This is a genomic window from Microbacterium sp. VKM Ac-2923 (assembly GCF_022815605.1).
In the GTDB taxonomy this organism is placed as follows: Bacteria; Actinomycetota; Actinomycetes; order Actinomycetales; family Microbacteriaceae; genus Microbacterium.
Window position 1 is genome coordinate 1 of the sequence record NZ_JALGRP010000005.1, and the last position, 112683, is coordinate 112683.

The following is a 112683-nucleotide window of genomic DNA, read 5'->3' on the forward strand; positions in this document are numbered from 1 at the left end:
GAAACTGACCAAAGAGAAAACATCATTACTGACGATTCCGAATGCCAACCCCCGGAAGGGCTGGTCTTTGATCCAAAATGAATTTCTCGCAATCCAACAAAAATCAGACCGACGAGGAATAAATTGGCATTTGACAAGTGCACGCTGTTGAGTTCTCAAGGAACGGACGCACCCACAGAAACGATCTCTCGACCTACCCGCGAGGCAACTTCACTACCTTATACGATCATTCGACTTGTTTGGTTCTCACCGTGGGACCTACAAGAGATCAGCGTCGTGAGACCCGGTCGAAGACCAGAACCAAAACCCTACACGATGTGATGAGGTTTTGGGTGGTCCGCTGCTTGAGAGGATGCGGGGCCTTTCGGCCTCTCCGCTCTCCCCTGTGGGGCGAACAAGTAATAAGTTACGCGGATCCTGCCGACTCGTCCAATCCTCACCGCACCCCGGGCGTGTCGACAGGCCAAAAGCCCGGATTTCCGGGGAATTCCAGAGATCGAGCCGCAGGGTGGGACCTGGGGCTTCGCAGGGCTAGATGAGTGCCGGGGTCGACACCAGTGTCGCGGCGGCATCCGTCAGGCCACCGGTGAACTCGATTCCGCCGAAGAACATCGCCCCCACCACCAGCGCGAAGACGAACAAGATCGACAGGAACAGCACGGCGACGCCGGCGAGGGTGATCAGGAGCGGAAGTCTGTTTGCCATGACCCGATCCTCCCGCAGCCATCGTGTCGAAGAACAGGGCTTGCATGAGAAACACCGAAGGCCGGTACCTCCGAGGAGATACCGGCCTTCGGTGTGAGACGGATCAGCGTCCGGAAAGCTTCTCGCGAAGCGCAGCCAGCGACTCGTCGTCGGCCAGGGTGCCCTGGGCGGGCGACTCCGACGAGAAGGATCCACCGAACGAACCGGCGTCGGTCGGGTTGGCGGCCTCGGCCTCGAGAGCCTTGGCGACGGCAGCCTTGTGGGCCTCCCAGCGACCCTGGGCAGCGGCGTACTCCTGCTCCCACTGCTCACGCTGAGCGTCGAAGCCCTCGAGCCAGGCACCCGACTCGGGGTCGAAGCCCTCGGGGTACTTGTACTCGCCACGCTCGTCGTACTCCGTAGCCATGCCGTACAGCGCCGGGTCGAACTCGGTGCCGTTGGGGTCGACCGACTCGTTGGCCTGCTTGAGCGACAGCGAGATGCGACGACGCTCGAGATCGATGTCGATGATCTTGACGAAGACCTCTTCGCCGACCGACACGACCTGCTCGGCGAGCTCCACGTGCTTGCCCGACAGCTCGGAGATGTGCACGAGGCCCTCGATGCCGTCTGCGACACGGACGAACGCACCGAACGGAACGAGCTTGGTGACCTTGCCCGGGGCGATCTGACCGATCGCGTGCGTACGGGCGAACACCTGCCACGGGTCTTCCTGCGTCGCCTTGAGCGAGAGCGACACGCGCTCGCGATCGAGGTCCACCTCGAGGATCTCGACGGTGACCTCCTGGCCCACCTCGACGACCTCGGACGCGTGCTCGATGTGCTTCCACGAGAGCTCGGAGACGTGGACGAGACCGTCGACGCCACCCAGGTCGACGAACGCACCGAAGTTGACGATCGACGAGACCGTGCCCTTGCGGACCTGACCCTTGTGCAGGTTGTTCAGGAACGTCGTGCGCGACTCGGACTGCGTCTGCTCGAGCAGTGCTCGGCGCGACAGCACCACATTGTTGCGGTTCTTGTCGAGCTCCAGGATCTTGGCCTCGATCTCCTGGCCGAGGTACGGCGTCAGATCGCGGACGCGGCGCAGCTCGATGAGCGAGGCGGGCAGGAAGCCACGGAGACCGATGTCGACGATGAGACCACCCTTGACGACCTCGATCACGGAACCGGTGACCACACCGTCGTTCTCCTTGATCTTCTCGACGTCGCCCCACGCACGCTCGTACTGCGCACGCTTCTTGGACAGGATGAGGCGGCCTTCCTTGTCCTCCTTCTGGAGAACGAGGGCCTCGACGTGATCGCCGACGTTGACGACCTCGTTGGGGTCGACGTCGTGCTTGATCGAGAGCTCGCGGGAGGGGATGACACCCTCGGTCTTGTAACCGACGTCGAGGAGGACCTCGTCGCGGTCGATCTTCACCACGGTGCCCTCGATGAGGTCGCCGTCGTTGAAGAACTTGAGCGTCTTCTCGACCGCGGCCAGGAAGTCTTCGGCCGAGCCGATGTCGTTGATCGCGACCTGCTTGGTAGCGGGGGCGGTCGTTGCGGTAGTCATGTAGTGGGTTGTCCTAGTTGGGTGGGTATCGGGCTCCGACTCCAGCGCCCTGTGATCCGGCGGACCGGGGCCATCGGGCACAGGTCCGCCCGAGGGCGAACGCGTGCCACGAGTCGAAGCGAAGCGGATTGATCGTGCGGTGTCACGAGCTCACTCGGAAACGAGCAGAGCCCACGTGTGACACCCCATCCTAACTCACCCGCTCCTTCTCGTGGATCTCCGGAAGGGAGGGGTGTCACATGGCGACGTCCGGGGGCGGAAACCGGGAGCGCTATTCGCCTCCGATCGGCGCTTTCTGACGACCGCTCCGCCCCCGCGCGCCCAGGTGGCATCCAGAATCCCGTGCCAGGCTCCCCGTTTCGTGCCCGTCGAACGCGGGCCGGACGGTGACACCCGCACCGTCCCCCTCACGCGAAATCGGTTCTATGCGCTCTCCTTCGACGCCCACCTCCAACCGTCGTGACCGCCGCCTCGCCGCCCGCCGCACCCGTCGCCGCCCCGTGACGACCGCCGGCGTGCTGCTCGTCGGCACGGTCGCGGCAGCGGCTCTGACCGGCACCGCGCCAGCGGCGATCGCGTCACCCGCCGACCTCTCCGCGGCGACCTTCTCGCTCGCTTCGACAACCACCCCGACTGCCCTGACCGCGGACCGCGGCCCCGAGGTCGCCCTCGCCCGCGCGGCCGAGACCACCGCGGCCGACTCCCTGAAGGCCGCGGCGGCCGTGCAATCCGACATCTCGACATCCGGTCTCGACATCGGTCAGCCAGCGACCATCGACACCAGCGCGCTCGAACACGCCACCGATCGCCTGCAGTCGGCCTCGGTGTTGCCCGACACGTTCCTCCCCGACCTCGCGGACGACGTGACGGCTGCCACCGCGACGATCGACCAGCGCGTCGCAGAGCTCCGCGGCAGCTTCGACGCCGCCGTGGCGAAGAAGGTCGAAGAGGAAGCCGCGGAGAAGGCGCGTCAGGAGGCGGAGGCTGCGGCCGCCGCCGCCGCGAAGGCTACTGAGGAAGAAGCCGCCGCGACCACCACGTCGTCATCGTCGTCGTCGAGCGGTGGGGGTTCCTCGGCACCGTTCGCCACGGGCGGCGGCTCCGGTGACAACAGCCCCGCCGGCGCCCAGGCCACCGCGCGCGGGATGCTCTCCGACCGTGGCTGGGGCGACGACCAGTTCTCGTGCCTCGTCTCGCTGTGGAACAAGGAGTCGGGCTGGAATTACCAGGCCTACAACTCCAGCAGCGGCGCGTTCGGCATCCCGCAGGCGCTCCCCGGCAGCAAGATGTCGTCGGCCGGCGCCGACTGGCAGACCAATGCGACCACGCAGATCTCGTGGGGCCTCGGCTACATCTCGGGGCGCTACGGCGACCCGTGCGGTGCGTGGGGTCACTCCCAGTCGACCGGCTGGTACTGATCGGACGCCGACCGGCCGCGGCCGGTCGACACGGCACGAACGACGAGAGCGCCGCCACGGACAGCATCCGGGGCGGCGCTCTCGTCGTTGTGGACGCCGGGTGGGGGCGGTACCGCGGCGGGCGATCGACCCTTCGACACACGGCACGTCTCGACACACGGCACGTCTCGGCACACGGCACGTCTCGACACACGGCACGTCTCGGCACACGGCACGTCTCGGCACACGGCGGGTCGCGGCACACGGCGGGTCTCGGCGCACGGCGCGTCGGGTGACCGGCAGGACGCGCGTGCCGACCTCGAACTCGGCGTGGCGGTCCCGACGCTCCCGCGCGGCTTCCCGAGGATCAGGCGCCGTTGCGACGGGCAATCATGCCGGCGAAAAGGGCGTGGGAGAGCGGAGCGAGCGAGACGACCGAGAGAATGGTGCCGAGCACCGCCTGCTCGGCCTGGAGCAGCACTCCCCCGATGAGCAGCGCCGCGAACAGCACCGACGACACGACTCGGCGGATCATCCGCTCGAGATCGCGCAACCGGCGCTCGATGCGCGGCGTCTCGACCGACAGGGAGCCCTCCTCCAACCGGGAGATGAGGTTGTCGGCGCGACGGGGCAGTCGCGCGGTCACGGCCGCGACGGACCCGATCTCGCGCACGAGCGCCTGAGCGGTGTTGCCGCTCTCTTCGCGGATCAGTCGCTGGGCGTAGGGCTCGACGGCATCCCAGATGTTGAAGGCGGGGTCGAGGGCACTGCACATCCCGCTCGTGAGCGACATCGCGCGGACGATGAGGAGGAAGTTCTCGGGCAGCTGGAACGGCAGTGCGCGCACCACGTCGCCGAACTCGATGGCGAAGGCGCGGAACTCGCGCGGGTCGACCTCCTGCAACTCTGCGAAGCCCATCCCGCCGAAGCGCGAGAACAGCTGCGTCATCGCCCGTTCCAGCTGGATCGTGTCGGCCGAGGGCAACAGCACACCCACGTCGCGGATGCCGTCGACCAGCCCCTTGCCGTCGCGCGAGGCCGCGGCGATCAGCACGCGGCGCAGACCCCGGCGCAGGCCGGGAGGAACGTCGCCCATCATGCCGAAGTCGATGAAGGTGAAGCGCCACGCCGGTGTCCCGGCATCCGGGGAACCGTCGGGACGTGCCAGGGGTGTGACGAAGACGTTGCCGGGGTGGGGATCGGCGTGGAAGAAGCCGTCGTCGAAGAGCTGGTCGAACATCACGGCGGCGAAGCGCGCGGCGACCTCGGACGGATCGATGCCTGCGGCGCGTAGCGCGTCGACGTCGTTGATCTTGATGGCGCTGACGTCTTCAAGCGTCAGCACGCGGCGGGTCGTTCGCTCCCACACGACGTCGGGGACGGCGACCCCGCCCTCTCCCCCGAATTCGACGGCGAACCGCTCCGAATTCGCGGCCTCGTGAAGGTAGTCGATCTCCTCCAGGCTCGTGACGGCGAACTCCTCGACGAGCGAGGGCATGTCCACACGGTCGCGGACGAGGGCGACCTTGCTCAGCCACACGCCCACCTTGCGGAGGGCACGCAGATCCACCTCGACGATGCGATCGATGTCGGGGCGCTGGATCTTCAGGACGACCGCGCGCAGCCCGGTCTCCTCGGCCAACTCATCGGCGAGCACGGCGCGGTGCGCCTGCCCCAGGGAGGCCGCGGCGAGGGGCCGGTCGTCGACGCTCGCGAAGGCCCGCTCCAGCGGCATCCCGAGTTCTTGCTCGGCGCGGGCGCGCATCTGGGCGAACGGGACCGCGGGCACCTCGTCCTGCAGACCCTCGAGCTCTTTGGTGATCACCGGGGGTAGCACGTCGAGGCGCGACGACATGAATTGCCCGACCTTGATCATGAGGCCGCCGAGGTCGACGGCGAGCACGTGGAAGCGGCGGGCGATCCGCTGCAGCCGCCGGGTGCGGCCCCGGGCGGAGATCCACCCGAGGCCGAACCGCGGCAGGAACAACTCGTACCACCAGGCCTGCACGAGGTAGCGCGCCGCGAAGCGCGTGATCCGCCGGTAACGGGCCTTCATGAGGGCGTCGTCGGTCATCTATTCTCCTGGATGCCGACGGGCGCGAGCCCCGGCCGACGGGGGTGGGTTCAGCCCTGGGCGAGGATCGAGTAGAGCTTGCGGCGAGCCTCGTCGAGGATCTCCACCGCCTGCTGCACCTGCTCCTTGTCACCCGTGCGTGCGACCTGGGCCGCCGCCTGGGCGAGCTCGACGCCCGCTTTGGGCAGTGCCGTCATGCGTCCGCTGTCGCGCGAGGTCGCGGACTCCCACGGCGCGCTGCGCTCGGTCGTCTCATCGCCCGCAGCCGCACGGCCCTCGGCGGTGAGCGAGTAGGTCTTGCGGCCGCCCGACTCCTCGGCCTGCACGAGGCCTTCATCGGTGAGTAGCTGCAGCGTGGGGTAGACGGAGCCCGGGCTGGGCTTCCACGAGCCGCCACTGCGCTCTTCGATCTCGCGGATGATCTGGTACCCGTGCATCGGCTGCTCGATCAGCAGGGACAGAACCGCAGAGCGCACGTCGCCCTTGTTCATGCGGGGCGTCGAACCGGTCTTCTGCTCGAACTGGCTGCGCAGCTGCTCGAGCCCCTCAAGGATGTTGGACATCGGCCAGCCCGGGGTGTTGTTGCCACCGCGTCCGCCGAACGCGTCTCCCAGGAATGAACCACTCATGACGACCTCCTTCGCGCGAACCCGATCTGAGTCAGCGATACATAACGATATATCGCTGAGAGGTCGTGCCGGGTCGGCGCGGAGGAGATTCTCAGTACCAGTTGACCGACTGCGAGTGACCCCACGCGCTGCAGGGTGTGCCGTAGCCGCGGGAGATGTAGTCCAGGCCCCAGGCGATCTGCGTCGCCGCGTTGGTCTGCCAGTCGTCGCCGAAACTCGCCATCTTGCTGCCGGGAAGGGCCTGAGGGATGCCGGTGGCACCGCCGTCGGCGTTGTACGCCTGGTAGTTCCAGCTCGACTCCTTGTTCCACAGGGACGACAGGCAGGAGAACTGGTCGCTCCCCCACCCGTACTTCTCGGCCGCCAGCTGAGCGGCGTAGGCGCGCGCACCGTCGGGGGTGTTGACGCGCGCAAGAGCCGCGGCGGCGTCGGCCTGACGCTGGGCTTCCGCGGCGGCCGCTGCCTCGGCCTGTCGCTGCGCCTCGGCGGCGGCATCCGCCGCGGCCTTCTCGGCCTTTGCCTGGTCGAGACTCACCTGGACCTCGGCGACGCGGGCGGAGACCCGGGCGACCTCGGTCTGCGCGTTCTGGCTGAGAGCCGGCACGAGCAGCACCGGCAGCAGATCGGTCGACCCGAGGCGGGCGACGGCGTCTTCGAGGGCCGCCGTGTCGATCGCGGCGTCACCGATCGAGAGCGGCAGGCCGGTGGAGACGACGTCCGCGCGCACCGCGTCGGCATTCGAGAGCGCCGACGCGGCGTCGGTCTGCGCCGAGCTCGCACCGGTAGTGACGGCGTCCAGCGTGGGGGCGTTGGTGACAGGCACGGCCGTGCCGGGAGCGGAGAACGAGGATGCCGACGCATCGGGGATCGAGAGCGGGGCGGCGACGGCCAGACCTGTGGTGGCGACCAAGCCGAACGCGAGGCCGGCGCAGGTCGCGGCGGTGACGAGCGTGCGGCGGGCGCGGTGGACGTGCCGGAGTTTCACATCAGAACGGAGCAAGGAGGAATCTTTCGTCGGGGCGCGCTCGTCGGGATCGAGCGCGGTCTCGTGTCGTTCGGGTCGACACAAGTCCCCGAGTGTGCGGGCCGGTTCTGAGCGTTATCTCTTCGTTACCTGGAAGCGGCGTGTGAGCGCGTCGGACTGTCGGGCGGGCATGAGTGACGCGATATCGGACGCATCAGCCCATCTCAGACACCCCCGCGCGGGGTCTTTGATTAGACATCTGACCGGGCTTTTCCCGTCAGTTGGTCAGCGACTCGACGGTGAGGGTGCCTGGAGGGTCGAGACCACTGTCACCGCGCAGAACGGGCCGACCCGAGATTCGTGGAGAAACTCTCGGATCGGCCCGTCACCGCGGCCTCAGCCGCGCTCCGGAGTCAGGAGCGGTGCGCGCGGTAGTAGTCGAGCAGCGATCGGGTCGAGGCATCCTGAGCTGCGAGCGCGTCGTCGTCGCCCTCGATGGCCGGCGCGATCTGCAGGGCCAACCGCTTGCCGAGCTCCACGCCCCACTGGTCGAAGGAGTTGATGCCCCAGATGGTGCCCTGCGTGAAGGTGATGTGCTCGTACAGGGCGATGAGCTGGCCGAGCACCGACGGCGTGAGCGACGGCGCGAAGATCGACGTCGTCGGTCGGTTGCCGGGGAACGTACGCGCGGCCACGAGCGCACCGGTCGTACCCTCGGCTTCGACCTCTTCGGCGGTCTTCCCGAAGGCCAGCGCCTTCGTCTGGGCGAGGAAGTTCGCCAGGAACAGCCCGTGCACGTCGCGGCCGTCGTCGGCGAGCGGGTACGCGGGATTCACGAACGCGATGAAGTCGGCCGGGATCAGGCGCGTGCCCTGGTGGATGAGCTGGTAGAAGGCGTGCTGACCGTTGGTGCCCGGCTCACCCCAGAACACCTCGCCGGTGTCGGTCGTGACGGGGGTGCCGTCCCACCGTACCGACTTGCCGTTCGACTCCATCGTCAGCTGCTGGAGGTACGCCGCGAAGCGGTGCAGCTGCTGCGCGTAGGGAAGCACCGCGTGCGACTGCGCGCCGAGGAAGTTCGTGTACCAGACGTTCAGCAGCCCCATCAGGACGGGCACGTTCTGCGCGAGCGGTGTGGATGCCACGTGTTCATCGACCGTGTGGAAGCCGGCGAGCAGCTGCCGGAACGACTCGGGGCCCAGGGTGATCGCCAACGACAGGCCGATCGCGGAGTCGACCGAGTAGCGACCGCCCACCCAATCCCAGAACCCGAACGCGTTGGCGGGGTCGATGCCGAACGCCTCCACCTTGTCGAGCGCCGTCGAGACCGCGACGAAGTGATGGGCGACGGCGTCGGTGCGGGCGGCATCCGAATCGTCGATGACGCCTGCGGCGCTGAGCTTCTCCCACAGCCAGTCGCGCGCGAGACGGGCGTTGGTCAGCGTCTCAAGGGTCGTGAACGTCTTGGACGCGACGATGAAGAGCGTGGTCTCGGGGTCGAGATCGGCGGTCTTCTGCGCGATGTCGGCGGGGTCGATGTTCGAGACGAACCGCGCCGTGATCCCGGCGTCGGCATACGGGAGGAGGGCTTCGTAGACCATGACCGGACCGAGGTCGCTGCCGCCGATACCGATGTTGACGACCGTGGTCACCCTCTTGCCGGTGACGCCGCGCCACTCACCGGAACGCACGCGGTCGGCGAAGGCGTCGAGGCGGTCGAGCACCTCGTGGACGTCGTGATCGACCTGCTGGCCGTCGACGACGAGGGCGGGCTCGGCGTCCGCGGGGCGGCGGAGGGCCGTGTGCAGCACCGCGCGGTCTTCACTGGTGTTGAGGTGCGCACCCCGCAGCATGTCGGCGTACCGCTCGGCGACGCCGGTCTCCGTGGCCAGTGCGACGAGCGCATCGAGCACGTCGGCGGTCACGAGGTTCTTCGACAGGTCGACGTGGAGGTCGCCCACCGTGCGCGTGAGATCGCGCGTGCGGTCGGCGTCGGCAGCGAACCAGCCGCGCAGATCGGGCTCGAACGCGTCGCGGAGCGCGGCGAGGCGGGACCAGGCGGGGGTGGTGGTGGGATCGATAGGCGCAGTCACGAGACCCACGCTAGCGACCCCGGGGCGCGACACGCGACCGATGACGAAGACGGGGGCGCACGTCTAGGGACGGGGCGGCTCGGGAGGAGCCGCGGCGACGGCGACCACCGGCTCCGGGAGGGGGATCTCGCGCGTCGCATCCCACGTCTCGGTCCAGCCGAGCCGGTCGAACAGGCCGTCGAGCAGCATCGCCGTGAAGCCCCACACCGTCTGCGGTCCGGGCGCCGCGTCGAGCGTGAAAGCGGGTCCGCGCCATTCCCGGCCATCACGACGGATCACGGTCACGCCCCGGCGGGCGGGGTCGAGGAGGTCGGCGACCGGCGCACGGAACACCTCGGCCGATTCCGCCGCGTCCACGGCGCGGACCGGCGTCGGGCGCGTCCACCATCCGACGACCGGAGTCACCTCATGGCGGGAGAACGCCAGCGGAACCGGCTCGAGCGCCCCGAGCACCTCGACGCCGTCGGGGTCGAGACCGGTCTCCTCCTGGGCCTCGCGAAGAGCGGCGGCCACGGCATCCCGGTCTCCCGGATCAACGCGCCCTCCGGGGAACGCGACCTGTCCGGGGTGGGCGCGCAGCGTGCTCGCGCGCGCCAGAAGGAGGACGTCGAGATCGCTCGGGACGTGTCGCGCGGCGCGTCCGCTCGGGATGCCGTCGAGCACGCCGAACAGGATGAGCACCGCCGCGGCACGCGCCTCACCCTCGACCGGCGCCGCGCGAAGGGACGGAGAGACGTCGCCGAGCCCCCGGGCGAGGAGGTCTTCGAGCTCTGCGCGGGGAGACGACATGGACCGAGGCTAGCCTCCGCCCCCGACCGTCCGGGCGGCCGGGGGCCCTAGCGGGAGCCGTTGCAGGCCAGGCCGTCGCCGTCGCCGTCGAGTTTGTAGATGTCGGATCCGACCACCCGGGCGACGCCGTCGAAGTAGGACGGGCCGTTGCCCTTCCCACCCGCGCAGTCGACGTCGGAGTCGATCGGCACGCACGCGTCGGCGTAGTTCGGGTCGCAGCCATCGCCACTGGACGCCGCTTCGACCGGCGCGGGCGGAGGCGGAGCGACGTACGTCCCCCGGGCGGTGACTTCGGAGACCGGCGCCCGGCCGACGGATTCGCTGACCAGGACCCGCTCGGACTCGACCCCGTCGATCGTCGTCACCCGGAAGATCGAGACCTTCTCCCCGTCGACTCCGGCCGTCGACACGAGCGACTGCCCCGACGGCAGTGCCGCGTCATCCACCGTCGTCCGTTCGAACCGCAGGGCGGAGGTGACGGTCTGCTCGGACACGACGACGACGGGAGTCGGCGACGCCGACGGCGACGATGCCGCGATACGACGGGCGTCTCCGGTGGCCGCCGCGTCGGCCGATGAGGCAGGCGACGAGCAGCCCGCCGCGAGCAGCAGCGTCGCGACAGCCGCCGTGAGCCCCAGGACCGGGCGCCCGGGTCGATGGGAGCGCAGGCGCGCCGAAGAGCGATCGTTCGTCACGGTCATTGTGGTGTTCCCCCCAGAACAGGAGCGACGCGTCTTCGCCTCGCTGACGCTCAGCAGACCAGATCCCGGTGGCGCGCGCAAATCCGACCGCCGCAGGCCCCCGGACCAGCGAGGCCCAGCGCCGATCGCGGGGCCCCCAGCGGCGCCCGGGAGGCGGCTGAGGCGCTCACGACCTCCCGGTCGGGGCGGAAACGGACAGGGGCGACACGGACGCGGAGTCCGCGTGCGCGAGGGTGTCGTCGGCCGTGGGCGCCGGCGTCTCATCCGTGGAGGGCTCGGCCGCCTCCGTTCTCAGGATGCGGACGGACTGGCCGACGCTGCGGGCGAGGGCCGGGAGCTTGGCGGCGCCGAAGACGAGGACGACGATCGCAAGCACGACGAGGGCGTGCCAGCCGGTGAGGTTCTGCAGCATGGGGCCCTCCGTATCAGCCTCGGCCGCCGGGCATCGCGCCCGCGGTCGCCGTGGTGGTGGTGTCGACGCGCGCGGTGAGCGCGACGGTCCAGCCGGTGGCGTTGCCGCCAGTGGTCGTGGCGAGCTCAAGCACTCCCCCGTCGTCGCCGAAGACGTTGTCGGTCGCGAGCGAGACGCGGGACATATTGGATGCCGAGGACGAGTAGACCGCATCGGCGTAAACGACGGCGCAGGTCGCCTCGGGCAGGGCCACCTGCGAGGTCGCGATCGCGTTCGAGGAGTCGGTGATGGCATCCACGTTCGGGTACACCTCGAAGTGGATGTGAGGCCAGCGCCCGTCGTAGCAGGCGGGGAAGATCGAGGTGAACGAGACCACTCCGTCGGCGCCCACGACCTGCACCCCACGCAGGTAGGTCTCGTTCTCGATGCCGGAGGAGTACATCGAGTACCGCCCTTCGGCGTCGCAGTGCCAGACGTAGACGGCGGCTCCCGTGAAGGGCACGTCGCCGTTGGCGGTGTCGAGGATCGTGAGGTTCAGCGTCATGGGCACTCCCGCGGCCGTGGCGCCGCCGTCGAGGCTCGACCGCAGGTCGCTGCGGACCACCCCGGACTGCTCGAGGATGTCGACGCCGTTCGAGCCGTCGCCGGGGTAGGGACCCGCGGTCTCCTGGGGGATCTCCCCCGCGGGCAGCGCCACCGGCGTGCTCGAGGCCGACGCGGTGGCGGAGGCGGTCGGGGTCGCCGACGCTGTCGCGCGGGGGGTGGTCGTCGCGGTCGGGGTGGCGGTCGCCCCACCCTCGGACGGGGTGCAGGCCGCCAGCGCGACGGCTCCCGCACCGAGGGTGACGAGGCTCAGGATGCCGCGACGGCTCACGAGGGTTCGAATGTCGAACGGGGCGCCCTGGTCGACCACGGGCTCGTCGGCTCGATCGAGCAGGCGCCCCTCGTAGGCGGGGCCCTCGGGGGTCATCTGGGCGTCGGGGATGCGGCTCATGATCTCTTCTCCGGGATCGGGGTTCCGATGGTGCTCCCGACTGTGGCCCGCGCGCCCTGCTCGGAACTTCAGCGAACCTGTGATCCGCCTATGAGACGCGACGGCAGGATCCGCGGGACCGCCCCGGCCCCGCGCGCCCGTGCCAGGATCGGGGAAGGAGGTGCACGATGACCGGAGTGCTGCACGCGGTGACCCTCGTCGTGAACATGCCGATCACGAAGATCGACGCCCTCGACGCGATCGCCTTCGCCGCCGACACGGGCGTGGAGGATGCCGGGACCGCCCACCCTCGCGTCTGGCTCGCTCCCCACGCGTGGGCGGAGGTCGAGATCCCGAAGTTCGCCGACCCCCCTCCGTTCGCGATCGACGTCTACTCGGACGTCTCGGGCGCGGTCGCCTGGGCCCAGGCGCGGAGGCTGCACGACGCCTTGGGGCGATTCGGCTGGACCGTGAGTCCGCCGCGCGCGGGCGTGCGCTGAGGCGCCGTCAGTCGAGACCGACCAGCACCTCGCTGCGCTCCCAGAGCTGCCGCGCGGTCACCGGGTCATCGGCGAGCCGGTTGGTCTTGGCCGCCTTGTTGTTCGAGTAGAAGCCGCCCGGGGCCCAGTCCACTCCGGGCTTGCCGAGCGCGAGCCAGGTCAGTCTCGCACCGCCGACCGAGGTCGAGGTCATGAGGCGCTGCGCCAGCGGCCCGCCGTAGAGGAACTTCCACGGTCCGCTGCTGGACGCGCCGAAGTTGGAGGCGATCACGCCCGGGTGGAAGGCCACGGCCGACAGCCCCGCGTCGCCGAAGCGCCGGTGGAGCTCTTTGGTGAACAGCACGTTGGCGAGCTTCGCGTTGCCGTACGCCGCGGTCGAGGAGTAGCGGTGCTCGCCCTGCAGGTCGTCGATGTCGAAACGCGGGAAGAGCCTCGCGGCGGCGCTCGAGGTCTGGATGACAGAAGCCTGCGACTCGACGAGTCGCTCGCGCAGAAGGTTCGTGAGGAGGAACGGCGCGAGGTGGTTCACCTGGAACGTCGTCTCGTAGCCGTCCTTCGTCAGAGTGCGCTCCCCGAAGACGCCGCCCGCGTTGTTGGCGAGCACGTCGATACGGGGGTAGCGCTCCCGCAGGGATGCCGCGAGCTCGCGCACCTGCGAGAGGTCGCTGAAGTCGGCGACGAAGGAGTCCACACCGAGGGAGCGGGCGACCCGCGCGGTCTTCTCGGGGTTGCGACCGACGACGACGACCTCCTCGCCGACCTGGACGAGCTGCTTGGCGGACGCCGCGCCGATGCCGTCGCTGGCTCCGGTGATGACGATGGTGCGGGTCATGGCATCCTCTTCCTCGTTCGAAGAGGCCACGCTAACCGCGGCAGGTTCATCTCGATCGGGGCTTGCCCTCGGCATCCACGGCTCTTACGACGGTGCCCGCGAACTTACAGCGCGCTCCCAGCCCCGCGGGACCAAATCCGGCGGGCGAGGCGTTCGATTGAAGGACGCCCACAACCGGACGTCAGGACGAGAGGATGCGAACCGTGAGCACGGAGTACCGGAAGACGTCGGAGGCGCTGGGCCGCCTCACCGACCGCCAGTTCGCCGTCACGCAGGACGACGCCACCGAACCGCCGTTCCGCAACGAGTACTGGGACAACCACGAGGACGGCATATACGTCGATGTCGTATCGGGTCAGCCGCTGTTCTCCTCGACGGATAAATTCGAGAGCGGCACGGGCTGGCCGAGCTTCACCAAGCCGATCGACGACGCCGCCGTCGTGAACAAGACCGACCGGACGCTGTGGATGACCCGCACCGAGGTGCGCTCCGCCGGAGCGGACAGCCATCTCGGCCACCTGTTCGATGACGGCCCGCGCGACGCCGGTGGGCTGAGATACTGCATGAACTCGGCGGCGATGCGCTTCGTGCCCGTCGGCGAGCTCGAAGCCCAGGGCTACGGCGCGTACCTCGCCCTGTTCCGCGAGAGTCGCGCCTCATGAACCTCTTTCCCTTCCGCAAGCGCAAAAGGAGCACCACCATGACCAGCGGACCTTCCGACTCCGGCGAGATCACCCGTCGCCCCGGCACCGAGACGGCCGTCCTCGCGGGCGGTTGCTTCTGGGGCGTCGAAGACCTCATCCGTCGCCAGCCCGGCGTCCTCGACACCCGCGTCGGCTACACCGGCGGCCAGAACGAGCACGCGACCTACCGCAACCACCCCGGTCACGCGGAGGCCATCGAGATCGTCTTCGACCCCTCGCAGACGTCGTATCGCGACATCCTGGCGTTCTTCTTCCAGATCCACGACCCCTCGACCCTGAACCGCCAGGGCAACGACGTGGGCACGAGCTACCGTTCGGCGATCTTCCCGCTCTCGCCCGAGCAGGAGAAGGTCGCGCGCGACACGATCGCCGACGTCGACGCCTCGGGCATCTGGCCCGCGAAGGCCGTCACCACGATCGAGCCCGAGGCGCCCTTCTGGGAGGCCGAGCCCGAGCACCAGGACTACCTCGCGCGCATCCCCCACGGCTACACGTGCCACTTCGTGCGCCCAGGCTGGGTGCTGCCCAAGCGCGAGCAAGCCTCGGCGTAAGTCGGAGAAGAAGGGCCCGGATGCCATGGCATCCGGGCCCTTCGTGTTGCGGCGCCCGTCCGTCCGGCGCGTGACGGGTGCGTCGGCGCTGTATGCGGCACGGGTGGCCTGCCGCTGCTCGCACCCCGCGCAAGCCCCGCACGCCCCGAGGCCACGCTGCCTAGGCTCGCGGGATGAGCGGATACGACGTGATCGTGGTGGGCGCGGGCCTGGCGGGCCTGCGCTGTGCGACACGGCTGGCCGAGGCCGGCCGCGACGTCGTCGTGCTCGAAGCGGATGATGCCGTGGGCGGGCGCGAACGCACCGACATCGTCGACGGGTTCCGCCTCGACCTGGGCTTCCACGTGCTCAACCCCGCCTACCCGGCCGTGCGGCGCTGGGTCGACGTCGACGCGCTCGCGCTCCGGCGGTTCCCGGTGGCGGTCGGGGTGCGCCTCGACGACCGGCTGGCGCGGCTCGCGCACCCGCTGCGGCATCCGCTGTCCGTCCCCGGGTCGCTGCGGAGCGGGCTCGTCGGGCCCTCCGATCTCGCGGCGCTGGCACGGTGGGTGGGGCCCGCTGTCGTATCGGCGCGCGCGGCGAAGACCGGGTCCGACCGCACGCTCGACGAGGCGTGGGATCGCGCGGGAGTGCGCGGCCCTCTGCGCGAGAGCGTGCTCGAACCGTTCCTTGCCGGGGTCCTGGCCGATGATCGGCAGCAGACCTCCGACGCGTTCGTCCGGTTGCTCGTCCGCAGCTTCGCGCTCGGGCGACCGGGAGTGCCCGCCGCGGGGATCGGCGCCCTCCCGGCGCAGCTCGCCGACACGGCGCGCCGGGCCGGCGCCGGCATCCGCCTCTCCCATCGGGTCGTCTCGACCCGGAACAGGGCCCGCGGCTGGCACGTCGGGGTGGAGGGACAGGATGCCCTGACCGCCCGCGCCGTGGTCGTCGCGACAGGACTCGATCCCTCCCTCGACGTCGCGCTCCCGGCTCCTCGCGGCCTGCAGACGTGGTGGTTCGCCGGCGATCAGGCACCGACCGACGACGCCGCGCTCCGCGTGGACGGGCGCCGACGAGGGCCGATCGTGAACACCGCCGTGATGACCAACACCGCGCCCACCTACGCGCCGCGCGGCCGACACCTGATCCAAGCGACGTGCGTCCTGCCCTCTGTGGCGTCGGAGGGCGACATCCGTCGCCAGCTCGCGGAGATCTGGGACGCCGACACGCGGCCGTGGCACCTGCTGCGCCGCGACGATATCGCCGGCGCCCTCCCCGCGCAGGACCCGCCCCTCCGTCTCCGTCGATCCGTTCGCCTCGGCGACGGTCGGTATCTCGCCGGCGACCATCGCGACACCGCGTCGATCCAGGGAGCGCTGGTGTCGGGTCAGCGGGCCGCGGCGGCGGTGCTGGCCGACCTCGCGGGGTGAGCCCGGCCGGTCTGCGTCGGAGACCATCTGGTCGGGGCGGAATTGCTCGCTCGGGGCAGGAGATTCCCGCCCCGATGAGCGGAATGCGTCCCGAACCCCGGGCTGGTGACCGCGCTAGGCCCGAGCTGCCAACGCCTCCAACGCCTCACCGGTGACCCGCCGGGTCGTCCACTCCTCCATCGCCTCCGCGCCCAGCGCTCGGTAGAACCCGATCGCGGGCTCGTTCCAGTCGAGCACCGTCCACTCGAGGCGGGAGTACCGCCGCTCCACGCACTCCCCGGCGAGCGCGGCCAGCAGGGCGACGCCGTAGCCCTTCGCGCGGTACTGCTCGTGCACGTAGAGATCCTCGAGCCAGATGCCGTGACGCCCGGTCCACGTCGAGTAGGTGAGGAACCAGATCGCGATCGCACGGATACCGCCGTCGGGGCCCTCGACGACGAAGGCGAACGCGCGAGGATCTTCGCCGAAGAGCGTCGCGGCGATCATCTCCGCGGTGTTCTCGACGGCATCCGGTTCGCGCTCGTAATCGGCGAGGGCCTGGATGCAGGCGAGGATGCCCGGCTCATCGCCCGCGCGGGCGGGACGCAGGACAGCACCGTCGGTGAGAGTCGTCATGGACCGAGGCTACCGAGGCTCAGAGCAGCGGATGCCAGCTCTCTCGCGCCACCCGGCGGAAGTTCCCGCCGAGCACCGCGGCGACGTCGCCGTCATGCCATCCGCGATCGCGCAGGTGCGCGCCCAGGTCGAGGAAGGTCTCCGGTGGCATCCACTGCACGGGGCCCCAGGCGGTATAGCTGGCGTCGTAAAGCTCCGGGCTCGTCGCGAGCACCTCGCGGAACGTCTCCCAGTCGAATGAGAAGTCGGTGCTGACGCCCACGTGCTCGATCCCCACCACCTCGACGGCGTGCTCGAGATGGCGGGACATTGCCGAGAGCGTCGGGGTATTGGGCCCGAGGAAGATCCCGACCCCGGTGATGCCGATCACTCCCCCGGTGTCGGCCGCGGCTCGGGCCTGGTCGTCGGTGATGTTGCGGGGATGGTCCCATACGGCGCGCACGTTCGAGTGGCTGTAGACCACAGGCCGAGTCGACACCGCGCACATGTCCGTCGCGGTGCGCGCGCCCACGTGCGAGCCGTCGGGCACCACGCCCCGGCGGTTCAGCTCGCGCACGAGGTCTCGCCCCCACGCGGTGAGGCCGTCGTCGGCGGTGTCGAGGCAGCCGGATCCGGCGATGTTGGCGTGGTTGTAGGTCGGGGCCAGCGTGCGGACCCCCTGCGCGACGAGCATGCCGACAGCATCCAGGTCTCCGCCGAGGGGGGCGCAGTCCTCGAGGTCGAAGACCACGGCGGTGTCGCCGGCACCGGCGATCCGGTCGACGTCGTCGACGTCCGCGGCGAGCGCGAGACCGTCGATGCGCTCCACCTGCGACCGGAAGGCGCGGAGAAGGGATGCCGTGACCGCGGGGCCGTGCGGCGCGTACCCGACATTGACCGAGACGAGGCCGCCCCCGGCCGGGCGGTAGCGACGCAGGTCGCCCAAGTCCGCGGTCTCGACGAGCTCGACGCAGGCGTGCTGGTCCCAGAGCACGCTCAGACGCCCGCGGACGAAGTGAGCGGTGCAGACGCCGTCGCCGCACGCGCCGGGGTGAGCTCCGCGTCCAGAGCCTCCCGCTCGTCGAAGACGAAGCACTCCCCGTCCCAGTGCGCATCGCCCTGGGCGTCGAACCACCCCAGGATGCCGCCGTCGAGCTGGTAGGCGTCGACTCCCTCGGACCGGAGGTACCACGCCGCCTTCTCGCAGCGGATCCCGCCCGTGCAGAAGCTCACGACCGTCTTGCCGACGAGCTCGTCGCGGTGGGCGCTCGCAGCATCCGGGAACTGGGTGAACCGCTCGAGCCGCCAATCCCGGGCGCCGGCGAAGGTGCCGTAGTCGACTTCGAAAGCGTTCCGCGTGTCGACGAGAACGACCTCGCGGCCCTCATCGTCGGCGCCGCGGTCGAGCCACCGCCGCAGGGTGTCGGGGCTCACCGCGGGTGCGCGGCCGTCCTGCGGGCGCACCTCGGGACGGTCCATGCGGATGATCTCGCGCTTGACCTTCACCAGGAGTTTTCCGAAGGGGACGGCATCCGACCAGCTGTCCCTCGTCGTCAGTGAGGTGAAGCGCTCGTCGGCGCGGAGGTCGTCGAGAAAACCGCGAACGGAATCGGCGGGACCCGCGAGGAACAGGTTGATGCCCTCTTCGGCGAGGAGGATCGTGCCGCGCATCCCCGCGACGGTCGCCCGCTCCCGCAGCGTGACCCGGAGGGCGGCGGGATCGTCGATGCGCGTGAACAGGTACGCCGAGACGTTGAGGACGGATGCCATGGCATCCACCCTACGAAAGCGCACACGGGCGCGTGTCATCGCCGGACGCGGGCGTCAAGCCGGAAAACTCGCGCGGCGGATCGCCTAGCGTGAGAGGACTCGTCCCCGGGAGGAAGCGTGCCCCAAGGCTCCGCGCCGTCGACCCCGACCGTCTCGGTCGTGATCCCCGTCCGCGACGACGGTCCGCAGTTGCGTCAGTGCCTGCGGGCGCTGTCGGCACAGACCGTCGCCCCCGACGAGATCGTCGTCGTCGACAACGGCTCCGTCGACGACAGCGCCGCGATCGCCCGGTCCGCGGGGGCGCGGGTCGTCTTCTGCGGAGCCCGTGGCATCCCCGCCGCGGCTGCCACCGGATACGACGCCGCACGCGGCGACCTCGTTCTGCGGCTCGACGCCGACAGCCTGCCCGCACCGACGTGGGTTGAGAGCATGGTCGATGCCCTCGCCGACCCGACAGTGGATGCCGTCACCGGCGGCGCCGTGTTCCATGACGGGCCCGCGTCGCGACGCGTGACGATGGCCCGGGCCTTCCTCGGCACGTACGCCGCCTTCGCGTTCCCCGCTCTCGGCCACACGCCGCTGTGGGGGTCGAACATGGCGTTCCGGCGACAGGCGTGGTTGGACGTGCGCGACGAGGTGCACCTCGACCCCGAACTGCACGACGACTTGGATCTCGCGTACCACCTCGGCGTTCGCCACCGCATCCGCTACGTGTCCGGCCGACACATGCGGGTGTCGTCGCGCACGGTACGCCCGGGGAGGTTCGCGGTGTGCTTCCGTCGCGGGGCGGGCACGGTGTTCGCGCATTGGCCGGCGGATCTGCCGCCCACGCGATGGATGCGGGTGGCGCGGGCCCGTCGACGGCCCGCCGGGGTCGCCGCCCAGGGGAGCGCCGCCCGTTCCGACGAGAGGGCGCGCTCATGACCGGCATCCTGTTCCCGAACGTGGAGGCGCCCGACCTGCACGTGATGAGCTTCAACATCCGTCGACGCTTCGAGAGGATCACGTGGCCTCCGGCCGACCGCTGGCCCATGCGCAAGCAGCGTCTGCGCACGTTCCTCAGCGCGAACCGCCCCCATCTGCTCGGCTCGCAAGAGGCGATGCCCGACCAGGCTCGATGGGTGCAGGAGTCGTTGGGCTCGCAGTACGGGCACATCGGTCTCGGGCGGGGAAAGGACCGCGGGGGCGAGGGGACGCCCGTGTTCTATGACCGCGACCGCATCGAGGTGCAGGAGTGGGAGCAGGTCATGCTCTCCGACACTCCGGAGGTTCCGGGATCGACCGGCTGGGGCAACACGATCCCTCGCGTCGCCGTGATCGCCCGGCTGTGCGACCGTACCACCGGCGCCCACTTCACCATGGTGAACACGCACTTCGACGCGTTCTCGCACCGGGCGCGCCGACGCTCGGCGACCTGGTTGCACGATCTCGTCGACTCGCGCGAGGGTCCGCTGCTGTTCACCGCCGACGTGAATGCGCACGTGCGGTCGACCGAGTTGGCGGAGATCTTCGCCGGCGGCCTGCTCGTCGACACCTGGTCGTATGCGCCGGTGCGGCGCACGGCCGAATGGGGCACCTTCAACAACTATCGGCGCCCCAAGCTGGGCGCGCGGCGCATCGACGCCCTGTTGGTCACCCCCGATGTGGGGGTGCGGGCCGTCGGCATCGATCCCCGGCCGACCGGCACCCAGTGGCCGAGCGATCACCTGCCTGTCCAAGCCGTGGTGCGCATCCCCACGGGGGTGGCGTCGTCATGACCGTTCGCACCGGTTCCCATCGAACGGAGGGATGCCGATGATCCGCGCCATGTACGCCAACCTCAAGCGTCCGCCCCGCAGCGTGACCGACTGGCTCGCCGACGCGGTCCGTGCGACCGCGATCGTGCTCGTCATCGTGTCGCTGTTCACGCTGCCGTTCACGGATTTCGCGGTGCTGTCGATGTCGCTGCCGGCGGTGATGCTCTCGCGCATGATCGGCCTGCGCTCGGGCCTCGACCTCGTCACCTGCGTCACCGTGTTCGTCGCCGCGGGCAGCAACGTGCTCGAGCTCTACCGGGCGTGGACGGGGTGGGACCTTGCGGTACACCTCGTGTGCACCGGTGTCCTCGCCGCGGTGGCGCTGGTGCTGCTCGACGACGGAGGCGTGGTCGCGCCTACCGGGCGTCGACGCACCCCGATCGTGGTCGCCACCCTCGCGGGTCTGGCCCTGTCGGCCGTGTGGGAGATGATTGAGTGGTTCGGCTACCGGTTCATCACCGATGCGATCTTCGTGACGTACGACGACACGATCGGCGACATGATCGCGGGCGGGCTGGGGGCGTTGCTCGCAGGCCTGCTGGCATCACGCTGGAGACTGACGCGCCAGGACCGCGCGAGGCTCTGACGCGCAAAGCGCTGCCGAGCCGGGCTCCGTCGTCGGACTCCCGCCAAACTGTTCGGTCACCTCGGCGGCACGCGCCGCAACCGGCGGCACCCCGTGAGGCGCCGCCGGTCGCCCGGTTTCAGATCCTGCCCGCCACGTCGGTTCCGACGAGGTCGCCGTCGGGGCTCGGCTCGCTGAGCTGTTCGCCCGGGGCCGTCGATCCCTCGAGAGGCGGGAGCGCCTGTTCGACGCGGGAGCCGATCTCGGCATCCACGTTCTTCCAGTACTGCACGGCCCGGTCGCGCACCTCTGCCCGAGTCACCCCGCCCACGTGCCCGGTGATCGTCTCGACGAGCCGGTCCCGTTCGTCGGCCGACATCACCTCGCGCACGAGGGTTCCGGCCTGACCCCAGTCGTCGTCTTCGGGGTGCAGGGTGGCGGCGCTGCGCACGAGCTCGCCGTCGCTGTGCCAGCCACCGTCGCCGGCGCGGCGCGGATCGGCCGCGGGACCGCCGACGGAGTTCGGGGCGTACACCGGCACCTCGGGCGGGTTGTACTCGTGGCGCATCGCGCCCTCTTTCGAATACGAGTGCACCTCGGTGTGCGGACGGTTGACGGGCAGCTGCTGGTAATTCGTACCCACGCGGTAACGGTGGGCGTCGGCGTAGCTGAAGATGCGCGCCTGCAGCATCTTGTCGGGACTGCCGTCGATACCGGGGACGAAGTTCGACGGTTCGAAGGCGGCTTGCTCGATCTCGGCGAAGTAGTTGCCCGGGTTGCGGTTGAGCTCCATCGTGCCCACCTCGATCTCGGGGTAGTCGCTGTGGGGCCACACCTTCGTGAGGTCGAAGGGGTTGAACCGGTAGGTCTTGGCATCCTCGTAGGCCATGATCTGCACCTTGAGCGTCCACGTCGGGAACTCGCTCCGCTCGATCGCGGCGTAGAGGTCGCGGATGTGGAAGTCGGCGTCTTGCCCTGCGATCTGGTCGGCTTCGTCCTGCGTGAGCGTCTTGTGTCCGAGGTCGGTGTGGAAGTGGTACTTCACCCAGAACCGCTCTCCCTCGGCGTTGATCCACTGATAGGTGTGCGAGCCGTACCCGTTCATGTGCCGCCAGGATGCCGGGATGCCACGGTCGCCCATGAGCCAGGTGACCTGGTGGGCGCTCTCGGGCGACAGCGTCCAGAAGTCCCACTGCATGGTGTTGTCGCGCAGGTGGCTGCCCGGCAGCCGCTTCTGCGAGCGGATGAAGTCGGGGAACTTGATGCCGTCCTTGACGAAGAAGACGGGGGTGTTGTTGCCGACGAGGTCGTAGTTGCCTTCTGTCGTGTAGAACTTCAACGAGAAGCCGCGCGGGTCGCGCCACGTGTCGGGGCTGCCCTGCTCGCCCGCGACCGAGGAGAAGCGCGCGAGCATCTCGGTCTCGACGCCGGGCTGGAACAGCGCCGCGCGGGTGTAGGCCGACACGTCGCCGGTCGTGCGGAACGTGCCGAACGCCCCACCGCCCTTGGCGTGCACGACGCGCTCCGGCACCCGCTCGCGGTTGAACTGCGCGAGTTTCTCGATCAGGTAGTGGTCGGTCAGCGCGATCGAGCCGTCGGCTCCGATGCTCTGCGAGTGCTCGTCACTGGCGACGGGCGCGCCGCCGTTCGTGGTGGTCGGCTCGGTCATGGCTCTCCTCACGTCGTGGGCCGGCGAACGACTGGCCCTCGTCCACGGTACGCAGCCCCTCCGACATCGCGGCGGTATTGCGGTGACGACGCCGACCACGTAGGGGCCGGGGCCTGTCAATCCCCGCATCCGCTCCCGCTGCGGTCGAGAGCATGGGCGCACCTACACCGAAGGAGACGTCATGTCGAAGGATCTGTCGAAGGGCGACCGCGTCAGCTGGGACACCCCTCAGGGCCGCACCCAGGGCGAGGTCGTGGAGAAGAAGACGAAGGACTTCCAGCACGACGGCCAGAAGTTCACCGCGTCGGACGACGACCCGGCCTACATCGTGGAGTCCGAGAAGTCGGGGGCGAAGGCCGCTCATAAGGGATCGGCGTTGAACAAGCTGAAGAGCTGAGGTTCGGCGGACGCTTCGACGGGCTCGACGACCGCCCAGGTCCCTGAGCCCGTCGAAGGGATCGGAAGCCCCGCACCCCGGGGGGGCTTCGACGGCCTCAGCCACCTCCCACCTCTCTACCCCCTCGCTTCCCGCCGCTTGCGCATCTGCGCCAGCGCCAGCGAAAGCCGGTGGTTGCCGGCCAGCACGTCCTCGTGCCGTTCGAGGAACTCCCAGTACGCGTCCGTGAAGACGGAGTCCTTGGCGGCCTGGGACGAGGGGAACCACGAGCCCATCTTCTGCAGGTACGCCCCGCCCGAGACGTAGGGCTTGGTCGCGACGAAGCCGCCGTCGGCGAACTGGCTCATCCCCATGACGTTGGGCACCATGACCCAGTCGTACGCGTCGACGAACAGGGCGAGGAACCACGCGTTCACCTGGCGCGGGGCGTAGCCCTGCAGCAGGAACCAGTTGCCCAGCACCATCAACCGCTCGATGTGATGCGCGTACCCCCAGCGGTGCACCCGCTCCAGGACCGTGCGCACGGGGACCGGGAGGTCGCTCGGCATCCGGTTCCCCGAGTACCAGTACTTCTCGATGCGCCTGTCCTGGTGCAGGGCGTTGACGTGCTCGAGCTCGGGATGCGCGCGGTACATGCCGCGCATGTACTCCCTCCACCCGATGACCTGCCGGATGAACCCTTCGACGGATGCCAGGGGCGCATCGGTGCGGGTGGCCGCGGCCACCACTTCCTCGACGGTCAGCAGACCGATGTTCAGCATCGGCGAGATGATCGAGTGGAAGAGGAAGGGCTCGTCGGCTTTCATGGCGTCTTCGTATCGACCGAAGTCGTCCAGCCGCTCCGCGACGAAGACGTCGAGCCAGTCGCGCGCGTCGTCGGGGGTCACCGGAAGCCAGAACTCCTCCGCCGCGCCCGGGTGCTCGGGGAACAACTCGTCGACCTCGGCGATGACGGCGCGGGTGATGTCGTCGTGCTCCGCCTTCGGCAACGGCGGGATCGTGACCCCCTTCTTCGGTAGCGCCTTGCGGTTGTCGGCGTCGAAGTTCCAGCGGCGGCCCGTGGGCTTGCCGCCGTCCATCAGGATGCCGGTGCGTCGGCGCTGCCAGTGGTAGAAGTCCTCCATGAGCGGGGTCGGGTGCTCGGCGAACCAGCCGTCGACGTCCTCCTCGGGCGTGAGGAACAGTGCGTCGGGCAGGACATCGGTGGCGACGTCGTGGTCGGTGCAGATGGCCGCGATGCGATCGTCGACCGGTCGGTTCGGATCGCTCATCCAGGTCAGCTCGGTGACCCTGTGCGAGCTCAGCAGACGCTCCAGGCCCGCCCTGAACGTGAGGTCGTCACCGAGGGTGACCCGGCGAACCGTTCTCCCCTCGGCTTCGAGCCGAGCCGCGGTGTGCCGCATCGCGGAGATAAGCAGAACGATCTTGTGCCGGTGGTACGGGAGCGTGCGAAACCGCGGTGCCGACTCGATGAAGAAGAACTCGTCGACCTGGTCGTCGGTGAAGGAGGGATGCTCGGCGAACTGCTGCGTCGCCAGGATCAGAGCGGCCCTCACGCGTGCCGCCTCTGCTTCGCCGCATTCGCCCGGCATCCGCGCGAGCAGTAGAGCACCTGGTCCCATTGATCCCGGCCGCTCCAGCGTTTGCGGTCGGTGAACGGGCGACCGCAGAATGCACAGGGCTTGGAGCGCACCTCAGCTCGTGACATGCCGTCATCGTCGCAAGAGGACGCTTCGTCCCGCGGGGGCTTGCGCTGGCACGGAGATCGGGTGCGCGCAAGGCCCATGTGCGATCCACCACCATCGTGGTCGAGTCGGACCATGGACACCACACCCGAACGCCCTCGTGACGACGCCGACAGCCCCGACGAGCTCGAGACCGCCGACGGTGCGCGCATGCCCGACTTCACCGACGACGATGGCACGCCGGTCGAGAACCCGTCCGGCTGAGGGTGGACCCGGCCGGGCCCTCGGAATCGGGGCCCGGGCCGGTCTGTCACTCCGGCAGGTCGAACTTCTCGTTCTCGCCGCCCTGAGGGCGCTCCCCCGTGACCTTGGATGTCACGAGCGCGATGGCCGTAGCGATCCGCCCGCCAGCGCTGCCCCAGTACTCGCCACTGAGGGTGTTCACGCGCACCAGGGTCACGCCGGGCGATTCGGGGCCGTCGGGGAACCACGCCTCGACGCTCGTCGACCACAGCTCTTTGAGCTTCGCGAGGTCGTCGACCACCTCGGCCTCGCCCGCGAGCGAGAGCCACGTACCGTCGGTACTGAAGGAGAGACCGACCTTCGGATCGCGCCGCACGTGTTCGACGGCCGAGGCGTGGGAGCCGACGATGAACCACAGGTCGCCGTCGCTCTCGGTCTCCTGCACCGTCAGGGGGTGGGCGTGCAGCGCGCCGTCCTGCGCGCGGGTGGTGACCATGGCGAAACGGAATTTCTTGAGCAGCTCGTTGAGTTTGTCGAGTTCCGGTCCCGTGGATGACATGTCGTTCCTCTCGTCGAAGAGTTCAGCCCACCGCCTCGACCTCCGCCGTCGCTACGTGTTGACGTCGGCGTCGGAGTCTGCTCTCGGCTCCTTGTGGGCTCCGGTCGGCCCGACGAGGCGGTCGAGTTCCGCCAGAGCGTCCCGGGCTCGCTGCACACGCGCCGGCTCCTCGTCATCCCACCACCGCGGTCCACGTTCCCCGAGGCCCGACTTGGCCAGACCCACGCGGTGTCGGACATCGGCAATCGCCTCGTCGTCGCCGGAGCGCTTCGCCGAGCGCACGGCGGCGCGGGCACGGCCGAGGTGCGAGCGCAGACCATCAGCGACGTCCTCGGGGAGGACGGGGTCGGTCCGCCTCCAGCGCCGCCCGTCGATGACCAGCCAGCGTTCGTCGTCTGTGGAGTCGTCCGCGTTTCCCGATGCCATCCCCCCAGTGCACCTTCCAAACGGACCGGGGGAAACTCTCCGGCACCGTCCAGACTTCCGTGCTACGTTGATCTCATTCGTTCTGGGACTTGCTTCATTGACGCCCGCCTCATCGCTGAGATGCCGGGCGCACGGCGCCGAGCCGTTTCGGTCAGCTCTCCCACCCCAAACCATCGCGTGCCTCGCTCGACGACTCCGGTCCTCGCGTCGCACACGCGGAAAGTTCTTGTGTCTCTGCTTCACCTCTCGCCACTGTCGTGGCGTCAGGCCGATCTCGACGTCTTCGTCGCGACGGCCGGATCCGACTACGCCGGTTTCGTCGGCGCGGCCATCGTGGGCTTCGAAGCCCACGGTCCGCTCGGCGAGAATCTCGGCGTCCACACGTCCGTCGACGCGGCTCAGGCCGCCGTCGACGGGCATCGCGTCCGCGGTACCGACTCGGTACCGCGGCGTCCCCGTCCGCTCCGCACGCGTCGGAGCGGCGCCCACGGTCGCGTCTGCGGCCCAACATGAATAAAGGAAGAACACGATGGCCACTGGCACCGTGAAATGGTTCAACTCCGAAAAGGGCTACGGCTTCATCGCTCCCGATGACGGCTCCGCCGACCTGTTCGCGCACTTCAGCGCGATCCAGGGCAACGGCTTCAAGGAGCTGACGGAAGCGCAGAAGGTCGAGTTCGACGCCGAGCAGGGCCCCAAGGGCATGCAGGCGGCGAACATCCGCCCCCTCTAAGCTCCGCTGAAACCCGGACGCCGGGCTCGTCGCTGTCGCGACGGGTCCGGCGTCCGGCGTTTTCGGGGGTGCCCCGAACGGGCACCGACGAGGTCAACGGCGTTACCGTTTGCCGTGAGCCTTCTGCACATGTGGATGTATTCCCAGGAGTCCATACGTCGGCACGTAGTCTGGGCCTCAGCCCGGGTAGTCGCCTCGGCTCCCGACTCCGGTCACCCCCGATCCGAGGAGAAGTTTCATCGCCTCCACCATCGTCGAGTCCCGCCTCGGCCCCGTTCGACAGACGTACTCCGGCACCACGGAATTCCCCCCCATCGCCAAGGCCTACACAGAGTTGTCTCAGGTCGTTCGCGAGAGTGGACTGCTGGCCCGCACCGGCCGCTTCTACCTCGTCGTCGCGATCGCGATCGCGCTCGGCTTCGCCGGCGCCATCACCGGCTTCGTCCTGCTCGGCGACAGCTGGTACCAACTGCTGATCGCCGCCGCTCTCGGCATCCTGTTCACCCAGGTCGCCTTCCTGGCCCACGAAGCCAATCACCGCCAGATCCTGGCGTCGGGTCCGGCCAACGACCGTCTCGCCCTGCTGATCGGCAACGGCATCGTCGGCATGAGCCAGTCGTGGTGGGCGTCGAAGCACACCCGCCACCACGCGAACCCGAACCGCGTCGGCAAAGACCCCGACATCGAGATCGACACGATCTCCTTCCTCGACGAAGACGCCGCCAAGGCGCGCGGCATCCAGCGCTGGATCACCCGCCGACAGGGCTGGCTCTTCTTCCCCCTGCTCACGCTCGAGGGGCTCAACCTTCATGTCTTGGCCCTGCGCCACCTGACCTCCCGCGAAGAGATCAAGGGTCGCTGGCGCGAACTGGGCCTGCTGGCGTTGCGTCACGCTCTCGTGCTCACCCCGATCTTCGTGTTCCTGCCGATCGGCATGGCGTTCGCGTTCCTCGGTGTGCAGCTTGCCGTCTTCGGTGTCTACATGGGCGCGTCGTTCGCGCCGAACCACAAGGGCATGGCCGTCATCGCCCCCGGTGCGAAGCTGGACTTCTTCAGCAAGCAGGTGCGCACCTCGCGCAACATCTCGGGCGGCTGGTGGGCGACGTGGCTCATGGGCGGTCTGAACTACCAGATCGAGCACCACCTGTTCCCGAACATGGCGCGCCCGCACCTCAGCCGTGCTCGCGTCATCGTGCGGGAGCACTGCGAGACGCTCGGCGTCCCCTACGTCGAGACGACCCTGCTGCAGTCGTACGGGATCGTCATCCGCTACCTCAACGAGGTCGGTCTCGCTGCTCGCGACCCCTTCGACTGCCCGCTGACCGGGTCGTCGCGTCATCTCGCGGTGAAGTGATCCGACGCACAATGTGACGGCGCCCCCTCTTCGGAGGGGGCGCCGTCTTCGTTCGCGGACCGTTCGACCAACCGCGCGGCACCGTCCCTTCACTCACGCGGCACCGCGTGCAGCTGCACATCGCACACCCGTCCGCCCGCGAGGGTCAGCGTCATCACCGTGCACTCGGGCTGCCGACGCCGGTCGGTGGGAGACCCGGGGTTCAGCAGTCGGAGACCCGCCGGGCTGAGCGTGTCCCACGGGATGTGGCTGTGGCCGAACACGAGCAGGTCGGTGTCGGGGAACGCGGCATCCATCCGCTTCTCCCTGCCGGTCGCCGGCCCGGTCTCGTGCACGACTGCCAGGCGTACTCCGTCGAGCTCGGCACGCGCCACCTCGGGGAGCCGGGCGCGCAAGTCCTCGCCGTCGTTGTTCCCCCAGACCCCCAGAACCGGCCGCCGCGTGCTCAGGTCATCGAGGACGGCGGCGTCGACCCAGTCGCCGGCGTGCACGATCAAGTCGACCTCGGATGCCATGCGCCCCACCGCCGCGGGGAGCCGGCGTGCCCGCTTCGGAACGTGAGTGTCGGCGAGAAGCAACAGGCGGGTCGGCATGCGATAACGCTACCGACGCGTGAGCGGGTCCGTCGGGCCGCGAGAATGGTGAAGTGACGATCTCCCGCCGCTCCCCCGCCCTCGCCCTCCTCACCGATGTCGTGATGGTCGTCGTGTTCGCGGCGATCGGACGTGCGACCCATGACGGCGATGTTCTCGGACCGTTCGGTGCCGGTCTGGCCACGACCGCCTGGCCCTTCGTGGCCGCGCTGCTCGCGGGGTGGCTCGTCGCGCGAGCGTGGCGACGGCCGACGTCCGTGGTGCGCTCGGGGTTGCCGGTGTGGGTCGTGACGGTCGTGCTCGGCATGCTGCTGCGAACGCTGAGCGGCCAGGGGGTCGCTGTGGCCTTCGTGATCGTCGCGACGGTGACCCTCGCGCTGCTGCTGCTGGGGTGGCGCGGTGTCGCCCGCCTGGTGGCGCGCCGATGAGAAGCGGACGCCGCGGTATCGAGCCCGCGTCCGCCGCGACTCAGCGAGCGTTCAGTCCGCGAGGGTGACGTCGACCTGGATCTCGGCGGCGAGACGTTCCAGGTCGGTGACGAGGTCGTCGACGGCGACGTCGGCACCGATCACCGCGGTGATCGACGCCTCGAACAAGCGCCCGCCCGCCATCGCGGCATCCGTGGTCTGCGTCGACATCCGCTCGATGCTCGCGCCGCGGGCACTCAGCGCGGCCGACACCTCGCGAACGATGCCCGGCCGATCGTTGCCGACGACATCGAACGTCACGCTGCGCACAGCGGCAGCGGCGGCGGTCGGCGCCCCGGTGTGGACCGTGACGGCGAGTGTTCCCGCCAGACCCTCCAGGGCGGCGCGCAACGCCTCGGCACGGTCGGGCACGGCCGAGACCTCGATGATCCCGGCGAAAGCGCCGGCCAGCTCGGCCAATTCGCTGTTCTCCCAGTTGCCGCCGTGAGCCTGGACGATGTCGGCGACCGCGGAGACGAGACCGGAACGGTCGTCGCCGACGACGGTGAGAACGAGGGTGACCATTCCGACAGCGTAGCGAGCACGGCGCTGATACCCTGATGATTCCCGCCGGAGGGGGTGAGCCCATGATCGCATCGGTCATCGCCGTGCTGAACCTGCTGCTCGCCTCGGCCGAGTCGACGCTCACGCCTGGCCACGGCGCTCCCCTCCTCGCCGTCGTGCTGGCGGCGGCAGTCCTGGTGACTGCCTCGATCGTCATCGTGGTGCTGCCGGCGCTGACCGCCAGCGCTCCCCCGCCGTCCGCACGGCCCATCGATCCGTCGGCTCCCCTCGCCCAGAGCGATCCCGACGCCGCCGGGCATCCACGTCCACGCGCCCCGGGAAGCGTCGTCCGCGCCGCGTAATCCCGCACGTTCCCGCCTCGCTCGGAGGCGATCGTGGCATCCGGGGTCCGCGGTGCCGGTCACCCGCGCAACAGCGGCCCCCTCCTCGCTTCCGACAGGGGAGCACGCTCGCGCCCTGTGACCGATCCGCCCTGTGATCGCCTCACTCGAATGGACGCCCATGGACCTCTTCGCCCTGCCCCCTCTCGCTCACCTGCTCGATCTCGCCACACGAGCGCTGCTCGCCCTGACGGCCCTCCTCGATCCCCTCGCCGGCCCGGCGGCCGCCGCGCTGGCCGTCGTCGTCGTCACTCTGATGGTTCGTCTCGCACTTATCCCGGTCGGGGTGTCGCAGGCGCGCGCCGAACAATCTCGTGCCCGTCTCGCGCCCCGCCTGCGTGCGCTTCGAGAGCGATGGGGGCACAGCCCCGAGCGCTTGCAGCGCGAGACGATGCACCTCTACCGCGACGAGGGAGCCTCGCCGCTCGCGGGCTGTGCGCCGGTCCTGGCTCAGGCTCCCGTGGTCGGTCTGCTGTACGCCGTCTTCCTGCACCCCACCGTCGACGGACACACGAATGAGCTGCTCGCGCACGAGCTCTTCGGCGTCCCTCTCGGTCGGAGCCTCGCCGGCGCGCTGTCGACGGGGACGATGGATGCCGCGACCCTCGCCGTCATCGGCACGCTCGTCGCCGTGATCGCGTTCGCGGCCGAGATGACGCGGCGCGTGCTGCGTCCGCCCGTCGACCCGGCCGCACCGACCTGGACGGCGGGACTGGTCGGGGTGTTGCAGTTCACCACCGCGGCGGTGGCCGCGTTCGTGCCGGTGGCGGCCGGTCTCTACCTCGCCGTGACGACGGTGTGGACCGTCGCCCAACGCCGGCTGCTTCGGCGGCGCTACCCCCTGCCGTCGTGACGGTGAAAGCTGCGCGTGGCCGGTGCGTGTGGAAAGGCCGGCTCGCGACCTCGTCGTGCGGCAGAGGTCTGCTCAGTCAGACCGCTCGCGTCGCGGCATCCCACCGCGGCGCCGCGGAGGCGTTGAGGGCGGCCATCGCGAGCACGAGCAGTGCCGCGGCGGCGGGGAACAGCATCGCCGTCGCCACGGACACGCTCTCGGCGACGGCGCCGGTGACCGCTGATGACAGCGCTTGGGCGAGTGTCAGTGCCGAGGCGAGGAGCGTCATGGTCGACGCGGTGCGTCCCCGGGGGGCACGGGCGCCGGCGAGGCTGAAGAGCGTCACGAGGGAGGGCCCGACGCCGATGCCCATCAGGCAGAGCACGGCGGTCACCGTCGCGACCGATCCGCCCACGGTGTAGGCACCGGTCGACGCCGTCAGGATCACGGCGAAGATCACGAGCCGCCACCGCAGGGCGAAGCGCGGGGGCAACGCCGCCACGGCCAAGGCCAGCACCGCGGAGCCCACGCCCATCACGCCGTACAGCAGTGCCCCCGCCTCGGGTGCACCCTGGGCCTCCATGAAGGCGGTGAGCGAGGTGAGGGTCGACCCGAAGAACAGTCCCACACCGAAGACCGCCGCCAACAGGACAAGCATGCGGGGGTGGAGGAGTTCGCGGAAGGGGGCCATCTCGGCGCGCTCGGACCGCTCGGGGACCGCGCGACCGGTGGGGTGCAGGGCGAAGGCGGTGACGAAGACTAAGCTCAATACCGCGGCGCCGGCGATCGGCGCCCACGGCGCGATGAGGGCGGCCAACACGCCCACGACGAACGGACCGATGACGAAAGCGGTCTCGTCGGCGGCCGACTCGTACGCCATCGCTCGGGAGAACGTGCGCTCACGGCGATCGGGGTGCACGCGCTCGCCGATCAGAGCCATCACGCGGGTGCGCGACATCGCCGCCGTCTGCGGACCGGTCAGGCCGATGGCCGCGGCGGCCGCGAGCAGGACGCCGTCGACCGTCGTCGTCGCCACGATCAGGGGAAAAGCCGCGAGCAGGATGCCGTTGGCGATCCCGACGGGCATGAGCACACGCCTCTGCCCGTAGCGATCGGCCAGGTCGCCGAGCACGGGGCCGGCCACGACGACGCCCAGGCCGACCGCGGCGGAGGTGAGACCTCCAAGCGCGACGGACCCGCGCGCCGCCACGACCAAGGCCAGGACGCCCACGGTCATCATGGCGAACGGCAAGCGCGCGACGAACGCGACCGGGAAATACCACGGGCCGGTGTGGTGGATCAGGGGGCGATGGGCGACGGCGCGTCGTGACGCGGTCGATGTCATGGATCGGTCTCCGGGGGCGGGGGAACGTGCCGCCTTGCCGGACCGGGCAGGTAGATACACCGTACGGCGGGACCATCCCGCGCCCTCATTCTACCCGCGGCGATGCACGGGGGTCCGGATCAGCCCACGAGAGCGGCGATCGCGGCGATGAGGGAGGCGAGGGCGAGCGCGAGCGCCAGGGCGATGAGCACCGTGTGCACGATGAGGAACGGCGTGGCTTTGCCGGCGGCGTTCTTGGCGCGCGGGTCCTTCGCGACCCGCACGTAGAAGCGCGGCCAGACGACGATGTTGAAGACGGCGTTGGCGAACAACAGGGCGATGAGAATGGGTTCCACGACTCGAGCCTAAACGCGTACGACCGCCTCGCTCACGCGTCGCGGTGCCCGTACCGCCCGTGTCATCTCGCGCAGGCGATGCAGTGCCGAGCGAAGGGCCGCGCCTCGAGCCGGGCATCGGCGATACGGCATCCGCACGTCTCGCAGACGCCGAAGGTGCCGGATGCCACGCGTTCCCGCGCCGCGCGGATCTCCGCGCGCTCGGACTCGGCGCCCCGACGGAGGGCGTCGACCTGCGCCCACTCCCCCGACAGCGTGGAGCCCTCGGGGTCGTGCTCGTCGTCCGCCGTCGAGTCGGCACGATCGTGACGCAGGCTGTCATCGTCTTCGCGGAGGCGCCTGAGGCGGTGCTCGACCTCACGTTCGCGGTCATCGAGCATGCGCGCGGCGGTGACGGCATCCATGCTTCGACGCTAGCCCCCACCTCCGACATCGAGACTGCGGCAGGATCGGGCCATGAGCGAACTGCGCCGCCACTGGACCCCGACCGCCGCGGTCTTTCTCGCGCTGGCCGTCGCCGGTCTCGCGGGAACCTCGGTCTTCAACGCCTTCGCCATCGTGCAGATGCGCGACTTCATCGGAGACCTCGTCTCCAGCGGCCCCGCGGTGTCGTCGATCACGGTCGATCTCCTCGTCGTCGCGATCGCGGGGAGCATCTTCATCCTCGTCGAGGCCCGTCGACTGGGCATGCGCTTCGCCTGGGTGTACATCGTGCTGTCGGGGATCACCGCGTTCGCGTTCACGTTCCCGCTGTTCCTGGCGATGCGCCAGCGCCGCCTCACCGCTCGCGCGCACGCGGACGCGGACGCGGACGCGGACGCCCGGGATTCTCGCTGATGCCGCGCCCCCGATGAAGCCCGGCGCCCTCGCCGACCCGCGTCGTTGACGTCGCGCCCCCGGCTTCACCCGGGTGCCTCGCCGACTCCGCGCCCCCGGATGACGCCCGGGGTCTTCGCCGACATCCATCGCCGATGTCGCGAACGCCGCCGAGGCCTGCGCCCCTCGCTGGGCGGGGAAGGTCGGGTCCCGCGTCCCGCGTGCGGGAACCGGACCCGACTCTCCCCGCTCAGCACACGGGCGCAGCCGCCGATCAGCGCGCGGCGAGACCCGCGCGCAACCCCTCGACGAGCGGGGTCGTCGGCCGGCCGATGATGCGCGCCAGCGTGCCGTCGGTCTGCGACAGCGCACCTCGCGCGATCGCGTCGTCGATACCGGCGACGAACGCGGCCGTAGCCGCGTCGAGGCCGGCGGTCTCCAGTCCTGCCGTGAGCTGCTCCACCGTCACGGCGGTGTAAGCCACCGGGCGCCCGAGCACCTCGCTCGCGGCTCGCGCGAGCTCGTCGTAATCCCACGCGACATCTCCCCCGAGCTCGACGGTCTGCCCCGCCAGCTCGTCGGTGATCAGTGCGACGGCGGCTGCCTCGGCGTAATCGCGGCGGCTCGCGCTGGCGACCCGGGCGTCGCCGACGGCGGCGACGATCTCACCGGTCTCTCCCGCACGGGCGACGGCGTCGAGGTAGTTCTCGGTGTACCAGTTGTTGCGCAGGACGGTGGCATCCAGTCCGGAGGCCGCGATGGCCTGCTCTGTCGCCCTGTGGTCCGCGCCGAGCGCGTAATCGATCTCGTCGTTGCGCGGGGAGCTGGTGTACACGAGCCGACCGACGCCGGCCGCCGCGGCCGCGTCGATGACGTTGCGATGACCTGTGACGCGATCGGGGTCGGTTCCCGAGATCAGCAGGACGCGCGTGACGCCGTCGAGCGCCGAGGCGAGCGTCTCGGTGCGGGCGTAGTCGACCTCGACGACGACGACCCCGCGGGCGGCGAGGTCCTCCGCCTTGGAGGGCGTGCGCACGCCGGCGATGATGTCGGATGCCTCGATGCCGCGAGCGAGCAGGGCGTCGATGACGAGACGGCCGAGGTTGCCGGAGGCGGCGGTGACGAGGAGAGTCATGGGGTGTCCTTTCGGTGGGTACGCGGAGTGAAACCGCGCGGCACCGAGCACATTCCGGAATGCCGGTACCCACTTTCTGGTTAGGTACTCACATGAGCGTCAGTCTTGCCGATCTGCGCGGGAAGAACCCCGCGATCTTCACGGACGGGTGTCCCACCCGAACGGTTCTCGACCACGTGATGGGCAAGTGGGGAGTTCTCGTCCTCCTCGCGTTGTCCGATGGCACGCAACGCTGGGGCGTCCTGCGTCGCAACGTCGCCGGCATCAGCGAGAAGATGCTCGCCAGCACGCTCAAGACGCTCGAGGGCGACGGCCTCGTGGCGCGCACGGCCTATCCCGAGGTGCCGCCGCGCGTGGAGTACGCGCTCACCGACCGTGGTCGCGACCTGATGACACGCGTCATCCCGCTCATGGAGTGGGTGGCCGACAACGCTGACGCCATCGTCGCGCGGGAGGGCTGAGCCATGCGCGTTCCCGATCTGCGCGCCGTGCGCGGCAGCCTCAACGTCCGCGCGCCGCGCCGCATCCCCCTCCTCCAGGTCGCGAAGTCGGCTCTGGCGATTGTCGCCGCGTGGCTGATCGCGGGGTGGCTCGTGCAGGGTCCGCCCCCGATCTTCGCCGCGATCGCGGCACTGCTGGTCGTCCAACCGAGCGTCAACCAGTCCTTCACGCGCGCCGTCGAGCGCAGCGTGGGTGTAATTCTCGGTGTGGTCATCGCTTCCCTGCTCGGGCTCGCGTTCGGTTCGCAACCGTGGGTCGCCCTCCTCTCGGCCGTCGTGGCGCTCGTCGTGGCGTGGGCCGCGAGGATCTCCCCCGGCGCGACCAATCAGATCGCGATCAGCGCCCTGCTCGTGCTCGCGTTGGGCACCGCCACACCCAACTACGCCCTCGACCGCGTCCTCGAGACACTCATCGGTGCCGCGATCGGCATCGTCGTCAACGCGGTCCTGGTGCCGCCGGTCCTGGTGCCGCCGGCCCGCGAGAAGATCGACACGCTGGGGCGCGAACTCGCCGCCGCCCTCGAACGTCTCGCCGACGCCCTCGAGACCCCGCAGACGCCGGCCTCGCTGGAGGGGCTGTTGCTGGAGGCGCGGCTCCTCCGACCGGTCCGGGATGCCGCGGCGGACGCCCTGCGCGACGGGGAGGACTCGCTGGCCCTGAACCCCCGCAGCGGTCGCCACCGCGCCGACCTCGCTGAGATGGGCGATCTGCTCGACCGCTTCACCCCCGTCGTCACGCAGACCGTCGGCATGACCCGCGCCGTCTACGACGGATACGACACCTCTATTGCGGCGGAACCCGCGGTCCGCGCCATCGCGGAGCAACTGCACCGCGCGGCCCACGACGTCCGTCTGGCGTTCAGCCTCGACGCCGGCGCCGGACGCGGCCCCGAACCTGCGGCCGCGGAGGAGCCCGCGCTGACCCGCCCCTTGCAGATCCAGACACCGTCACCCGCGCACTGGGTCCTCGTGGGCTCGATGCTGACCGATCTGCACCGCGTTCACGAGACCCTCCGCGACGACGGGTTCTGACCCGAGCGCGGCGCGCCGGTCCGTCGACCACGTGTGCACCGTACGTCGCCGGAACGCGCCGCGCGCGCTGCGGCTCCCGCGCGTCCCCCTCGGGTCGCGGCTGCGAATCTCCCCCACCCGCGCCCCCGTCGGATCGTGCGCTGGTTGACTGGGCGCATGGGTACCGCGATGTTCCCCCTCGGAGCCGTCCTGTTCCCGCATACGCCCGTGGCGCTGCGGATCTTCGAAGAGCGCTATCTCGTCATGCTCGGACGGCTGCTGGACGAGGCCGACCCGGCCTTCGGAGTGGTGCTGATCGAGCGCGGGTCCGAAACCGGCGGCGGCGATCAGCGCTTCGCCCTCGGCACGATGGCCCAGCTCAGCCACGTCGTTCCCCAGGCGGGCCAGATGCAGATCGTCGCGCGCGGCGCGGAGCGCTTCGAGATCGTCGAGTGGCTCGACGACGACCCCTACCCCCGCGCCGAGGTCCGCGTTCTGCCGGATCTGGAGTGGAACGACGCCCTGATGCCGTTGCTCGAGGAGGCCGACAGGATCGTGCGGCGCGTGCTCGCCCGCGCACAGCAGTTCGGCGGCACGCGGTGGGATCCCGAAGTCGAGTTGTCGGACGAACCGCTCGCGCGCGCCTGGCAGCTCGCGGCGATCGCACCGCTGGGCGAACTCGATCAGATGGAACTCCTGCGCTCGGCGACCCTGGGGGGACTTCTGCGCGCAACCATCGATCTGACGCTCGCAGCGGAACCGCTCCTGGCCGACCCCGTCCCCGACGGCGTCATCGTCGTAGACGAAAACCCCGGCGACGGCGACTAACGCGTCGGGTCGCAGCCCGCATCGCCCGCTCCATCGGCGCAGAGCCCGGACGCCGACACCGAAAACACGGCCCGGGCACGCCGCGGTGGCGGTGCGCCCGGGCCGTGTGTTCGGGTCAGTTCAGTTCGCGCACCGTCAGCGGGATGACGCCGTCGCCGTAGAGGTCGATCGCGAGGTCCTGGAGGGCGGTGAGCGCGACGCGCTGCGTCTGCGGACCGTACGAGATTCGGGCGACGCCCAGGGCCTCGTACTCGGCGGCGGTGAGCGCCCCCGGTACGCCGATGACGCTGAGCTTCCGATCACCGAGGCCGTCGACGAGGCGTCGGGTCGTCTCCGCGTCCAGCTTGCCGGGCACGAACACCGATGTGGCACCGGCGGCGAGGAAAGCGCGACCGCGCTCGATGGCATCGGCTACCTTGTCGTCGAGCGGGCGGTCCCCGCCCTTCAGGAAGACATCGGTGCGGGCGTTCAGGACGAACGGCACCCCCTCGGCCTCGCCTGCCGCGATGACGGCCTCGACGGCGGCGACCGCGTCGGACAACGGCTTGACCCGGTCCTCGACGTTCGCGCCGACGACGCCCACACCGATCGCCCGGCGGGTCGTCTCGCCGGGGTCGCCGAAGCCCGCGTCGAGATCCGCCGTGACCGGCACATCGACGGAAGCCACGATGCGTCCGACCATGTCGAGCATGAGCTCGACGGGGATGTTCTCGCCGTCTTCATATCCGAAGGTCGCAGCGATCGAGTGCCCGGCCGTCGCCAGGGCCTTCGTCTCGGGGAGGGATGCGACGGCCTGCGCCGACACCACGTCCCATACATTCACGACCCGCAGGATCTCGGGCGCGGTGTGCAGGCGGGCGAATGACTGTGCCGTGTCACGGAGAGAGATCATGCGCTCGCACCCTCACGTCCGGACTCGTCCGCGAGGGCTTCGGCGATCAGCGTTCCGCCCGCACCGAACCGGATGAACCGGCCGATCGTGGCGGGCTGCACGAGGGCAGCCGCCGCCACCGAGGCGACGTCGGCGCGGCCGACCTCGCCCTTGCCCTGCGGCGCGGTCGTGATGCGACCGGTGGCGGACTCGGTGGTGAGCGTGCCGGGGCCGAGGATCGTCCAGTCGAGATCGCTGGCACGCAGGTGGTCGTCGGCGGCGAGCTTCGCGTCGGCGTACGCGAAGAACGAATCGTCCGGGTCGATGCCGTGGTCGGGAGTGGAGCCGATCCACGACACCATCACGAACCGCCGCACGCCCGCTTTCGACGCGGCGTCCACCGCACGCTGAGCGGCGTCTCGGTCGACGGCGTAGGTGCGCTCGGCTTCCCCGCCGCCCGCACCCGCCGACCAGACGATCGCATCCGCACCGGTGAACGCCGTCGCCATCTCCTCGACGTCGGCCTTCTCGACGTCGAGCACGAGGGGGGTACCGCCCGCCTGCTCGATATCACCGCCTTGATCCGCGGAGCGGATGACGGATGTGGCTCCGTCTCCGCGATCGGCGAGCAGAGCCGCCAGGTGCAGGGCCACTTTGCCGTGGCCTCCGATGATCACGACACGTTCCATATCGTCGTCCTCTCGCGTAGTCGATGGGGGTTCCGCGCGATCGACCCTACGCACCACGTCCGACATCGACCGGCGGGGTTGACGCCCTCAGTCCACGTCGCCGTCCACGTAGACCCACCGGCCGCCGCGGCGGACGAACCGGCTGCGCTCGTGCAGCTCCCCGTCGATCCCGTGCTGGCGCCAGGCCGCGCGGAACGACACGACTCCCGCATCGCCGTCCTCCTCAGCCCCGTCGATCACCAGACCACGCCACGTCGTCCCGTCGTCGACGACGATCTCGTCGGGCCGGGTCCTCGGATGCCACGATCGCAGCAGGTGGGCGGCGTCACCCACGACGAAGGCGGTGTATCGCGAACGCATCAGTCGTTCAGCACTGGGGGCGGGCACTCCCTCGAGGATCGGGCCGCAGCAGTGGCCGAACGCTCCGCCCCCGCATGGGCACGTCGCGTGCGGGGAGGGACGGGCGGATGCCAGGCCGAAGGACATTGCGCCACTCTAGGACGGGCAGATTAGGGCAGATCCCGAACGTGCAGGAGGGAGTGGAGCCTCAGGCGCCGCCGGAGAGTTGGTCGTTGGAGGGCATCGACCACGACCGACGCCCCGGCCCACGACGCGCCGCTCAGCTCGACGAGCCGGTGACACGCCTCCATCTGCGCTCCGGTATCGACCCAGTCGTCGACGAAGAGCACCCGGTCCCCCGACCGCAGAAGCCCCCGTCGCACGCCGAGGCGCAGGTGCCGGTCGCGGTAGTCCGGTCCCGTTGTCGTCTCCCACCACGCGTCGCTGTCGACGGGGCGCGACGGATCCTTGCGGACCTCGGCGAAACCGACGCCGAGGGCATGGGCCACCAGAACCCCGAGCAGGCTGCCCCGCGACGACGGCCCCATTACGACCGTCGGCGCGTCGCCGGCGAAGGGCGCTGCGAGGCTTGGACCGATCCGATCGATGATCGCCGGATCACGCCACCACCCGGTGACGTCCGCGCTGAGCGTCGGGTCGGTTCGGTCGCTGAGCCACCGAAAGTTCTCGCGCAGACGCTCACGAAGATCGGACACGCTCCATTGTCGTCACGGTCGCGGCGCACATCCGCCACGCCGACCGATCTCACCCGGCATTCCTCGGACGTGGCGCACCCGAGCGGGAGCGCCGCCGGAGCGCGCGTGACAGGATCGCATCCGTGACCGACCGCATCATGCTCCTCGATACCGCTTCGGTATACTTCACCTATGGCACCTACTCGCGTCGTCGGCTATGTTCGGCTCTCTCGGGAGAGCGCTGACTCGACCTCAGTCGCCCGCCAACGCCAAATCATTGAGGCCCACGCCAAGGGCCGGGGATGGGAGCTTGTCGACACAATTGACGATGTCGACGTCAGCGCATCCAAGCGACGCCTTGACCGTCCGGGGCTCACTCGCGTCCGTGCCCTCATCGCGGGGGGTAAGGCGGAGGCGGTTCTCGTCTGGCGCCTCGACCGCCTAGCCCGCTCGGTCGTCGACTTCGGCACCCTCCTCGACGACGGGCTCAACGTAGTTTCGTGCACCGAGCCCCTCGATACGACCACAGCGATGGGCCGCGCCATGGCCGAGGTGCTCCAGGTATTCGCGGCGCTGGAATCGCGCACAATCGGCGACCGGCTCCGCTCGACAATCGCCTACCGCGTAGGCCAAGGCGACCGCTGGCGGGGCGGACCGACCCCGTACGGCTACAAGTCAGTGCCCCACCCCTCAGGGGACGGTAAAACGCTCGCCATCGACGCCACTGAGGCGGCCTACGTCCGCCAGGCGGCGGAGATTGTGCTCTCGGGCGGCTCCCTGTACAAGGCAATGACAACTCTGACGTCGAACGGATCGACCCCTCGGCGGGCGACAGCTTGGTCGCTGTCAAGCCTGCGCGTTGTACTTACGGGTGACTCGGTCCTCGGGCGCCAATCTCGTCACGGCGCGCCTCTGCGCGACGACACCGGAGTCATCGCGACACCCTGGGAGCCCATCCTCACCGTTTCGGACGCTGAGCGCCTCCGTGCCGTGCTCCAAGCCCGACCTCTTGCGACGACACGCCGCAAGGCTTCCCGGCTCCTGTCGGGGCTCCTGACGTGCGAGTCCTGTGGGAGCCGCCTCCGTGTCAACTCTCGGCGCGCGCAAGGGGCACAGGTCGAGTCGTATGGATGCCGAGCCAATGGCGACGGCAAGGTCTGTCCGCGCCCTGCGAGCATCAACGCCGATCAGGTCGAGGCGTTCCTAGTGGGCGAGTTTCTATCGGTCGCTGGGCGGCTCACGGTTGTTGAGAGGCGCGCCGTCGTCCGCGACGTCATCGGATTGGCCGAGGTGGAGGAGGCAATCCGCCACACTACCGACGCCATGCGTGAGCCGGGTGCGGACATCCCCGCGCTCGTCGAACGCCTAAGCGCTCTCACCGGATCGCGAAACGAGCTCGCGGCGCGGCCTGTCGAACCTGTCATCGAGACCGTCGAGACGGGCGAGACCTACGGCGAGCGGTGGGAGCGGTCTGACACTAACGAACGCCGCGCGGCGCTGGAAAGTGTGCTCATGGGCCCCGTCCCCGTTGTCGCAATCGGGCGGGGTTACAGGCGGGTCGATGCTGACCGAGTATTGGCGCCGTGGCCCTGGCTCGACGAATATGCCGCACAGTACGTCGACCCCGGCTGGACTGACGCGCGACCGCTCGTCGCGCCCTGGGCGCCGCTGGACCCCTCTGGCGTGGGCCCTGAAATCGACCCGGACTGGTCCGGCTAACCACCTACGGCGCCGCGCGGGTCCGGTGCGCCGCATCGCTGAGGCACGCTACACCCCGGCGCCAGGCCCCCTAGCGTGGTGACGCGCGTTATGCACCTAGTCTGCACCGACCGATTCGTCGACCAAATAACCACACCGCACGCCGCGTTGTACACCTACTGACACCCCAAGGGACGATGCTGAAAAGGCATCGTCCCTGGCATCGTCCCTGACCAGCGCCACTCCTACAACCGCGGAATCATGCGGTGAAATCGCCCACAGGGACGCTGGTCGATGCCCCCACACCACTAACCTCTAATGAGGTGAGTCGAAACGGTCACCGCCGCCCCGTGTCGTCGACCTAAGTGCACAACGTGCCATTGCGCGCGTCGCCGAGACCGCATGAGGTGCCCCGCGTGGCCCCCTCCGCCTCGGCCCCACTCGCGGGCATCCCGGCGGTATATCCAAGGGTAAAGAGGCTCACACACTTCTCGCCCCGGAAAGGTGCAACTTCGCAATGACGCACACTCTCACGTGTCACGCCTGCGGTGCCACGTTCACCGCCTCCCGTCGGCACGCCCTCACATGCTCCAATGCATGCCGCCAGCGCCGCCAGGCCCGACGCCGCGACGCCCTCATCGCCGACCTCTCCGCATTCGCGCGCGAGGCCGCCGCGGTCAAGCTAGCCGCCTGACCCGCCCTCACCTTCCCCCGTCGCCACCGTGCGACGCGTTCCGCCCGTCCGCCTCGCCGCCGTTCGCGACGGCATCGAGGGACAGCGGGCCACGCCCTGACCGGTCGCTCCGGCACGGCACACCTTCGACGCCCCCGGGCGTGGCCCCAAGTGGGCGCCACACCGGGGGCGTCGCCGTTTCACCCGACGACGCCGCCAAGGTGCGGCCCGTCACCGACCGCTAGACGCGGTTCTCCACCTCATCCACTCCAGGCGCACACCCTCGCGCCGCACATCTCCTAGGAGAACCCGCCACCATGGCAAACATCTTCCAAACCGACCCCACCGCCGTCGGCGACGTCGCCACTCTCCTCGCGCTCGCAAGTCTGCGCCTCGGCAACGTCGCTCAGCGTTTCGATTCGTCCGACTTCATCGCGGGCCGTGGCGACACCGTCTACCTGACAGTCTCAGGCGCCCTGGCCGCTCACGGGCGAGCGCTCGACGACGTCACCAACGCCATCATCAGCGAACGACTGTCGGAACTGCGCGAGCCGGTGAAGCTCTCGACTCACGCCTACTCCAGCGTCGTCCTTTCCGACGCCGAGCTCAGCCTCGACATCAAGGACTTCGGCAAGCAAGTACTCGACCCTCAGGCCACCGCCGTCGCGGCCAAGATCGAGCGCGCACTCGCCGACGTCATCGACGGTATTGACGTCGCCCCCGATGTGACGTTCATGCGCTCCAACCCGGTCTCGTTCTTCACCCAGGGCCGCGCCGCGCTCCGCGCCAAGGGCATCGACGTCGCGGGCGAGCCTCTCGTCGCGCTCGTCGGATCGGCGCTCTACGACATCCTCCTCGACTCCGGCGCGCTCGACGCGGACAAGCTCGGCGGCGACGCCTCGGCCCTCACCAAGGGCGCCGTGGGCAGTCTCCGCGGCTTCGAGGTCGTCGAGGCCACCTCGGGAGACCCGGGGGACGTCGTGTTCATGACGAAGCGCGGCTCGCTCTACCTCGCCAACCGCGCCCCCGAGGTCCCGACCGACGTGACCGGCAACAAATCCACGCACGAGGGATTCGAGCTCCGCGCCATCCAGGACTATGACGCCACCGTCACCGCTCAGCGGTCGGTCCTTTCGACCTTCGTGGGTGCGGGCATCCTCCCCGCCTACAAGGCCACCCGCACAGAGGATGTCGCCATCCAAGGCGAGGCGGACTTCGTCGCCGGTTCTGTGACGCTGTCCCCCATCCCCGGGGGCGCGACCGTCAAGGCCAACATCAGCAACGTCTAACCGACATACACCCGGCGCCACCAGCGCCACCGCGAGCCCGCCCGACCTCACCCCGGGCGGGCTCGCCCCGCACACGACAGGACACCTCGCATGACCGACACCACGCTCCCGCTCACCGACCCGACCGGCACTCGCCGCGAGGCGTTTCTCGCTCTCGTGCGGGACGAGGACATCATGCACAGCCTCGACAACGTCCCCGATGACACCCTCGTCAACATCGGTCTTGGGCTCGCTGTCGAGGCGTACGAGAACCGATGGGAGGGAACCCGAGGTCTCGCCGTCACCCGCTTCGGCGTCCCCTCCGACGTCATCGAGCTCCTCGCCGCCGCCGCCCTTGCGGCGCTGTTGCCGACCATGGGCGCCGTCATCCTCGCACGCCCGAACGAGGCCACGCTCGCCAACCTCCGCGCATGGCTGGCATCGCACGGTTTCCGCGCCACGCCGACACGCCGCTCGGGAAGCGTCAAGGGACGCCGCCGATGAACGCCTTACACCGCGTCACCGCCGACGACCTCGACGCCATCGCGCCTCTCGTTCCTCGTCGCGAACGCCACCGCCTCGCCCATCACCTCAACCGGCGCATCCACTACGCGATCGACTCGCCCCGGCGTGCCCCTTCGGGGTACCGGCGCCCCTACTCGCTCCGCCAATGGGAGGCCCTGCCCGAGGTCAAACGGGTCGAGGTGCTCACCGGCCACCTCGTGGCTCAATGGCTGAAGGACGGCCACGCACGGCACCGCGAGGACTGACAGGCCCCAAGGCATCCACCCGCGTGTCATCGCCGACAACCCTCCGTGCAGGGTGGGCGTGTAAACGCGCATTCCCCCGAGCCCCTCCCCTCACAATGAGCCTCCGCTCGCCTGATACGCCCATAAGGAGGCGCCGAATGAATACTCCTGCTCCTGCCCCCTCGCCTCCCGACCGCGCGCTCCTCCTCGACCCGCTCGTCATAGTCGAGGACGGCGACGACGGTTCCTCCCTAACGCCTCTGGCCTCCCTCGGGCACACGAGGGCGACCGCGACACCGGACATTCCTCGGGCCGCCGGTTCCCCCTGGCCGTTTGCTGGACGGGGGCGACTTCTGGACCCGCTCGTCACCGTTCGGGACGGTTCACGCGGCCCCACCCTCGTCCCACTCGCCGGGCTCGCCCTCGTCCGCTAGTTCTCCTCACCAAGGCCCCCGCTCCCGTCATTTGGCGCGCGAGCGGGGGCCTTCTGCGTGCACCGGTCCCGACGGGTCGCCGCGCCCGACCCCGCCTAGGAGCCCCATGTCCGCAAGCGTCATTGGACACGCCACCCTCGATATCGTCCCCTCGTCCAAGGGTTTCGGCTTCGCCCTCTCGGGCGACCTCGCACCCATCGGGGACGCGGGGGGCAAGAAGCTGGCCGACGGCGTCGGAGGTTTGCTGAAACGTGCCGTCTTGCCCCTTGCTGTCGCCGCGGGTGTCGCCGCGGGTGTCGCCGCGGTCGGCGGGTTCGTCGGCTCATCTGTCAAAGCGGCGGGCTCTCTGGAGCAATCCCTAAGCGCCATCGGCGCCGTGTTCAAGGGCAACGCCGGGCAAATGCACGCGTGGGCTCGCGGCGCGGCCATGGACGTCGGCCTTACCGCCAACGAGTTCAATGAGCTCGGCACCCTCCTCGGCTCGCAACTCAAGAACGCCGGGACGGCCATGTCCGACCTCGCGCCGCGCACCAATGAGCTCATCGGCCTCGGTGCCGACCTGGCCTCCATGTTCGGCGGCACCTCGAAAGAGGCCGTCGAGGCAATCTCCTCCGCCCTTAAGGGCGAGCGCGACCCCATCGAGCGCTACGGCGTGAGCCTCAAGCAAGCGACCATCGACGCCAAGGCCGCCGAGCTCGGGTTCGTCAAGGTCGGCGGCGCACTCTCCGCCGAGGCCACCACCGCCGCCACGCTCGCGCTCATCATGGAGCAAACCGCCGACGCACACGGCAACTTCGCCCGCGAGTCCGCCACCTACGAGGGCACCATGCAACGCCTCTCGGCGTCCTGGGGCAACATCACCGCGACCATCGGCCAAGGGTTCCTCCCCATCGCCACCGCGGCGCGCACCGTCCTCCTCGGCATGATGCCCGGCGTGCAAAGCGCCGCCGACTGGTTCGCCGGTCTCGCGCCCGCCGTCCAAGGCGTCACCGAGCTCCTCCTCTTCGGCAACTACGACGCGGGCCTCTTCACAGCGCTCGGAGGCATCACCGAGGACTCCGCCATCGTCGACATCCTGCTCGACGTGCGCGAGGCCATCCTCGCCCTGTCCACCTCCGCCGACCCCGCCCCGCTCGCCGACCTCGCCGTCGGCATCATCACGAGCGGCGCGGGAGCTCTCGCCGGTCTCCTCACGAGCCTCGCGACGATCCTGCCGGGCATCATCGCCACCGTCGTCGCCATGGCGCCCTCAATCCTCTCCGCCGCCACCGGGGCATTCACCGCGCTCGTCACCGCGCTCCTCACGGTCCTCCCGGCGCTCCTCGCCGCCGTCCTCGGGATGCTCCCGGCGATCTACACCGCCATCCTGAGCATGGGCGTGCTGTACCTGGACGCGGGCGTCCAGCTATTCGGCGGCCTCGTCACGGCGCTCGTGGGGGTGTTCCCTCCGTGGGTCGCCGCGCTCGTCGAGCTCTACCCGGCCCTCGCGGAGGCCATCCTCGGCATGCTCCCCAGCGTCGTCGAGGCGGGAATCTCGTTGTTCAACGGGCTCCTGCAAGCCCTCATCGAGCTCCAACCCGTGCTCCTCACGACGGTCTTGGGGCTCCTCCCGGTGCTGATCACGACCCTCGTGAGCATGCTCCCCGGCCTCGTCACCGCGGGCATCGAGCTCTTCCTCGGGCTCGTCGTGGCGATCCTCCGGGCGCTCCCTGCGACCATCACCACGCTCGTCGGCATCCTGCCCGCGCTCGTCTCGACGCTCATGGGCATAGTCCCCACCCTCATCGCCACGGGCATCGAGCTCTTCCTCTCCCTCGTCAAGGCCGTCGTCACCGTCGTCCCTGAGCTCGTCGGCACCATCGTCACCAAGGTCGTCCCGACCGTTGCGGGCGCCGCCCTGGACGCTGTCCCGCGACTCCTCCAAGCGGGCGCCGACCTCATCGCGGGACTCGTGCAAGGACTATGGGACGCCGCGGGACAGGTCAGCGCCATGCTCATCGACCTCATCGGCGGCGCCGTCGACGGCTTCCTCGACTTCCTCGGCATCCACTCGCCCTCGCGCCTGTTCCGCTCATTCGGCGCGCACATCGGCGACGACCTCGCGCTGAGCATCGGTCACATGGAGGACGACGTCACCGCCGATGCGCTCGCCCTCGCCGCCTCGGACTACGAGGCCGCCGAGGTCGCCGTCGGCGCGGGCTGGGCCGCGGGCACCGCGGCTGCGCTCGCCGAGCTCCGCAACGGCAACGCCGCACACCACGCCACGACGTTCGCGGACTACTCCACGTCACGCGAGGACAAGCAAGCCAAGCTCCAGCGCGCCCATCTCAACCTAGAGCGCATGATCGGCACCATGCCCGGGCTGTAGGGCTACCGTCGCTTACCGCCCCCGGGTGACCCACCGTGCACGATCCCGGGGCGGCCCGTGACGTAGATGCCCCGGTCTCGCCCCCGCGGGGGCCGGTCGTCGACCTTGCGCCGCCTGTCGTTCGCGACGCCGAAAGCCTCGTCAAGCTCGCTCGGTTCCTCGGTCTCCGGCGCACGCCTCGGCGTGAAGAGACCGGCGCCTCGCCTCGCCTCGAACCGCTCAGCCCGCGCCCGCTCGACGGGCGCACTCGTCCCCGGCTCCTCGCACCGCGCGCCGCGAGCATCCGTGTGGATCGACATGCGCCCGTCGGGCCTGAGCGCGTGCGACTCGTGGCACATGAGGCACTCGCGGAACCTGAGCATATGCCGACGCTACCGGCTCCCCCGGGCGTCGTGTAAACGCATGTGCCCGATTGAGCCGTCAGGGGTGGGGGGTGACTCCCCCACCCCCCCTCCCTTCCCTCCCGGTGCGGCATAGCGTCCGCCTGTGGCTACGTATCGCTCGTTTGTTTTTCGTAGACCCCGTCTGTTTCCTCAACCCCGCCCATGGAGGCGATCATGCAACGATGCACCGGCCCCTGTGGGCGCCTCATGCTCGTAACCGACTTCCCGCGCCGCGCCTCCGGCCAGTGCTGGGACTGTCACACCCGACGCCAGCCCGACCACCTGGGCTACGACCTCAACTCCGACCGGCGATAGCTCGCCCGGGAGAGATTGGACCCCCCGAATGCCTAGCCCGCTCCCCCCTGCCCTGTCCAAGCTGGAGAGCCGCCTCGGACTCCCCGAGGGCTCGCTCGTCGACGCCGACAAGGCACGCGCCGAGGACGCCATCGACGACGCCACGACTCTCGTTCTCGCCGAGGTCGCCGCTACCACCGCTGACCGCTGGGGCGTTGCGGCGCCCGCCGTTGTGGAGCTCATCGTCCTCAAGGCCGCACGCCGCGAGTACGAAAACCCCCGCGGATTCGCTCAAGAGACCCGTGGCGAGCACTCCGCCACGCTCGCTGAGTCCTCCGGCGTCTACCTCACGGGCCGCGAGGTGGCGCAAGTACGCCGCGCCGCGACGGGGCGCCGCGGTTTCGTCGGCTCCATTCGCACCCCCTCGGCCTACGAGACGACGGCGACGGCATGACCCCAAGGGCCTACATCGTCGGCACCTTTATCACCCCCGACGGCAAGACACGCGCTACCGGCACCATCATCGTCGAGCCGCACGGGCCCACCTTCCTCCCCGACACCACCCCACCGCTTATTGTTCTCCCGCGCCCCATCCGCGTCGAGCTCGTCGACGGCGCGTTCCCCCTCCTCGGTCTCGTCCCCGCGCGCTACCGCGTCAGGTTCCGCCTCCAAGGCGCCGCCATGCCCGCTCGCGACATCGAGCTCACCGCCGCGCACACCGAGGTCAACCCCCTCGACCTCGCCCTCGCAACCAACGCACCTCGCACCGCATGACCAACGCCCCCGGCCCGCTCTCACGAGCGCGCCGGGGGCGTTTCGTCGTTTCCGAGTCCCGCTACGCCGCGAGCTCGTGCTCCACGCGCACCGTTCCCTCATCCGTGGTGCGCCCGCCCCCGAACCGCTCCTCGGCCACGCCCGCGATGGCCGCCAGGTCGCTCGCCGACAGCACCGTCAGCGGGAAGGACGACGGCGCGCCGCTGTGAACGTCCAACGCTCGCACGAGCCGCGACCACCGTGCGACGGCATCGTCGAGCGCATTGGCCCGCGGCTCAGGAGCCTCAACCCCTATGACCACGCGAGAACGGAGCTCAAAGACACCGTCAACACCGCCCGCCGCGACGAAATCGTCGACCACATCGGCTAGCGCGCGGCGCCACGCGGCCACAAGAGACGGGCACCCGTCCTCTCGCCCCCGCATCCGGCCCGCCCAGGTGTAGGCCGCCGCCTCCATGTTGCGCCATCCGAAACGCGAGACCGCTAGCTCAAACTCATGCACTTTCGTAACCCCATTCAAGTGCCGTCCATCGGCGCCAAGACTGAACGTAGCATCGGTTTTTTCCCGATCAGACCACGTAAAGTGACTCACGCAAGTCGTCACAGTTGGCGTGGGACACTAGGTGAATGAGCCCCAGGGATACGACCCGACCCGAAAAGTTGCTTTTACTCGATACCGCGTCCCTTTACTTCCGCGCGTTCTACGGCGTTCCCGACAAGGTGAAGGCGCCTGACGGCACGTCGGTCAACGCGGTGCGGGGTCTGCTCGACATGATCGCCAAACTCGTCACCACCTACGAACCGACGCGGCTGGTGGCGTGTTGGGACGACGACTGGCGCCCCGCGTGGCGCGTCGACCTGTTGCCGAGCTACAAGGCCCACCGCGTCGTGGAAGCGATCCCGGCCGGCACCGATGTCGAGGAGGTCCCCGACCCGCTCGAGGCGCAGATCCCCGTCATCCGCGAGGTGCTCGCCGCGCTCGGCATCCCCGTCGTGGGGGCGGCCGAGCACGAGGCCGACGATGTGATCGGCACCCTCGCCACGCGCGCCGACGCGCCTGTCGACATCGTCACCGGTGACCGCGACCTCTTCCAATTGGTCGACGACGCCCGCGGAATCCGGGTCGTCTACACGGCGCGAGGGATGAGCAACCTCGAGATCGTCGACGATGCAACCGTCGTGTCCAAGTACGGCGTGCACGCCGAGCAGTACGCCGACTTCGCCGCGCTGCGCGGGGATCCCTCCGACGGGCTCCCCGGCGTCCCGGGCATCGGGGAGAAGTCGGCGGCGACGCTTCTCGGCGCGCACGGGTCGCTGGACGGCATCCGCTCCGCCGTCGCGGACTCCACCGGGGGCACGCCGGCCCAGCGCGCGAAAATCGCCGGGGCCTCCGACTACCTCGACGTCGCCCCCACCGTCGTCCGCGTCGCCCGCGACCTCACCCTCGCACCCTTCGACGACCGTCTGGGCTCGGTCGATCAGGCGGCCGCGCTCGCCCTCGCCGAGACGTGGAACCTGGGCACGGCGATGACCAGGGCCCTCGCCGCGGTTTCGCGCTGAAGCTCACCGCGGGCGTTCGAGCCATTCGCGCAGACGGTCGAGCGGCCACGTGGTCACGATGCGATCGACCGGCACACCCGCGGCCTCCGCCCGCGCGGCGCCGTAGTCGAGCAACGACAGCTGCCCGGGCGCGTGCGCGTCGGAGTCGATCGAGAAGAGGCACCCCGCATCGATCGCGAGGGCGAGCAGGTCGTCGGGCGGGTCCTGCCGCTCGGGCCGCGAATTGATCTCCACCGCCACCCCCGACTCCGCACACGCGGAGAAGACGGCAGCGGCATCGAAATCGGACGGCGGACGCGTCCCTCGCGCCCCCTCCACCAGCCGGCCCGTCACGTGCCCGAGCACATCGACACGCGGATCGCTCGCCGCGGCGACCAGACGCCGGGTCATCGGCCCTCGCTCCATGCGGAGCTTCGAGTGAGCGGATGCCACGACGACATCGAGCTCGCGCAGCAGCTCGTCCTGTTGGTCGAGGTCGCCTTCATCGAGGATGTCGACCTCGATCCCGGTGAGAAGGGTGAACCCCTCACTACGATGGCCGCGGACGATCTCCATCTGCTCCCGCAGGCGCTCCGGGGACAGCCCGTTGGCGACCGTGAGACGCGGGGAGTGATCCGTCAGTGCCAGGTACTCGTGCCCGAGGCCGCGAGCGGCATCCACCATCGCCTCGATCGGGGTGAGCCCGTCGGACCACTCACTGTGGCTGTGCAGGTCACCGCGCAGCCGAGCGCGCAACTCCTCCCCGCCCGTCGGCGCCGTCTCGGCGCGCAGTGTCGCCAGCCGTTCCGGCACCTGGCCGGCCAGCGCCTGCTGAATGACGGTGAAGGTCGATTCGCCGATGCCCGCACGACGACGCAGAGCCGGGTCGTGGAGCTCCTCGGGCGTCAGCCCCGCGATCGCCGCTGCCGCGGTGCGGAACGCCTTGGACTTGTAGCGCGAAGACCTCTCCCGCTCGAGCAGGTACGCGATCTCGGTCAGCGCCTCGAGCGGGTCCACGGACTACTCGGCCAGTTCTTTCGAGGTCTGCACCCAATCGTCGAGCTTCGCCGCTGCACGCCCGTCATCGATGGCCGCGACTGCGTCGGTCATCGCTTCGGCGAGACGCTCGAGGATCGGACGCTGCACCTCGGCCGCGTCTTGGAAGAGCCGGTAGGAGACCAGGCCGGCGGCGGCGTTCAGAAGCACGATGTCGCGGACGGGGCCTGCCTGACCGGCGAGCACGCGTCGAACGACGTCGGCGTTGTGGTCCGGTGACCCGCCGAGCAGGTCGTCGATGTCGGCGAGAGGGATGCCGAGATCCCGCGGATCCAGATCATGCTCGTGCACGTCGCCGCGGCTGATCTCCCACACGCGGCTGTGCCCGGTCGTGGTCAGCTCGTCGAGTCCGTCATCACCGCGGAACACCAGGGCGGTTGCCCCGCGTGTCCGGAAGACGCCCGTGATCAGCGGCACCCGATCGAGGTGCGCGACGCCCACGGCGTTAGCCTCGGCGCGGGCGGGGTTGCACAGGGGGCCCAGGAAGTTGAAGACCGTCGGAACGCCAAGCTCGGCCCGCGTGGGGCCGGCGTGGCGGAACCCGGGGTGGAACGCGGACGCGAAGGCGAACGTGATGCCCGTGCGATCGAGCGTCTCGGCCACCTTCTCGGGCGTGAGGGTCAACGCGATCCCCAGCGACGACAACACGTCCGACGATCCCGACGCGGAACTGGCGGCGCGGTTGCCGTGCTTGACGACCGGGACTCCGGATGCCGCCGCCACGATGGCCGCCATGGTCGACACGTTCACCGTGCCGAATCGGTCGCCGCCGGTTCCGACGATGTCGAGTACCTCGGCCCGGACCGGGAGCGGAACCGCCGCCTCGAGGATCGCGTCGCGGAAGCCGACGATCTCTTCGACGGTCTCCCCTTTGGCGCGCAGCGCGACCAGGAATCCGGCGAGCTGCGAGGGCGTCGCCTCGCCGGCCATGACCTGCCTCATCGCCCAGGTCGATTCGGAGACGCTGAGGTCGTCGCCGGCCAGCAGCGACGAGAGCAGATCGGGCCAGGTGAAGCGTTCCGCCATGCGATGATCCTTTCACACGCGTGTCGTCCTGCCGCATCGGCGTCCATGCCGTCGCGGATGCCGATAGATCTTGCTCCGTACCGGGGATTCCTTGCTAATTCTGAGGCTTCCCTAAGTCTCGACGATGGAATATCTCATGTTCGGGATGGGATGATCGGGCCGCCGGATCGCGCATAATGGAACGGTGACGACCTCAGCGACGTATTCCCAGGCCGTGCGTGCCGTGAAGCGACCCGACCCGGTCGCCGTTGGCACCATCGTGTGGCTGGGCAGCGAGGTCATGTTCTTCGCCGGCCTGTTCGCGATCTACTTCACCTTGCGCAGCACCTCCGCGTCCCTGTGGGCCGAAGAGACCCAGCTGCTCAACGTCCCCTTCGCCCTGGTCAACACGCTCATCCTCGTGCTGTCCTCGGTCACCTGCCAGATGGGCGTGTTCGCCGCCGAGCGGTACCAGCCGTACCGCACCGGCAAGGCCACCGGCTTCAAGCAGTGGGGAATGGTGGAGTGGTTCTACCTCACCTTCATCCTCGGCGCGGTCTTCGTGTCGGGTCAGGTGTGGGAGTACGCGACGCTGGTAGCCGAAGGCATGCCCATCAGCGCCAACCCCTACGCCTCGGCCTTCTATCTCACCACCGGCTTCCACGCCCTGCACGTGACGGGTGGCCTCATCGCCTTCTTGCTCGTGATCGGTCGCGCGTACGCCGTGAAGAACTTCGGGCGCAAAGAGATGACGACCTCGATCGTCGTGTCGTATTACTGGCACTTCGTCGACGTCGTCTGGATCGCCCTGTTCTTCGTCATCTACTTCCTCAAATAAGAGAGCTGCACTTCACATGGCACGCGAGAAGAAAACTCGTCGGGCGTCCGGGCGCCGTAGCCCCTTGGCCGCCGCTGCGCTGATCGGTATCGGACTCCTCCTCACCGGAGGCGTCTACGCCGGTGCATCGGCCGCGATGGCCGCGACCTCCACCACGCCCGTGAGCGAGGCGAACTCCGCCAGCGCGGTCGAGGAGGGCGAGAAGCTGTTCCAGGCCAACTGCGCCACGTGCCACGGCCTGAACCTCGAAGGCAGCCAGCAGGGGCCGTCGCTGTTCGGTGTCGGCGAGTTGTCGGTGCATTTCCAGGTGTCGACCGGCCGCATGCCGCTGCAGGCCCAGGGCCCGCAGGCGCCGGTCAAGCCCGTCCAGTTCACCGACGAGCAGATCAACGCGATCGCGGCCTACGTGCAGTCGTCCGCCCCCGGCCCGCAGTACCCGACCGAAGATCTGGTCGACGGCGAAGGCGATCTGTCGCACGGTGCGGAGCTCTTCCGTATCAACTGCGCGATGTGCCACAACGTCGCCGGCGCCGGTGGCGCGCTGACCGAGGGCAAGTGGGCACCGGACCTCCACACCGTCAGCCCCGTGAACATGTACGCGGCGATGGTCACCGGACCGCAGAACATGCCGGTCTTCAACGACCTCAACCTCACCCCCGAAGACAAGCGCGACGTCATCTCCTACCTGATGTACCTGCAGAAGACCGACTCCCCCGGTGGTTACGCCCTCGGGTCGCTGGGCCCGGTCTCCGAGGGTCTGTTCATCTGGATCTTCGGTATCGGGGCGCTCATCGCCCTGACCGTGTGGATCACGGCGAAGTCCAACTGACCGTCGTCTTCGACATTACGTAAACGCACGAGGAGCACCATGGCACACGAGGACGACGCACTCGAGCACGAGAGGGCTTCCTGGAAGCCCGGCTCGGGGCTCGCCGTCGCGGTTCCCGACGCCGCCAGCAACCCGGGACTGCCCGGTCACCGTCAGCGGATGACCGACAAAGACCCGCAGGAGATGAAGCGTGCGGTCCGCACGGTCTACACCCTGTTCTACGTCTCGGTCGCGGCGAGCATCTGGGCGAGCATCGCCTACATGATCTTCCCGATCGAGTCCGGCGCGATGATCGACATCCGCTACAACAACCTCTTCATCGGGCTCGGCATCGCTTTCGCGCTGCTCGCGATCGGCATCGGCACCATTCACTGGGGCAAGTCGGTCATGTCCGACAAGGAGTACATCGAAGACCGGCATGCCACGCGCGGACGCGACGAGGTTCGCGAAGGTGCGATCAACGTCTTCGTCGAGGCCAATAAGGATTCGGGATTCGGTCGTCGCGAGATCATCCGCAACTCGATGTTCGCCGCCCTGGCCGCCTCCATCATCCCGGGAATCACCCTGTTCCGCGGTCTGGCACCTCAGGATCAGGACCCCGTGAAGCTGCTGAGCCACACGATGTGGAAAGAGGGCATGCGCCTGTCGCACGACCCCTCCGGTCGTCCGATCCGCGCGGCCGACGTCACGCTCGGTTCCGCGTTCCACGTCATCCCCGAAGAACTCGCCGGCCTCGGTCACGACGAGGGCTACCTGGAAGAAAAGGCGAAGGCGATCGTCCTGCTCATGCGCATGCAGCCGGAGCAGCTCAACCCCGAGACCAACAACCTGGACTGGTCGTACGACGGCATCATCGCGTACTCGAAGGTCTGCACGCACGTCGGCTGCCCCGTGGCGCTGTACGAGCAGCAGACCCACCACCTCCTGTGCCCCTGCCACCAGTCGCAGTTCGACGTCGCCAACGGTGCGGCCGTCATCTTCGGCCCGGCCGCCCGTCCCCTGCCGCAGCTCCCCATCACCGTCGACGCCGAGGGCTACCTCGTCGCGCAGAGTGACTTCCACGAGCCCGTCGGCCCCAGCTTCTGGGAGCGCTCATGAGTACCGGTACTCACCCCACCGAGAACGTCACCACCGAACCGGCGGTCTACTCCGGTCCGCCGAAGGCGCCTGCGGGTCGTGACGGCAAGCCGCTCGGCGGCCGCTTCGTCGGCGCTACGGCGAACTACCTCGACGAGCGCACGAGCATGTCGGGGCTGGTCAAGGAGCTCGGCCGCAAGGTCTTCCCGGACCACTGGTCGTTCATGCTCGGCGAGATCGCGCTGTGGAGCTTCGTGGTGGTGCTGCTGTCCGGCACGTTCCTGACGTTCTTCTTCCAGGCATCGATGGTCGAGACGCACTACAACGGTGCGTACGAGCCCATGCGCGGCATCGCCATGTCGGCCGCCATGGAATCCGCCCTGCACATCTCGTTCGACCTGCGCGGTGGCCTCCTGGTCCGCCAGATCCACCACTGGGCCGCGCTCGTGTTCGTCGCCGGCATCGGTGTGCACATGCTCCGCGTGTTCTTCACCGGTGCGTTCCGCAAGCCCCGCGAGCTCAACTGGGTCGTCGGCTTCATCCTCTTCATCCTCGCGATGGCCGAGGGCTTCACCGGCTACTCGCTCCCCGACGACCTGCTGTCGGGCAACGGTCTGCGCATCATCGACGGCATGATCAAGGGCCTGCCGATCATCGGCACGTGGACGTCGTTCCTGCTCTTCGGCGGCGAGTTCCCGGGCACCGCGATCGTCGGCCGCCTGTATACGCTGCACATCCTGCTTCTGCCGGCGATCCTCGTCGCGCTGCTCGCCGTGCACCTCATGCTCATGATCATCAACAAGCACACACAGTTCGCCGGCCCCGCCCGCACGAACAGCAACGTCGTGGGCTACCCGATCATGCCGGTGTACGCCTCCAAGATGGGTGGCTTCTTCTTCATCACCTTCGGTGTGATCGTCTTGATCGCCGCCTTGGTGACGATCAACCCCATCTGGAACTACGGTCCCTACGACCCGTCGCCCGTCTCCGCCGGTACACAGCCCGACTGGTACATCGGCTTCGCCGACGGCATGCTGCGCCTCATCCCGCCGCACCTCGAGTTCGTGCTGTTCGACCACACGTTCTCGTGGAACATCATCATCCCCGTCGGCGTGCTGGGCTTGTTCATCGTCCTCGTGCTGATCTACCCCTTCATCGAGGCGTGGGTCACCGGCGACAAGCGCGAGCACCACATCGCCCAGCGTCCGCGCAACGCGGCGACCCGCACCGCGATCGGTGCGGCGGGTGTGACGTTCTATGCGGTCATGTGGGCGGCGGCCTCGTCGGACATCATCGCGACGCATTTCCACCTCACGATGGAAGGCGTCATCCACGTCCTTCAGGCTCTGCTGATCGTCGGCCCGATCCTCGCGTACTTCGTCACGAAGCGCGTCTGCATCGCACTGCAGAAGAAGGACCGCGAGATCGCTCTGCACGGATACGAGTCGGGCCGTATCGTCCGTCTCCCGGGCGGAGAGTACATCGAGGTCCATCAGCCGGTGGACGAGTTCGAGCGCTGGAAGCTCGTCGACAACGAGACGTACGAGCCCCTCGTCGTCCGCCCGAACGACAAGGGCCAGATCCCTTGGCACGAGAACATCCGTGCGTCGGTGTCGCGCTGGTTCTTCGAGGACCGCCTCGCCCCGCTCACGCAAGCGGAGATCGATGCGGCCGTCGCTCACCAGCACCACGAGCTGGATCACATCTCGCACGAGGAGACCGACGAGATCGCCGGCGCCAACGCTCGCGCCGACGAGGACGGCCGCCCGCGGAACGCTGTAGGCGAGCGCGTGGAGGTCGAGATTCCCGCTCCGAAGGGTCTGGGCGAGCCCAAGCACGACAAGGGCGAGTAACACACTCCTCAATGAAGAAGCCCCGGTGCCGACGGCACCGGGGCTTCTTCGTGTCCCCCGACCTCAGAAGGAGCTGCTGGCTGACAGAGCCAGCCGGGCCTGCCCACCGGGCCCGCCCGACCGCTCTGGCAGGATCCCGCAGGACCATGGCATCCGGAGCCCTCCCTCCCCCACCTGCGTTCCCTAGCGTGGAACCATGACGGACGCCCTCACCTACTTCCAGAATCGCCTCTCCTTCGAGACCGATCCGTCCGACGTCTACGCCGCGCAGAGGGCGGGTTCGCACTTCGTGCTCGTCGACGTCCGCAGTGACGAGGCGTGGGCGCAAGGGCGGATCGTCGGCGCCGTACACCTGCCGTACCGCCAGATCGCGGAGCGTGCACCCCGAGAGATCAGGCCCGACACCGCCGTGGTCGTGTACTGCTGGAGTCCGGGTTGCAATGCCGGACAGAAAGCCGCCCTCGCCTTCGCGGAGCTGGGCTACTCGGTGAAAGAGATGATCGGCGGTTACGAGTACTGGGTCCGCGAGGGTCAGCCTTGCGAGAACGACGAAGGACCGGCTGAGCGAGTGTACGACCCGACCGTGATGGTCTTCCCCCGCCGCTGACGAGCTCGGACTCGTCCGCCCTGGGAGCCGGATGAGCTGATGAGGGAGCCGCCGGGAAGGCGCGCTCAGGCGCCTCCTGTCATAAGCTGCCGAGATGCCGCACCCTCCCCTGGAGCCGTTCGCGACGGGCTTCCTCGACCGCCCGGACGGCGCACGCCTGTACTTCGAGACGTCGGGCAACCCCGCCGGCCGACCGGCGGTGTACCTCCACGGCGGCCCGGGTGGCGGTCTCGGTCAGGGAGGGTATCGTCGACGGTTCGATCCCGACCTTCACCTCATCATCGGCCTGGATCAGCGCGGCTGCGGACGGAGCACCCCGTGGGCATGCGACGACCTCGGAAGTATGAAGGATCAGACCACGGATCACCTGGTGGACGATCTGGAGGCTCTCCGTGACCACCTCCAGATCGAAGCGTGGCTCGTCCATGGTGTCTCCTGGGGCACGACCCTCGCTCTGGCCTACGCCTTGGCCCACCCGCACCGTGTGTCGGCGATCGTCTGCTTCGCCGTCACCACAGGGAGCCGCTGGGAGATCGACTGGATCACCGACGGCGTTGCGGCGCTTTTCCCTGAGGCGCACGAGAAGCTGCGCGAGCCACTTCGATCCAACGAGCGGACGGTGGAGGGGTACGCACGCCTGCTCCGTGACCCGGACCCGCGGGTGCGCATCGACGCGGGCGACCGATGGGACGCCTGGGAAGCGACACACGTCTCTCTCGACCCATTCGCGACGCCCGCTCCGTTGCACGATGATGATCGACAACGTCTCACCTTTGCGACGCTCGTGACGCACTACTGGTCTCACGATTGCTTCCTGTCGGGCGACCGAGCTGTCCTTCGACGTGCACACCAACTCGCGGGCATTCCCGGCGTGCTCATCCACGGACGTCGCGACATCAGCGGCCCGTCGTTGACCGCATGGCAGCTGCACCGAGCGTGGCCCGGAAGTCGTCTCGAGATCGTCGAACAGGAGGGTCACGGAGGGCCGCGCAGCGCGGAGCTCGCCACGCACGCCATCGACGCCTTCGCCCGAGCAGCAGGGCCAGTCGGCTCTGCGTGAGTCGTCGGTGTCGGAGTCGCCTCCCCGGCAGACCCGCGGTCCGTCACGCCACGCGAACGGTCGACCTCCGCGCTCCCTGCGACTGCGTCGTGCGCAGCCAGCGAAGACCGCTCAGGCGGTCTCGACGTCCTCTGCGAACCACCGGGCCGCCGAACCGAAGAAGACCGGATCGACCGTGGAACTGTCCTCGTCGTCCACGACATCGCAGACCACGACCGTGACGTTGTCGCGCGTGCCCGCCTCGAGGGCCAGGGCCACCGCGGAAACCGCAGCCGCCCGCGGGCCCGGGGCCTCGGCGATGAGGCGAGCGACATCGACCTCGGGTACGTAGTCGGTGAGCCCGTCGCTGCAGAGCACCCACCGGTCACCGATACGCGGCGGACGCGTGGCCACAGAAACGACGTCGCCCTCGGCACCACCCAGAGAGGCGGTGATGATGTTGCGGCGAGGGTGGGCCGCGGCGGCCTCGGGCGGAATGATCCCATGGTCGACCAACGCCTGGACGTACGAATCATCACGCGTCTCGCGCGAGAACTCGCCGTCGCGCAGCAGATAAGCCCGCGAGTCTCCCGTGTGGGCCAGCAGGAGTTCGCCGGTCGTGCTCAGAAAGATCCCGGTGAACGTCGTCGCCATGCCTTCGAGCGCAGGATCGCGCTTCACGTGCGCCCGGATGTCCCAGTTCGCCTCGCGGATGCGCACGAGCAGGCCGTCGGCGTCGAGGCCTCCCCCTCGCGTCGCGACGAGGCGATGCAGCAATGCGGCTGAGGCCAGGTCACCCGACGGTCCGCCACCCACACCGTCGGCGACCGCCGCACCCCAGGACGCCGCGAACGCAGCGTCCTGGTTGGTGGGACGGTGGGCGCCGGCATCAGAAACGGCGGCCGTGATAAGCCGAACGGGCACAGGATCAGCGCGCGAAGTACCCGCGGTAGTACTCGTACACCCAACCGACAATCGCGACGACGAACACCGCGAATCCAACGGGGACGAGCCAGCTGCCCACGGCAAGACCGATCACGGCGATCGCCGCCGACGCAGCGAGCACGATGGGCCACCACGACCACGGGCTGAACTCGCCCATCTCGGGGTCGCCGTCGTCGATATCGGCCGTCAAAGTGTCTTCGGGCAGTTCACCGCGCTGCGCCTTGAGGACACGGCCGATGTAGAACGCGATCATCGTCGACATGAGGCCGAGGAATGACAGCGCGACAGTCCCGACCCACTCGACGCCGCCGTGCTGGATGAGGCTCCAGACGGTGTAGATCGCCGCGATGAGGAATGAGAAGACCGCGAGGATCCACCAGAGGTTGACATTGGTACGCATCGGATTACTTGACCTCTCCGGCCGCAGCGTCGACAACAGGTGCGTCGGGTGCGTCCTTGGCCGGACCCACGCCGACCGGGATGCCGGCCTCGGGGTGGTTCAGGTCGAACGCGGGACGTTCACTGCGGATGCGCGGAATAGAGGTGAAGTTGTGACGCGGCGGCGGGCACGACGTGGCCCATTCGAGCGACGCGCCGTAGCCCCACGGGTCGTCCACCGTCACGCGCGGCGCCTTGCGCGCCGTGATCCAGACGTTCAGCAGGAACGGGATCATCGAGGCGCCGAGGATCATCGAGCCCACGGTGGAGAGCTGGTTCTCCCACGCCCATCCGTCGGCCGCCGCGTAGTCGGCGTAGCGGCGGACCATACCGTCGACGCCGAGCCAGTGCTGGATGAGGAAGGTCATGTGGAAGCCGACGAACAGCATCCAGAAGTGCACCATTCCGAGACGCTCATTGAGCATCTTCCCGGTCCACTTGGGCCACCAGAAGTAGAAGCCGGCGAACATCGCGAACACCACGGTGCCGAACACGACGTAGTGGAAGTGCGCCACGACGAAGTACGAGTCGGACAGGTGGAAGTCCAGCGGGGGCGAGGCGAGGATGACACCGGTCAGACCGCCGAAGACGAACGACACGAGGAACCCGAGAGCGAAGACCATGGGCGTCTCGAAAGTGACCGATCCTCGCCACAGCGTGCCTATCCAGTTGAAGATCTTCACGCCCGTCGGGACGGCGATGAGCATCGTCATGAGCGCGAAGAAGGGCAGCAGCACCCCGCCGGTGACGTACATGTGGTGCGCCCACACGGCCACCGAGAGCGCCGCGATCGCGATCGTCGCGTAGACGAGGGTCTTGTATCCGAAGATCGGTTTGCGGCTGAACACCGGGAAGATCTCGGACACGATGCCGAAGAACGGCAGCGCGATGATGTACACCTCGGGGTGGCCGAAGAACCAGAACAGATGCTGCCAGAGCAGGACGCCGCCGTTCTCGGGGCTGTAGATGTGCGAGCCGAGCACGCGGTCGGCGGCAGCGGCGAAGATGGCTGCCGCGAGCACGGGGAATGCCAGCAGGATCAGGATGCTCGTGATGAGGGTGTTCCACGAGAAGATCGGCATGCGCCACATGGTCATGCCGGGGGCGCGCATCGTCAGCACGGTGGTGATGAAGTTCACCGCACCGAGGATCGTGCCGAAACCGCTGATGCCGAGACCGAGCATCCACAGGTTTCCACCGACGCCCGGCGAGAAGCTCGCATTCGCCAGCGGCTGATAGGCGAACCACCCGAAGCCGGCCGCACCCTGAGGGGTGAGGAAGCCGGACACGGCGATAGTCGAGCCGAAGAGGAAGAGCCAGAACGCGAAGGCATTCAGACGCGGGAACGCCACGTCAGGGGCACCGATCTGCAGCGGCAGCAGCGCGTTGGCGAAACCGGCGAAGAGCGGAGTCGCGAACATCAGCAGCATGATCGTGCCGTGCATGGTGAAGAGCTGGTTGTACTGCTCTTTCGTCGGGATGATCTGCATGCCCGGCTCGAAGAGCTCAGCACGGATGATCAGAGCCATCACGCCACCGAGCATGAAGAACAGGACGGACGCGATCAGGTACATGTACCCGATGGTCTTGTGGTCGGTGGACGTGATCCACTTGACGACCAGGTTGCCCTTCTGCTCGACACGCGTGGTGCTCAGCAGTGCGGCTTGACGCGGCGGGAGAGTCGTCGGCCGCGAAGGGCCCGTCCCCTGGAGCGGAAGCGTCGTGGCCATGATCACTCGTTCCCTTCGGTACCGGTCGTCGTCAGGTTCTGCAGACGCGACAGGTCGCTGATGTCGCCCACGTCGCCGGCGCGGCGCAGCGAGTCGAGATAGTCGTCGTACTCGGCTTCGCTGACGACCTTGACGTTGAAGAGCATCGCGGAGTGGGACTCACCGCAGAGCTCGGCGCACTTGCCCTCGTACGTGCCCTCGCGAGTGGGGGTGAACGACCACTCGTTGTCGCGGCCGATGTACATGTCTTTTTTGTAGAGGAAGTCGATGATCCAGAACGAGTGGATGACGTCGCGCGAGCGGAGGTCGATCTTGACCGTCTTGTTCACCGGAAGATAGAGGGTCGGCACGTCGTCGAGGTCGTAACCATCGGACGTCGCCTTGGCCTGGACTCCCATCGAGTAAACGGCGTCGGAGTTGTCTTCTTCCTCGCCGTTGTACTGGAAGTCCCACGCCCACTGCTTGCCGTACGCGGTGATCGACACATCCGGGTCGTCGTACTGCGTCTCGAGGGTGTTCTGATCGCGAGCCGTGAATGCGAAGAAACCCACGACGAGGATGAGCGGGACGATCGTGTAGAAGATCTCGACCGGCATGTTGTACCGCAGCTGGACCGGGAGGCCCGACTGACCCTTGCGACGGCGGTAGGCGATGACCGACCACAGCATGAGGCCCCAGGTGACGACACCCACGGCGAGGAGCACGATCCACGAGTTGACCCACAGACCGGCGACCATGTCGGTGTGGTTCGTCGCGGGCGTTCCGTCATCGACGAAGCCGGGCAGGAATCCGTGCAGCTGGGTCGTGGTGCAGCCCGAGAGGACAGCGACCGACGCGATCCCGAGAGGGAGGGCGGCCCAGCGAAGGCGACGTTTGGAGGGCACAATGCACCTTTCCGGGTCGTGGATGAAGCTTTGACAGTCTACGGCAACCTCTCACCGTTCTCAGGCCATTCGTCCAGTGCCGAGACATCGAGAACCCCCGGATTCCACGGTCTGATCCGTGGTCCAGGGGTTCTCGGAAACGACGCCACCGAACGGTGGCCGAGCTCAGTGGAAGCTGTCGCCGCAGGCGCAGGAACCCTGCGCGTTCGGGTTGTCGATCGTGAAGCCCTGCTCCGCGATCGTGTCCTTGAAGTCGATGCTCGCACCATCGAGGTACGGCACGCTCATGTCGTCGACGATGACTTCGACGCCGTCGAAGTCGACGACCTTGTCGCCGTCGAGGTGGCGCTCGTCGAAGTAGAGCTGGTAGATGAGTCCGGAGCATCCGCCGGGCTGGACGGCCACGCGCAGACGCAGGTCGTCGCGACCCTCCTGCGAGAGGAGGCTCTTCACCTTGTCGGAGGCGGCGGCGGTCAGGCCCACGCCGTGCTCACGGGTGTCGGCGGGCGACAGAGTGGTGTCGGTCATGGCGATGCCCTTCAGGTTGGTCGGTCGCGGGGACGAGACGAGTCTACGCCGATCCCACCCCCGCGGTCCCGTCAGACCGTGCGTTCGTTCATGCGCGCGAGAAGCAGGGCCTCGGACACGAGGGCGTTGCGGAAGGTCTGAAGGTGCAGCGACTCGTTGGGGCTGTGTGCGCGCGCGTGCGGGTCCTCTACCCCCGTCACCAGGATCTGCGCCGCAGGGAATTCGCGCACGAGGTCGGCGATGAAGGGGATGGAACCGCCGATGCCGACGTCGACGGACGCGACGCCGTACCCGTCGGCGAACGCTGCGCGCGCCTCCCCGACGGCCCAGCCGCTCGTGTCCACGAGGAAGGAATTGCCGCAGTCCACGTCGCGGAACTCCAGCCGCGCGCCGAACGGGGCGTGGGCGCGCAGGTGCTTCTCGATCGCGACGAACGCCTCCTCGGCATCCTGTCCGGGGGCGACGCGTGCGCTGATGACCACGCTCGTCTCGGGGGCGAGGGTGTTGGATGCCGACGCCACGGGCGTGGCATCCCATCCGGTGATGGTGAGGGAGGGCTTGTTCCAGATGCGACTGAGGATGGAGTCACGGCCGATCGGGCTGACCCCCTCGAGCAGTCCCGACTCCTCGCGGAGGGTGGCCTCGTCGTAATCCGGGGTGGCGGCGTCGCGCACCGCGAGGCCGTCGACGGCCACGGCGCCGTCGTCGTCCCACAGGGTCGCGAGCAGCTTGACCGTGGCGAGCATGGCATCCGGGACCGCGCCGCCCATCATACCCGAGTGCGAGGCGTGCTCCAGGGTGCGCACCGTGAGCGTGAATCGGGCGTTCCCGCGCAGCGACACCGTGAGCCCGGGGGTGCGTTCGTCCCAATTGCCGGAGTCGGCGACGACGATCACGTCGGAGCGCAGCGCGTCGGCGTTGTCGGCGAGGAACTGCGCGAACGACCGGGAGCCGTACTCCTCTTCACCCTCGACGAAGACGGCGAGGCCCAGGTCGAGGTCGTCGCCCAGCACGTCGGCGACCGCACGGACGGCCCCGACGTGGACCATGACACCGGCCTTGTCGTCGGCGGCACCTCGGCCGTAGAGACGACCGTCGCGAACCGTCGGCTGGAACGGCGGGGAGTCCCACAAGGCGTCATCGCCGGGGGGCTGCACGTCGTGATGCGCGTACAGCAGCACCGTCGGGCGACCGTTGCGGGCGGCGCGCGAGGCCAGCACCGCCGGCTGGCCCATCTCCTCGGTGCCGGGGATGGCGGCGCGCGTCACCGTCACCGAGTCGAAGACACCGGTGCCCTCGAGGAGGGCGGCGACGGCGTCGGCGCTTCGCACCAGGGCGGACTGATCGAAGGCCGGCCAGGCAATTGAGGGGATGCGCACGAGGGAGCCGAGATCGGCGAGGGCTGCGGGGATGCCGGCGTCCGCTGCATTTTGCACAGCGTCCTGCCGGGACAGGTCGAGGGTCATGCGGGTAATCTTAAATCTCCCGATCAACGAAGCACCGAGGTTTCCCGTGGCCAAGTCCCCTGCCCCCGCCCCCAACGACACCCCCGTCGACCCGACGGAGTTCGGCACGGGCAAGGGCCGTGCGACCCCGTCACGCGCCGAGCAGGAGGCCGCGCGCAAGCGCCCGCTCGTGCCCGACACCAAAGAGGCCAAGGCCCGCGCCCGGGCGGAGCTCGCCGCGCAGCGCGAGAAAGCTCGCATCGGCATGGCGGCCGGCGAGGAGCGTTACCTGCCGGTGCGCGACCGCGGCCCTCAGCGCCGTTTCGCGCGGGACTTCGTGGATGCCGGATGGCACCTCGGCGAGGGCGTCATGCCGTTCATGGTCATCGTGATCGTCGCGACCCTCATTCCCATGTCGATCTTCCAGTACTGGTCGTTCGTGGCGCTGTGGATCTTCATCCTCTTCGTCGTCGGCGACATGATCATCACCTCCATCCGCGTGAAGAAGGCCGCGAAGGAGAAGTTCGGCGAGAGCAAGCTCGAGAAGGGCCTCGGGTGGTACGCGGCGATGCGGACCGTTCAGATGCGCTTCATGCGCCTGCCGAAGGCCCAGGTCAAGCGCGGTCAGTACCCGGTCTGATCCCGAGTATCCGACGAACGGCGCGCCTTCGGGCGCGCCGTTTCTCATTCGCGTCGACGTCCCTCTCCGGCCGGCCGTGGACGGGTCGCCACGCGACTCCCCCGTGTCATTCGCGCCGGCGTGCCTCCCCGGCCGGACGCGGACGGGTCGCCACGCGGCTCTCTCGTCTCCTTCGCCCTGGCGTGCCTCCCCCGCCGGACGCGGAAGGGTCGCCGTGCGGCACGCCCGGCTCATCCCCGCAGGCACACGACCGCGGAAGAGAGCCCGCGGGCTTGCCTCACCGACCGCGCGCGAGGCCCCGGTTGATCTGTCGGGCCCAGAGCGGGCCGCGATACAGGAACCCGGTATAGCCCTGCACGAGGGTCGCCCCGGCGGCGAGCCGGTCGCGCACGTCGTCGGCGGTCTCCACTCCCCCGGCCGAGATGACGACGAACTCCGCCGGAACGGCCTCGCGGACGAGCCGCAGGACATCGGCCGCGCGCGCCTTCAGCGGCGCACCGGAAAGACCGCCGGCGCCCGCCGCCTCGACGGCGGCGGCATCCGTCTGCAAGCCGGAACGCTCGATCGTGGTGTTGGTGGCGATGATGCCCGACAGCCCCGCATCCACGGCGAGGCGCGCGATGTCCTGCACCTCGGAGTCGTCGAGGTCGGGTGCGATCTTGACCAGCAGCGGTGTGTCGCCCGCGGCATCGCGCACCGCCGTCAGCAGCGGGCGGAGGGTCTCGACCGCCTGCAGCCCCCGGAGTCCCGGGGTGTTGGGTGACGAGACGTTGACCACGAGATAGTCGGCGAGAGGGGCGAGCATGGTCGCGCTGCGGACGTAGTCGGTGGTGGCGTCGTCGACGGCCACGACGCGGCTCTTGCCGATGTTGACGCCGATCACAGGACGCGTGCGCGTGCGGCGCAGGCGTCGGAGCTTGGCCGCGGCGGCCGCTGCTCCATCGTTGTTGAAGCCCATGCGGTTGATCACCGCGCGATCGGCGACCAACCGGAACAGACGGGGCTTCGGGTTGCCGGGCTGCGGCAGGGCCGTGACGGTGCCGACCTCGACGTGGCCGAACCCCAGGGCGCCGAGGCCGCGCCCCATCGTGACGTTCTTGTCGAAACCAGCCGCCACACCGAACGGCGACGGGAAGTCGAGCCCGAGAGCCCGCACGCGCTGGTCGGGGGTCGGCGCCGTGAAGCGGCGGACCACGGATGCCACCGGCTCGACGCCCGCCGCGCGGATGACGAGAGCACCGAGGTGGTGCGCGAACTCGGGATCGAAGCGGGTGAGGACGGTGCGGAACAGAAGCGGATACATCACCGTCAGGCTACTGGACGCCCATCGAGATCGCCGTCCGCGGCGTCGGACGCGCTGGTCGCGTGATCCGCTCGCAGCTGTGCGATCGCCGCATCGAAATCCTCGAGGGAGTCGAACGCCTGGTAGACGCTCGCGAAGCGGAGGTAGGCCACTTCGTCGAGGTCGCGGAGGGGGCCGAGGATCGACAGTCCGATCTCATTCGCCTCGATCTGCGACGATCCCGTCTGGCGGATCGCCTCCTCGACCCGCTGGGCGAGGACGGCGAGATCGGCGTCGGTCACCGGTCGCCCCTGGCAGGCCTTCCGCACCCCCGACATGACTTTCTCGCGGCTGAACGGCTCGACGACGCCCGAGCGTTTGATGACGTTCAGGCTCGCGGTCTCGACCGTCGAGAATCGCCCGCCGCACTTCGGGCACTGGCGACGACGACGGATGCTGAGACCGTCGTCGCTCGTGCGAGAGTCGATGACGCGCGAGTCGGGATTGCGGCAGAACGGGCAGTGCACGCTCAGACCTCGAAGCGCGCGGTGACGGCCTCGCCGTGCGCGGGCAGCGCCTCGGCCTCGGCGAGGACGACGATGGCGTCCCGCACCTCGGACAGCGCAGCGCGGTCGTACTCGACGACCTGCTGGGGCCGCAGGAACGTCGCCGCCGACAGTCCCGCGCTATACCGAGCCTGACCACCCGTGGGGAGCACGTGATTGCTGCCGGCGAGGTAGTCGCCGAGGCTCACGGGCGTGTACGGGCCGACGAACACCGCGCCGGCGTTGACGAAGTCCTGCGGCCGCGGATCGGAGAGGTGCAGCTCGAGGTGCTCGGGGGCGTAGGCGTTGCTGAACGCCGTGGCCTGGGCGATGTCGTCGACGAGCACGACGGCCGATTGCGGGCCGTGGAAGGCGGCGGTCACGCGCTCACCGTGGCGCGTCGCGGCGACGCGCGCGGGCAGCGCGGACTGCACGGCCTCGGCCAGATCGGCGGAGTCGGTGACCAGCACGGCGGACGCCTGCTCGTCGTGCTCGGCCTGGCTCACCAGATCGGCCGCGACCAGGGTGGGGGTGGCGCTGTCGTCGGCGACGACGAGGATCTCGGTCGCTCCCGCTTCGGAATCCGTGCCGACTCGGCCCGCCACGGCCCGCTTGGCCGAGGCGACGAAGTTGTTGCCGGGTCCGGTGACGACGTCGACGGGGTCGAGGCCGATCTCGGAGACCCCATAGGCGAAGGCCCCGATGGCGCCGGCGCCGCCCATCGCGTACACCTCGGTGACCCCGAGCAGCCGCGCGGCCGCGAGGATGACCGGGTGCACGCGCCCGCCGAACGCGGACTGCGGCGGGGAGGCGAGGGCGACCTCGCGGACACCGGCGATCTGGGCCGGGACCACGTTCATCACGACGCTCGAGGGGTAGACCGCTTTGCCGCCGGGCACGTACAGCCCTACTCGCCGCACCGGCTGCCAGCGCTGAGTGACGCGCGCACCGGGACCGATCTCGGTCACGACCGGAGCGGGGACTTGCGCGGCGGAAGCCGTGCGGACGCGCTCGATGGCGGCGTTCAGGGCCGCGCGGATCTCGGGGGCGAGGTCGCGCAGTGCCTCATCGAGGTGGTCGAGGGGCACCCGGATGGCGTGGTCGACGACGCGATCGAATCGGGCGGCCTGCTCGCGCAGAGCCTCCTCTCCGCGGTGGGCGACGTCGTCGACGAGACGCGCCGCCGTGGCGAGGGCCTCATCACGCGCGGCGTCGGCCCGCGGAACCACGGCGAGGAACTCGGCCGGCGAGAGCGCGCGGCCGCGGAGATCGATCGTGCGAAGCATACGTCCAGGTTACCGGCCGTGTCGGCGTCGCCTCGCGCGCCGGAGCTGATCGCAGGCGGTGCTCAGGCGGGACGTGTCGGGGACACGGGTTCGTCGCGTCGAGCACAGCGAGGGACCGTGCCGGCGCCACGCGCCGCGCGGCGTTCCGACTGTGCGAGCCGCCGCGCCCGCGACGGGGCGGCTCGCAGAGGGTGATCAGCCCCGGGTGACACCCGAGACGTCGTGCAAGTAACCGATACGGCCGTCGTCGTGGCGCACCACGAACGTCTCGCCGCGATCTTCGACGACGAGAGCCCACGCGGTGGGTCCGATGTGGAAGATCGGCGTGCCGTAGTCATCGACGATCTCGCGCTCCGCCGGCGCCAGCGCCCAGAAAGCCTGGGCGTGAGGGTGATCGCGGTCGTCGTGAGCGTCGTGCCCGCGGTCCTGCCGGACGTCATCGTGCGAGGGACGGGGATCGTCATCGCGGCGCTCATCACGGTCGGCGCGCAGCGGCGCGAACACGTCGGTGTCATTGTCGGCGTCGGCGTGGGCGGCGGGAAGGACCGTCGTGCGCGGGGCGGCATCGTCAGGCGTGACATCCGTGGAGCCGGTGTAGCTGCCCGGCGTGGGGATGTCGGAGTCGTGTTCGACGACGGGGGCCGCCGGGCGGGACACGGTGTGCTCGGGTGCGTCGTGCTGGGGGTCACGGGGGGCGCGGGCGACACGAGGCGTGCGGGGGCGTGCGATGACGGGGCGGATCGGGCGGGCACTGCGGTGCGCGGGAACCTCTTCGCGCCCACGGAAGTCCTGGGCGAAGTGCGGGATGATGGGTCCGAAGACGGTCAGCACGACACCGGCGAGGAGGACGACGGCCTCCACCCAGATGACCCACGATCGCGTCCAGATCCCGGTCTCACCGAAGATCGCCACCGTGTCCCAGACCCACGAGACCCACACGATAGCCGAGACCGTGAAGGCGACCGAGGCGAACTGATCGATGCCGAGCGAACCGACCCGGCGGATCCCCTGCGGCGACAGCCGGCGCAGGATGAGAAGGCCGACGGCGACGGTGGGCAACGCGACGGTGGGGATCCACCACAGGCCGGAAAGCCACACGTTCATGCCGCCGATGAGGACACCCGACGGAGAGTCGAGGATGTTCGTGCGGAAGAACGACACGAAGAAGGCGACGACCCAGATGCCGAGAAGGGCTATCTCGCGGACCGAGAAGGGACCGACCCCGTACTGAGGCGCGTCCGCGCCGCGGGGGGCGTCGCTCTCGCGCGCCCCCGAGTTGGCGTGCGCAGAGGCCGGGACGGAACGGTGTTCTCCGGCGGGTACCGACGAGACGGTGTGGTCGTGGGCGGACGTCTCGTCGTCGAAAGCATCCGGATGCTCACGATCGGCGGGCGTGCTCCCGTCGTGGGGGTTCTGATCGGTCACGATGATCCTTTCGCCAGAGCGCGGAAACGCCTGGTCATCATAATCACGGGCTGGTCGGCATCCGCGGGGCTTGCAGCGAGCGTCGTCGGGACGGTTCAGCCGAGGCAGTTCGGCCCGAGGAGGCCCTTCAGCTCGCCGAACAGGTCGGCGGTCACGCGGACGGGCATGGGCACCTCGAACACCTTCGCGGTGCCGCCTTTGTGCAGCTTGAGCACGACCTCTGTCGAGCCCGAGTGCCGACGGAGCATCTGAGCGAGCTCGCCCACCAGTGCCTCGTTCGCGCGTTGCTCGGGCACGACGAGCGTGAGACCGCCGGTTTCGTCGAGTCCCTCGAGATCGGGCGCGAACGCACTCTGCGCGTGGAGATTCAGCCCGTCGTCGCGCCGCGAAACCCGGCCGCGCACGACCATGATGGAATCGGCCAGCAGCGCAGGCGCGAATTCGGCGTAGGTCTTGCCCATGAACATCACGGTCACCTCGCCGTTGAAGTCCTCGACGGTGACCATGCCGTAGGGATTGCCGCTCTGCTTGGCGACGCGGTGCTGAACGCTCGTGAGCAGGCCCGCCACCGTGACCTGGTCGCCGTCCTGCACATCGTCGGACGCCAGCAGGTCGTGGATCGACGTGGAGGCGTGTTTCGCCAGCGGCACCTCGAGGCCCGCCAGGGGGTGGTCGGAGACGTAGAGTCCGAGCATCTCGCGCTCGAACGCCAACTTGTCTTTCTTCGTCCACTCCGGACGCTCGGGCACCTTCGTGACCTGCTGCGGCTCGTCCCAGAGCGAGTCGAAGTCGAACCCGACCTCGCCGTTGGCCTCGCGCCTCTTGTCGAGTACCGCGCCCTCGCAGGCGTCCTCGTGCACCTCGATCAGCGCGCGTCGAGTGGAGCCGAGGGTGTCGAAAGCTCCCGCCTTGATGAGCGATTCGACGGTGCGCTTGTTGGCGACGTGGAGGGGCACTTTCGAAAGGAAGTCGTGGAACGAGGTGTAGCGGGACTCCTGACGGGCGGCGACGATGCCGTCGACCACGTTGGTGCCGACGTTGCGGATCGCGCCCAGGCCGAAGCGGATGTCTTCACCGACGGCCGCGAAGAACCGGATCGACTCGTTGACGTCGGGCGGCAGAACCTTGATGCCCATGCGACGGCACTCGTTGAGGTACACCGCCATCTTGTCTTTCGAGTCGCCGACGCTCGTCAGCAGCGCCGCCATGTACTCGGCGGGGTAGTGCGCCTTGAGATACGCGGTCCAGTACGACACGAGCCCGTAGGCGGCGGTGTGTGCTTTGTTGAAGGCGTAGTCGGCGAACGACTCCAGCACCTTCCACAGCGTCTGCTGCGCAACGTCACCGAAGCCCCGCTCGGTCATTCCGCCGAAGAAGATCTCTTTCTGCTTGTCGAGCTCGCTCTTCTTCTTCTTGCCCATCGCACGGCGGAGCAGGTCGGCCTGGCCGAGCGTGTAACCGGCGACGCGCTGCGCCACGGCCATCACCTGCTCCTGGTAGACGATCAGTCCGTAGGTGGTGTCGAGGATGTCGGCGAGCGGCTCCTCGAGCTCGGGGTGGATGGGCTCGATCTCCTGCTGCTTGTTCTTGCGCAGCGCGTAGTTGATGTGCGAGTTGACGCCCATCGGACCTGGGCGGTACAGCGCGAGCACAGCCGAGATGTCTTCGAAATTGTCGGGTCGCATCAGGCGCAGCAATGATCGCATGGGCCCGCCATCGAGCTGGAACACTCCGAGAGTGTCGCCGCGGGCGAGGAGTTCGTACGACGCCGCGTCGTCGAGCTCGAGGTCTTCCAGCACGAGCGGGTGGCCGCGGTTGGCCTCGATGTTGTCGAGGGCGTCGTTGATGATCGTGAGGTTGCGCAGCCCCAGGAAGTCCATCTTGATCAGGCCGAGCGACTCGCACGCGGGGTAATCGAACTGCGTGACGATCTGCCCGTCCTGCTCCCGGCGCATGATCGGAATGATGTCGATGAGCGGCTCGCTCGACATGATCACACCGGCGGCGTGCACACCCCACTGACGCTTGAGGTTCTCGAGCCCGAGCGCGGTGTCGAACACCGTCTTGGCCTCGGCATCGGTCTCGATGAGGGTGCGGAACTCGCTCGCCTCTTTGTAACGCGGATGCTCGGGGTTGAACATGCCGTCGAGCGGCATGTCTTTGCCCATGACAGCGGGGGGCATGGCCTTGGTGAGCCTGTCGCCCATGCTGAAAGGGAAGCCGAGCACGCGCCCGGCGTCCTTCAGCGCCTGCTTGGCCTTGATCGTGCCGTACGTGACGATCTGCGCGACGCGCTCGTCGCCGTACTTCTCGGTGACGTACTGGATGACCTCCCCACGACGACGGTCGTCGAAATCGACATCGAAGTCGGGCATGGACACGCGGTCGGGATTGAGGAAGCGCTCGAAGATGAGTCCGTGCTGCAACGGGTCGAGATCGGTGATCTTCATGGCGTACGCGACCATCGAGCCGGCGCCCGAGCCACGGCCGGGCCCGACGCGGATACCGTGGTCCTTCGCCCAGTTGATGAAGTCGGCGACGACCAGGAAGTAGCCCGGGAAGCCCATCTGCAGGATGACGCCGGTCTCGTATTCGGCCTGCGTGCGGACCTCGTCGGGGATGCCACCGGGGTAGCGATCGCGCAGGCCGTTCTCGACCTCTTTGATCATCCAGCTGTCTTCGGTCTCGCCCTCGGGCACCGGGAAGCGCGGCATGTAGTTGGCCGAGGTGTTGAACTGGACGTCGCAGCGCTCGGCGATCAGCAGCGTGTTGTCGCACGCCTCGAGGTTGTCGCGGAAGATCTGACGCATCTCGGCCGGGGACTTGACGTAGTAGCCGTCGCCGTCGAACTTGAAGCGCTTGGGATCGTCGAGGGTGGAGCCGGACTGCACGCAGAGCAGGGCGGCATGGCTCGTCGCGTCGTGCTGGTGCGTGTAGTGGAGGTCGTTCGTGCCGACGAGAGGGATGCCGAGGTCTTTCGAGATCTTCAGCAGGTCGGTCATGACCCGACGCTCGATCGACAGGCCGTGGTCCATGATCTCGGCGAAGTAGTTGTCTTTGCCGAAGATGTCCTGGAACTCCGCGGCGGCGGCGCGCGCGGCGTCGTACTGGCCCAGGCGCAGGCGCGTCTGCACTTCGCCGGAGGGGCAGCCCGTGGTTGCGATAAGGCCCTTGCCGTAGGTCTGCAGCAGCTCGCGGTCCATGCGGGGCTTGAAGTAGTAGCCCTCCATGCTCGCCCTGGACGACAGGCGGAACAGATTGTGCATGCCCTCCGTCGTCTCGGACAGCAGCGTCATGTGCGTGTACGCGCCCGAGCCGGAGACGTCGTCGCCCTGCTGCTCGGGCGTGCCCCAGCGCACGCGCGCTTTGTCGGAGCGGTGCGTGCCGGGGGTGACGTAGGCCTCGATGCCGATGATGGGCTTGATGCCGGCGTCTTTCGCGGTCTTGTAGAACTCGTACGCCGCGAAGGTGTTGCCGTGGTCTGTCACGGCAATGGCCGGCATGCCCTGCTTGACGGCCTCTTGCACCATCGGCCCGATACGCGCCGCGCCGTCGAGCATCGAATACTCGCTGTGCACGTGAAGGTGAACGAAGGAGTCTGCTGCCACGTATCGAGTGTACGTTCGACCTCCGACATCGCCCTCGGATGTTCGGGGCGGACACCCAGTCGGCGCGGACCGCCGCGCGCGGCTCGGCTACGGTGGGCGCGTGCCCACCCCTGACTTCGTGCTGGACCTCCGCCGCCTCATCGGCACCCGTCCCCTCCCGTTGGTGGGAGTGACCGCGGTGATCGTGCGGGACGACCACGTGCTGCTGGGTCGTCGCAGCGACACCGGACGGCTCACGCCCATCACCGGCATCGTCGACCCGGGCGAGGAACCCGCCGACGCCGCGGTGCGCGAGGCGGAAGAAGAGGCCGGGGTCCGCATCCGCGCCGAAAGGCTCGCGTGGGTGCATCAGATCCCGCGTGTCACCTATGCCAACGGCGACCAGAGCGATTACCTCGACCTGACCTTCGCGTGCGAGTGGGTGTCGGGTGACCCCGTGCCACTGGATGGCGAGATGACCGAGGTCGGATGGTATCCGGCGTCGACGATCGAGGCGATTCTGGATGCCGAGATGGCGGCGCGGGTGCGCGCGGGCCTGGCGACGGGGCCGACGCGCTTCGAGGGCGGCCGCTGAGCGTCAGAACTCACGCCGCATGAGCACCCGCGGGAACCCGGCGAGCACCGAGGTCGTCTCGGCCGCCTCCACGAACCCCGCGTCTTCGAACAGCTTCTTCGTGCCGACGTACGCCATGGTCAGGTCGACCTTCGCTCCGCCGTTGTCGACGGGGTAGCCCTCGACCGCCGGCGCACCGTTGTCGCGCGCGAATGCGACGGCCCCCTCCTGAAGGGCGTGCGAGATGCCCTGCCCGCGGTGGCCGGGGCGCACCCGAATGCACCAGACGCTCCAGACGTCGCGATCGTCGACGTGAGGGATCTTGCGGTTCCGCGCGAAGGAGGTGTCCCGCCGCGGATGAACGGCCGCCCAGCCGACCACCTCGTCGCCCGCGTACGCCAGCACGCCCGGTGGGCCCTCCGACAGCAGCTCGCGTACCCGCTCTGCGCGCTCGGGCCCGCGCAGGGAGACGTTGTCCTTCGAGGCGATGCGGTAGCTCAGACACCAACAGACGGTGGCATCCGGGCGCTTCGGACCCACCATCGTCGCGATGTCGTCGAAATCGGTCGCGGCGCGAACCCGGATGTCCACGACACCAGGGTGCCGCACGGGGGCCGGCGAGGGAAGACGGGGTCAGCCGCCGTCGCCGAGGGCCTCGAGTGCCTGCGCCAGATCGGGCGGGTAGGGCGATTCGAACGTGACCCACTCCCCTGTCCCAGGGTGCGCGAATGCGAGCCGGTGCGCGTGCAACCACTGGCGGGTGAGACCCAGCCGCGCCGACAGGGTCGGATCGCCGCCGTAGAGCGGATCGCCCGCGCAGGGATGACGGTGAGCCGCCATGTGCACGCGGATCTGATGGGTGCGACCCGTCTCGAGGTGGATCTCGAGGAGCGAAGCACGCGGGAAGGCCTCGAGGGTCTCGTAGTGGGTCACCGAGTCCTTGCCGTCCGGGGTGACCGCGAACTTCCAGGAGTGATGGGGATGCCGCCCGATCGGAGCGTCGATCGTGCCGGCGAGCGGATCGGGATGACCCTGCACGACGGCGTGGTAGATCTTCTCGACCTCGCGCTCCTTGAACGCACTCTTGAGCAGGGTGTACGCACGTTCGGTCTTGGCGACGACCATGAGGCCGCTCGTGCCGGCGTCGAGACGGTGCACGACGCCACGCCGTTCTGCGGGACCACTCGTCGCGATGCGGAAGCCGGCGGCCGCCAGGGCGCCCAGGACGGTCGGCCCCTCCCACCCGAGGGAGGGGTGCGCGGCGACACCGGCCGGCTTGTCGACCACGACGATGTCGTCGTCGTCGTGCACGATACCGAGATCCGGCACCTCGACCGGCACGATCTCGGGTTCGCGCTTGGGCTCCCACTCCACGCTCAGCCAGCTGCCCGCGTGGAGACGGTCCGAGCGACCGGCGGTGCGACCGTCGACGCTCACTCCCCCGGCATCGGCGACGTCGGCTGCGAACGTGCGCGAGAATCCGAGCATCTTGGCCAGGGCTTGATCGATGCGTGTTCCGTCGAGCCCGTCGGGGACGGGCAGGCTCCGCGACTGCATGTCAGCGGGTTCCCGGCTCGGGAGACCGCTCGATCTCATCATCGGCATCGGCGGCGGCCGCGCGCGACGCCCGGGTCTCGCGCGTGCCGTCGAGTCTGAGGCCCACGAGCACCAGAATCGCGACGGAGATCATCATCGACACGATGAACACGTCGGCCACGTTGTAGATCGCCGGCATCATCCACGGCGTCGAGATGAAGTCGACGACGTGGCCGACCGGGAAACCCGGTTCGCGCACGAGGCGATCGGTGAGGTTTCCCAGCACGCCCCCCAGCAGCAGGCCCAGGACGACGGCCCACAGCCGGGAGCGCACACGCCGCACGGCGAGGAAGACGATGACGCCGGCGACCACGGCCAGGGCGATCGTGAACACCCACGTCACACCTTCGCCGAGCGAGAAGGCGGCCCCGGGGTTTCGGACGAGGTAGAACTGCAGGGCGTCGCCGAGCACCGGCACGACGCGCTCCGGCGGGAGGCTCTCGATCGCGGCGGTCTTCGCCAACTGGTCGGCGGCCAGCACCAGCACCGCGAGGATCGCGATGACGATGCCGGCCGCCGCCGGACGCAGAGGAGATCGACTGCGCAAAGAGTGGTCCTACAGACCGATCGCCGACACCGGCGTCGTGCCCGAGGACGTCGCGGTGGTGTCGAGGTCGCGGAGCTGCCCCTCGATGTACGAACGCAGCTGCGAGCGGTAGTCGCGCTCGAAGTTGCGGAGCTCGGTGATGCGGCCCTCAAGGGAGACGCGCTCCTTCTCGAGGCGAGCGCGCTCTTCGCGGCCCTTCTGCTCGGCCTCGGCGACGATGGACGCCGCCTGAGCCTGGGCGTCGCTGACGAGCTGGTCGCGCTGGGCGCGACCCTCGGCGACGTGCTCGTCGTGCAGACGCTGGGCGAGCTCGATGATGCCGGCGCTCTGCGCGGCCGGCTCCAGGTCGGAGGTCGACGTCGACGCAACGGGAGCCTCTTCGGCGACGGGCTCCGCGACAGCGGGCGCCTCGACGACGGGAGCGGGCTCGGCGGCGGCGGGGGCGGCCTCGCCGGACTCGTACGCCGCGAGCTTCGTCTTCAGCTCGTCGTTCTCGGCGATCGTCTTGCGCCATTCGACGACGATCTCGTCGAGGAAGTCATCGACCTCATCGGGGTCGAAACCCTCTTTGAAACGCACGTGCTGGAACTGCTTCGTGACGACGTCATCGGGGGTCAGTGCCATGGTGATTCCTCTTTCGAGAGCTCTGATAAGGAGGGGGTGGGGGTGTCGCACCGAGGCGTACCGCTTCGGAACAGCATAGCCGCCGCCCCTCCGCAGTGTCGAAAAGCACTGTCGAGGAGACGGCGGCGGTGGGCGTCACGCAGCCGCGAGGGACCGGGTGACGCTCAACAGAAGGAAACAGACGAACATCACGATCGCGAAACCGAAGTCGATAGCGATCCCCCCGATGCGCAGGGGCGGGATCACGCGACGAATCAACTTGATGGGCGGATCCGTCACGGTGTAGACGATCTCGGCGAGAACCAGGGTGGCACCGCGAGGGCGCCACTCCCGGTTGAACATCGGAATGTACTCGAGCACGAGGCGCGCGAGCAAGATGACGATGTAGATGAACAGGACAGCGCTGAGGATGGAGCCGACGAGGCTCAGGACCGCCACGTCGCGTTACTGGGACGCGAAGGGCGCACCCTCGGGGTCGGCCTGCGCAATCGCACCGTCGCCGGACACGGCGATGTTCTCGGGAGAGAGAAGGAACACCTTGCTCGTCACCCGCTCGATGCGGCCGTACAGCCCGAGCGAGAGTCCGCTCGCGAAGTCGATCAGGCGACGCGCGTCGGCGTCGCTCATCTGCGACAGGTTGATGATGACCGGGATTCCCTCGCGGAAGTTCTCGGCGATCGTCTGCGCGTCGCGGTACTGCTTGGGGTGCACCGTGAGGATCTCGCTGACGGGTCCGGCCGCAGGCTGACGCACCACGGCGGGACGGTGCAGCGGGGTCACCGGCGCGGCCTTCTCGACGGGAGCAGCAGTCTGTGCGGGCTGCTTGCGCGCGATGGGCTGCGGCGCTGTCTCCTCATAGGTCTCTTCCTCGTCGGCGAGGCCCAGGTACACCATCGTTTTCTTGAGGGGGTTCGACATCGCATCCTCCGTTCGCTCGTCTGATTCGAGGCTAGTCGCGCGGGGGCCTCGGGCCCGTGATTGCGGAACCGATCCGCAGGTGTGTCGCGCCCATCGCGATCGCTTCCGGGAAGTCGCCCGTCATACCCGCGGAGATCCAGCGCGCGTCGGGCACCACGGCGCGCACCGCGTCGGACGATCGACGCAGTCGCTCGAACGCGCGGGCGGGCGCTTCATCGAGGGGGGCGACCGCCATGACGCCGCGAAGACGCAGGGTCGACAGATGTGCGACGTGCGCGGCGAGGTCCTCGACCCCGTCCGGCGCGACTCCCCCGCGACCGGCGTCGTCGGTGAGGTTGACCTGGAGCAGGACGTCGAGAACCCCGTCTCCCTCAGCGCCGTCGAGCGCGTCGGCGAGGCGCGCTCGATCGACCGAGTGCACGGCATCCGCTGCCGCCCGTACGGCCCGCGCCTTGTTCGTCTGCACTTGACCGATGAAGTGCCACCTCACATCCGGGATGCCGTCGAGCTCCGCGCGCTTGGCGGTGAGCTCCTGCTGACGGTTCTCCCCCACGTCGCGCACGCCCAGCGCGTGGAGGTCCGCCACGAGGGCGGCCGGGTGGAACTTCGTCACCACGATCCGCGTGATGTCGGCGACATCGCGATGCGCCGAGCGGGCGGCATCCCGAATGCGCTCGTCGACGGCGGCGAGCCGGTCGGCCAGGGCGGTGTCCATGGGGCTCCTTCGACGACGAGAGCGGGCCCGGTGGAGACCGGACCCGCTTTCTTCGGAGAGATCGTGCGTGCTCTGGAGAGGCTTACTTCAAGAAGTCGGGCACGTCGAGGTCGTCGTCGGCGTAGCCGTTGTCGTACGAGGTCTCCGGCACGCGGGCGGTGACGGGGGCCGGCTCCGGGCGGCGCTCAGGAGCGCGCTCGGCGGCGGTCTTCTGCTCTTCGGCCGCGTCGAGGTCACGGGCGACGTCGTCGGCGGGGATCGAGGGGACCACGGGCGCGGCGGCCGGGCGCTGGGCGCTGACCGGCTCGATGCGCAGCGAGGGCCCGCCGCCGTCGAAGCCCGCGGCGATGACGGTGACGCGCACCTCGTCGCCGAGGGTGTCGTCGATGACCGTACCGAAGATGATGTTGGCCTCGGGGTGGGCGGCTTCCTTCACGAGCTGAGCGGCGTCGTTGATCTCGAAGATGCCGAGGTTCGAACCGCCCTGGATCGACAGCAGCACGCCGTGCGCGCCCTCGATCGAGGCCTCGAGCAGCGGGGATTCGACGGCCAGCTCGGCGGCCTTGATCGCCCGGTCGGCACCGCGAGCGGAGCCGATGCCCATCAGCGCCGAGCCCGCACCCTGCATGACACTCTTGACGTCGGCGAAGTCGAGGTTGATCAGACCCGGGGTGGTGATGAGGTCGGTGATGCCCTGGACACCCGCGAGCAGGACCTGGTCGGCGGTGGCGAACGCCTCGATCATCGAGATGCCGCGATCGCTGATCTCGAGCAGCCGGTCGTTGGGAACGACGATGAGGGTGTCGACCTCCTCTTTCAAACGGCCGACGCCGGCCTCCGCCTGGCTCTGCCGACGACGGCCCTCGAACGAGAAGGGCTTGGTCACCACACCGATCGTGAGGGCGCCGATCGACTTGGCGATCTTCGCGACGACCGGTGCACCACCGGTACCCGTGCCGCCGCCCTCACCCGCGGTGACGAAGACCATGTCGGCGCCGCGCAGGGCCTCTTCGATCTCCTCGGCGTGATCCTCGGCGGCGCGGCGGCCGACTTCGGGATCGGCGCCTGCGCCGAGACCCCGGGTGAGCTCGCGACCCACGTCGAGCTTGACGTCGGCGTCGCTCATGAGCAGCGCCTGCGCGTCGGTGTTGATCGCGATGAACTCGACGCCCCGCAGCCCGAGCTCGATCATGCGGTTGACGGCGTTGACGCCGCCGCCGCCTACACCGACCACCTTGATGACGGCGAGGTAGTTCTGGTTGTGGCTCATGCCGGCCTCCGTTTGTCCCCGAACCCGAAACTCTAAACCTCATGTTGAGGGTTAAAGAATTGCCCGGTATGCAATTCCTTATTCCGAAGGTAGGTGGCGGATACGACGCGGCCCGCCCGACACGCGGCGTGTCGGATGATCGCCTTCCAGATCGGGGATGACGCACCCGCGCGCCGGCACGCCCAGCGTCTTACCGTGTGCCCACAGACGGCACCGCGGGCCGGAGGATGACCCCGCGGCGCGGATCAGCGGACGACGCCCGCGTCCGGGGAGGTGACGTCGTACTCCTTGGCACGGTCGGGCGGGCTCTTCTGCACGAGACGGTCGAGCACGACCGCCTTCTCGGCCGAGCGATCGGCACTGCCCCACACCACCGTCGACCCGGAGGCGCCCAGCGTCAGGGTGACGTCGTCGGGGGTCGACGCCGATACCCTCGTCACCTGCGCGCGAACGGCGTCGGGAAGCGCCCGCATGACCCGCCCGGCCGCGTGGAACGCCGCCGACCCCGTTCCCTCCGCGATGTCGATCACCGGCTGGCCGGCCGGGGCATCGGGCGTGGTCGACAGCGCGACGCCGGCGGCATCCACCACCGTGAAGCCCGCCGCGGTCTGCATCGCGCCGATCGGGGTGCGCTCGACGACGTTGACCACGAGGTCGTGCGGCGGCCGCGCTTCGAGCGTGTACGACTCCACCAGGGGGAAGCGGACGAGAGCGGCCTTGACGGCGCTGTCGTCGACGAGCGCGAGCGGGGTTCCGAGCTGCCCGTCGAGAGCGTCGGCGACGGCGGCGGCGTCGAGCTGAGACGTGCCGACGACCTCGATGCGTTCGAGCGCGAAGAGCGGGCTGTACGCCACCCCCGCCGTCCCCGCAACGGTGAGGGCGATCGCCGCACCGACGCCGATCCAGATGTTCCGGCGCCGCCGGTGGCGGACCGTGAAGCGCTTGACCTCGGCCGACAGAGCGCGGCGGCGTGCTCGCGACGCACGCAGGACGTCACGGAATCCGGCGCCCTCGAGGGACGGCTGGTCCGTGGCATCCGTCGTCGCGGCCCGGACGAGGGGCGTCACCGGTGCGGTCTCGAGAGGCGGGACGGCGTCGCGCGAGATCCGCGGCGCGGTGCGCTCGCCCCGCGCGGCGGGACGGACGGACTCCGGCTGCTGCGGAAGGGGCGAGGGCCGCTTCACGCTCAGACCGCCGCGGCCTCGGTGCGCGAAAGCGCGTCGAGCACCTGCGGAATGATCTGGTACACGTTGCCGCACCCGAGGGTGATGACGTAGTCGCCCGGCCGGGCGATCTGCGCGGTGTAGTCGGCGGCCTCCTGCCAGTCGGGCACATAGTGCACGTGTCCGGGGTCGGCGAACGCGCCGCTGACGAGTTCGCCGGTGACGCCGGGCACGGGGTCTTCGCGCGCGCCGTAGACGTCGAGCATGACGGTGTGATCCGCGTGGGTCTCGAGCACCTCGGCGAACTCGCGGAACATCTCCTGCGTGCGCGAATACGTGTGCGGCTGCTGCACGGCGATGAGGCGGCCGGCGCCCACGACCGTACGCGCGGCCGACAGCGCGGCGGCGACCTCGGTGGGGTGGTGCGCGTAGTCGTCGAAGACGCTGACCCCCCGCGCGACGCCGTGCAGCTCGAATCGGCGCACGGTACCGCCGAAACCCTCGACGGCGCGGGCGGCGTCAACCAGCGAATGACCGAGCACGCGGAGCACCGCGACGGCGCCGGCCGCGTTGACGGCGTTGTGGGCACCTGGAACGCGCAACCGCACGTCGACGCTCTCGCCGTCGGCGGTCAGGGTGAAGGCGACGGGGCCGTCGGTGCGGATGCCGCTGAGCCGAACGTCGGCGGACGCGTCCTCGCCGAAGGTCACGACGGCGTCGTGCGTGATGCGCTCGCGCACGGCGCGCGCGCCGGGGTCGTCGGCCGAGATGACCACGGCCTCGCTCGCCGCGTCCGCGAAGCGGGCGAAGGCCGCATCGAACGCGTCGCGCGAGCCGAAGTGGTCGAGGTGGTCGGGGTCGACGTTGGTGATCAGCGCCACCGACGTGTCGTAGAGCTCGAAGGTCCCGTCGGACTCGTCGGCCTCGACGATGACGAGGTCGTCGCTCCCGGTGCCGCTGGAGACGCCGAGATCAGCGATCACCCCGCCGTTGACGAAGGTGGGGTGGACGTCGAGGGCGCCGAGCGCCGTGACGATCATGCCGGTCGAGGTGGTCTTGCCATGCGCCCCCGCCACCGAGACGAGGCGGCGGCCGCCGATGAGCCAGTGCAGCGCCTGCGAGCGGTGGATGACGTGCAGCCCGCGCTGTTTCGCCGTGACGAACTCGGGGTTCTCCGGCCAGATGGCGCCGGTGTGCACCACCGTGTCGGCGTCGCCGAGGTGGGCGGCGTCGTGACCGATGTGGACCGTCGCGCCGCGCGCCGCAAGGTCTTGCAGGGCGGCGCTGTCGGAGCGGTCGGAACCCGAGACGCGGATACCGCGGTCGAGGAACATGCGGGCGAGCCCGGACATGCCCGATCCACCGATTCCGATGAAGTGGGCGGAGGCGATGTCCTCGGGGATGGGGAGGCTCAGGTCGGGTCTGATCATGGCGAATGCGAGTTTACGTCGCCGACCCTGCGCGTGCGCCCCGGCGCGCCCGCGGGGAGCCGGGGCGCCGGCGGGGGTCGCCCACTCGGGCGCCCGCCCGCCGCGGGCACCCTGCGGGATCAGAGGGCGAGCGCCTTGTCGATCAGCGCGATGACGTTCTCGGTACCGGTACGGATACCGGTGCGAGCCGCCGCGTCGCGCATCACCGTGCGGCGCTCGTCGTCGCGCAGCAGCGGCACGACGTCCTGCCGGACGCGCTCCGGCGTGAGGTCTGCGTCGGCGATGAGGATCGCCGCGCCCGCGCGCACGGAGGCGGCGGCGTTCAGAGTCTGCTCGCCGTTGCCGACGGCGTAGGGGACGTAGACCGCGGGGATGCCGAGCGCGTTGATCTCGCTCACCGTCGCCGCCCCGGAGCGCGCCACGACGAGGTCGGCCAGCGCGAACGCCAGATCCATGCGGTCGACATAACGAACGACGGCGTACCCCGCGGCCCCGGGGTCGGGCAGATCGGACGTCTGTCCGGTCACATGGAGCAGCTGCCACCCCGCATCGAGCACGTCCTGCCACGCTCCCCCGAACGCCGTATTGAGCCGCAAGGCCCCCAACGACCCGCCGAACACGAGGAGGGTGGGGCGTGCGGCATCCAACCCGAAGTGCGCGGCCGCGTCGGCGCGGGAGGCGGCGGCGTCGAGCTCGACGATCTCGCGGCGCAACGGCATCCCCACCTCTCGCGCACCGCGTAGCGGCGTGCCCGCGAAGGCGACGCCCACCGCGTGGGCGCGGCGAGCCCCGAGGACGTTCGCCAGGCCGGGCTTGGCGTTGGCCTCGTGCACGATGAACGGCACGTTCTCGCGGCGCGCGGCGAGGTAGGCGGGCGCGGCGGCGTACCCGCCGAAGCCGACGACGACGTCGACGCCCCGCGCGCGGATGAGTCGGCGCACGTGGGCGATGGCCCTCAGGAAGCGGGTGGGGAACACGGCGGCCGCCCGGTCGGGACGGCGGGGGAACGGAACCTTCGCCACCGTGAGCAGTTCGTAACCGCGCAGGGGCACGAGACGCGCTTCCAGCCCCTCGCGCGTGCCGAGGACGAGCACGTCCGCCGCGGCGTCGCGCGCGCGGAGACCGTCGGCGACGGCGAGGAGCGGGTTGACGTGCCCGGCGGTACCGCCGCCGGCGAGAAGGTAAGTCGTCACCGTACGACCCTAGCCAGATCGCGAGGCGGGGTCGATCAGCTCCGTCGAGTCAGACGACGGCCCGGAAAACGGCGGGGCGTCTCGGCAGCGGCGACCGCGCGGCGATCGGGCAGCGTGCGTGCGCACGACAGCAGGACGCCGCACGCGATCAGCACCGACAGCAGTGATGTCCCGCCCTGCGACATGAACGGCAGCGGCACCCCGAGCACCGGGAAGACGCGCAGCACGACGCCGATATTGATCATGGCCTGACCGACGATCCAGATGGTGATCCCACCGGCGACGATCCGCACGAAGGAATCGTCGGTGCGGCGGATGATGTGGAACGCGCCGACGGCGAACATCGCGAAGAGTCCGAGGACGACCACGCAGCCGATCAACCCCAGTTCCTCGCCGACGATGGCGAAGATGTAGTCGTTCGCCGCCGCCGGCAGCCAGTCGTACTTCTCGGCGGAGTTGCCCAGCCCTCGTCCGAGGACACCGCCCGACGCCAACCCCCAGATACCGTGCAGGGGTTGGTAGCAGTCGCCGAGGTAGTTGGCGAGACAGTCCTGGTCGAGGAAGCTCATGATGCGCCGCATGCGGTCGGGACTCGTGACCGCCAACAGGGCGACCGCGCCGAGGGCGCCGATGGCCGGCAGGACGAAGATGCGCAGCTTCACCCCCGAGAAGAACAGCGCACCCAGAAGCACGAGGACGAGGATCATCGCTGTTCCCAGATCCTTACCACCCATGACCGTGGCGATGACGAGGGCGCCGACCGGCACGATCGGGATGAACACGTGCCGCCAGTTGCTCAGGAGGGTCTGCTTGCGGAAAAGGACGTAACCCATCCACAGCGCGAGAGCGAGCTTGAGGAATTCGGCCGGCTGCGCCTGGATGCCGGCGATGTTGATCCAGTTACGGTTTCCGTTCGCCGAGACGCCGAGAGGCGTGAACACCAGCAGCTGGAACATCACCGCGAGAATCAACGCCGGCCACGCCATGCGCTTCCAGAATTTCAGCGGTGCGCGGCTGAGGACGAACATCAGCGGGATGCCGATCACCGCGAAGACACCCTGCTTGAGCACGTGCTCGAGGGGGTTCTGAGCCCCGCCCAACGCCGAGGTCGCCGACAACACCATCACCAGGCCGAACCCCGTGAGCAGCAACGCCGCCGAGGCGATCAGCAGGAACTCGATCGACACCGGGCGGAAAGCCCGCCCCAGCGAGACCCGGGCCGAGAGACCCGGGCGGGCGCCGTCGTCGGGTGCCTGCCGCGGAGGGGGCGCCGTCGTGGTCACGCGTGTCCCCCTCAATCGTTCGGTCGAGCCGCTCCATCGCCCTGGCCCGCGATCCACGCCCGCACCGCGTCGGCGAAGCGCTCGCCGCGGTCGGAGTAGGACGCGAACTGGTCGAAGGATGCCGCCGCGGGAGCGAGGAGCACGGTGTCTCCGTCCCGGGCCACACCCGCCGCCACCTCGACGACCTGGGCCATGACGTCTTCAGTCTCGGCGTGGTCGACCTCGAACAGCGGCACCGCCGGGGCGTGTCGCGCGAACGCGGCGACGATGTCGGCGCGCTCGGTGCCGATCACGATGACCGCGCGAACTGTGTGGCCGCGCGCACGGACGAGGTCGCTGAGGTCGACGCCTTTCAGCAGTCCGCCGACGACCCACACGGCCCCCGGGTAGGCGGCCAGCGACGAGGCCGCGGCGTGCGGATTGGTGGCCTTGGAGTCGTCGATCCACGTCACACCGGCGTGCGCGCCGACGACCTGGATGCGATGAGGGTCGAGCCGGAACCGCTCGAGCGTGTCGTGGATGTGAGCCGGTGTCGCGCCGAGGGAGCGGGCGAGGGCGCTGGCCGCGAGGATGTTGGCCACGACATGGGGGGCGGCGAGGCCGCGTTCGGCGAGGTCGGCGACGGTCGTCAACTCGAGCGCCGACGTGGCCCGCTCCTCGAGGAACGCGCGGTCGACCAGGATGCCGTCGACGACACCGAGGTCGCTCGGGCCGGGAACGCCGAGATCGAAGCCGATGGCGCGGGCACCTTCGCTGACCTCGGCGTCTTCGACCATCTTCCTCGTGGCGATGTCGGCCTTGTTGTAGACGCACGCGACGCGGGTGCGGGCGTAGACGCCGGCTTTCGCGTCGCGGTAGGCGTCGGCACCGCCGTGCCACTCGAGGTGGTCGTCAGCGAGATTCAGGCACACTGCGGCGTGCGGCGACAGGGCGTCGTTCCCGCTCTGCTGGTTGAGGTACCAGAGCTGATGGCTCGACAGTTCCACCACCAGCGCGTCGAAACCCCCGGGGTCGCGCACGGCGTCGAGCACGGGGGTGCCGATGTTGCCCACGGGGGCGGCGCGCACGCCCGCGGTCGCGAGCATCTCGGCGGTCAGACGCGTCGTGGTGGTCTTGCCGTTGGTACCGGTGATCAGCACCCAGTCGGCGGGGCGTCCGTCGGCGCGCACGACCTTGTCGCGCACGCGCCACGCGAGCTCCACGTCGCCCCACAGCGCGATGCCCTGCTGCTGCGTCCACCGGATGACGGGGTGATGGGGTGCGAAGCCGGGTGAGGCGATCACGACGTCGGGGGCGAAGTCGACGAGGGCGGCCGGCGCGGCATCCAGCGGACCCTCGTGCAGGTCGACGCCGAGCACCGGCAGGAGGCGCGCGTACTCGGCATCCGCCCTCTCGGTCACGACGAGCACGACGGCGCCGAGTTCGGCGAGGGTGTCGGCCACCGAGAAGCCCGTCACCGACAGGCCGAGCACGGCGACGCGCAGGCCCTTCCAGTCGGCGTGCCAGCTGGTGAGGGAGGAGAGAGCGGTCATACGCGTGCGAGCCATTCGACGTAGAAGAATCCGATGCCCGAGACGGCGAGGAGCCCGGCGATGATCCACATGCGCACCACGATGGTGACCTCGGGCCACCCGCGCATCTCGAGGTGGTGGTGCAGCGGGCTCATGAGGAACAGGCGCTTGCCTTTCGTGGCCTTGAAGTACGCCCGCTGCAGGATGACGGATCCCGACGCGATCACGTAGACGCCCGCGATGAGCACGAGCAGCAGCTCGGTGCGGGTGAGGATCGCCATCGCGGCGATCACGCCGCCGATGGCCATCGAGCCGCAGTCCCCCATGAAGACCTTCGCCTTGGGGGCGTTCCACCAGAGGAATCCGACGAGGGCGCCGACGAACGACGCGGACACGATGGCCAGATCGAACGGGTCGCGCACCGCATAGCATCCCGCCTGCACGGCCGGATCGAGCACGTCGGCGCACATCTGCTTGTTCTGCCAGAACGCCATGAGGCTGTAGGCACCGACGACGAAGATGCCGGAGCCGGCGGCCAGACCGTCGAGGCCGTCGGCGACGTTGACGGAGTTCGATGCCGCCGTGCCGATGAACGAGATCCACGCGAGGTACAGCAGCCAACCGAGCACCGGGCCCAGGGCGAACAGGGACAGCACCTGGATGTCGCGGAAGACCGAGATGTACTCCGAGGCGGGCGTCTGACCGAAGCTGTTAGGGAAGTTCAGCGCGACGATCGCGAACGGCACGGCCACGATGATCTGGCCGGCGATCTTGCGCCAGCCTGACAGGCCGAGGCTGTTCTGGTGGCGCACCTTCATGTAGTCGTCGATGAAGCCGACCACGCCGAACCCGAGCATGAGCCACAGCACGAGCAGACCCGACAACGTCGGGGGGTTGTTGCCGGCGTACGAGCCGATCAGGTAGCCGATGATGGTGCCGAGGATGAAGATCGTGCCGCCCATCGTGGGCGTGCCCCGCTTGGCTCCGTGCGAGGGGTTGTGGACGTTCTCGGGCGTGCGGATGACCTGTCCCCAGCCCCACCGGCGGAACCATCGGAGGAACACCGGTGTGAGGAACAGGGTGAAGGCGAGCGAGATCGCCGCTGCTGTCAGAAGTGATCTCACGCGAACAAGTCTCCCAGACGGTCGCCGAGGTGCCGGAGCCCCGCCGAGTTCGACGACTTCACCAGCACGCGGTCGCCGTCGCGCAGTTCGGTCGAGAGGTAGGCGTAGGCGGCGTCGGCGTCCGCAAAGAACACGGCCTCTCCGTCCCACGAGCCCTGGGCGATCGCCTCGAGGTACATACGGCGGGCCTCGGCGCCGATGACGACGATGCGCTGGATGCGCAGGCGCACGGCCAGCAGCCCGACCCGGTCGTGCTCCTCGTCGGCGTACTCCCCCAGTTCGCTCATGGCCCCGAGCACGGCGACCGTTCGCTCGTCGGGGCCGGTGATCTGCGCGAGGGTGCGAAGGGCAGCGGCCATGGAGTCGGGGCTGGCGTTGTAGGCGTCGTTGATGATGCAGACGCGATCAGAGCCGAGCGGCTGCATGCGCCAGCGCTCGGCGATCTCGACGGTCTCGAGACGCGCGATGGCGTCGGCGGCCGACACGCCCAGGGCGGTGGCGGCGGCGATCGCGGCGAGGGCGTTCATGACGTGGTGCTCGCCCAGCACGCGGAGGGTCAATGTGTACGTCTGTCCGTCGATGAGAAGGTCGGCGCGGGTGCCGGATGCCGAGACCTCGACGTCGACGGCCCGTACCTCGGCGCGCTCGCCCCGGCCGAACCACCGCACGCCCTGCCCGCGCTCGCGGGCGATCGGCTCCATTGCAGCGACCCGGGGATCGTCGGCGTTGAGCACGGCGAGGCCGCCCTCGCGCGTGGCGCGCACCAGTTCGCTCTTGGCGTGGAAGGTCGACTCGATACCGCCGAAGCCGCCGGCGTGGGCCATGCCCACCATGAGGACGACGCCGAGGTCGGGGGTGACGAGACCCGCCAGGTGCGCGATCGCGCCGGGTGCGCTCGCCCCGAACTCGCTCACGAGGAAGCGGGTTTCCTCCGTCACGCGGAGCATCGTCAGCGGTGCGCCGACCTCGTTGTTGAACGAGGCGCGCGGCGACACGGTGGCGCCCTCGTCTTCGAGGATGCGGGCGAGCAGGTTCTTCGTCGTCGTCTTGCCGTTCGAGCCGGTGATCCCCACGATCTTGAGCTCTCCCGCCGCTCGCACGCGGTCGACGACGTCGCGGGCGAGGTCGCTGAGAGCCGCCACGACATCGGGCACGACGATCTGGCTCACCTCGTCGTCGAGTTCGCGCTCCACGATCGCCAGCGCCGCCCCTCGCTCGGCGGCGGTGCCGACGAACAGATGGCCGTCGGTGGTCTCGCCGGGCTTGGCGACGAAGATCCCCCCGGGCTCGATCAGGCGTGAGTCGGTGTCGACGAGGCCGGAGACGAGAGTGTCGGCGGAGTCGCCCGCGCGGACGACGAGACGACCGCCGAGCACGTCGGCGATGGAGGAGAGGCTGAGAGAGATCATTGCTGTGCGGACGCCCTTTCCGATGTCGCATTCGTTACCGAGACGAGACCGGCGCGCGGGTGTCTCAGCCGAACTTGGGCAGTTCGGGGGTCGTTGTTCCGGAGGGGATGACCCGGTAGGTCTTGAGAACCTGCGTCAGGGCCTTCTGAAACGCGGGCGCGGTGGCCGCCGACGATTTTACCGTCCGCGGTTCGTCGAGGTTGACCTCGACGACGTACTGCGGGTCGTCGGCGGGGGCGAAACCGATCATCGTGGTGAAGTACGCGTCGCCCTTGTAGGCGCCGGTCGTGGGGTCGGCCTTCTCACCCGTACCGGTCTTGATGGCGACGCGGTAGCCGGGGATGGCCACCTGGTCGGCGAGCGTCCCCTGGGTCGCGACGTTCTCGAGCATCTGCGACACCGTGTGAGCGGCATCCTCGGACACGACCCGCTCGCCCTGGGCGTCGGGCACGTCGGTGACGGTGCCGTCGGCAGCGGTGCAGCCCTCGACGAGGCTCAGCGGCATCCGCACTCCCCCGTTGGCGATCGTCTGGTACGCCCCCGCGAGCTGGGGCACCGTGACGGCGAGCCCCTGCCCGAAGGTGGTGTTGTAGAAGGTCTGCTTATCCCACGTGGAGGGATCGCGCAGGATGCCGGACGACTCGCCCGGGAATCCGACGGCCGTCGGCTGGGTGAGTCCGAACTTCTCGAGGTACGAGACGCGGGTGTCGAGCGGGATCATCTCGCCGAACTTCGAGATTCCGACGTTCGAGGAGTCGATGAGCACGCCCGTCAGGGTGTAGCGGTTCTCGGGGTGCGCGAACGAGTCCGAGACGCGTGCACCGTCGGCGAGCGTCTCACGCGACGATGCGGTCACGGTCGTGCTCGAGGTGAACGCGCCGCTGTCGAGACCGATCGCCGCGGTGATGGCCTTCATCGTCGAGCCCGGCTCGTTGGGGTCGCCGAACGCGGCGCTCCCCCGGTCGGTGTCGGGCGTCGCGGTCGGGTCGTTGGGGTCGACCGTGGGGTACTCGGCCAGCGCCCGGATCTTGCCGGTCTTGGCCTCGACGACCGTGATCGTGCCGCGTAGCGATCCGGTGTTCTGCACCTGCTCGGCGATGAGCTGGGTGAGGTACCACTGCAGATCGCGGTCGATGGTGAGCTGGAGCGTGCCGCCGTCGACGGCGGGCTGGGTGACGACCTGGGTGCCCGGAAGCACCACGCCATGAAGGCTCTGTTTGAAGACGACCTTGCCGTTGGTGGATGCCAGGCACGAGTCGTCCGCCGCTTCCAGACCCGCGAGCGCCTGGCCGTCGCTGCCGACGAAGCCCAAGAGGTTGCCGCCCACGGCGCCGTCGGGGTAGACCCGACCCGCCTGCGGGGGGAAGCTGAGGAAAGGAAGTCCGAGGTCGGCGAGGGCCCGATACTGCTCAGTCGAGATGGCCTTGGCGACGACCGCGTACTGCGAGTGGGGGTTGTCGCTCAACGCGTCCGCGACGATCTTCTGCACGTCGCCGCTGTTCATGCCGAGGACGTCCGCGATCCGGCCGGCGAGCTCGGGCCAGGATGTCGTGATCTTCTCCTGGTCGTCGTCGTAGGTCTCGATGCCGTCGACGGCGAGCGAGGGGTCGATCTGCACGTCGTACCGGTTGATGCTGGTCGCCAGCGGCGTGCCGTCGGCGTCGACGATGGGTCCTCGCGAGGCGTACAGCACACGCGAGGACTGCAGTCCCATCGAGAGCGAGTCGTCGACGTGCTCGCGCGCGTTGACGACCTGGATGTCGATCAGGCGCACGACGAAGGCGACGAGCACGATCAGCACGACCGCGAGGGCGGTCACCGTGCGACGCCGCGGGGACCGGGAGGTGGCTGTCGTCATGGTTCTCATCGTGTCGCGGGTGTGGGCAGACCGTCGCTGATCGGCGGGGGTGTCGCCGATCCCGTCGACGGTGTCACGGCGTCGGCGGGAGCCGTGGTCGCCGCTTCGGGCGCCGTGCCACCGGTCTCGGTCGTGGCCGCAGACGGGTCGGTCACCAACGGGACGCCGGCGATCAGGGCGTTGCCGACCGACCCCCGGCCCTTGGCATCCACCGACGAGGTGGTGTCCGCGGGCTTGTCGGACCCGACGACCGCGCCGTCGCTGAGGCGCAGGTAGGTGGGCGATTCGTCTATCACCATGCCCAGGGCGGCGGCGTTGGCGGCGAGGTACTGCGGCGAGTTCAGTCCGGCGGTCTCGTCGTAGAGGATCTGCTTCTGGTAGGTCAGGTCACGCTGCTGCTGGGTGAGCGTGGCGATCTCGAAGGAGCTCTGGGTGGTGAGGATCCCGAGCCCCATCTGCGCGAGCACGATCACCACGGCTCCCGTGACCGCGACGATCCCGAACAGTCGCCGCGGGACGCGGCGACGGGCGGGGGCGGGCACGACGGTCAGCCGGCGCTCGCGAATCGGGGTGGGGAAATCGGGGAGGAAGGCGTCGACGACCTGGGGGTCGATGGCCGGAGATGCGCTCATACGTCCTCCTGGGTCCGCTCGGCCGCGCGCAGACGCACGGGGGTGGCACGGGGGTTGGCTGCGCGTTCTTCGTCGCCCGCGAGTTCTGCTCCGCGCACGAGCAGGCGGAACTTTGGTGCGTGCTCGGGCAACTCCACCGGAAGCCCGCGCGGAGCGGTGGATGCCGATGCCTCGGCGAGCACGCGCTTGACCAGCCGGTCTTCGAGCGACTGATACGACAAGACCACGATGCGCGCGCCCACGGCGAGCACACGGAGCGCGGCGGGGATCGTGCGCTCGAGCACCGACAGTTCGGCGTTGACCTCGATGCGCAGAGCCTGGAAGACCCGCTTGGCCGGATGCCGTTCGCGCAGCACCGCCGCCGGGGTCGCCTCCTGCAGCACCTCGACGAGCTGGCCGGAACGCTCCAGCGGCGCCTTCGCGCGGGCGGCGATGATCGCGCGGGCGTAGCGCCCGGCGAGCTTCTCCTCGCCGTAGCGCTCGAAGATGCGGCGCAGGTCTCCCTCTCCGTAGGTCGCCACCACCTCGGCGGCGGTGACCCCCGAGGTCTGGTCCATGCGCATGTCGAGGGGGGCGTCCTGCGCGTAGGCGAAACCGCGGGAGGCTTCGTCCAGTTGGAGCGAAGAGACCCCGAGGTCGAACAGGATGCCGTCGACCTTCGACACTCCCGCGGATGCCACCGCCTCGGCGATCCCGTCGTAGACGGTGTGCACGAGGGTGACGCGATCACCGAAACGCGCCAACCGCTCGCCGGCGATGCGCAGGGCGTCGGTGTCGCGGTCGAGGCCGATCAGCCGCGCCTCGGGGAAGCGCTCGAGGAGGGCTTCGGAGTGCCCGCCCATGCCGAGCGTGCCGTCGACGAACACGGCGCCGGGCTTGCGGAGTGCGGGGCCCAGCAGCTCGGCGCAGCGCTCGAGGAGGACGGGGGTGTGGATGTCGCGGATGTCCATGATGACGGGGTCCGATCCTTCGGCTCTGATCCCCACCCGCATCGACCTGGCGCCGGGGAAGTGCGTCAGGGCGTGCGGCTGGGCATCACAACCGGAGGGTCAGAACAGTCCCGGGATCACCTCCTGCTCCATCTCGGCGTACGTGTCTTCGTTACTCTCGGCGTAGGCGTTCCAGGCCTCGGCGTCCCAGATCTCGGCGTGGGCTCCGACGCCGGTGACGACGAGCTCGCGGCCGAGACCGGCGTAGCTGCGCAGAGTCGGGGGAACGGTGATGCGGTTCTGGCTGTCGGGCTTCTCTGCGCTGGCCCCCGAGAGGAACATGCGCAGGAAGTCGCGAGCCTGCTTGTTGCTGAGCGGAGCCTCACGGATCCGCTCATGGACGCGCTCGAATTCCTCGGTGCTGAACACGTAGAGGCAGCGGTCCTGCCCCCGGGTGATCACCACTCCGGCGCCGAGATCGTCGCGGAACTTCGCGGGCAGGATGACGCGCCCCTTGTCATCGAGCTTGGGAGTGTGCGTGCCGAGCAGCATTCGGGCACCCACCCCCCTTCGTCCGGCCTGCGAAGTTTCCCCCACTTTACTCCACTGGCCTCCACTTCGCTATTGATCTCGAGGATCTTCTGCGGCGGAACGACAGCGTGTACTGTGCACGCGCACGGGGTCTCAGCCTGAGGAATCCGCGTGATCTCGCGACCCCGCGCGGTTCGACGAGCACCGCGAGCGACCGGTGGAGGAAAAAGGAGGGTTTTCGTTCCCCCTCCCCCGTGCCCCCTCGGGCATTGCCGGGCAGGCGGGGTTCACCGGCGGATGCCGCGCGCCGGGCGCACGAAAAAGCACCGGCTCCGAAGAGCCGGTGCTGGTGAAGACGAAGAGGGGCTAGGGGTTCTCGTGCCGGCGGTCCCACCGGTCGTTCATACGATCCATGAACGACGAGCCTGCGGGGCGCGCGGCGCGGGGCTTCGATGCGGTGGGGGCGGGAGCGGGAGCGCCGCGCGTCGGGGTGACCGCGAAGATCACGCCGCCGACCATGAGCAGGAAACCGAGCACACCGATGCCGATGCCGAGAAAGCCCGTGTTGAAGCCGATCGACACGCCCACGACCAGGGCGCCGAGACCGGCGAGCACCAGGATCGATCCGAGGACGATGTTGCGGTAGCTGAGGGCGCGACTGGGTGCCGACACGACGTCTGTGTCGTTACTCATGAGATGGCGCTCCATCTCATCCAGCAAACGCTGCTCCTGCTCGGAGAGTGGCATGCATCCCCCTCTATTGTTCGGTGCGGACGATTCTACGTGGGGCGAGGATCACTAGGCTAGGCCCGTGCCGACCTCGCCGGAACCGATCGAAGCTGTTTCCCAGCGACTCGACACGTTCCTCTCCGAACAGCTATTGTACGCCGCCGCGCTGGGCCCGGAGGCCGAGATGCTCACCCGCTCCGGCGCCTCCGCACTGCGCGGAGGAAAGCGCCTGCGGGCGCGGTTCTGCCTCACCGGGTGGGGGGCGGTGACGCCGTCGGCGTCGGCGTTCGACGACGCCTCTCTCGCCGTCGCCACGTCGCTGGAGATCTTCCACGCGGCCGCCCTCGTGCACGACGACCTGGTCGACAACTCCGACACCCGTCGCGGACAACCCGCCGCGCACCGGGCGCTGCAGAACACGCACCGGGGGGCCGGCTGGACCGGCGACTCCGACACGTTCGGGCGCTCCGGCGCGATCCTGCTCGGCGACCTCCTCGTCGCCTGGAGCGACGACCTGCTCGAGGAGGGTCTGCGCGCCGCCCCCACCGCGGACGCGACCCGACGGGCGTACGCGCAGATGCGACGCGACGTCACCATCGGGCAGTTCCTCGACGTCGCCGAGGAGTCCGCCTACACCGTCTACCCCGACGACACGCACGCCGAACGCGCCCTGCGGGTGGCCTCGTACAAGTCCGCGCGCTACAGCATCCAGCAGCCCCTGCAGATCGGCGCGTCGCTCGGGGGCGCAGACCGAGCCCAGCTCGACGCGCTGGGTCGCTTCGGGCACGACGTCGGCATGGCGTTCCAGCTGCGCGACGACGTCCTCGGGGTGTTCGGCGACAGCGCCGTGACGGGCAAGCCCGTCGGAGACGACCTGCGCGAGGGTAAGCGCACCGTGCTGGTCGCCTACGCCCGCGAGGCCGTCGCGCCGCACGAACGTCGCGCGATCGACGAACGACTGGGCGATCCCGCTCTGGATGCCGAGCAGATCGGCATCCTGCAGCGCACCATCGTCGACAGCGGGGCGCTCGCGCGCACCGAGGAACTCATCGCCGACTACGCGCGTCGCGCCGACCTCGCGCTCGCGGACGCCCCTCTGCGGGCCGGAGCCGTCGACGAGTTGCGCGCGCTCGCGCGCGCGGCGACCGACCGCGCCGCCTGACCGACGTCAGCGGGCCTCGGCGGTTCCGCGACCCGGCGGTTCCCGCGCTCGCCGGTCGAACCGGATCGACGGGCGACGGTTCGACGGATCGACGACTCAGGCGAGGGTCGCAGCGACCCGGCGCACCTCGCTCTTACGGCCGGCGCGAAGCGCCTCGATGGGCGCGACGCCGATGGTGTCATCCGGCGTGAGGAGCCAGTCGATGGTCTCGTCGGGGTCGAAACCGGCGTCGTGCAGCACGATGATGGTGCCGCGCAACGCGGGGAGCGGTCGCCCCTCGGCGAGGAACACCGACGGCACCTTGAACGCGCCGTCGCGGCGCGATCCGACCAGATAGTTCTCGTCGAACAGTCGGCGCACGCGGCCGAGCGACTCGTCGAGGAGCTCTACGAGGTCGGGGATCGTCAGCCAGTCGGTTTCGTAACGGGAAGTCTCGGTCACGGTGCAACTATCTCACCCTCGGCCGGCATCGGCGCGTGGGCGGAACCGAGTCCCACGCGTCACACACGCCACACACGCCTCACGCGTTGACATCCGTATCGAGGCGTGCGAGCGTGGCGGGCAGTCCGACGAACGGAAATCCCCCCACCATGCGACGACTCCCCCTCTCCTCCCTGCCCACCGCGCGGCGGTTCCCCGCGTGGTGGGCCGCCGTGGCGGGCACCATCGCGCTTAGCTTCGCCGGTGAGAGCGCAGCGCACGCGGCGCCTCCCACTCCGCCGCTGAGCTCCCTGCCGACGACACCGATCAAGACCATCCCGGTCCTGGCCGCCCTGACCGACGGCGGCGCGTACACCGTGCAGCCCGGCGACACCGTCTGGGGCATCGCCCGCGCGCACGGTCTCGACGTCGCCTCCGTGCAGGCCGCGAACGGACTGGACGCCGACAGCGTCATCCGGCCGGGCCAGGTGCTCCTGCTCGGCGCCGCCCCGGTCGCCCCCGCCCCCGTCTCCGTCTCCGAAGCACCGGCGCCGGCTCCCGCCGCCGTGACCCACGAGGTGCAGCCCGGCGACACCCTCTCGGCGATCGCCAGCGCCAACGGCGTCTCGCTCGACGCGGTGCTGAGCGCCAACGGCCTCACGCGCGCCTCGATCATCTACCCCGGCGACGTGCTGCAGATCCCCTCCGCCGGTGCGACCGCGTCCGCGGCGCCCGCGGCCGTCGCCCCCGCCACCGCTCCCGGTCTCGACCTGGAGCAATCCGACAACGCCCGGCTCATCATCCGCATCGGACGCGAGCTGGGCGTCTCCGACCACGGCATCCGCATCGCCCTCGGCACCGCCATGCAGGAGTCCTGGCTGCGCAATCTCGACTGGGGCGACCGGGACTCCCTCGGTCTCTTCCAGCAGCGTCCGAGCATGGGCTGGGGCACCCCCGAGCAGATCCGCGATACCGACCGCGCAACGCGCGTGTTCTTCGGCGGGCCGTCCGACCCCAACGGTTTCACGACGCGGGGCCTGCTCGACATCCCCGGATGGGAGCAGATGCCCTACGCCGACGCCGCACAGGCCGTGCAGATCTCCGCCTACCCCGACCGGTACGCGCAGTGGGAGCAACCCGCCACCACCTGGCTCGCGGTCCTGGGCTGAGTCCGGTTGGCGGTGAGCCGTTCCCCGGCCTCCCAGGGGCGTCTCCGTAGACTCGACACGTGAGCACGAGTCAGCAGGCAGACCCGCTGATCGGCCGTCTCGTCGACGGCCGATACCGGGTGCGCGCGCGCATCGCGCGCGGCGGCATGGCGACCGTGTACGTCGCCACCGACCTACGGCTCGAGCGTCGGGTGGCGCTGAAGGTCATGCACGGCCATCTCAGCGACGACACCGTGTTCCAGAGTCGGTTCATTCAAGAGGCCCGATCCGCCGCGCGGCTGAGCGACCCGCACGTGGTGAACGTGTTCGATCAGGGCCAGGACGGCGAGATGGCCTACCTCGTCATGGAGTACCTGCCCGGCATCACGCTGCGCGAGCTCCTCCGCGAGCACCGGCGCCTCACGATCGATCAGACCCTGACGATCATGCACGCCATCCTGTCGGGCCTGTCTGCGGCCCACCGTGCGGGCATCGTGCACCGCGACGTCAAACCCGAGAACGTGCTCCTCGCCGAAGACGGACGCATCAAGATCGGCGACTTCGGCCTCGCCCGCGCCACGACCGCCAACACCGCCAGCGGCGCGCAGCTGATGGGCACGATCGCCTACCTGGCTCCCGAGTTGGTCACGCGTGGCACGGCCGACGCCCGCAGCGACATCTACTCGCTCGGCATCATGCTCTACGAGATGCTCACCGGCGAACAGCCATACAAGGGCGAGCAGCCGATGCAGATCGCCTACCAGCACGCGACCGATTCGGTCCCGCGCCCGAGCGCGAAGAACCCCGCGGTCCCCGAGCAACTCGACGAACTCGTTCTGTGGGCCACCGAGCGACAGCCCGATGATCGCCCGCTCGACGCCGGAACCATGCTCGAGCGCCTCCGCGCCGTCGAAAAAGATCTGGGCCTCGCCCCGCAGGTGGCGCGGGCGGTCGCCATCGGCACCACCGGCGCCGCCAGTGCGGCGGAGTCGCGAGAGCTCACCAAGGTGCTCCCCCAGACCGCGTCGCTGCCGATCGCCGTCACCGACGAGCCCGACAACGCGGCGCGCCTGCGGACCCGCACTCGCCGCCGCACCGCCCGCGGCGTGTGGGCACTCGTGCTCGTGCTGCTGCTGACCGTGGGGGCCGCGGCCACCGGGTGGTACTTCGGTTCCGGCCCCGGATCGCTCGTGGCGGTGCCCGACGTGTCGCAACGCAGTTACGCCGACGCCGAGGCTCTGCTGGCGACCAACCAGCTCGCCGCGCAGTCGCAGGAGGTGAACGACCGCGAGATCCCCGCGGGCACGACGGTCGGCTCCGACCCTGCCGCCGGCGAACGCCTCGACAAAGACACCGTCGTCACCGTCTTCGTCTCGGTCGGCCCCGCGACGCACCAGATCCCCGAGCTGGCCGGCAAGAGCGCGGACGAGGTGAACGGCATCCTGCAGGCGGCTTTCGTGGGCGTGGGCGACCCCGCCCGGGAGTTCTCGGATGCCGGCGAGGGCACGGTCCTGGCGGCATCCGTCATCCCGCGATCCGGCGGCGACGCGATCGGCTGCACCGACGGCTGCACCGTCTACGAAGGAGACGCCGCGGCGCTCGTCGTCTCCCTCGGCCCCCTTCCCGACGTGTCGGGTGAATCGCAGTCGCGCGCCGAACGCGCGCTCGACGAGGTGGGCATGGACACCTCCATCTCGGAGCGCTACAGCGACTCCGTGGCATCCGGGATCGTCATCGGAATCGGCGACCGCGACGGCGAGGGCAACTGGAGACCCGGCGACACGGTGCCGTTGATCGTGTCGATCGGGCCGGAACCCGTCGAGATCCCGGGCAATGTCGTGGGCATGACGATCCGCGAGGCGGTGACCGCGCTGGAGGGCCTCGGCTTCGAGGTGAACGCCGGCATCGACGACGGGACTCTGCCGCTCGGCTTCAAGTACTGGGACATCTACAAGGTGCGGGCCACCAACCCCAAGGCCGGCGACAGCGCCCCCAAGGGCTCGACGATCACCCTCACGCCCACGCTGTAGATCGAGCGGTCGGCGCGCGGCTTCGACAAGCTCAGCCAACGGTGGTCGCCCTGGCGCCATGAAATGTCTCGAGCCCACCCCAGGCCCGTGTGACCGCCCCCAGGTCGCTGAGCCCTCTCCCGGTCGCTGTGCCCTCTCCCGGTTGCTGAGCCCTCTCCCGGTTGCTGAGCCCTCTCCCGGTTGCTGAGCCCTCTCCCGGTTGCTGAGCCCGCTCCAGGTTGCTGAGCCCGCTCCAGCCCCTGAGCACGTCGAAGGGGCCGGACCCGGCACGAACGACAACGCCCCCGGCCGCACGGGCCGGGGGCGTTGAGACGCCGGTCAGCGCTTCTCGAGCTCCTCGGCCACGAGGAACGCCAGCTCGAGGCTCTGGCGGTGGTTCAGACGCGGGTCGCACAGGCTTTCGTAACGGGTCGCGAGGGTGGCCTCGTCGATCTGCTCCGAACCGCCCAAGCACTCGGTGACGTCATCGCCGGTGAGCTCGACGTGGATGCCGCCGGGGTGCGTGCCCACCGAGCGGTGCGCCTCGAAGAATCCGCGCACCTCGTCGACGACGTCGTCGAAACGACGGGTCTTGTAGCCTGTGGGCGTCGTGATGCCGTTGCCGTGCATCGGGTCGGTGACCCACAGGGGTGTCGCGCCCGAGTCGCGCACGGCCTCGAGCAGCGGCGGCAGGGCGTCGCGGATCTTGCCCGCGCCCATGCGCGTGATGAATGTCAGGCGACCGGGTTCGCGGTCGGGGTCGAGCTTGTCGATGAGCGCCAACGCCGTCTCGGCGGTCGTGCTCGGGCCGAGCTTGACGCCGATGGGATTGCGAATCTTCGAGAAGTAGTCGACGTGCGCGCCGTCGAGCTCGCGCGTGCGCTCGCCGATCCACTGGAAGTGCGACGAGGTGTTGTACGCCAGGCCCGTGCGCGAATCGATTCGCGTCATGGGGCGCTCGTAGTCCATGAGCAGGCCCTCATGGCCCGTGTAGAACTCCACGCGCGTCAGCTCGTCGAAGTTCGCGCCGGCGGCCTCCATGAACTTGATGGCCCGGTCGATCTCGGTGGCCATCGCCTCGTACGCCTGGTTGGCCGGGGTGCTGGCGAAGCCCTTGTTCCAGCTGTGCACCTCGCGGAGGTCGGCGAAGCCGCCCTGGGTGAACGCACGGATGAGGTTCAGGGTCGATACGGCCGTGTGGTAGCCCCGGAGCAGGCGCGCCGGGTCGGCCTTTCGCGACTCCTCGGTGAAGTCGTAGCCGTTGACGATGTCGCCGCGGTAGGCGGGCAGCGTCACGTCGCCGCGCGTCTCGACGTCGCTCGAGCGCGGCTTGGCGAACTGCCCGGCCATGCGGCCCATCTTGACCACGGGCATCGAGGCGCCGTAGGTGAGCACGACGGCCATCTGGAGCACCGTCTTGATGCGGTTGCGGATCTGCTCGGCGGTCGCCCCGGCGAACGTCTCGGCGCAGTCACCACCCTGCAGGAGGAACGCCTGACCTGCCGCGGCGCGCGCGAGACGGTCGCGGAGATTGTCGACCTCGCCGGCGAAGACCAGGGGCGGGAGGGTCGCCAGCTCTGCGGATGCCGCGGCCACCGCACCCTCGTCATACCACTGGGGCTGCTGCTTGATGGGCAGGGATCGCCAGTGGTCGAGGTCGTGGAGCTGCTGATTCACCCCTGAAGTCTAGTGGCGGGACGCGGGCGCCTTCGCCGCCTGCGCGGTGGCCAGACGGTCCTTCACGGTCGAGGCGTAGACGTCCTCGTAGCGCTGTTCTCCGAGGCGCTGCAACGCCACCATGATCTCGTCCGTCACCGAACGCAGCACGTAGCGATCGCCCTCCATCCCCTCGAAGCGGGAGAAGTCGAGCGGCTCGCCGATCACGATGCCGACCCGTCCGACGCGGGGCAGACGCTGGCCGATCGGCATGACGGACCCGGTGTCGACCATCACGACCGGGACGACGGGGACGCGCGCCTCGAGCGCCATGCGGGCGATGCCCGTGCGCCCCCGGTACAGCGTCCCGTCGGGGCTGCGGGTGCCCTCGGGGTAGATGCCGAGCAGCTCGCCGCGGCCGAGCACCCCCAGGCCGGTGTTGAGCGAGGCCTCCGAGGCTTTCCCTCCGGACCGGTCGATGGGCAGCTGCCCGGTCGCGGTGAAGAACACCCGCGTCGCCCAGCCCTTGATGCCCTTGCCGGTGAAGTAGTCGCTCTTGGCGAGGAACGCCATGCGGCGGTCGATCATGAGCGGCAGGAAGATCGAGTCGGAGAATGACAGGTGGTTGCTGGCGAGGATCGCCGCGCCCTCGGTCGGGATGTTGCGCCGGCCCACCATCCAGGGTCGGAACACCGCCTTGATGACCGGCCCGATCACCACGTACTTCATCAGCCAATAGAACATCGTCAGCGCTCCTTCCCGGCGAGGTCGGCGACCCCGATGAGACCGGCGTCGTTGCCCAGGCGGGCGATCGCGAAGTCGGCGACGGGACGTTCACCGTACCCCGGCAGCGACGTCTCGTACGCGAGCTTCACCGGCGCGAGAAGATCCGCCCCGAGCTGGGCGACACCGCCGCCGATAACGAACAGCTCCGGGTCGAGCACGGCCTGGAACCCGCCGCACGCCTCGCCGAGGGCGGTGGCGACGCGGCGCAGGGCTTCGACCGCGCCGGGGTCACCAGCGAGCACCAGCCGAGAGACGGCCGGACCGGGGATCGCGCCCTTCTCGTCCCGGATGGCGGCCAGGGCGGCGCCGATGCCGCCCTCGTCGGCGATGGCGTTGGCCTCGCGCTGCAGGGCGCGGCCCGAGGCGTACTGCTCCAGGCATCCATTCTGCCCGCATCCGCAAGGGTGTCCCCCGCGGACGAAGCGCATGTGACCGAGCTCGCCGCCGATGCCGTGCCCGCCGCGGAACAGCTCCCCGCCGCTGACGACGGCGCCGCCGACGCCGGTCCCCATGGTCAGCATGACCATGTCGTGGACGCCGCGACCGGCGCCGAAGCGGTACTCGCCCCAGCCGGCGGCATTCGCGTCGTTCTCGATCGTGACGGGCGCGTCGAGGCGCTCCTCGAGGCGGGCGCGGAGCGGCTCGTCGCGCCAGTCGATGTTGGGGGCGTAGATCACGGTGCTGCGGTCGAGGCTGATGAAGCCGGCCGCCGCGACGCCGATCGCGTGGATGTCGTGGGCGCGCCGCAGATGGTCGGCCATGTCGACCACGGCATCCACGAGGGCCGAGGGGTCGATGGGGGTGTCGACGCGGAGCTTCTCGATGATGGTGCCGTCGTCGTCGACGACGCCTCCCGCGATCTTCGTGCCCCCGATGTCGATGCCGACGTTGCGCACCGCGCTCCCTTCCGGGCCGACCGAGCGGCTCGGCCCGGTGCAGTCTAGCCACCCCTCGGGTTCGACGCGGCGCACCGCGGTCCCGGTGCGCGCACGAACCGTGCGGATAGACTCGACGGACCGATCGACGTTTTTTCCGGTACCGAAGGAGTTGCCGTGATCCAGTTCGACCTCCCCCCCATCGTCACCGCCGACCCGGATGCCAACGCGTCCGATCTGCTCGCCGACCGCGCCCGCGCGACTCCCGACCGTGCCCTGTTCGCCGTCCCCGACGCCGACGGCTGGCGTGACGTGACCGCCGCCGAGTTCGAGCGCCAGGTCGTCGCGCTGGCGAAGGGCTTCGTCGCCGCGGGGGTGCAGCCGGGCGAGAAAGTGGCGTTCATCGCCCGCACGACCTACGACTGGACGCTCGTCGACTTCGCGCTGTTCTACGCGGGTGCCGTGATGGTGCCGGTGTACGAGACGAGCTCGCCGTCGCAGGTCTCGTGGATCCTGTCGGATTCCGGCGCCATCGCCGTGGTGCTCGAGTCCGCCGAGCACGCCGAGCGTCTCGACGAGGTACGCAGCGACGTACCGCTCGTCCGCGACGTCTGGGCCATGCACTCGGGGGACCTCGACGCCCTCGTCTCCAACGGCACCCACATCACCGATGAAGAGATCGAGCGTCGTCGCCACCTGGCCAAGGCGTCGGACGTGGCCACCCTCATCTACACCTCGGGGTCGACCGGGCGCCCCAAGGGCTGCGTGCTCGTGCACAGCAACTTCGTCGAGTTGGCCCGCAACTCCGCGAAGGCGCTGCACGAGGTCGTCGAGACGCCCGGCGCCTCGACCCTGCTGTTCATCACGACGGCCCACGTGTTCGCGCGCTTCATCTCGCTGCTCAACGTGCACGCGGGCGTGAAGACCGGTCACCAGCCCGACACCAAGCAGCTCCTCCCCGCGCTCGGCACGTTCAAGCCCACCTTCCTCCTCGCCGTCCCGCGCGTGTTCGAGAAGGTCTACAACTCCGCCGAGCAGAAGGCCGAGGCCGGCGGCAAGGGCAAGATCTTCCGCCTGGCGGCCCACACGGCCATCGAGCACTCGCAGCGCCTGCAGGACGGCAAGAAGATCCCGCTCGCCCTGAAGCTGAAGTTCGCGCTGTTCGACAAACTCGTCTACTCCAAGCTTCGGGATGCCATGGGGGGCCGCGTCGTCTACGCGGTGTCGGGGTCCGCCCCGCTCGGCCCGCGCCTCGGACATTTCTTCCGTAGCCTCGGCGTCGTCATCCTCGAGGGCTACGGCCTTACTGAGACGACGGCCCCGGCGACGGTCAACCTCGCCACGAAGTCGAAGATCGGCTCCGTCGGGCCGGTTCTGCCCGGCGTGAGTGTGCGGCTGGCCGACGACGGCGAGATCCAGGTGCGCGGGATCAATGTCTTCCGCGAGTACTGGCAGAACCCCGGGGCCACAGCCGATGCGTTCGACGGCGAGTGGTTCCGGACCGGCGACATCGGCGTCTTCGACGCCGATGGATTCCTCTCCATCACGGGACGCAAGAAAGAGATCATCGTCACCGCCGGCGGCAAGAACGTCGCCCCCGCGGCCCTCGAGGACCCGATCCGCGCGAACCCGATCGTGGGCCAGGTCGTCGTGGTGGGCGACCACAAGCCGTTCATCGCCGCGCTGGTGACGCTCGACCCCGAGATGCTGCCGACGTGGCTGGCCAACAACGGCCTCGCCTCCGACATGACGCTGACGGAGGCCGCCGAGAACGAGAAAGTGCGCGCCGAGGTGCAGGGTGCCGTCGACCGTGCCAACGCCCGGGTGTCACGGGCGGAATCGATCCGCAAGTTCGAGATCCTCCCCGTCGAGTGGACCGAGGCCAGCGGTCACCTGACGCCGAAGATGAGCATCAAGCGCAACGTGATCGTCTCCGACTTCGCCGACGCCATCGAGGACATCTACGCCGTGCCGGTGAACACGACCAACGTGTCGCTACCCTGATCCCGGCGACGAGGACGGCCCGGCTCTCCTTCGAGGCGCCGGGCCGTTCCGCGGCGAGGGCGCGGGGCGTGAGCGGCCGGATGCGGCCCGCCCTCGCCCGCGCACGAACTCCGCGATTCGGACGACCTCCGTCGTGAGCACGCGACACCGACTCACCTCGCGCGAATAGTTGAGGACACGCACGAGCGCGCACGGCTCAGCGCCCGCTCACGAACTCCGCGATTCGCAAGGCCTCCGTCGTGTGCACGCGACACCTACTTACGTGACGCGAATCGCCGAGGATACGCAAGGGTGTCACCCCGCGCGCGGGTCAGAACCAGTCGCTCTCGCGTACCTGCCGCATCGCCTCGCGACGCGTGTCGGCGGGGAGGCGCGAGAGGTAGAGCATCCCATCCAGGTGGTCGGTCTCGTGCTGGAGGGCCTGGGCCATCAGCCCCTCCCCCTCGAGTTCGATTTCGTTGCCGTCGAGGTCGGTGCCGACGACTTTCGCCCACGGATAGCGGATCGCGTCGTGCCAGAGACCCGGCACGGAGAGGCATCCCTCCCCCACCGGCTGCGGTTCGCCCCGCGTCTCGACCAGCACGGGGTTGAGCACGTAGCCGATGTCGCCGTCGATGTTGTAACTGAATGCCCGCAGACCCACACCGATCTGAGGGGCTGCGACCCCGGCTCGACCGGGAAGCTCGACGGTGTCGATCAGGTCTTGCACGAGAGCGCGGACGCCGTCGTCGATTTCATCGATGGGCGCGCTGACCGCTCGCAGCACGGGGTCGCCGAACAGGCGGATCGGGCGGACGGTCATGCGGCGGCCGCCGGAGAGCGCAGCCCCTCGACCACGGCCGCGGCGAGCTCTCGGGCGGCTTGCCGCGTCGAGGGCTGAAGGTCGCGGAAGGTGATGGCGCTTCCCGCGGCGATGCGCGCGTCGTACGGCATCCGGATGACGGTGCGCACGCGCGAACGGAAGTGCGCCTCGAGCTCGCTCTCGCGCACGAGGGGCGTGCCCGGCCGGGAGTTGTTCAACACCACCACGGCGTCGCGCACCCGGGCCGAGTACCCGTTGGTCTCCAGCCAGGTGAGGGTCTCCGAGGCGAGGCGCGCCTCGTCGACCGACAGACCCGCCACGATCACGATCGTGTCGGCGAGTTCGAGGGTCGCGCCCATCACCGAGTGCACGATTCCCGTTCCGGTGTCGGTGAGGACGATCGAGTAGTAGTGCGCGGCGACGTCGGCAACCCGTCGGTAGTCGTCGTCGCTGAAGGCCTCCGACACCCGGGGATCGGCATCGGACGCCAGGACGTCCAGGCGCGTGGCGTCACGGGCGACGATCGACGAGATGTCGTTGAAGCCGGCGACCTCCTCGTGCGCACGCACGAGATCGCGGACGGTGCTGCCGTTCGGCCGGCCCACACGGTCAGCGAGCGTCCCCCGGTCGGGATTCGCGTCGACCGCGATGATGCGGTCGTCGCGGGCGTCGGCGAGGGCCATGCCCAGAAGAGAGGTGACGGTCGTCTTGCCGACACCTCCCTTGCGAGACAGCACCGGCACGAAGCGCGCGCCGCCGGACAGGGGCGCGGCGATGCGATGGTCGAGCTCTTTGCGCTGGCGGGCTCGACGACCGTCACCGAGATTGATGCGGTGGCGGGAAACGGAATAGACCAACTGCTGCCAGAGTCCTTCGGGCTCGGGCTTGGAGATCTGCCGCGGGTCGAGAAGGCGGTCGGCGGTGAGGAGGTCGGAGCTTTCGCGCGCGTCGTCGATCTGACCGATGCGCTTCGACGTCAGCGTGACGTCGGGTGCGGGGGTGCGGACGCGTTCCATCGCGTGCGCACGGTCGACGCGCGCCGCCTCGTCTGCGGCTCGCGCCGCATCGTCGGCCTGGTGCACGCCGCGGCGCGTCAGAGGAATGGTGCCGATCGCTCCCGTCGCGGCGCGCTCGGCGCGCGTGGTCGGTACCGGTCCGGAGGCGGGGGTCACGTCCGTCGCGGGAACGGGACCGGTCACGGGAGCCGTCGACGGCTCGGCGGATCCGACCGGCGGAGCAGCCTCAGGCACGGGACCGTTCGGCTCCGGCACAACGGATGCCACGCCCGACGCCTCGGTCGTGCCCTCGGTCCCATTCGCCTCGGTGCGGTCGTCGTGCTCGTCCGTGGATGCCACGTCGTCCTCCTTCGGGGCAGTGTCCGGCTCGATCGCGCTCTCGCGCTCGACCTCTACGGACACGCGGTCGTCTGCGCGGTCGTCGAACGACGGCGTCGTCGGGGCCCCGGCGTCGCTCGCCTCCATACGGTCCTGGGCCGGGGCCGGAACCCACGGCGCGTGGGTGAGCGCGGTGTCCGCACCGTCGCCAGCCCGAGGCGGGACGGCTCCCGCGGAGCCTTCGGGGGCGTTCGCCGCGCCCGACGCGTCGCCTGCGGCGCCGGTGCGGTCGAGGTTCGCGGCGTCGAAACTCGCGAGCTCGGCCCGATCCGCGTCCGCATGGCCATCGGCCGCGGCGTTCTCGTCGGCATTCACGGCCTCGTCGACGTCGCCGTCGGCATCCGCGACCGCGTCGACGTCGGTGTCGGCATCCGCGATCGCCTCGACATCGGCATCCGCCGTCACCTCGGTGTCGGCACCCGCGACGGTGTCCGCCGTCACCTCGGTGTCGGCATCCGCGACGGTGTCCGCTGCGTCCGGGAAATCGGCGTCATCGACGAGTTCGAGGTCGTCGATCGGCTCGGCGGCATCGGCTTCGACCAGCTCGACGGCTTCGACGATCCCCGCGTCGCGCAGGTCCGCGTCCCTGTCGCCGGTCGCCTCTTCGGGCTCGTACCGGTGCTCGATGATCACGTCATCCACGACGTCGGCATCCCGCACGTCGTGGTGCGCGCCATCCGACGACGATGCGTCGTCGTGTGCGTCGTCATGGGGTTCGAGGATGATGTCGCCGGTGGGCAGCATCTCGACGTGGGGAGTGTGGGCGATCTCACCCGAGGCGTCGGGGCGACGGTCGTGGGGGGCGTCGAGGAGAGGCGGGTCACCATCGACGGGGATCTCGTCGTCGATCACGTCGTCATCGTCGACGTCGTCATCCGTGGCCACGGGCAGGTCGACGTTGACCTGAGCGATGTGTCCGCCGAGGATCGTGATGCTGGCGGTGTCGAGGTTCCCGCTCTCGTCGAGAACGCCGTGCTCCGCGTTCTCGTCGGGGTTCGCGTCGGTGCGGTCGGGGGTCACTGCAGTCTCCAAACGGGAAGAGGGCGCGAAAGCGCCCCCTCCCAGGCTACTGCGCCGGGCGGATCACCAGCAAAAGGTCTCCCGCTTCGACCTGCTGTGTGCTAGCGATCGCGACACGCTCGACGACGCCCTCGACGGGCGAGGCGATCGCCGCCTCCATCTTCATGGCCTCGATGGAGGCGACCGCCTGGCCCGCGATCACGCGGTCGCCCGGGGCGGCTTTGAGCGTGACCACGCCGGAGAACGGTGCGGCGACCTGGCCGGGCTTGGAGGTGTCGGCCTTCTCGGCCTGGCGCGCCTCGACGTCGATCGAGCGGTCGCGCACGAACACCGGGCGCAGCTGACCGTTCAGCGTCGTCATGACCGTCCGCATGCCCTTGTCGTCGGCGTCGCCGACAGCCTCGAGCCCGACGAACAGTTGCACGCCCCGCTCGATCTCGACGACGTGCTCTCCGCCGGCACGCAACCCGTAGAGGTAGTCGGCGGTGTCGAGCACGCTGAGGTCGCCGAAGTTCGCCCGCACCTCCTCGAAGGTGCGGGTCGGACCGGGGAACAGCAGTCGGTTCAAACGCGCACGGCGCTCGCTCGACTCCCCCGCCAACGCCGTGGCGTCGTCATCGGTGAGGGGGGTGACGCCGGTCTTGGCATCCCGCCCCGCGAGCACCTTCGTCCGGAACGGCTCGGGCCATCCGCCGGGCAGGTCGCCGAGTTCGCCCGCCATGAACGACACGACCGAGTCGGGCACGTCGTACTTCTCGGGGTTCTGCTCGAAATCGGCCGGGTCGGCCTTGACCGCCGCGAGGTGCAGGGCGAGGTCGCCCACGACCTTCGACGACGGCGTCACCTTCGGGACGCGTCCGAGGATGCGATCGGCCGCGGCGTACATGTCCTCGATGAGTTCGAAGTCGTCGGCCAGCCCCAGGGCGATCGCCTGCTGACGCAGGTTGGACAGCTGACCCCCCGGGATCTCGTGTCGGTAGACGCGGCCCGTGGGACCCGCGAGACCCGACTCGAACGGACGGTACAGATGACGCACGGCCTCCCAGTAGGGCTCGAGGTCGCTCACCGCCGACAGATCCAGACCGGTGTCGCGCTCGGTGTGCGCGAGGGCTGCCACGAGGGCGGAGAGCGACGGCTGACTGGTGGTGCCGGCCATCGGCGCTGCCGCGGCGTCCACGGCATCCGCCCCCGCCGCGGCCGCGGCCAGCAGCGTGGCGAGCTGCCCGCCGGCGGTGTCGTGCGTGTGGACGTGCACCGGAAGGTCGAAGCGCTCTCGCAGGGCAGCGACCAGTCGCGCCGCGGCGGTGGGGCGCAAAAGCCCCGCCATGTCTTTGATCGCGAGCACGTGCGCGCCCGCGTCGACGATCTGCTCGGCCAGGCGCAGGTAGTAGTCGAGCGTGTACAGGTTCTCGGCCGGGTCGAGCAGGTCGCCCGTGTAGCAGACCGCCACCTCGGCGATCGCCGTGCCCGTCTCGAGCACCGCATCGATCGCCGGGCGCATCTGCGACACGTCGTTGAGCGCGTCGAAGATGCGGAAGATGTCGACCCCGGATGCCGCGGCCTCGCGCACGAACGCGTCGGTGACCTCGGTGGGGTACGGCGTGTAACCGACCGTGTTGCGTCCACGCAACAGCATCTGGATCGCGATGTTCGGGAGGGCCTCGCGCAGGGCGTCGAGGCGCTCCCACGGGTCTTCGCCGAGGAAGCGCAGCGCGACGTCGTAGGTCGCCCCGCCCCATGCCTCGACCGAGAGCAGGCCCGGGGCCAGTCGAGCGACGTGCGGGGCGACGCGCACGAGGTCGCGGGTGCGCACGCGAGTGGCGAGGAGGGACTGGTGCGCATCGCGGAAGGTCGTCTCGGTGACGGCCAGGGCGGTCTGCTCGCGCAGAGCCCGGGCGAAGCCGGCCGGACCGAGCTGCTGGAGTCGCTGACGCGAACCCGCGGGGGCGCTCGCCGCGAGGTCGAGCCGCGGGAGCTTGGAGCCGGGGTCGATGGAGAGGGGGTTCTCTCCGTTCGGGCGGTTCACCGTGGTGTCGACGAGCCACGACAGCACCTTGGTGCCGCGGTCCTTCGACTCCCGGCCCCGCAGCAGTTCGGGACGCTCGTCGATGAAAGAGGTGCTGAGGTCACCCGCGACGAACGCCGGGTCGTCGAGCACGGCCTGCAGGAACGGGATATTGGTCGACACTCCGCGGATGCGGAACTCGGCCAGAGCGCGGCGGGCGCGGGCGACCGCCGCGGGGAAGTCCCGACCCCGGCACGACAGCTTCGACAGCATCGAGTCGAAGTGCGGGCTCACCTGGGATCCCGCGGCGGTGGTGCCGCCGTCGAGACGGATGCCGGCACCGCCCGGCGAGCGGTAGGTGGTGATCTTGCCGGTGTCCGGGCGGAAGCCCTGCGTGGGGTCCTCGGTGGTGATGCGGCACTGCAGGGCCGCGCCGCGCAAGTGGATGTCCCCCTGCTGCAGGTGCAGCTCGGCGAGCGTCTGGCCCGCCGCGATGCGCATCTGCGATTGCACGAGGTCGACGTCGGTGACCTCTTCGGTCACGGTGTGCTCGACCTGGATGCGCGGGTTCATCTCGATGAAGACGACCTCGCCGGTGCGGGGTCCCGCGGTCTCGAGGAGGAACTCGACCGTGCCGGCGTTCTGGTAGCCGATCGATCGCGCGAAGGCGACCGCGTACCGGTAGAGATCCTGACGCACCGCGTCGTCGAGGTTCGGCGCCGGCGCGATCTCGATGACCTTCTGATGACGGCGCTGCACGGAGCAGTCCCGCTCGAACAGATGGACCGTCTCGCCCGCGGCATCCGCGAGGATCTGCACCTCGACGTGGCGGGGGCGCTGCACGGCCTGCTCGAGGAACATGCGCGGGTCGCCGAAGGCGCTCTGAGCCTCGCGCATCGCCTCGGCGAGGGCCGGAGCCAGCTGGCCCTTCGCCTCGACGCGCCGCATGCCGCGTCCGCCGCCCCCGGCCACGGCCTTCGCGAAGAGCGGGAAGCCGATGTCGTCGGCCTGCGCGAGGAGCGCGTCGACGTCGTCGGACGCGGGGGTGGATCGCAGGACCGGGACACCGGCGGAGATGGCGTGCTCCTTCGCCGTGACCTTGTTGCCCGCCATCGACAGCACCTCGGCCGGCGGACCGATGAAGGTGATGCCGTGGGCGGCCGCCTTCTCGGCGAGCTCCGGATTCTCGGAGAGGAAGCCGTACCCCGGGTAGATGGCATCCGCTCCGCACTCGCGCGCGACGCGGATGATCTCGTCGACGTCGAGGTAGGCCCGCACGGGGTGTCCGCGCTCACCGATCTGATAGGCCTCGTCGGCCTTCAACCGGTGCAGCGACGCACGGTCCTCGTACGGGTAGACCGCGACGGTGCGGGCTCCGACCTCGTAGGCGGCGCGGAACGCTCGGATGGCGATCTCGCCGCGGTTGGCGACCAGGATCTTCGAAAACATGCGCACCTCACGTCGATCTGGCGGGGCTGAATGTGCTCACAGCCTAGGGGAAGGTAACGTGGACTCTTGTGCACGTACTCTCCGTCAGCTCTCTCAAAGGCGGGGTCGGCAAGACGACCGTGACACTCGGGCTGGCTTCCGCAGCCTTCGCACGTGGCGTTCGCACTCTCGTCGTCGACCTCGACCCGCAATCCGACGTGTCGACCGGCATGGACATCTCGGTCGCCGGCCGCCTCAACATCGCCGATGTCCTGGCGAACCCCAAAGAGAAGGTCGTCCGTCAGGCGATCACGTCCAGCGGGTGGGCCAAGGTGCATCCGGGCACCATCGACGTGCTGATCGGCAGTCCGTCGGCCATCAACTTCGACGGCCCGCACCCCAGCGTTCGCGACGTCTGGAAGCTCGAGGAGGCCCTGGCCACCATCGAGAGCGAGTACGACCTCGTGCTCATCGACTGCGCCCCCTCGCTGAACGCCCTCACGCGCACCGCCTGGGCCGCGAGCGACCGCGTCGTCGTGGTCACCGAGCCGGGGCTGTTCTCCGTCGCGGCCGCCGACCGCGCCCTCCGCGCCATCGAGGAGATCCGACGCGGTCTGTCCCCGCGCCTGCAGCCGCTCGGCGTCGTGGTCAACCGCGTGCGCCCGCAGTCGATCGAGCACCAGTTCCGCATCAAAGAGCTGCGCGACATGTTCGGTCCCCTGGTCTTGAACCCGCAGCTGCCCGAGCGCACCTCGCTCCAGCAGGCGCAGGGCGCCGCCAAGCCGCTGCACGTGTGGCCCGGAGACTCCGCGCAGGAGCTCGCCGCCGATTTCGACGCGCTCCTCGACCGGATCGTCCGCACCGGCCGCATCCCCGTGGCCAACGAGGCACCGCAGGTCTGAGGCCCGCTCCCCCGCCCGGCGGCCCTCACCGGCTGTCATCGGGCCTCGCCGGTCGTCGGCCGGCAGTCGTCGTGCGCGGCCTTCCTCGCCATGTCGACCGGGTGCGGAGCCGCTCGACGACGCTCGCGACGACCGCGAGAACCAGCGTCCGTCGAAAGAGACACGTCCTTGAGATGGACGAAGAACCCCGGATGCCGCGGCATCCCAGGTTCGAATAGATCGCGGGCGGGCGTCAGGCGGTGCGGGCGGCGCGACGCGCGGCGAGTTCGTCGACGGCGTCGGGCTGAGCGGTCTCGAAGTCCACGAGCGTGGACTCGACCTCGCGCAGCACCTTGCCGACGGCGATGCCGAACACGCCCTGGCCCCGGCTGACGAGGTCGATGACCTCATCGTTCGAGGTGCACAGGTACACGGACGCCCCGTCGCTCATCAGTGTCGTGCCCGCCAGATCCCGGATGCCGGCCACGCGCAGCTGCTCGACCGCCGTGCGGATCTGCTGGAGGGAGATACCGGTGTCGAGCAGGCGCTTGACGAGCTTGAGCACGAGGATGTCGCGGAACCCGTAGAGACGCTGCGAACCCGAACCGCTCGCACCGCGGACGGTCGGCACGACCAGTTCGGTGCGTGCCCAGTAGTCGAGCTGGCGGTACGTGATGCCCGCCGCGCGCGCGGCGACAGCCCCGCGATAACCGGTGTCGTCGTCCATCTCGGGCAGGCCGTCGGTGAAGAGGAGATCAGCGGCGAACCGGGGTTCACCGAGTGCGTCGCCAGCGTTCATGCTCGCGTCCCTCCTCAACGGCTCGATGTTTCCACGCTAGATCAGCGAGGGTCCCCCGGCAATGACATCCGCTCCGGGGGCCGCGGCGTGTCGCGCTCAGGACAGCATCCGCTCCAGCGCGTCGCGGACGAACATCGCGCGCACCTCGTCGAGACGCCGCGCGAGCTCGGGGGCTAGTTCGTTCGCTCGCGCCCGCGACGGCGCGTCGGGACGACGCAGCAGCGCCGACAGGGCCGACTCGATCAACGACACTTCGCGGTCGGCGCTCTGGCGGAGTGCACGCACGTGGCGCGGTTCGATGCCGTGGCGATCGAGGGCGACAAGGGCGCGCAGCAGCGCCACCGTCTGCTCGGGGTGGCTCTCGGCGGCGGCGATGACACCCGTGCGGACGGCGTCATTGAGCAACTGGGGCCCGGCTCCCGCGGCGGCGAGCAACTCGTCGCGGCGATAGCGGCGCGGGGCGCTGGTCATCGACGGCATCGACGTGGGCGGCGCAGGATTGCGGCCCGCATCGAGATCGGCGAGGTAGTCGCGGATGACGACGAGCGGAAGGTAGTGATCGCGCTGCAACGTCAGAGCCAGGCGCAGACGTTCGAGGTCGGCGGGCGAGAACTTGCGGTAGCCCGACTCGGTGCGCGTGGGAGAGACGATGCCCTGCACCTCGAGGAAGCGGAGCTTGCTGGAGGTGAGGGCGGGGAAGTCCGGCGTCAGACGCGCCAGGACCTGCCCGATGCTGAGCAGCCCCGCAGCCGTCTGACGACCACGGGACGGGGCTGCCGCCATCAGTGCTCTGCCGGGGTGGGCAGATCGACGGGCGAACCGAAGAAGTTCAGACGGAACTTGCCGATGCGCACCTCGGAGCCGTTCACGAGCGCAGCGCGGTCGACGCGCTCGCCGTTGACGTAGCTGCCGTTGAGCGAGCGCTGGTCGACGATCTCGAACGTCGTTCCGGCGCGGGTGATCTCGGCGTGCCGACGCGACACGGTGACGTCGTCGAAGAACAGATCGGCCTCGGGATGACGGCCGACGGTGGTGACGTCGGTGTCGAGCAGATACCGGGCGCCGGTCGTCGGGCCGGAACGCACCACGAGCAGCGCGGCTCCCGACGGAAGAGCGTCGATGGCCTCGAGCTCGGCCTCGGTGAGGTCGGCACCGAAGGGCACGAACGACAGATCGGCATCGTGAGTCTGGGTCGTGTCATGCGGACGTGCGGCGTCGGCTTCGCCCGCACGCCGGATGTCGTCTCGCTCGAATCGGCTGGTCTCGTCCACGGCTTCTCCTTCTCATTCACCCTAACCGACCGGATCGCGCCGGATGGGCGACCGGCCTCGAGCAGGCCAGGGTGATGCGTGATGTGTCTTCGTCCGTCGAGACCGGCACCGCGGTTCGGGGCGCGACGCGGACGACGAGACTCTCGAACCTACCGATACGAGGTCGCCCCTGTCGAGTCCGGAGGACGCGCGGAACGGGGCGTGCGCACCGCGCCGTCGCCCCCGCCGACTCCCAGGTCTCTCGTCGGACACCGTAACTAGGGTCGGACCATGCCGTTCACCCAGGCGCCGCGCCGGCGCACCCTTCCCGCCGTTCTGGCCACCG

The 112683-nt window shown here is 69.4% G+C and carries 115 protein-coding genes (1 of these 115 only partly in view); 42 read left to right on the forward strand and 73 right to left on the reverse strand.

All coding sequences use genetic code 11. The annotated features are described in order from the left end of the window. Nucleotides 1-531: 531 nt before the first annotated feature. Both MT347_RS09580 and rpsA read right to left on the reverse strand, forming a co-directional pair. Entirely contained in the window at nucleotides 532-705 is a 174-nt protein-coding gene (locus tag MT347_RS09580; protein WP_243500514.1) for a hypothetical protein, read from the reverse strand. Between the two features lie 103 nt (nucleotides 706-808). Then, nucleotides 809-2263, reverse strand: a complete 1455-nt coding sequence (rpsA, locus tag MT347_RS09585) for a 30S ribosomal protein S1 (RefSeq protein ID WP_243500515.1) — start codon at nucleotides 2261-2263, stop codon at nucleotides 809-811. Between the two features lie 425 nt (nucleotides 2264-2688). Here rpsA and MT347_RS09590 point away from each other — a divergent pair, with 425 nt between their 5' ends. Then, nucleotides 2689-3681 (forward strand): lytic transglycosylase domain-containing protein, encoded by a 993-nt coding sequence (locus MT347_RS09590; protein ID WP_243500517.1) that lies wholly within the window; start codon nucleotides 2689-2691, stop codon nucleotides 3679-3681. A 346-nt stretch (nucleotides 3682-4027) separates the two neighbouring features. Here MT347_RS09590 and MT347_RS09595 read toward each other — a convergent pair whose 3' ends face one another. From MT347_RS09595 to MT347_RS09630, 8 genes are all read right to left on the reverse strand, one after another. Then, a complete protein-coding gene (locus MT347_RS09595; RefSeq protein ID WP_243500519.1) occupies nucleotides 4028-5734 on the reverse strand; it encodes an AarF/ABC1/UbiB kinase family protein in 1707 nt (568 codons plus the stop codon). Nucleotides 5735-5784: 50 nt separating this feature from the next. After that, nucleotides 5785-6363 (reverse strand): PadR family transcriptional regulator, encoded by a 579-nt coding sequence (locus MT347_RS09600; protein ID WP_243500521.1) that lies wholly within the window; start codon nucleotides 6361-6363, stop codon nucleotides 5785-5787. A 91-nt stretch (nucleotides 6364-6454) separates the two neighbouring features. Next, on the reverse strand, nucleotides 6455-7363 hold the full coding sequence (locus MT347_RS09605; protein ID WP_243500523.1) for a phospholipase: 909 nt from the start codon (nucleotides 7361-7363) through the stop codon (nucleotides 6455-6457). Between the two features lie 377 nt (nucleotides 7364-7740). Further along, on the reverse strand, nucleotides 7741-9420 hold the full coding sequence (gene pgi, locus MT347_RS09610) for a glucose-6-phosphate isomerase (protein ID WP_243500525.1): 1680 nt from the start codon (nucleotides 9418-9420) through the stop codon (nucleotides 7741-7743). A 63-nt stretch (nucleotides 9421-9483) separates the two neighbouring features. Next, nucleotides 9484-10209: a CoA pyrophosphatase gene (locus tag MT347_RS09615; protein WP_243500527.1), complete on the reverse strand. Its 726-nt coding sequence runs from the start codon at nucleotides 10207-10209 to the stop codon at nucleotides 9484-9486. Between the two features lie 47 nt (nucleotides 10210-10256). Then, the gene (locus MT347_RS09620) at nucleotides 10257-10904 is read right to left on the reverse strand and encodes a G5 domain-containing protein (protein WP_243500529.1); all 648 of its coding nucleotides are present in this window, start codon (nucleotides 10902-10904) and stop codon (nucleotides 10257-10259) included. A 172-nt stretch (nucleotides 10905-11076) separates the two neighbouring features. Beyond that, nucleotides 11077-11322 (reverse strand): twin-arginine translocase TatA/TatE family subunit, encoded by a 246-nt coding sequence (locus MT347_RS09625; RefSeq protein ID WP_243500531.1) that lies wholly within the window; start codon nucleotides 11320-11322, stop codon nucleotides 11077-11079. 13 nt (nucleotides 11323-11335) lie between these two features. After that, nucleotides 11336-12316, reverse strand: a complete 981-nt coding sequence (locus MT347_RS09630) for an intradiol ring-cleavage dioxygenase (RefSeq protein ID WP_243500533.1) — start codon at nucleotides 12314-12316, stop codon at nucleotides 11336-11338. Between the two features lie 167 nt (nucleotides 12317-12483). Between MT347_RS09630 and MT347_RS09635 the strand changes: the two genes are divergently transcribed. After that, complete coding sequence (locus MT347_RS09635; RefSeq protein WP_243500535.1) at nucleotides 12484-12795, forward strand: hypothetical protein; 312 nt, start codon at nucleotides 12484-12486, stop codon at nucleotides 12793-12795. A gap of 7 nt (nucleotides 12796-12802) precedes the next feature. Here MT347_RS09635 and MT347_RS09640 read toward each other — a convergent pair whose 3' ends face one another. After that, nucleotides 12803-13627: an SDR family NAD(P)-dependent oxidoreductase gene (locus MT347_RS09640; protein WP_243500537.1), complete on the reverse strand. Its 825-nt coding sequence runs from the start codon at nucleotides 13625-13627 to the stop codon at nucleotides 12803-12805. 203 nt (nucleotides 13628-13830) lie between these two features. Between MT347_RS09640 and msrB the strand changes: the two genes are divergently transcribed. The 3 genes from msrB (at nucleotide 13831) to MT347_RS09655 (ending at nucleotide 16291) form a co-directional block, all read left to right on the forward strand. Then, nucleotides 13831-14289 (forward strand): peptide-methionine (R)-S-oxide reductase MsrB, encoded by a 459-nt coding sequence (gene msrB, locus MT347_RS09645; RefSeq protein WP_243500540.1) that lies wholly within the window; start codon nucleotides 13831-13833, stop codon nucleotides 14287-14289. A gap of 38 nt (nucleotides 14290-14327) precedes the next feature. Beyond that, entirely contained in the window at nucleotides 14328-14882 is a 555-nt protein-coding gene (msrA, locus tag MT347_RS09650) for a peptide-methionine (S)-S-oxide reductase MsrA (protein WP_243500542.1), read from the forward strand. Nucleotides 14883-15055: 173 nt separating this feature from the next. Continuing rightward, the gene (locus MT347_RS09655) at nucleotides 15056-16291 is read left to right on the forward strand and encodes an NAD(P)/FAD-dependent oxidoreductase (RefSeq protein ID WP_243500544.1); all 1236 of its coding nucleotides are present in this window, start codon (nucleotides 15056-15058) and stop codon (nucleotides 16289-16291) included. A 114-nt stretch (nucleotides 16292-16405) separates the two neighbouring features. Here the strand turns inward: MT347_RS09655 and MT347_RS09660 are convergent, their stop codons facing one another. From MT347_RS09660 to MT347_RS09670, 3 genes are read right to left on the reverse strand one after another with little or no spacing between them, the layout of a single operon-like run. Beyond that, a complete protein-coding gene (locus tag MT347_RS09660) occupies nucleotides 16406-16906 on the reverse strand; it encodes a GNAT family N-acetyltransferase (RefSeq protein ID WP_243500546.1) in 501 nt (166 codons plus the stop codon). Nucleotides 16907-16925: 19 nt separating this feature from the next. Beyond that, a complete protein-coding gene (locus MT347_RS09665) occupies nucleotides 16926-17879 on the reverse strand; it encodes a dipeptidase (protein ID WP_243500548.1) in 954 nt (317 codons plus the stop codon). Between the two features lie 2 nt (nucleotides 17880-17881). Further along, nucleotides 17882-18655 (reverse strand): sulfurtransferase, encoded by a 774-nt coding sequence (locus MT347_RS09670; RefSeq protein WP_243500550.1) that lies wholly within the window; start codon nucleotides 18653-18655, stop codon nucleotides 17882-17884. Between the two features lie 117 nt (nucleotides 18656-18772). On the opposite strand from MT347_RS09670, the gene MT347_RS09675 reads away from it, so the two are divergent. From MT347_RS09675 to MT347_RS09685, 3 genes are read left to right on the forward strand one after another with little or no spacing between them, the layout of a single operon-like run. Continuing rightward, complete coding sequence (locus MT347_RS09675; RefSeq protein ID WP_243500552.1) at nucleotides 18773-19579, forward strand: glycosyltransferase family 2 protein; 807 nt, start codon at nucleotides 18773-18775, stop codon at nucleotides 19577-19579. Further along, nucleotides 19576-20412, forward strand: coding sequence for an endonuclease/exonuclease/phosphatase family protein (locus MT347_RS09680; RefSeq protein ID WP_243500554.1), 837 nt, complete (start codon nucleotides 19576-19578; stop codon nucleotides 20410-20412). The genes MT347_RS09675 and MT347_RS09680 overlap by 4 nt, the downstream gene beginning before the upstream one ends. Nucleotides 20413-20449: 37 nt before the next feature. Next, on the forward strand, nucleotides 20450-21037 hold the full coding sequence (locus MT347_RS09685; RefSeq protein WP_243500556.1) for a hypothetical protein: 588 nt from the start codon (nucleotides 20450-20452) through the stop codon (nucleotides 21035-21037). A gap of 118 nt (nucleotides 21038-21155) precedes the next feature. On the opposite strand, the gene MT347_RS09690 is transcribed toward MT347_RS09685, so the two are convergent. Beyond that, nucleotides 21156-22685 (reverse strand): catalase, encoded by a 1530-nt coding sequence (locus MT347_RS09690; RefSeq protein ID WP_243500558.1) that lies wholly within the window; start codon nucleotides 22683-22685, stop codon nucleotides 21156-21158. A 181-nt stretch (nucleotides 22686-22866) separates the two neighbouring features. Here MT347_RS09690 and MT347_RS09695 point away from each other — a divergent pair, with 181 nt between their 5' ends. Continuing rightward, a complete protein-coding gene (locus MT347_RS09695) occupies nucleotides 22867-23082 on the forward strand; it encodes a DUF2945 domain-containing protein (protein WP_243500560.1) in 216 nt (71 codons plus the stop codon). A gap of 116 nt (nucleotides 23083-23198) precedes the next feature. Here MT347_RS09695 and MT347_RS09700 read toward each other — a convergent pair whose 3' ends face one another. Both MT347_RS09700 and MT347_RS18395 read right to left on the reverse strand, forming a co-directional pair. Continuing rightward, complete coding sequence (locus MT347_RS09700) at nucleotides 23199-24638, reverse strand: cryptochrome/photolyase family protein (RefSeq protein WP_243500562.1); 1440 nt, start codon at nucleotides 24636-24638, stop codon at nucleotides 23199-23201. Beyond that, nucleotides 24635-24904, reverse strand: a complete 270-nt coding sequence (locus MT347_RS18395) for a DUF2256 domain-containing protein (RefSeq protein ID WP_308194227.1) — start codon at nucleotides 24902-24904, stop codon at nucleotides 24635-24637. The genes MT347_RS09700 and MT347_RS18395 overlap by 4 nt, the downstream gene beginning before the upstream one ends. Here MT347_RS18395 and MT347_RS18160 point away from each other — a divergent pair. Then, nucleotides 24903-25031 carry a hypothetical protein gene (locus MT347_RS18160; RefSeq protein WP_279391224.1) on the forward strand — a complete coding sequence of 43 codons (129 nt, stop codon included), beginning with the start codon at nucleotides 24903-24905 and terminating at the stop codon, nucleotides 25029-25031. The genes MT347_RS18395 and MT347_RS18160 overlap by 2 nt on opposite strands. Before the next feature lie 46 nt (nucleotides 25032-25077). Here MT347_RS18160 and MT347_RS09710 read toward each other — a convergent pair whose 3' ends face one another. Both MT347_RS09710 and MT347_RS09715 read right to left on the reverse strand, forming a co-directional pair. Further along, a complete protein-coding gene (locus MT347_RS09710) occupies nucleotides 25078-25569 on the reverse strand; it encodes a pyridoxamine 5'-phosphate oxidase family protein (protein WP_243500566.1) in 492 nt (163 codons plus the stop codon). Nucleotides 25570-25620: 51 nt separating this feature from the next. Beyond that, complete coding sequence (locus MT347_RS09715; protein ID WP_243500568.1) at nucleotides 25621-25995, reverse strand: biopolymer transporter Tol; 375 nt, start codon at nucleotides 25993-25995, stop codon at nucleotides 25621-25623. Between the two features lie 228 nt (nucleotides 25996-26223). On the opposite strand from MT347_RS09715, the gene MT347_RS09720 reads away from it, so the two are divergent. The 3 genes from MT347_RS09720 (at nucleotide 26224) to MT347_RS09730 (ending at nucleotide 28082) form a co-directional block, all read left to right on the forward strand. Then, on the forward strand, nucleotides 26224-26508 hold the full coding sequence (locus MT347_RS09720) for a hypothetical protein (protein ID WP_243500570.1): 285 nt from the start codon (nucleotides 26224-26226) through the stop codon (nucleotides 26506-26508). A 16-nt stretch (nucleotides 26509-26524) separates the two neighbouring features. Next, nucleotides 26525-26728 carry a cold-shock protein gene (locus tag MT347_RS09725; protein ID WP_013583139.1) on the forward strand — a complete coding sequence of 68 codons (204 nt, stop codon included), beginning with the start codon at nucleotides 26525-26527 and terminating at the stop codon, nucleotides 26726-26728. Between the two features lie 238 nt (nucleotides 26729-26966). Next, complete coding sequence (locus MT347_RS09730) at nucleotides 26967-28082, forward strand: acyl-CoA desaturase (protein ID WP_243501104.1); 1116 nt, start codon at nucleotides 26967-26969, stop codon at nucleotides 28080-28082. Between the two features lie 89 nt (nucleotides 28083-28171). Here MT347_RS09730 and MT347_RS09735 read toward each other — a convergent pair whose 3' ends face one another. Further along, nucleotides 28172-28675, reverse strand: a complete 504-nt coding sequence (locus MT347_RS09735; protein ID WP_243500572.1) for a metallophosphoesterase family protein — start codon at nucleotides 28673-28675, stop codon at nucleotides 28172-28174. Between the two features lie 53 nt (nucleotides 28676-28728). Between MT347_RS09735 and MT347_RS09740 the strand changes: the two genes are divergently transcribed. Then, the gene (locus MT347_RS09740) at nucleotides 28729-29103 is read left to right on the forward strand and encodes a DUF3054 domain-containing protein (RefSeq protein ID WP_374206525.1); all 375 of its coding nucleotides are present in this window, start codon (nucleotides 28729-28731) and stop codon (nucleotides 29101-29103) included. Between the two features lie 51 nt (nucleotides 29104-29154). Here the strand turns inward: MT347_RS09740 and MT347_RS09745 are convergent, their stop codons facing one another. Next, nucleotides 29155-29667 carry a glycine cleavage system protein R gene (locus MT347_RS09745; protein ID WP_243500574.1) on the reverse strand — a complete coding sequence of 171 codons (513 nt, stop codon included), beginning with the start codon at nucleotides 29665-29667 and terminating at the stop codon, nucleotides 29155-29157. A gap of 62 nt (nucleotides 29668-29729) precedes the next feature. On the opposite strand from MT347_RS09745, the gene MT347_RS09750 reads away from it, so the two are divergent. Then, nucleotides 29730-30008: a DUF6412 domain-containing protein gene (locus MT347_RS09750; RefSeq protein WP_243500576.1), complete on the forward strand. Its 279-nt coding sequence runs from the start codon at nucleotides 29730-29732 to the stop codon at nucleotides 30006-30008. A 160-nt stretch (nucleotides 30009-30168) separates the two neighbouring features. After that, nucleotides 30169-30900, forward strand: a complete 732-nt coding sequence (locus tag MT347_RS09755; RefSeq protein WP_243500578.1) for a membrane protein insertase YidC — start codon at nucleotides 30169-30171, stop codon at nucleotides 30898-30900. Nucleotides 30901-30976: 76 nt separating this feature from the next. On the opposite strand, the gene MT347_RS09760 is transcribed toward MT347_RS09755, so the two are convergent. The 3 genes from MT347_RS09760 to MT347_RS09770 form a co-directional block, all read right to left on the reverse strand. Then, a complete protein-coding gene (locus MT347_RS09760) occupies nucleotides 30977-32224 on the reverse strand; it encodes an MFS transporter (protein ID WP_243500580.1) in 1248 nt (415 codons plus the stop codon). A gap of 119 nt (nucleotides 32225-32343) precedes the next feature. Then, on the reverse strand, nucleotides 32344-32559 hold the full coding sequence (locus tag MT347_RS09765) for an SCO4848 family membrane protein (RefSeq protein ID WP_243500582.1): 216 nt from the start codon (nucleotides 32557-32559) through the stop codon (nucleotides 32344-32346). Between the two features lie 62 nt (nucleotides 32560-32621). Next, a complete protein-coding gene (locus MT347_RS09770; RefSeq protein ID WP_243500584.1) occupies nucleotides 32622-32963 on the reverse strand; it encodes a TraR/DksA C4-type zinc finger protein in 342 nt (113 codons plus the stop codon). A gap of 52 nt (nucleotides 32964-33015) precedes the next feature. Here MT347_RS09770 and MT347_RS09775 point away from each other — a divergent pair, with 52 nt between their 5' ends. Next, nucleotides 33016-33396: a DUF2834 domain-containing protein gene (locus MT347_RS09775; protein ID WP_243500587.1), complete on the forward strand. Its 381-nt coding sequence runs from the start codon at nucleotides 33016-33018 to the stop codon at nucleotides 33394-33396. A 253-nt stretch (nucleotides 33397-33649) separates the two neighbouring features. Here the strand turns inward: MT347_RS09775 and MT347_RS09780 are convergent, their stop codons facing one another. Then, nucleotides 33650-34510 carry an SDR family oxidoreductase gene (locus tag MT347_RS09780; RefSeq protein WP_243500589.1) on the reverse strand — a complete coding sequence of 287 codons (861 nt, stop codon included), beginning with the start codon at nucleotides 34508-34510 and terminating at the stop codon, nucleotides 33650-33652. Between the two features lie 92 nt (nucleotides 34511-34602). Between MT347_RS09780 and MT347_RS09785 the strand changes: the two genes are divergently transcribed. The 3 genes from MT347_RS09785 (at nucleotide 34603) to MT347_RS09795 (ending at nucleotide 36849) form a co-directional block, all read left to right on the forward strand. Then, nucleotides 34603-34971, forward strand: coding sequence for a helix-turn-helix domain-containing protein (locus tag MT347_RS09785; RefSeq protein WP_243500592.1), 369 nt, complete (start codon nucleotides 34603-34605; stop codon nucleotides 34969-34971). Between the two features lie 3 nt (nucleotides 34972-34974). After that, the gene (locus MT347_RS09790) at nucleotides 34975-36042 is read left to right on the forward strand and encodes an aromatic acid exporter family protein (RefSeq protein WP_243500594.1); all 1068 of its coding nucleotides are present in this window, start codon (nucleotides 34975-34977) and stop codon (nucleotides 36040-36042) included. 156 nt (nucleotides 36043-36198) lie between these two features. Beyond that, nucleotides 36199-36849 (forward strand): LON peptidase substrate-binding domain-containing protein, encoded by a 651-nt coding sequence (locus tag MT347_RS09795; protein ID WP_243500596.1) that lies wholly within the window; start codon nucleotides 36199-36201, stop codon nucleotides 36847-36849. 115 nt (nucleotides 36850-36964) lie between these two features. On the opposite strand, the gene MT347_RS09800 is transcribed toward MT347_RS09795, so the two are convergent. From MT347_RS09800 to MT347_RS09815, 4 genes are all read right to left on the reverse strand, one after another. Beyond that, entirely contained in the window at nucleotides 36965-37741 is a 777-nt protein-coding gene (locus tag MT347_RS09800) for an isocitrate lyase/phosphoenolpyruvate mutase family protein (protein ID WP_243500598.1), read from the reverse strand. Further along, nucleotides 37738-38409: an NAD(P)H-binding protein gene (locus MT347_RS09805; protein WP_243500600.1), complete on the reverse strand. Its 672-nt coding sequence runs from the start codon at nucleotides 38407-38409 to the stop codon at nucleotides 37738-37740. Before MT347_RS09805 ends, MT347_RS09800 begins: the two co-directional genes overlap by 4 nt. A gap of 87 nt (nucleotides 38410-38496) precedes the next feature. Beyond that, nucleotides 38497-38796 (reverse strand): YchJ family metal-binding protein, encoded by a 300-nt coding sequence (locus MT347_RS09810; protein ID WP_308194228.1) that lies wholly within the window; start codon nucleotides 38794-38796, stop codon nucleotides 38497-38499. Between the two features lie 122 nt (nucleotides 38797-38918). Then, entirely contained in the window at nucleotides 38919-39464 is a 546-nt protein-coding gene (locus MT347_RS09815) for a phosphoribosyltransferase family protein (protein WP_243500604.1), read from the reverse strand. A gap of 171 nt (nucleotides 39465-39635) precedes the next feature. Between MT347_RS09815 and MT347_RS09820 the strand changes: the two genes are divergently transcribed. The 7 genes from MT347_RS09820 (at nucleotide 39636) to MT347_RS09850 (ending at nucleotide 48084) form a co-directional block, all read left to right on the forward strand. Then, a complete protein-coding gene (locus MT347_RS09820; protein WP_243500606.1) occupies nucleotides 39636-41162 on the forward strand; it encodes a recombinase family protein in 1527 nt (508 codons plus the stop codon). A gap of 969 nt (nucleotides 41163-42131) precedes the next feature. Beyond that, on the forward strand, nucleotides 42132-43103 hold the full coding sequence (locus MT347_RS09825; RefSeq protein WP_243500609.1) for a P22 phage major capsid protein family protein: 972 nt from the start codon (nucleotides 42132-42134) through the stop codon (nucleotides 43101-43103). 90 nt (nucleotides 43104-43193) lie between these two features. Continuing rightward, nucleotides 43194-43586, forward strand: a complete 393-nt coding sequence (locus MT347_RS09830; protein ID WP_243500611.1) for a hypothetical protein — start codon at nucleotides 43194-43196, stop codon at nucleotides 43584-43586. Beyond that, nucleotides 43583-43852: a hypothetical protein gene (locus tag MT347_RS09835; RefSeq protein WP_243500612.1), complete on the forward strand. Its 270-nt coding sequence runs from the start codon at nucleotides 43583-43585 to the stop codon at nucleotides 43850-43852. Before MT347_RS09830 ends, MT347_RS09835 begins: the two co-directional genes overlap by 4 nt. Nucleotides 43853-44371: 519 nt before the next feature. Next, nucleotides 44372-46633, forward strand: a complete 2262-nt coding sequence (locus tag MT347_RS09840; protein WP_243500614.1) for a hypothetical protein — start codon at nucleotides 44372-44374, stop codon at nucleotides 46631-46633. Nucleotides 46634-47359: 726 nt separating this feature from the next. Further along, nucleotides 47360-47764, forward strand: coding sequence for a hypothetical protein (locus tag MT347_RS09845; RefSeq protein ID WP_243500617.1), 405 nt, complete (start codon nucleotides 47360-47362; stop codon nucleotides 47762-47764). Then, the gene (locus MT347_RS09850; protein WP_243500619.1) at nucleotides 47761-48084 is read left to right on the forward strand and encodes a hypothetical protein; all 324 of its coding nucleotides are present in this window, start codon (nucleotides 47761-47763) and stop codon (nucleotides 48082-48084) included. Before MT347_RS09845 ends, MT347_RS09850 begins: the two co-directional genes overlap by 4 nt. Nucleotides 48085-48145: 61 nt before the next feature. Here the strand turns inward: MT347_RS09850 and MT347_RS09855 are convergent, their stop codons facing one another. After that, complete coding sequence (locus tag MT347_RS09855) at nucleotides 48146-48445, reverse strand: hypothetical protein (protein WP_243500621.1); 300 nt, start codon at nucleotides 48443-48445, stop codon at nucleotides 48146-48148. Between the two features lie 266 nt (nucleotides 48446-48711). Between MT347_RS09855 and MT347_RS09860 the strand changes: the two genes are divergently transcribed. After that, a complete protein-coding gene (locus tag MT347_RS09860) occupies nucleotides 48712-49644 on the forward strand; it encodes a 5'-3' exonuclease (RefSeq protein ID WP_243500623.1) in 933 nt (310 codons plus the stop codon). A gap of 3 nt (nucleotides 49645-49647) precedes the next feature. Here MT347_RS09860 and MT347_RS09865 read toward each other — a convergent pair whose 3' ends face one another. Continuing rightward, a complete protein-coding gene (locus MT347_RS09865) occupies nucleotides 49648-50640 on the reverse strand; it encodes a PHP domain-containing protein (RefSeq protein WP_243500625.1) in 993 nt (330 codons plus the stop codon). 3 nt (nucleotides 50641-50643) lie between these two features. Continuing rightward, nucleotides 50644-51705, reverse strand: coding sequence for an anthranilate phosphoribosyltransferase (gene trpD, locus MT347_RS09870; RefSeq protein ID WP_243500627.1), 1062 nt, complete (start codon nucleotides 51703-51705; stop codon nucleotides 50644-50646). Nucleotides 51706-51889: 184 nt separating this feature from the next. On the opposite strand from trpD, the gene MT347_RS09875 reads away from it, so the two are divergent. From MT347_RS09875 to pip, 6 genes are all read left to right on the forward strand, one after another. Next, the gene (locus MT347_RS09875) at nucleotides 51890-52522 is read left to right on the forward strand and encodes a heme-copper oxidase subunit III (RefSeq protein WP_308194229.1); all 633 of its coding nucleotides are present in this window, start codon (nucleotides 51890-51892) and stop codon (nucleotides 52520-52522) included. 16 nt (nucleotides 52523-52538) lie between these two features. Next, the gene (locus tag MT347_RS09880) at nucleotides 52539-53351 is read left to right on the forward strand and encodes a c-type cytochrome (protein ID WP_243500629.1); all 813 of its coding nucleotides are present in this window, start codon (nucleotides 52539-52541) and stop codon (nucleotides 53349-53351) included. A 39-nt stretch (nucleotides 53352-53390) separates the two neighbouring features. Then, a complete protein-coding gene (locus tag MT347_RS09885; protein WP_243500631.1) occupies nucleotides 53391-54449 on the forward strand; it encodes a ubiquinol-cytochrome c reductase iron-sulfur subunit in 1059 nt (352 codons plus the stop codon). Beyond that, nucleotides 54446-56281 (forward strand): cytochrome bc complex cytochrome b subunit, encoded by a 1836-nt coding sequence (locus tag MT347_RS09890; protein ID WP_243500633.1) that lies wholly within the window; start codon nucleotides 54446-54448, stop codon nucleotides 56279-56281. The genes MT347_RS09885 and MT347_RS09890 overlap by 4 nt, the downstream gene beginning before the upstream one ends. Before the next feature lie 196 nt (nucleotides 56282-56477). Beyond that, nucleotides 56478-56888 carry a rhodanese-like domain-containing protein gene (locus MT347_RS09895; protein ID WP_243500635.1) on the forward strand — a complete coding sequence of 137 codons (411 nt, stop codon included), beginning with the start codon at nucleotides 56478-56480 and terminating at the stop codon, nucleotides 56886-56888. A gap of 94 nt (nucleotides 56889-56982) precedes the next feature. Next, on the forward strand, nucleotides 56983-57948 hold the full coding sequence (gene pip / locus MT347_RS09900) for a prolyl aminopeptidase (RefSeq protein WP_243500637.1): 966 nt from the start codon (nucleotides 56983-56985) through the stop codon (nucleotides 57946-57948). Nucleotides 57949-58059: 111 nt separating this feature from the next. On the opposite strand, the gene MT347_RS09905 is transcribed toward pip, so the two are convergent. From MT347_RS09905 to MT347_RS09930, 6 genes are all read right to left on the reverse strand, one after another. Beyond that, nucleotides 58060-58851: a PP2C family serine/threonine-protein phosphatase gene (locus MT347_RS09905; protein ID WP_243500639.1), complete on the reverse strand. Its 792-nt coding sequence runs from the start codon at nucleotides 58849-58851 to the stop codon at nucleotides 58060-58062. A gap of 4 nt (nucleotides 58852-58855) precedes the next feature. After that, nucleotides 58856-59272 (reverse strand): cytochrome c oxidase subunit 4, encoded by a 417-nt coding sequence (locus MT347_RS09910; RefSeq protein ID WP_243500641.1) that lies wholly within the window; start codon nucleotides 59270-59272, stop codon nucleotides 58856-58858. 4 nt (nucleotides 59273-59276) lie between these two features. Further along, nucleotides 59277-61040 carry a cytochrome c oxidase subunit I gene (gene ctaD / locus MT347_RS09915; protein ID WP_183417936.1) on the reverse strand — a complete coding sequence of 588 codons (1764 nt, stop codon included), beginning with the start codon at nucleotides 61038-61040 and terminating at the stop codon, nucleotides 59277-59279. A 2-nt stretch (nucleotides 61041-61042) separates the two neighbouring features. Next, nucleotides 61043-61924 (reverse strand): cytochrome c oxidase subunit II, encoded by an 882-nt coding sequence (gene coxB / locus MT347_RS09920; protein ID WP_243500643.1) that lies wholly within the window; start codon nucleotides 61922-61924, stop codon nucleotides 61043-61045. A 165-nt stretch (nucleotides 61925-62089) separates the two neighbouring features. Then, nucleotides 62090-62452: an iron-sulfur cluster assembly accessory protein gene (locus MT347_RS09925; RefSeq protein WP_243500645.1), complete on the reverse strand. Its 363-nt coding sequence runs from the start codon at nucleotides 62450-62452 to the stop codon at nucleotides 62090-62092. 71 nt (nucleotides 62453-62523) lie between these two features. Next, nucleotides 62524-63918: a dipeptidase gene (locus MT347_RS09930; protein ID WP_243500647.1), complete on the reverse strand. Its 1395-nt coding sequence runs from the start codon at nucleotides 63916-63918 to the stop codon at nucleotides 62524-62526. Nucleotides 63919-63964: 46 nt separating this feature from the next. Between MT347_RS09930 and MT347_RS09935 the strand changes: the two genes are divergently transcribed. Beyond that, nucleotides 63965-64537 carry a DUF3043 domain-containing protein gene (locus MT347_RS09935; protein ID WP_243500649.1) on the forward strand — a complete coding sequence of 191 codons (573 nt, stop codon included), beginning with the start codon at nucleotides 63965-63967 and terminating at the stop codon, nucleotides 64535-64537. 277 nt (nucleotides 64538-64814) lie between these two features. On the opposite strand, the gene MT347_RS09940 is transcribed toward MT347_RS09935, so the two are convergent. The 5 genes from MT347_RS09940 to dnaE all read right to left on the reverse strand — a co-directional run bounded on the left by MT347_RS09940 (nucleotide 64815) and on the right by dnaE (nucleotide 72635). Continuing rightward, on the reverse strand, nucleotides 64815-65840 hold the full coding sequence (locus MT347_RS09940) for a quinone-dependent dihydroorotate dehydrogenase (RefSeq protein ID WP_243500651.1): 1026 nt from the start codon (nucleotides 65838-65840) through the stop codon (nucleotides 64815-64817). Nucleotides 65841-65845: 5 nt separating this feature from the next. Further along, nucleotides 65846-66346 (reverse strand): transcriptional regulator NrdR, encoded by a 501-nt coding sequence (gene nrdR / locus MT347_RS09945; protein ID WP_243500653.1) that lies wholly within the window; start codon nucleotides 66344-66346, stop codon nucleotides 65846-65848. A gap of 2 nt (nucleotides 66347-66348) precedes the next feature. Beyond that, the gene (hisD, locus tag MT347_RS09950; RefSeq protein WP_243500655.1) at nucleotides 66349-67650 is read right to left on the reverse strand and encodes a histidinol dehydrogenase; all 1302 of its coding nucleotides are present in this window, start codon (nucleotides 67648-67650) and stop codon (nucleotides 66349-66351) included. Nucleotides 67651-67845: 195 nt separating this feature from the next. Beyond that, nucleotides 67846-69075 (reverse strand): hypothetical protein, encoded by a 1230-nt coding sequence (locus MT347_RS09955; RefSeq protein ID WP_243500657.1) that lies wholly within the window; start codon nucleotides 69073-69075, stop codon nucleotides 67846-67848. Nucleotides 69076-69170: 95 nt separating this feature from the next. After that, nucleotides 69171-72635, reverse strand: a complete 3465-nt coding sequence (gene dnaE, locus MT347_RS09960) for a DNA polymerase III subunit alpha (RefSeq protein WP_243501109.1) — start codon at nucleotides 72633-72635, stop codon at nucleotides 69171-69173. Between the two features lie 148 nt (nucleotides 72636-72783). Between dnaE and MT347_RS09965 the strand changes: the two genes are divergently transcribed. Beyond that, a complete protein-coding gene (locus tag MT347_RS09965) occupies nucleotides 72784-73257 on the forward strand; it encodes an NUDIX domain-containing protein (protein ID WP_243500659.1) in 474 nt (157 codons plus the stop codon). A 3-nt stretch (nucleotides 73258-73260) separates the two neighbouring features. On the opposite strand, the gene MT347_RS09970 is transcribed toward MT347_RS09965, so the two are convergent. From MT347_RS09970 to MT347_RS10065, 20 genes are all read right to left on the reverse strand, one after another. Next, a complete protein-coding gene (locus tag MT347_RS09970; RefSeq protein WP_243500661.1) occupies nucleotides 73261-73827 on the reverse strand; it encodes a GNAT family N-acetyltransferase in 567 nt (188 codons plus the stop codon). Between the two features lie 42 nt (nucleotides 73828-73869). Next, nucleotides 73870-74793 (reverse strand): RluA family pseudouridine synthase, encoded by a 924-nt coding sequence (locus MT347_RS09975; protein ID WP_243500663.1) that lies wholly within the window; start codon nucleotides 74791-74793, stop codon nucleotides 73870-73872. Between the two features lies 1 nt (nucleotide 74794). Continuing rightward, nucleotides 74795-75379 carry a signal peptidase II gene (gene lspA / locus MT347_RS09980; RefSeq protein WP_243500665.1) on the reverse strand — a complete coding sequence of 195 codons (585 nt, stop codon included), beginning with the start codon at nucleotides 75377-75379 and terminating at the stop codon, nucleotides 74795-74797. A gap of 9 nt (nucleotides 75380-75388) precedes the next feature. Beyond that, nucleotides 75389-76003: a DivIVA domain-containing protein gene (locus tag MT347_RS09985; protein WP_243500667.1), complete on the reverse strand. Its 615-nt coding sequence runs from the start codon at nucleotides 76001-76003 to the stop codon at nucleotides 75389-75391. 135 nt (nucleotides 76004-76138) lie between these two features. Further along, nucleotides 76139-76441: a YggT family protein gene (locus MT347_RS09990; RefSeq protein ID WP_243500669.1), complete on the reverse strand. Its 303-nt coding sequence runs from the start codon at nucleotides 76439-76441 to the stop codon at nucleotides 76139-76141. A 6-nt stretch (nucleotides 76442-76447) separates the two neighbouring features. Then, nucleotides 76448-76921, reverse strand: coding sequence for a cell division protein SepF (locus MT347_RS09995; RefSeq protein ID WP_243500671.1), 474 nt, complete (start codon nucleotides 76919-76921; stop codon nucleotides 76448-76450). 31 nt (nucleotides 76922-76952) lie between these two features. Then, nucleotides 76953-77636 carry a YggS family pyridoxal phosphate-dependent enzyme gene (locus MT347_RS10000; protein WP_243500673.1) on the reverse strand — a complete coding sequence of 228 codons (684 nt, stop codon included), beginning with the start codon at nucleotides 77634-77636 and terminating at the stop codon, nucleotides 76953-76955. Between the two features lie 82 nt (nucleotides 77637-77718). Next, nucleotides 77719-78906, reverse strand: coding sequence for a cell division protein FtsZ (gene ftsZ / locus MT347_RS10005; protein ID WP_243500675.1), 1188 nt, complete (start codon nucleotides 78904-78906; stop codon nucleotides 77719-77721). 245 nt (nucleotides 78907-79151) lie between these two features. After that, complete coding sequence (locus MT347_RS10010; RefSeq protein WP_243500678.1) at nucleotides 79152-80090, reverse strand: FtsQ-type POTRA domain-containing protein; 939 nt, start codon at nucleotides 80088-80090, stop codon at nucleotides 79152-79154. A gap of 2 nt (nucleotides 80091-80092) precedes the next feature. Next, on the reverse strand, nucleotides 80093-81499 hold the full coding sequence (murC, locus tag MT347_RS10015) for a UDP-N-acetylmuramate--L-alanine ligase (RefSeq protein WP_243500680.1): 1407 nt from the start codon (nucleotides 81497-81499) through the stop codon (nucleotides 80093-80095). 119 nt (nucleotides 81500-81618) lie between these two features. Next, on the reverse strand, nucleotides 81619-82692 hold the full coding sequence (locus tag MT347_RS10020) for a glycosyltransferase (RefSeq protein WP_243500682.1): 1074 nt from the start codon (nucleotides 82690-82692) through the stop codon (nucleotides 81619-81621). A gap of 35 nt (nucleotides 82693-82727) precedes the next feature. After that, nucleotides 82728-83975 carry a putative lipid II flippase FtsW gene (gene ftsW, locus MT347_RS10025; RefSeq protein ID WP_243500684.1) on the reverse strand — a complete coding sequence of 416 codons (1248 nt, stop codon included), beginning with the start codon at nucleotides 83973-83975 and terminating at the stop codon, nucleotides 82728-82730. Between the two features lie 11 nt (nucleotides 83976-83986). Further along, nucleotides 83987-85507 (reverse strand): UDP-N-acetylmuramoyl-L-alanine--D-glutamate ligase, encoded by a 1521-nt coding sequence (gene murD, locus MT347_RS10030; protein ID WP_243501112.1) that lies wholly within the window; start codon nucleotides 85505-85507, stop codon nucleotides 83987-83989. After that, nucleotides 85504-86610 carry a phospho-N-acetylmuramoyl-pentapeptide-transferase gene (mraY, locus tag MT347_RS10035; protein WP_243500686.1) on the reverse strand — a complete coding sequence of 369 codons (1107 nt, stop codon included), beginning with the start codon at nucleotides 86608-86610 and terminating at the stop codon, nucleotides 85504-85506. Before mraY ends, murD begins: the two co-directional genes overlap by 4 nt. Further along, a complete protein-coding gene (gene murF / locus MT347_RS10040; protein WP_243500688.1) occupies nucleotides 86607-88019 on the reverse strand; it encodes a UDP-N-acetylmuramoyl-tripeptide--D-alanyl-D-alanine ligase in 1413 nt (470 codons plus the stop codon). Before murF ends, mraY begins: the two co-directional genes overlap by 4 nt. A gap of 64 nt (nucleotides 88020-88083) precedes the next feature. Beyond that, the gene (locus MT347_RS10045) at nucleotides 88084-89877 is read right to left on the reverse strand and encodes a penicillin-binding protein 2 (RefSeq protein WP_243500690.1); all 1794 of its coding nucleotides are present in this window, start codon (nucleotides 89875-89877) and stop codon (nucleotides 88084-88086) included. Nucleotides 89878-89882: 5 nt separating this feature from the next. Beyond that, on the reverse strand, nucleotides 89883-90509 hold the full coding sequence (locus MT347_RS10050; RefSeq protein WP_243500692.1) for a hypothetical protein: 627 nt from the start codon (nucleotides 90507-90509) through the stop codon (nucleotides 89883-89885). Beyond that, the gene (gene rsmH / locus MT347_RS10055; RefSeq protein WP_243500694.1) at nucleotides 90506-91459 is read right to left on the reverse strand and encodes a 16S rRNA (cytosine(1402)-N(4))-methyltransferase RsmH; all 954 of its coding nucleotides are present in this window, start codon (nucleotides 91457-91459) and stop codon (nucleotides 90506-90508) included. Before rsmH ends, MT347_RS10050 begins: the two co-directional genes overlap by 4 nt. Before the next feature lie 99 nt (nucleotides 91460-91558). Continuing rightward, entirely contained in the window at nucleotides 91559-91990 is a 432-nt protein-coding gene (gene mraZ, locus MT347_RS10060; protein WP_243501115.1) for a division/cell wall cluster transcriptional repressor MraZ, read from the reverse strand. 345 nt (nucleotides 91991-92335) lie between these two features. Further along, a complete protein-coding gene (locus MT347_RS10065; RefSeq protein ID WP_243500696.1) occupies nucleotides 92336-92716 on the reverse strand; it encodes a DUF3040 domain-containing protein in 381 nt (126 codons plus the stop codon). 64 nt (nucleotides 92717-92780) lie between these two features. On the opposite strand from MT347_RS10065, the gene MT347_RS10070 reads away from it, so the two are divergent. Continuing rightward, nucleotides 92781-93860, forward strand: a complete 1080-nt coding sequence (locus MT347_RS10070) for a polyprenyl synthetase family protein (RefSeq protein ID WP_243500698.1) — start codon at nucleotides 92781-92783, stop codon at nucleotides 93858-93860. A gap of 96 nt (nucleotides 93861-93956) precedes the next feature. On the opposite strand, the gene MT347_RS10075 is transcribed toward MT347_RS10070, so the two are convergent. Next, a complete protein-coding gene (locus MT347_RS10075) occupies nucleotides 93957-94301 on the reverse strand; it encodes an Rv2175c family DNA-binding protein (RefSeq protein WP_243500700.1) in 345 nt (114 codons plus the stop codon). Between the two features lie 149 nt (nucleotides 94302-94450). On the opposite strand from MT347_RS10075, the gene MT347_RS10080 reads away from it, so the two are divergent. Both MT347_RS10080 and pknB read left to right on the forward strand, forming a co-directional pair. After that, nucleotides 94451-95449, forward strand: a complete 999-nt coding sequence (locus MT347_RS10080) for a LysM domain-containing protein (RefSeq protein WP_243500703.1) — start codon at nucleotides 94451-94453, stop codon at nucleotides 95447-95449. A 59-nt stretch (nucleotides 95450-95508) separates the two neighbouring features. Then, nucleotides 95509-97458: a Stk1 family PASTA domain-containing Ser/Thr kinase gene (gene pknB / locus MT347_RS10085; RefSeq protein WP_243500705.1), complete on the forward strand. Its 1950-nt coding sequence runs from the start codon at nucleotides 95509-95511 to the stop codon at nucleotides 97456-97458. Between the two features lie 318 nt (nucleotides 97459-97776). Here the strand turns inward: pknB and MT347_RS10090 are convergent, their stop codons facing one another. Genes MT347_RS10090 through MT347_RS10100 form a run of 3 tightly spaced genes read right to left on the reverse strand, consistent with a single transcriptional unit; the run spans nucleotide 97777 to nucleotide 100775 of the window. Then, nucleotides 97777-99114, reverse strand: a complete 1338-nt coding sequence (locus MT347_RS10090) for a class II 3-deoxy-7-phosphoheptulonate synthase (protein WP_243500707.1) — start codon at nucleotides 99112-99114, stop codon at nucleotides 97777-97779. Between the two features lie 9 nt (nucleotides 99115-99123). After that, a complete protein-coding gene (locus MT347_RS10095) occupies nucleotides 99124-99837 on the reverse strand; it encodes a 1-acyl-sn-glycerol-3-phosphate acyltransferase (RefSeq protein ID WP_243500709.1) in 714 nt (237 codons plus the stop codon). Nucleotides 99838-99839: 2 nt separating this feature from the next. Beyond that, the gene (locus MT347_RS10100) at nucleotides 99840-100775 is read right to left on the reverse strand and encodes an ROK family glucokinase (protein WP_243500711.1); all 936 of its coding nucleotides are present in this window, start codon (nucleotides 100773-100775) and stop codon (nucleotides 99840-99842) included. 156 nt (nucleotides 100776-100931) lie between these two features. Between MT347_RS10100 and MT347_RS10105 the strand changes: the two genes are divergently transcribed. Further along, a complete protein-coding gene (locus MT347_RS10105; RefSeq protein ID WP_243500713.1) occupies nucleotides 100932-102758 on the forward strand; it encodes a long-chain fatty acid--CoA ligase in 1827 nt (608 codons plus the stop codon). A gap of 310 nt (nucleotides 102759-103068) precedes the next feature. Here MT347_RS10105 and MT347_RS10110 read toward each other — a convergent pair whose 3' ends face one another. The 3 genes from MT347_RS10110 to MT347_RS10120 are packed head-to-tail and all read right to left on the reverse strand — an operon-like array spanning nucleotide 103069 to nucleotide 109428. Continuing rightward, nucleotides 103069-103560 (reverse strand): peptide deformylase, encoded by a 492-nt coding sequence (locus MT347_RS10110; RefSeq protein ID WP_243500715.1) that lies wholly within the window; start codon nucleotides 103558-103560, stop codon nucleotides 103069-103071. Further along, the gene (locus MT347_RS10115; protein ID WP_243500717.1) at nucleotides 103557-105974 is read right to left on the reverse strand and encodes a MinD/ParA family protein; all 2418 of its coding nucleotides are present in this window, start codon (nucleotides 105972-105974) and stop codon (nucleotides 103557-103559) included. Before MT347_RS10115 ends, MT347_RS10110 begins: the two co-directional genes overlap by 4 nt. Before the next feature lie 46 nt (nucleotides 105975-106020). Continuing rightward, nucleotides 106021-109428 (reverse strand): pyruvate carboxylase, encoded by a 3408-nt coding sequence (locus MT347_RS10120; RefSeq protein ID WP_243500719.1) that lies wholly within the window; start codon nucleotides 109426-109428, stop codon nucleotides 106021-106023. 68 nt (nucleotides 109429-109496) lie between these two features. Here MT347_RS10120 and MT347_RS10125 point away from each other — a divergent pair, with 68 nt between their 5' ends. After that, nucleotides 109497-110309 carry a ParA family protein gene (locus tag MT347_RS10125; RefSeq protein ID WP_243500722.1) on the forward strand — a complete coding sequence of 271 codons (813 nt, stop codon included), beginning with the start codon at nucleotides 109497-109499 and terminating at the stop codon, nucleotides 110307-110309. Nucleotides 110310-110541: 232 nt separating this feature from the next. On the opposite strand, the gene MT347_RS10130 is transcribed toward MT347_RS10125, so the two are convergent. The 3 genes from MT347_RS10130 to MT347_RS10140 form a co-directional block, all read right to left on the reverse strand. After that, on the reverse strand, nucleotides 110542-111087 hold the full coding sequence (locus MT347_RS10130) for a MerR family transcriptional regulator (protein ID WP_183417973.1): 546 nt from the start codon (nucleotides 111085-111087) through the stop codon (nucleotides 110542-110544). 96 nt (nucleotides 111088-111183) lie between these two features. Then, complete coding sequence (locus MT347_RS10135; RefSeq protein WP_243500724.1) at nucleotides 111184-111870, reverse strand: MerR family transcriptional regulator; 687 nt, start codon at nucleotides 111868-111870, stop codon at nucleotides 111184-111186. Then, nucleotides 111870-112358: an FHA domain-containing protein gene (locus MT347_RS10140; protein ID WP_243500726.1), complete on the reverse strand. Its 489-nt coding sequence runs from the start codon at nucleotides 112356-112358 to the stop codon at nucleotides 111870-111872. Before MT347_RS10140 ends, MT347_RS10135 begins: the two co-directional genes overlap by 1 nt. Nucleotides 112359-112628: 270 nt before the next feature. Here MT347_RS10140 and MT347_RS10145 point away from each other — a divergent pair, with 270 nt between their 5' ends. Then, nucleotides 112629-112683: the start of a copper resistance CopC family protein gene (locus MT347_RS10145; protein WP_243500728.1), read on the forward strand. The gene runs 590 nt beyond the window's last position; 55 of the gene's 645 nt are visible here — the first part of the coding sequence; the start codon lies at nucleotides 112629-112631; its stop codon lies off the right edge, out of view.

Bases quoted from the DNA above. Each gene is read 5' to 3' on its own strand.
- MT347_RS09580 (WP_243500514.1), bottom strand. From the start codon at position 705: ATGGCAAACAGACTTCCGCTCCTGATCACCCTCGCCGGCGTCGCCGTG.
- rpsA (WP_243500515.1), bottom strand. From the start codon at position 2,263: ATGACTACCGCAACGACCGCCCCCGCTACCAAGCAGGTCGCGATCAAC.
- MT347_RS09590 (WP_243500517.1), top strand. From the start codon at position 2,689: ATGCGCTCTCCTTCGACGCCCACCTCCAACCGTCGTGACCGCCGCCTC.
- MT347_RS09595 (WP_243500519.1), bottom strand. From the start codon at position 5,734: ATGACCGACGACGCCCTCATGAAGGCCCGTTACCGGCGGATCACGCGC.
- MT347_RS09600 (WP_243500521.1), bottom strand. From the start codon at position 6,363: ATGAGTGGTTCATTCCTGGGAGACGCGTTCGGCGGACGCGGTGGCAAC.
- MT347_RS09615 (WP_243500527.1), bottom strand. From the start codon at position 10,209: ATGTCGTCTCCCCGCGCAGAGCTCGAAGACCTCCTCGCCCGGGGGCTC.
- MT347_RS09625 (WP_243500531.1), bottom strand. From the start codon at position 11,322: ATGCTGCAGAACCTCACCGGCTGGCACGCCCTCGTCGTGCTTGCGATC.
- MT347_RS09630 (WP_243500533.1), bottom strand. From the start codon at position 12,316: ATGAGCCGCATCCCCGACGCCCAGATGACCCCCGAGGGCCCCGCCTAC.
- MT347_RS09635 (WP_243500535.1), top strand. From the start codon at position 12,484: ATGACCGGAGTGCTGCACGCGGTGACCCTCGTCGTGAACATGCCGATC.
- MT347_RS09640 (WP_243500537.1), bottom strand. From the start codon at position 13,627: ATGACCCGCACCATCGTCATCACCGGAGCCAGCGACGGCATCGGCGCG.
- msrA (WP_243500542.1), top strand. From the start codon at position 14,328: ATGACCAGCGGACCTTCCGACTCCGGCGAGATCACCCGTCGCCCCGGC.
- MT347_RS09655 (WP_243500544.1), top strand. From the start codon at position 15,056: ATGAGCGGATACGACGTGATCGTGGTGGGCGCGGGCCTGGCGGGCCTG.
- MT347_RS09660 (WP_243500546.1), bottom strand. From the start codon at position 16,906: ATGACGACTCTCACCGACGGTGCTGTCCTGCGTCCCGCCCGCGCGGGC.
- MT347_RS09670 (WP_243500550.1), bottom strand. From the start codon at position 18,655: ATGGCATCCGTCCTCAACGTCTCGGCGTACCTGTTCACGCGCATCGAC.
- MT347_RS09680 (WP_243500554.1), top strand. From the start codon at position 19,576: ATGACCGGCATCCTGTTCCCGAACGTGGAGGCGCCCGACCTGCACGTG.
- MT347_RS09685 (WP_243500556.1), top strand. From the start codon at position 20,450: ATGATCCGCGCCATGTACGCCAACCTCAAGCGTCCGCCCCGCAGCGTG.
- MT347_RS09690 (WP_243500558.1), bottom strand. From the start codon at position 22,685: ATGACCGAGCCGACCACCACGAACGGCGGCGCGCCCGTCGCCAGTGAC.
- MT347_RS09695 (WP_243500560.1), top strand. From the start codon at position 22,867: ATGTCGAAGGATCTGTCGAAGGGCGACCGCGTCAGCTGGGACACCCCT.
- MT347_RS18160 (WP_279391224.1), top strand. From the start codon at position 24,903: ATGGACACCACACCCGAACGCCCTCGTGACGACGCCGACAGCCCCGAC.
- MT347_RS18395 (WP_308194227.1), bottom strand. From the start codon at position 24,904: ATGGTCCGACTCGACCACGATGGTGGTGGATCGCACATGGGCCTTGCG.
- MT347_RS09710 (WP_243500566.1), bottom strand. From the start codon at position 25,569: ATGTCATCCACGGGACCGGAACTCGACAAACTCAACGAGCTGCTCAAG.
- MT347_RS09715 (WP_243500568.1), bottom strand. From the start codon at position 25,995: ATGGCATCGGGAAACGCGGACGACTCCACAGACGACGAACGCTGGCTG.
- MT347_RS09725 (WP_013583139.1), top strand. From the start codon at position 26,525: ATGGCCACTGGCACCGTGAAATGGTTCAACTCCGAAAAGGGCTACGGC.
- MT347_RS09735 (WP_243500572.1), bottom strand. From the start codon at position 28,675: ATGCCGACCCGCCTGTTGCTTCTCGCCGACACTCACGTTCCGAAGCGG.
- MT347_RS09745 (WP_243500574.1), bottom strand. From the start codon at position 29,667: ATGGTCACCCTCGTTCTCACCGTCGTCGGCGACGACCGTTCCGGTCTC.
- MT347_RS09750 (WP_243500576.1), top strand. From the start codon at position 29,730: ATGATCGCATCGGTCATCGCCGTGCTGAACCTGCTGCTCGCCTCGGCC.
- MT347_RS09755 (WP_243500578.1), top strand. From the start codon at position 30,169: ATGGACCTCTTCGCCCTGCCCCCTCTCGCTCACCTGCTCGATCTCGCC.
- MT347_RS09760 (WP_243500580.1), bottom strand. From the start codon at position 32,224: ATGACATCGACCGCGTCACGACGCGCCGTCGCCCATCGCCCCCTGATC.
- MT347_RS09770 (WP_243500584.1), bottom strand. From the start codon at position 32,963: ATGGATGCCGTCACCGCCGCGCGCATGCTCGATGACCGCGAACGTGAG.
- MT347_RS09775 (WP_243500587.1), top strand. From the start codon at position 33,016: ATGAGCGAACTGCGCCGCCACTGGACCCCGACCGCCGCGGTCTTTCTC.
- MT347_RS09780 (WP_243500589.1), bottom strand. From the start codon at position 34,510: ATGACTCTCCTCGTCACCGCCGCCTCCGGCAACCTCGGCCGTCTCGTC.
- MT347_RS09785 (WP_243500592.1), top strand. From the start codon at position 34,603: ATGAGCGTCAGTCTTGCCGATCTGCGCGGGAAGAACCCCGCGATCTTC.
- MT347_RS09790 (WP_243500594.1), top strand. From the start codon at position 34,975: ATGCGCGTTCCCGATCTGCGCGCCGTGCGCGGCAGCCTCAACGTCCGC.
- MT347_RS09795 (WP_243500596.1), top strand. From the start codon at position 36,199: ATGGGTACCGCGATGTTCCCCCTCGGAGCCGTCCTGTTCCCGCATACG.
- MT347_RS09800 (WP_243500598.1), bottom strand. From the start codon at position 37,741: ATGATCTCTCTCCGTGACACGGCACAGTCATTCGCCCGCCTGCACACC.
- MT347_RS09805 (WP_243500600.1), bottom strand. From the start codon at position 38,409: ATGGAACGTGTCGTGATCATCGGAGGCCACGGCAAAGTGGCCCTGCAC.
- MT347_RS09820 (WP_243500606.1), top strand. From the start codon at position 39,636: ATGGCACCTACTCGCGTCGTCGGCTATGTTCGGCTCTCTCGGGAGAGC.
- MT347_RS09825 (WP_243500609.1), top strand. From the start codon at position 42,132: ATGGCAAACATCTTCCAAACCGACCCCACCGCCGTCGGCGACGTCGCC.
- MT347_RS09830 (WP_243500611.1), top strand. From the start codon at position 43,194: ATGACCGACACCACGCTCCCGCTCACCGACCCGACCGGCACTCGCCGC.
- MT347_RS09835 (WP_243500612.1), top strand. From the start codon at position 43,583: ATGAACGCCTTACACCGCGTCACCGCCGACGACCTCGACGCCATCGCG.
- MT347_RS09840 (WP_243500614.1), top strand. From the start codon at position 44,372: ATGTCCGCAAGCGTCATTGGACACGCCACCCTCGATATCGTCCCCTCG.
- MT347_RS09845 (WP_243500617.1), top strand. From the start codon at position 47,360: ATGCCTAGCCCGCTCCCCCCTGCCCTGTCCAAGCTGGAGAGCCGCCTC.
- MT347_RS09850 (WP_243500619.1), top strand. From the start codon at position 47,761: ATGACCCCAAGGGCCTACATCGTCGGCACCTTTATCACCCCCGACGGC.
- MT347_RS09860 (WP_243500623.1), top strand. From the start codon at position 48,712: ATGAGCCCCAGGGATACGACCCGACCCGAAAAGTTGCTTTTACTCGAT.
- trpD (WP_243500627.1), bottom strand. From the start codon at position 51,705: ATGGCGGAACGCTTCACCTGGCCCGATCTGCTCTCGTCGCTGCTGGCC.
- MT347_RS09880 (WP_243500629.1), top strand. From the start codon at position 52,539: ATGGCACGCGAGAAGAAAACTCGTCGGGCGTCCGGGCGCCGTAGCCCC.
- MT347_RS09885 (WP_243500631.1), top strand. From the start codon at position 53,391: ATGGCACACGAGGACGACGCACTCGAGCACGAGAGGGCTTCCTGGAAG.
- MT347_RS09890 (WP_243500633.1), top strand. From the start codon at position 54,446: ATGAGTACCGGTACTCACCCCACCGAGAACGTCACCACCGAACCGGCG.
- MT347_RS09895 (WP_243500635.1), top strand. From the start codon at position 56,478: ATGACGGACGCCCTCACCTACTTCCAGAATCGCCTCTCCTTCGAGACC.
- pip (WP_243500637.1), top strand. From the start codon at position 56,983: ATGCCGCACCCTCCCCTGGAGCCGTTCGCGACGGGCTTCCTCGACCGC.
- MT347_RS09910 (WP_243500641.1), bottom strand. From the start codon at position 59,272: ATGCGTACCAATGTCAACCTCTGGTGGATCCTCGCGGTCTTCTCATTC.
- ctaD (WP_183417936.1), bottom strand. From the start codon at position 61,040: ATGGCCACGACGCTTCCGCTCCAGGGGACGGGCCCTTCGCGGCCGACG.
- MT347_RS09925 (WP_243500645.1), bottom strand. From the start codon at position 62,452: ATGACCGACACCACTCTGTCGCCCGCCGACACCCGTGAGCACGGCGTG.
- MT347_RS09930 (WP_243500647.1), bottom strand. From the start codon at position 63,918: ATGACCCTCGACCTGTCCCGGCAGGACGCTGTGCAAAATGCAGCGGAC.
- MT347_RS09940 (WP_243500651.1), bottom strand. From the start codon at position 65,840: ATGTATCCGCTTCTGTTCCGCACCGTCCTCACCCGCTTCGATCCCGAG.
- hisD (WP_243500655.1), bottom strand. From the start codon at position 67,650: ATGCTTCGCACGATCGATCTCCGCGGCCGCGCGCTCTCGCCGGCCGAG.
- dnaE (WP_243501109.1), bottom strand. From the start codon at position 72,635: ATGCTCGACGGCGCGGCGCGTATCGGGCCGATGGTGCAAGAGGCCGTC.
- MT347_RS09975 (WP_243500663.1), bottom strand. From the start codon at position 74,793: ATGCAGTCGCGGAGCCTGCCCGTCCCCGACGGGCTCGACGGAACACGC.
- MT347_RS09985 (WP_243500667.1), bottom strand. From the start codon at position 76,003: ATGGCACTGACCCCCGATGACGTCGTCACGAAGCAGTTCCAGCACGTG.
- MT347_RS09995 (WP_243500671.1), bottom strand. From the start codon at position 76,921: ATGTCGAACCCCCTCAAGAAAACGATGGTGTACCTGGGCCTCGCCGAC.
- MT347_RS10000 (WP_243500673.1), bottom strand. From the start codon at position 77,636: ATGGACACCGCCCTGGCCGACCGGCTCGCCGCCGTCGACGAGCGCATT.
- ftsZ (WP_243500675.1), bottom strand. From the start codon at position 78,906: ATGAGCCACAACCAGAACTACCTCGCCGTCATCAAGGTGGTCGGTGTA.
- murC (WP_243500680.1), bottom strand. From the start codon at position 81,499: ATGATCAGACCCGACCTGAGCCTCCCCATCCCCGAGGACATCGCCTCC.
- murD (WP_243501112.1), bottom strand. From the start codon at position 85,507: ATGACCGCTCTCTCCTCCCTCACCAGCTGGCACGCCGACTGGAAGGGC.
- murF (WP_243500688.1), bottom strand. From the start codon at position 88,019: ATGATCTCTCTCAGCCTCTCCTCCATCGCCGACGTGCTCGGCGGTCGT.
- MT347_RS10045 (WP_243500690.1), bottom strand. From the start codon at position 89,877: ATGACGACAGCCACCTCCCGGTCCCCGCGGCGTCGCACGGTGACCGCC.
- MT347_RS10050 (WP_243500692.1), bottom strand. From the start codon at position 90,509: ATGAGCGCATCTCCGGCCATCGACCCCCAGGTCGTCGACGCCTTCCTC.
- rsmH (WP_243500694.1), bottom strand. From the start codon at position 91,459: ATGGACATCCGCGACATCCACACCCCCGTCCTCCTCGAGCGCTGCGCC.
- mraZ (WP_243501115.1), bottom strand. From the start codon at position 91,990: ATGCTGCTCGGCACGCACACTCCCAAGCTCGATGACAAGGGGCGCGTC.
- MT347_RS10065 (WP_243500696.1), bottom strand. From the start codon at position 92,716: ATGCCACTCTCCGAGCAGGAGCAGCGTTTGCTGGATGAGATGGAGCGC.
- MT347_RS10080 (WP_243500703.1), top strand. From the start codon at position 94,451: ATGCGACGACTCCCCCTCTCCTCCCTGCCCACCGCGCGGCGGTTCCCC.
- MT347_RS10095 (WP_243500709.1), bottom strand. From the start codon at position 99,837: ATGTTCTATTGGCTGATGAAGTACGTGGTGATCGGGCCGGTCATCAAG.
- MT347_RS10110 (WP_243500715.1), bottom strand. From the start codon at position 103,560: ATGACCGTCCGCCCGATCCGCCTGTTCGGCGACCCCGTGCTGCGAGCG.
- MT347_RS10120 (WP_243500719.1), bottom strand. From the start codon at position 109,428: ATGTTTTCGAAGATCCTGGTCGCCAACCGCGGCGAGATCGCCATCCGA.
- MT347_RS10130 (WP_183417973.1), bottom strand. From the start codon at position 111,087: ATGAACGCTGGCGACGCACTCGGTGAACCCCGGTTCGCCGCTGATCTC.
- MT347_RS10135 (WP_243500724.1), bottom strand. From the start codon at position 111,870: ATGGCGGCAGCCCCGTCCCGTGGTCGTCAGACGGCTGCGGGGCTGCTC.